At 72.6% G+C, this 114,255-nt stretch carries 86 protein-coding genes and 1 pseudogene (1 of these 87 cut by a window edge); 44 read left to right on the plus strand and 43 right to left on the minus strand.

The window, feature by feature from the left end:
* Positions 1-1,410, plus strand: partial view of an amino acid adenylation domain-containing protein gene (locus tag ACH5AC_RS14625; protein WP_398862102.1) — the 3' portion only. Its footprint begins 351 nt before the window's first position; only the last 1,410 of its 1,761 coding nucleotides appear in the window; the start codon falls outside the window, past its left edge; its stop codon occupies positions 1,408-1,410.
* 6 nt (positions 1,411-1,416) lie between these two features.
* On the opposite strand, the gene ACH5AC_RS14630 is transcribed toward ACH5AC_RS14625, so the two are convergent.
* A complete protein-coding gene (locus ACH5AC_RS14630) occupies positions 1,417-2,604 on the minus strand; it encodes a cytochrome P450 (RefSeq protein ID WP_398862103.1) in 1,188 nt (395 codons plus the stop codon).
* Between the two features lie 197 nt (positions 2,605-2,801).
* On the opposite strand from ACH5AC_RS14630, the gene ACH5AC_RS14635 reads away from it, so the two are divergent.
* Positions 2,802-3,488, plus strand: coding sequence for a tryptophan 2,3-dioxygenase family protein (locus tag ACH5AC_RS14635; protein ID WP_398862229.1), 687 nt, complete (start codon positions 2,802-2,804; stop codon positions 3,486-3,488).
* A 139-nt stretch (positions 3,489-3,627) separates the two neighbouring features.
* Here the strand turns inward: ACH5AC_RS14635 and ACH5AC_RS14640 are convergent, their stop codons facing one another.
* The 8 genes from ACH5AC_RS14640 to ACH5AC_RS14675 form a co-directional block, all read right to left on the minus strand.
* Positions 3,628-4,035 carry a helix-turn-helix domain-containing protein gene (locus ACH5AC_RS14640; RefSeq protein WP_398862104.1) on the minus strand — a complete coding sequence of 136 codons (408 nt, stop codon included), beginning with the start codon at positions 4,033-4,035 and terminating at the stop codon, positions 3,628-3,630.
* Between the two features lie 184 nt (positions 4,036-4,219).
* Positions 4,220-4,432 (minus strand): MbtH family protein, encoded by a 213-nt coding sequence (locus ACH5AC_RS14645; protein ID WP_398862105.1) that lies wholly within the window; start codon positions 4,430-4,432, stop codon positions 4,220-4,222.
* Positions 4,433-4,479: 47 nt separating this feature from the next.
* Positions 4,480-13,887 (minus strand): amino acid adenylation domain-containing protein, encoded by a 9,408-nt coding sequence (locus tag ACH5AC_RS14650; RefSeq protein WP_398862106.1) that lies wholly within the window; start codon positions 13,885-13,887, stop codon positions 4,480-4,482.
* Between the two features lie 9 nt (positions 13,888-13,896).
* Positions 13,897-21,687: an amino acid adenylation domain-containing protein gene (locus ACH5AC_RS14655; protein ID WP_398862107.1), complete on the minus strand. Its 7,791-nt coding sequence runs from the start codon at positions 21,685-21,687 to the stop codon at positions 13,897-13,899.
* 242 nt (positions 21,688-21,929) lie between these two features.
* Complete coding sequence (locus ACH5AC_RS14660; RefSeq protein ID WP_398862108.1) at positions 21,930-22,268, minus strand: antibiotic biosynthesis monooxygenase family protein; 339 nt, start codon at positions 22,266-22,268, stop codon at positions 21,930-21,932.
* Positions 22,259-23,635, minus strand: coding sequence for an FAD-dependent oxidoreductase (locus ACH5AC_RS14665; protein ID WP_398862109.1), 1,377 nt, complete (start codon positions 23,633-23,635; stop codon positions 22,259-22,261). Before ACH5AC_RS14665 ends, ACH5AC_RS14660 begins: the two co-directional genes overlap by 10 nt.
* A 66-nt stretch (positions 23,636-23,701) precedes the next feature.
* Complete coding sequence (locus ACH5AC_RS14670) at positions 23,702-24,736, minus strand: isocitrate/isopropylmalate dehydrogenase family protein (RefSeq protein WP_398862110.1); 1,035 nt, start codon at positions 24,734-24,736, stop codon at positions 23,702-23,704.
* A 7-nt stretch (positions 24,737-24,743) separates the two neighbouring features.
* Entirely contained in the window at positions 24,744-25,490 is a 747-nt protein-coding gene (locus ACH5AC_RS14675; RefSeq protein WP_398862111.1) for a thioesterase II family protein, read from the minus strand.
* Positions 25,491-25,856: 366 nt separating this feature from the next.
* On the opposite strand from ACH5AC_RS14675, the gene ACH5AC_RS14680 reads away from it, so the two are divergent.
* Together ACH5AC_RS14680 and ACH5AC_RS14685 are read left to right on the plus strand one after the other, a co-directional pair.
* On the plus strand, positions 25,857-27,443 hold the full coding sequence (locus tag ACH5AC_RS14680; protein ID WP_398862112.1) for a (2,3-dihydroxybenzoyl)adenylate synthase: 1,587 nt from the start codon (positions 25,857-25,859) through the stop codon (positions 27,441-27,443).
* Between the two features lie 152 nt (positions 27,444-27,595).
* Positions 27,596-27,949, plus strand: coding sequence for an alpha/beta fold hydrolase (locus tag ACH5AC_RS14685; RefSeq protein ID WP_398862113.1), 354 nt, complete (start codon positions 27,596-27,598; stop codon positions 27,947-27,949).
* Between the two features lie 256 nt (positions 27,950-28,205).
* On the opposite strand, the gene ACH5AC_RS14690 is transcribed toward ACH5AC_RS14685, so the two are convergent.
* Positions 28,206-29,906, minus strand: a complete 1,701-nt coding sequence (locus ACH5AC_RS14690) for a universal stress protein (RefSeq protein ID WP_398862114.1) — start codon at positions 29,904-29,906, stop codon at positions 28,206-28,208.
* 288 nt (positions 29,907-30,194) lie between these two features.
* On the opposite strand from ACH5AC_RS14690, the gene ACH5AC_RS14695 reads away from it, so the two are divergent.
* The 4 genes from ACH5AC_RS14695 to ACH5AC_RS14710 all read left to right on the plus strand — a co-directional run bounded on the left by ACH5AC_RS14695 (position 30,195) and on the right by ACH5AC_RS14710 (position 35,516).
* Positions 30,195-30,656: a CBS domain-containing protein gene (locus ACH5AC_RS14695; protein ID WP_398862115.1), complete on the plus strand. Its 462-nt coding sequence runs from the start codon at positions 30,195-30,197 to the stop codon at positions 30,654-30,656.
* Between the two features lie 180 nt (positions 30,657-30,836).
* Positions 30,837-32,126, plus strand: coding sequence for a cation:proton antiporter (locus tag ACH5AC_RS14700; RefSeq protein ID WP_398862116.1), 1,290 nt, complete (start codon positions 30,837-30,839; stop codon positions 32,124-32,126).
* A gap of 18 nt (positions 32,127-32,144) precedes the next feature.
* Entirely contained in the window at positions 32,145-33,443 is a 1,299-nt protein-coding gene (locus tag ACH5AC_RS14705) for an SLC13 family permease (protein ID WP_398862117.1), read from the plus strand.
* Positions 33,444-33,578: 135 nt separating this feature from the next.
* Positions 33,579-35,516, plus strand: a complete 1,938-nt coding sequence (locus ACH5AC_RS14710) for an NAD-binding protein (protein WP_398862118.1) — start codon at positions 33,579-33,581, stop codon at positions 35,514-35,516.
* 577 nt (positions 35,517-36,093) lie between these two features.
* Here the strand turns inward: ACH5AC_RS14710 and ACH5AC_RS14715 are convergent.
* Positions 36,094-41,034, minus strand: coding sequence for a DNA repair ATPase (locus tag ACH5AC_RS14715; RefSeq protein WP_398862119.1), 4,941 nt, complete (start codon positions 41,032-41,034; stop codon positions 36,094-36,096).
* A 78-nt stretch (positions 41,035-41,112) separates the two neighbouring features.
* Positions 41,113-43,329, minus strand: a complete 2,217-nt coding sequence (locus tag ACH5AC_RS14720) for a flotillin family protein (RefSeq protein ID WP_398862121.1) — start codon at positions 43,327-43,329, stop codon at positions 41,113-41,115.
* Between the two features lie 467 nt (positions 43,330-43,796).
* Between ACH5AC_RS14720 and ACH5AC_RS14725 the strand changes: the two genes are divergently transcribed.
* The gene (locus ACH5AC_RS14725; protein ID WP_398862122.1) at positions 43,797-44,855 is read left to right on the plus strand and encodes a PucR family transcriptional regulator; all 1,059 of its coding nucleotides are present in this window, start codon (positions 43,797-43,799) and stop codon (positions 44,853-44,855) included.
* A gap of 234 nt (positions 44,856-45,089) precedes the next feature.
* Positions 45,090-45,269, plus strand: a complete 180-nt coding sequence (locus ACH5AC_RS14730) for a DUF5999 family protein (RefSeq protein ID WP_398862123.1) — start codon at positions 45,090-45,092, stop codon at positions 45,267-45,269.
* A 4-nt stretch (positions 45,270-45,273) separates the two neighbouring features.
* Here the strand turns inward: ACH5AC_RS14730 and ACH5AC_RS14735 are convergent, their stop codons facing one another.
* Both ACH5AC_RS14735 and ACH5AC_RS14740 read right to left on the minus strand, forming a co-directional pair.
* Positions 45,274-45,675 (minus strand): RidA family protein, encoded by a 402-nt coding sequence (locus tag ACH5AC_RS14735; RefSeq protein WP_398862124.1) that lies wholly within the window; start codon positions 45,673-45,675, stop codon positions 45,274-45,276.
* Positions 45,672-46,802, minus strand: a complete 1,131-nt coding sequence (locus ACH5AC_RS14740) for an acyl-CoA dehydrogenase family protein (RefSeq protein ID WP_398862125.1) — start codon at positions 46,800-46,802, stop codon at positions 45,672-45,674. Before ACH5AC_RS14740 ends, ACH5AC_RS14735 begins: the two co-directional genes overlap by 4 nt.
* Positions 46,803-46,952: 150 nt before the next feature.
* Here ACH5AC_RS14740 and ACH5AC_RS14745 point away from each other — a divergent pair, with 150 nt between their 5' ends.
* The 3 genes from ACH5AC_RS14745 to ACH5AC_RS14755 are packed head-to-tail and all read left to right on the plus strand — an operon-like array spanning position 46,953 to position 49,546.
* Complete coding sequence (locus ACH5AC_RS14745) at positions 46,953-48,542, plus strand: AMP-binding protein (RefSeq protein ID WP_398862126.1); 1,590 nt, start codon at positions 46,953-46,955, stop codon at positions 48,540-48,542.
* Positions 48,543-48,557: 15 nt separating this feature from the next.
* Positions 48,558-49,382 carry a PaaX family transcriptional regulator C-terminal domain-containing protein gene (locus ACH5AC_RS14750; RefSeq protein WP_398862128.1) on the plus strand — a complete coding sequence of 275 codons (825 nt, stop codon included), beginning with the start codon at positions 48,558-48,560 and terminating at the stop codon, positions 49,380-49,382.
* Positions 49,379-49,546, plus strand: coding sequence for a hypothetical protein (locus ACH5AC_RS14755; protein WP_398862129.1), 168 nt, complete (start codon positions 49,379-49,381; stop codon positions 49,544-49,546). Before ACH5AC_RS14750 ends, ACH5AC_RS14755 begins: the two co-directional genes overlap by 4 nt.
* Before the next feature lie 71 nt (positions 49,547-49,617).
* Here ACH5AC_RS14755 and ACH5AC_RS14760 read toward each other — a convergent pair whose 3' ends face one another.
* Together ACH5AC_RS14760 and ACH5AC_RS14765 are read right to left on the minus strand one after the other, a co-directional pair.
* A complete protein-coding gene (locus ACH5AC_RS14760) occupies positions 49,618-51,918 on the minus strand; it encodes a bifunctional salicylyl-CoA 5-hydroxylase/oxidoreductase (protein WP_398862130.1) in 2,301 nt (766 codons plus the stop codon).
* Positions 51,903-52,730, minus strand: a complete 828-nt coding sequence (locus tag ACH5AC_RS14765) for an enoyl-CoA hydratase family protein (protein WP_398862131.1) — start codon at positions 52,728-52,730, stop codon at positions 51,903-51,905. Before ACH5AC_RS14765 ends, ACH5AC_RS14760 begins: the two co-directional genes overlap by 16 nt.
* 165 nt (positions 52,731-52,895) lie before the next feature.
* Here ACH5AC_RS14765 and ACH5AC_RS14770 point away from each other — a divergent pair, with 165 nt between their 5' ends.
* Positions 52,896-53,333, plus strand: a complete 438-nt coding sequence (locus ACH5AC_RS14770; RefSeq protein ID WP_398862132.1) for an ATP-binding protein — start codon at positions 52,896-52,898, stop codon at positions 53,331-53,333.
* A gap of 7 nt (positions 53,334-53,340) precedes the next feature.
* On the opposite strand, the gene argF is transcribed toward ACH5AC_RS14770, so the two are convergent.
* Both argF and ACH5AC_RS14780 read right to left on the minus strand, forming a co-directional pair.
* Positions 53,341-54,348: an ornithine carbamoyltransferase gene (argF, locus tag ACH5AC_RS14775; RefSeq protein ID WP_398862133.1), complete on the minus strand. Its 1,008-nt coding sequence runs from the start codon at positions 54,346-54,348 to the stop codon at positions 53,341-53,343.
* A gap of 83 nt (positions 54,349-54,431) precedes the next feature.
* Positions 54,432-55,661, minus strand: a complete 1,230-nt coding sequence (locus ACH5AC_RS14780) for an arginine deiminase (RefSeq protein WP_398862134.1) — start codon at positions 55,659-55,661, stop codon at positions 54,432-54,434.
* 143 nt (positions 55,662-55,804) lie between these two features.
* Here ACH5AC_RS14780 and ACH5AC_RS14785 point away from each other — a divergent pair, with 143 nt between their 5' ends.
* Positions 55,805-56,902 (plus strand): SPFH domain-containing protein, encoded by a 1,098-nt coding sequence (locus ACH5AC_RS14785; protein ID WP_398862136.1) that lies wholly within the window; start codon positions 55,805-55,807, stop codon positions 56,900-56,902.
* Positions 56,899-57,798: a hypothetical protein gene (locus ACH5AC_RS14790; RefSeq protein ID WP_398862137.1), complete on the plus strand. Its 900-nt coding sequence runs from the start codon at positions 56,899-56,901 to the stop codon at positions 57,796-57,798. The genes ACH5AC_RS14785 and ACH5AC_RS14790 overlap by 4 nt, the downstream gene beginning before the upstream one ends.
* 20 nt (positions 57,799-57,818) lie before the next feature.
* Here the strand turns inward: ACH5AC_RS14790 and ACH5AC_RS14795 are convergent, their stop codons facing one another.
* The 9 genes from ACH5AC_RS14795 to ACH5AC_RS14835 form a co-directional block, all read right to left on the minus strand.
* A complete protein-coding gene (locus tag ACH5AC_RS14795) occupies positions 57,819-60,365 on the minus strand; it encodes a polynucleotide kinase-phosphatase (RefSeq protein ID WP_398862138.1) in 2,547 nt (848 codons plus the stop codon).
* The gene (locus tag ACH5AC_RS14800; protein WP_398862139.1) at positions 60,362-61,825 is read right to left on the minus strand and encodes a 3' terminal RNA ribose 2'-O-methyltransferase Hen1; all 1,464 of its coding nucleotides are present in this window, start codon (positions 61,823-61,825) and stop codon (positions 60,362-60,364) included. Before ACH5AC_RS14800 ends, ACH5AC_RS14795 begins: the two co-directional genes overlap by 4 nt.
* Positions 61,826-61,923: 98 nt before the next feature.
* Positions 61,924-62,865: a DUF4232 domain-containing protein gene (locus ACH5AC_RS14805; RefSeq protein WP_398862140.1), complete on the minus strand. Its 942-nt coding sequence runs from the start codon at positions 62,863-62,865 to the stop codon at positions 61,924-61,926.
* A gap of 107 nt (positions 62,866-62,972) precedes the next feature.
* On the minus strand, positions 62,973-63,896 hold the full coding sequence (locus ACH5AC_RS14810; RefSeq protein WP_398862141.1) for an LLM class F420-dependent oxidoreductase: 924 nt from the start codon (positions 63,894-63,896) through the stop codon (positions 62,973-62,975).
* Positions 63,897-64,136: 240 nt separating this feature from the next.
* On the minus strand, positions 64,137-64,598 hold the full coding sequence (locus ACH5AC_RS14815) for a DUF6099 family protein (RefSeq protein WP_398862230.1): 462 nt from the start codon (positions 64,596-64,598) through the stop codon (positions 64,137-64,139).
* Between the two features lie 228 nt (positions 64,599-64,826).
* Positions 64,827-65,180, minus strand: a complete 354-nt coding sequence (locus ACH5AC_RS14820) for a nucleotide pyrophosphohydrolase (RefSeq protein ID WP_398862142.1) — start codon at positions 65,178-65,180, stop codon at positions 64,827-64,829.
* A gap of 37 nt (positions 65,181-65,217) precedes the next feature.
* Positions 65,218-66,534: an AAA family ATPase gene (locus tag ACH5AC_RS14825; RefSeq protein WP_398862143.1), complete on the minus strand. Its 1,317-nt coding sequence runs from the start codon at positions 66,532-66,534 to the stop codon at positions 65,218-65,220.
* A gap of 242 nt (positions 66,535-66,776) precedes the next feature.
* Entirely contained in the window at positions 66,777-67,199 is a 423-nt protein-coding gene (locus ACH5AC_RS14830) for a cell division protein SepF (protein WP_398862145.1), read from the minus strand.
* A gap of 96 nt (positions 67,200-67,295) precedes the next feature.
* Complete coding sequence (locus tag ACH5AC_RS14835) at positions 67,296-67,811, minus strand: YceI family protein (RefSeq protein WP_398862146.1); 516 nt, start codon at positions 67,809-67,811, stop codon at positions 67,296-67,298.
* Between the two features lie 128 nt (positions 67,812-67,939).
* Between ACH5AC_RS14835 and ACH5AC_RS14840 the strand changes: the two genes are divergently transcribed.
* Both ACH5AC_RS14840 and ACH5AC_RS14845 read left to right on the plus strand, forming a co-directional pair.
* Positions 67,940-68,467 carry a MarR family winged helix-turn-helix transcriptional regulator gene (locus ACH5AC_RS14840; RefSeq protein WP_398862147.1) on the plus strand — a complete coding sequence of 176 codons (528 nt, stop codon included), beginning with the start codon at positions 67,940-67,942 and terminating at the stop codon, positions 68,465-68,467.
* 69 nt (positions 68,468-68,536) lie between these two features.
* Entirely contained in the window at positions 68,537-68,773 is a 237-nt protein-coding gene (locus tag ACH5AC_RS14845; RefSeq protein WP_398862148.1) for a hypothetical protein, read from the plus strand.
* A 330-nt stretch (positions 68,774-69,103) separates the two neighbouring features.
* Here the strand turns inward: ACH5AC_RS14845 and ACH5AC_RS14850 are convergent, their stop codons facing one another.
* From ACH5AC_RS14850 to ACH5AC_RS14880, 7 genes are all read right to left on the minus strand, one after another.
* Positions 69,104-69,460, minus strand: a complete 357-nt coding sequence (locus ACH5AC_RS14850; protein ID WP_398862150.1) for a DUF6343 family protein — start codon at positions 69,458-69,460, stop codon at positions 69,104-69,106.
* Positions 69,461-69,482: 22 nt separating this feature from the next.
* On the minus strand, positions 69,483-69,908 hold the full coding sequence (locus ACH5AC_RS14855; protein ID WP_398862151.1) for a CBS domain-containing protein: 426 nt from the start codon (positions 69,906-69,908) through the stop codon (positions 69,483-69,485).
* Positions 69,905-70,579: a dienelactone hydrolase family protein gene (locus ACH5AC_RS14860; protein ID WP_398862152.1), complete on the minus strand. Its 675-nt coding sequence runs from the start codon at positions 70,577-70,579 to the stop codon at positions 69,905-69,907. The genes ACH5AC_RS14855 and ACH5AC_RS14860 overlap by 4 nt, the downstream gene beginning before the upstream one ends.
* A gap of 5 nt (positions 70,580-70,584) precedes the next feature.
* Positions 70,585-71,250, minus strand: coding sequence for a phosphoribosyltransferase (locus tag ACH5AC_RS14865; RefSeq protein WP_398862153.1), 666 nt, complete (start codon positions 71,248-71,250; stop codon positions 70,585-70,587).
* Complete coding sequence (locus ACH5AC_RS14870) at positions 71,237-71,926, minus strand: dienelactone hydrolase family protein (protein ID WP_398862154.1); 690 nt, start codon at positions 71,924-71,926, stop codon at positions 71,237-71,239. The genes ACH5AC_RS14865 and ACH5AC_RS14870 overlap by 14 nt, the downstream gene beginning before the upstream one ends.
* A 436-nt stretch (positions 71,927-72,362) precedes the next feature.
* On the minus strand, positions 72,363-74,114 hold the full coding sequence (locus ACH5AC_RS14875; RefSeq protein WP_398862155.1) for an ABC transporter permease subunit: 1,752 nt from the start codon (positions 74,112-74,114) through the stop codon (positions 72,363-72,365).
* A gap of 6 nt (positions 74,115-74,120) precedes the next feature.
* Positions 74,121-75,638: an ABC transporter substrate-binding protein gene (locus tag ACH5AC_RS14880; protein ID WP_398862156.1), complete on the minus strand. Its 1,518-nt coding sequence runs from the start codon at positions 75,636-75,638 to the stop codon at positions 74,121-74,123.
* A gap of 629 nt (positions 75,639-76,267) precedes the next feature.
* Here ACH5AC_RS14880 and ACH5AC_RS14885 point away from each other — a divergent pair.
* The 22 genes from ACH5AC_RS14885 (at position 76,268) to ACH5AC_RS14990 (ending at position 103,870) form a co-directional block, all read left to right on the plus strand.
* Positions 76,268-77,746, plus strand: coding sequence for a sugar transferase (locus tag ACH5AC_RS14885; protein WP_398862157.1), 1,479 nt, complete (start codon positions 76,268-76,270; stop codon positions 77,744-77,746).
* 73 nt (positions 77,747-77,819) lie between these two features.
* Entirely contained in the window at positions 77,820-79,145 is a 1,326-nt protein-coding gene (locus tag ACH5AC_RS14890) for a nucleotide sugar dehydrogenase (protein WP_398862158.1), read from the plus strand.
* Positions 79,135-80,415 carry a glycosyltransferase family 4 protein gene (locus ACH5AC_RS14895; RefSeq protein ID WP_398862159.1) on the plus strand — a complete coding sequence of 427 codons (1,281 nt, stop codon included), beginning with the start codon at positions 79,135-79,137 and terminating at the stop codon, positions 80,413-80,415. The genes ACH5AC_RS14890 and ACH5AC_RS14895 overlap by 11 nt, the downstream gene beginning before the upstream one ends.
* A complete protein-coding gene (locus tag ACH5AC_RS14900; protein ID WP_398862160.1) occupies positions 80,412-81,779 on the plus strand; it encodes a Wzz/FepE/Etk N-terminal domain-containing protein in 1,368 nt (455 codons plus the stop codon). The genes ACH5AC_RS14895 and ACH5AC_RS14900 overlap by 4 nt, the downstream gene beginning before the upstream one ends.
* Positions 81,776-83,329 carry a Wzz/FepE/Etk N-terminal domain-containing protein gene (locus ACH5AC_RS14905; RefSeq protein WP_398862161.1) on the plus strand — a complete coding sequence of 518 codons (1,554 nt, stop codon included), beginning with the start codon at positions 81,776-81,778 and terminating at the stop codon, positions 83,327-83,329. Before ACH5AC_RS14900 ends, ACH5AC_RS14905 begins: the two co-directional genes overlap by 4 nt.
* A 3-nt stretch (positions 83,330-83,332) precedes the next feature.
* Positions 83,333-85,249 (plus strand): asparagine synthase (glutamine-hydrolyzing), encoded by a 1,917-nt coding sequence (gene asnB, locus ACH5AC_RS14910; protein WP_398862162.1) that lies wholly within the window; start codon positions 83,333-83,335, stop codon positions 85,247-85,249.
* Entirely contained in the window at positions 85,246-87,417 is a 2,172-nt protein-coding gene (locus ACH5AC_RS14915; protein WP_398862163.1) for a bi-domain-containing oxidoreductase, read from the plus strand. The genes asnB and ACH5AC_RS14915 overlap by 4 nt, the downstream gene beginning before the upstream one ends.
* Positions 87,414-89,366, plus strand: coding sequence for an alginate lyase family protein (locus ACH5AC_RS14920; protein ID WP_398862164.1), 1,953 nt, complete (start codon positions 87,414-87,416; stop codon positions 89,364-89,366). Before ACH5AC_RS14915 ends, ACH5AC_RS14920 begins: the two co-directional genes overlap by 4 nt.
* A 13-nt stretch (positions 89,367-89,379) precedes the next feature.
* Complete coding sequence (locus ACH5AC_RS14925; RefSeq protein ID WP_398862165.1) at positions 89,380-90,900, plus strand: right-handed parallel beta-helix repeat-containing protein; 1,521 nt, start codon at positions 89,380-89,382, stop codon at positions 90,898-90,900.
* Position 90,901: 1 nt separating this feature from the next.
* Positions 90,902-92,134: an O-antigen ligase domain-containing protein gene (locus tag ACH5AC_RS14930; protein WP_398862166.1), complete on the plus strand. Its 1,233-nt coding sequence runs from the start codon at positions 90,902-90,904 to the stop codon at positions 92,132-92,134.
* 2 nt (positions 92,135-92,136) lie between these two features.
* Positions 92,137-93,345 carry a glycosyltransferase gene (locus tag ACH5AC_RS14935; RefSeq protein ID WP_398862167.1) on the plus strand — a complete coding sequence of 403 codons (1,209 nt, stop codon included), beginning with the start codon at positions 92,137-92,139 and terminating at the stop codon, positions 93,343-93,345.
* Positions 93,342-94,577, plus strand: a complete 1,236-nt coding sequence (locus ACH5AC_RS14940) for a class I SAM-dependent methyltransferase (RefSeq protein ID WP_398862168.1) — start codon at positions 93,342-93,344, stop codon at positions 94,575-94,577. Before ACH5AC_RS14935 ends, ACH5AC_RS14940 begins: the two co-directional genes overlap by 4 nt.
* Positions 94,574-95,368, plus strand: a complete 795-nt coding sequence (locus tag ACH5AC_RS14945; protein WP_398862169.1) for a glucose-1-phosphate cytidylyltransferase — start codon at positions 94,574-94,576, stop codon at positions 95,366-95,368. Before ACH5AC_RS14940 ends, ACH5AC_RS14945 begins: the two co-directional genes overlap by 4 nt.
* Complete coding sequence (locus ACH5AC_RS14950; RefSeq protein ID WP_398862170.1) at positions 95,365-96,012, plus strand: PIG-L deacetylase family protein; 648 nt, start codon at positions 95,365-95,367, stop codon at positions 96,010-96,012. The genes ACH5AC_RS14945 and ACH5AC_RS14950 overlap by 4 nt, the downstream gene beginning before the upstream one ends.
* A 3-nt stretch (positions 96,013-96,015) precedes the next feature.
* Positions 96,016-97,041, plus strand: a complete 1,026-nt coding sequence (locus tag ACH5AC_RS14955; protein WP_398862172.1) for an NAD-dependent epimerase/dehydratase family protein — start codon at positions 96,016-96,018, stop codon at positions 97,039-97,041.
* Positions 97,029-98,315 (plus strand): DUF4910 domain-containing protein, encoded by a 1,287-nt coding sequence (locus ACH5AC_RS14960; protein ID WP_398862173.1) that lies wholly within the window; start codon positions 97,029-97,031, stop codon positions 98,313-98,315. Before ACH5AC_RS14955 ends, ACH5AC_RS14960 begins: the two co-directional genes overlap by 13 nt.
* Positions 98,312-99,598 (plus strand): hypothetical protein, encoded by a 1,287-nt coding sequence (locus ACH5AC_RS14965; RefSeq protein ID WP_398862174.1) that lies wholly within the window; start codon positions 98,312-98,314, stop codon positions 99,596-99,598. Before ACH5AC_RS14960 ends, ACH5AC_RS14965 begins: the two co-directional genes overlap by 4 nt.
* Positions 99,595-100,542 carry a glycosyltransferase family 2 protein gene (locus ACH5AC_RS14970; RefSeq protein ID WP_398862175.1) on the plus strand — a complete coding sequence of 316 codons (948 nt, stop codon included), beginning with the start codon at positions 99,595-99,597 and terminating at the stop codon, positions 100,540-100,542. The genes ACH5AC_RS14965 and ACH5AC_RS14970 overlap by 4 nt, the downstream gene beginning before the upstream one ends.
* Positions 100,539-100,739 carry a hypothetical protein gene (locus tag ACH5AC_RS14975; RefSeq protein ID WP_398862176.1) on the plus strand — a complete coding sequence of 67 codons (201 nt, stop codon included), beginning with the start codon at positions 100,539-100,541 and terminating at the stop codon, positions 100,737-100,739. Before ACH5AC_RS14970 ends, ACH5AC_RS14975 begins: the two co-directional genes overlap by 4 nt.
* Positions 100,736-101,953 carry a polysaccharide pyruvyl transferase family protein gene (locus tag ACH5AC_RS14980; RefSeq protein ID WP_398862177.1) on the plus strand — a complete coding sequence of 406 codons (1,218 nt, stop codon included), beginning with the start codon at positions 100,736-100,738 and terminating at the stop codon, positions 101,951-101,953. The genes ACH5AC_RS14975 and ACH5AC_RS14980 overlap by 4 nt, the downstream gene beginning before the upstream one ends.
* Positions 101,950-102,501 carry a dTDP-4-dehydrorhamnose 3,5-epimerase family protein gene (locus tag ACH5AC_RS14985; RefSeq protein WP_398862178.1) on the plus strand — a complete coding sequence of 184 codons (552 nt, stop codon included), beginning with the start codon at positions 101,950-101,952 and terminating at the stop codon, positions 102,499-102,501. The genes ACH5AC_RS14980 and ACH5AC_RS14985 overlap by 4 nt, the downstream gene beginning before the upstream one ends.
* A 25-nt stretch (positions 102,502-102,526) precedes the next feature.
* Positions 102,527-103,870 (plus strand): glutamate-1-semialdehyde 2,1-aminomutase, encoded by a 1,344-nt coding sequence (locus ACH5AC_RS14990; protein ID WP_398862231.1) that lies wholly within the window; start codon positions 102,527-102,529, stop codon positions 103,868-103,870.
* 2 nt (positions 103,871-103,872) lie between these two features.
* Here ACH5AC_RS14990 and ACH5AC_RS14995 read toward each other — a convergent pair whose 3' ends face one another.
* From ACH5AC_RS14995 to ACH5AC_RS15005, 3 genes are all read right to left on the minus strand, one after another.
* A complete protein-coding gene (locus tag ACH5AC_RS14995; protein WP_398862179.1) occupies positions 103,873-104,523 on the minus strand; it encodes a phosphatase PAP2 family protein in 651 nt (216 codons plus the stop codon).
* Positions 104,524-104,530: 7 nt separating this feature from the next.
* Positions 104,531-105,850 carry a class I SAM-dependent RNA methyltransferase gene (locus ACH5AC_RS15000; RefSeq protein WP_398862181.1) on the minus strand — a complete coding sequence of 440 codons (1,320 nt, stop codon included), beginning with the start codon at positions 105,848-105,850 and terminating at the stop codon, positions 104,531-104,533.
* A 69-nt stretch (positions 105,851-105,919) separates the two neighbouring features.
* Positions 105,920-107,971 carry an APC family permease gene (locus ACH5AC_RS15005; RefSeq protein ID WP_398862183.1) on the minus strand — a complete coding sequence of 684 codons (2,052 nt, stop codon included), beginning with the start codon at positions 107,969-107,971 and terminating at the stop codon, positions 105,920-105,922.
* A gap of 123 nt (positions 107,972-108,094) precedes the next feature.
* Here ACH5AC_RS15005 and ACH5AC_RS15010 point away from each other — a divergent pair, with 123 nt between their 5' ends.
* Both ACH5AC_RS15010 and ACH5AC_RS15015 read left to right on the plus strand, forming a co-directional pair.
* Positions 108,095-108,763, plus strand: a complete 669-nt coding sequence (locus ACH5AC_RS15010) for an MBL fold metallo-hydrolase (protein ID WP_398862184.1) — start codon at positions 108,095-108,097, stop codon at positions 108,761-108,763.
* Positions 108,760-109,212 (plus strand): YbhB/YbcL family Raf kinase inhibitor-like protein, encoded by a 453-nt coding sequence (locus ACH5AC_RS15015; protein ID WP_398862185.1) that lies wholly within the window; start codon positions 108,760-108,762, stop codon positions 109,210-109,212. Before ACH5AC_RS15010 ends, ACH5AC_RS15015 begins: the two co-directional genes overlap by 4 nt.
* 7 nt (positions 109,213-109,219) lie before the next feature.
* Here ACH5AC_RS15015 and ACH5AC_RS15020 read toward each other — a convergent pair whose 3' ends face one another.
* Genes ACH5AC_RS15020 through ACH5AC_RS15030 form a run of 3 tightly spaced genes read right to left on the minus strand, consistent with a single transcriptional unit; the run spans position 109,220 to position 111,340 of the window.
* Positions 109,220-110,095, minus strand: a complete 876-nt coding sequence (locus tag ACH5AC_RS15020) for a universal stress protein (RefSeq protein WP_398862186.1) — start codon at positions 110,093-110,095, stop codon at positions 109,220-109,222.
* Positions 110,096-110,098: 3 nt separating this feature from the next.
* The gene (locus tag ACH5AC_RS15025) at positions 110,099-110,818 is read right to left on the minus strand and encodes a CBS domain-containing protein (RefSeq protein WP_398862187.1); all 720 of its coding nucleotides are present in this window, start codon (positions 110,816-110,818) and stop codon (positions 110,099-110,101) included.
* 51 nt (positions 110,819-110,869) lie between these two features.
* Positions 110,870-111,340, minus strand: coding sequence for an Hsp20/alpha crystallin family protein (locus ACH5AC_RS15030; protein ID WP_398862188.1), 471 nt, complete (start codon positions 111,338-111,340; stop codon positions 110,870-110,872).
* A 223-nt stretch (positions 111,341-111,563) separates the two neighbouring features.
* Here ACH5AC_RS15030 and ACH5AC_RS15035 point away from each other — a divergent pair, with 223 nt between their 5' ends.
* Both ACH5AC_RS15035 and ACH5AC_RS15040 read left to right on the plus strand, forming a co-directional pair.
* The gene (locus ACH5AC_RS15035; RefSeq protein WP_398862189.1) at positions 111,564-112,235 is read left to right on the plus strand and encodes a potassium channel family protein; all 672 of its coding nucleotides are present in this window, start codon (positions 111,564-111,566) and stop codon (positions 112,233-112,235) included.
* The gene (locus ACH5AC_RS15040; protein WP_398862190.1) at positions 112,232-112,909 is read left to right on the plus strand and encodes a potassium channel family protein; all 678 of its coding nucleotides are present in this window, start codon (positions 112,232-112,234) and stop codon (positions 112,907-112,909) included. The genes ACH5AC_RS15035 and ACH5AC_RS15040 overlap by 4 nt, the downstream gene beginning before the upstream one ends.
* A 66-nt stretch (positions 112,910-112,975) precedes the next feature.
* Here ACH5AC_RS15040 and ACH5AC_RS15045 read toward each other — a convergent pair whose 3' ends face one another.
* The 3 genes and pseudogenes from ACH5AC_RS15045 to ACH5AC_RS15055 form a co-directional block, all read right to left on the minus strand.
* Positions 112,976-113,692 (minus strand): DUF3159 domain-containing protein, encoded by a 717-nt coding sequence (locus ACH5AC_RS15045; protein ID WP_398862191.1) that lies wholly within the window; start codon positions 113,690-113,692, stop codon positions 112,976-112,978.
* Positions 113,693-113,695: 3 nt separating this feature from the next.
* Positions 113,696-114,094 (minus strand): OB-fold nucleic acid binding domain-containing protein, encoded by a 399-nt coding sequence (locus tag ACH5AC_RS15050; RefSeq protein WP_398862192.1) that lies wholly within the window; start codon positions 114,092-114,094, stop codon positions 113,696-113,698.
* A 61-nt stretch (positions 114,095-114,155) separates the two neighbouring features.
* A pseudogene (locus ACH5AC_RS15055) lies at positions 114,156-114,255 on the minus strand (IS481 family transposase); the annotation flags it as partial.

The following is a 114,255-nucleotide window of genomic DNA, read 5'->3' on the forward strand; positions in this document are numbered from 1 at the left end:
GAACTCGTCCTCGACGACCCGGCGTTCCGTGCCGCGTGCGCGGCTCTGCCGGGGCACGACGTCGCCCAGCACGAGCGCCGCGCCGCACTGCGCCCCGAGCACCTGATGTACGTCATCTACACCTCGGGGTCGACCGGAACGCCCAAGGGTGTCGCCGTGCCGCACAGCGGTGTACGCGACATGGCCGCCACCCAGGCGGCCGTCCTGCGGGCGGGCCCGGGCGACCGCGTGCTCCAGTGGGCGTCCATCAGTTTCGACGCCGCCTTCTGGGACGTGTCCCTGGCGCTGCTGTCCGGGGCGGCCCTCGTGATGGTGCCCGCCGACGACCTGCTGCCGGGCCATCCGCTGTGGAACACCTTGCTCAAGTACGGCATCACGCACGCCGTACTGCCCCCGGTGGCGCTCAGCGAGACCGACGCCGAGGACGTCCTGCTCGGCGGGACCGTCATGTCCACGGGGGACAGCTGTACGCCGACGCTGGTGCGCAAGTGGTCGCGGGCACGGCGGATGTTCAACGGCTACGGTCCGACCGAAGTGACCGTCGGGGCGACGATCGCCGGGCCGGTGCGCGACGCCGGTGACATCGGGATCGGCACTCCGTGGGTCGGCAAGGAGGTGCATGTGCTCGACGAGCGCCTGCGCCCGGTGCCGCCCGGCACGGAGGGCGAGCTGTACATCGCGGGCAGCGGGCTGGCGCGCGGCTATCTCAACCGGTCCCCGGCGACCGCGGGGAAGTTCGTGGCCGACCCGTTCGGGCCGCCGGGCACCCGGATGTACCGCACGGGCGACCGGGGCCGCAGGGGGCCGGACGGCGAGCTGTTCTTCGCGGGCCGCTCCGACGGCCAGGTGAAGCTGCGCGGTTTCCGCGTCGAACTCGGTGAGATCGAAGCCCGGCTCGCCGCCCATCCGGCGGTGGACGTCGCCGTCGCCGTGGTGCGGGGTGAGCTGGCCGACGCGCATGTCGTCGGCTATGTCACCACCACGGCGCCGATCGAGCCGGGTGATCTGCGCGCCCATGTCGCCGAGTCACTGCCCGCGCACATGGTGCCCGCACGGGTCACGGTGCTGGAGCGGTTCCCGACACTGGCCAACGGCAAGATCGACCGGGAGGCCCTGCCGCAGCCGGACGCGGGCGCCGAGGGACTCCCGGACGGCGGGCGGGCGCCGGAGGCCGTCGAGGCGGACGACTGCGCGGCCGTGGTCTGCGCGATCGTGCGGGACGTCCTCGGGATCCCGGAGGTGGCGGCCGCCGACAACTTCTTCGAGCTCGGCGGGCACTCCGTGCAGGCGACCAGGCTGGTCGCCCGGATCCGGGAGCGGTTCGAGGTCGCGCTGTCGATCCGGGCCGTGCTGGAGGCGGCGACGATCGGCGAGCTGGCCGCGGCCGTCGAGAGCCGGCTGCCCGGCTGACGGCCGTCAGCGGAAGGCGACCGGCAGACTGGCGTAGCCGTTCAGGAAGTTGGAGTAGATCGGGGCGGGCTCGCCGCACATCTCGATCTCGGCGACCGATTCGGTGAGCGCGCTCAGCAGTGCGCGCAGCTCCGCCCGGCCGAGGAACGCGCCGACGCAGAAGTGCGGGCCGTGGCCGAAGGAGAGGTGCTTGTTGGGCGAGCGGGTCGGGTCGAACCGGCGGGGCTGGTCGAACACCTCCTCGTCGTTGTTGGCGGAGGTGTTCCACAGTGTCACGATGTCGCCCGCGCGCACCCGCCGGCCGCCTATCCGCATGTCCCGGGTCGCGGTGCGGGCGAAGTGCATGGCCGGAGTGGCCCAGCGCAGCACCTCCTCGACCGCCGTGTCGATCGCGGCCGACCCTTCGCGCAACGCCCGCCACTGGGCGGGGTGCTCGGCGAACGTCTTCACCGCGCAGATCGCGGACACGCGGGAGGACTCGTCGCCGCCGAGCACGAGGCTGTAGCAGTTGAGCGCGGCCTCCTCCAGCGTCAGCGGGCGGCCTCCCGCCTCCGCTGTCGCGATCATGCTGATCACGTCGTCGCCGGGGTCGCCGCGGCGGTGCCGGGCGAGGTCCATGAAGTAGCCGATGATCTCGTTGCGGGCCTCCAGGGAGTCCAGCCGGTCGGACTCGGCGTCGTCCGAGGAGAGGGCCAGCTTGTTCCAGCGCAGCAGCTTCTCGCGGTCCGCCTCCGGGATGGAGAGCAGATCGCAGATCGTGTTCATCGGGATGTGCTCGGCGACCTCCGCCGCGAAGTCGATCTCTCCTTGCCCCGCAACGGTCTTGATGAGCCGTGACGTCCGCTCCCGTACCTTCTCCGCCACCGCGCCGAGGACGCGCGGGGAGAAGGCGCGCAGCATCAGGTTGCGCAGCTCGCGGTGGCGGGGCCGGTCGGTGACCGCGAGCATCTTGCCGCCCGCCGAGTCACCGCCGCTCAGCAGGACGTCCAGTACGGTCCCGCGAGCGGAACTCAGGGAGCGCACGTCGGCGTAGCAGGACAGCACGTCGGCGTGACGGGCGACGACCCAGAAACCGGGTTTTCCCTCGTGCCAGTACACGGGCCGGTGCTTGCGCACGTCGCGCCAGAACTCGTACGCGTCGTGCCGTACGAAGGCGGTCGCGTCGGTCAGGTCCAGCTCGGTCGGGGTGGTCATGCCCACATGGTCACATCGGCGGCGCCGACGCCGGGAAGCTCTTGCGCAGGTCTTTCTTCTTGAATGAGAGACGAAAGATTGCAGATCAGCCCGTTCCTTCCCGTGTCACGCTCAGGAACATGGGTCGTTGGACGCGCCGGATCGTCCGGCTGCGGCCGGCAGATCACCTATGACGAGGAGGCGGCGTCCTGAGTACTCTGACGTATGGGGACTATCTCCACATGGAGACCCTGCTTTCGCTCCAAGAGCCGCAGGCCCCCCAAACAGTCGGCCGGGCGGTCGTCCTGGCCGAACAGTTCTTCATCATCGCCCACCAGTCCTGCGAGCTGTGGCTGAAGCAGCTCGGGGCTGATCTGGACGCCGCTGCCGAGGCGCTCCTGCCGCCCTGCGACCCGCACGACCTGGAACTGGGACTGGAATTCCTGCTGCGGTCCGGCGACCTGATACGGGTGCTTCAGCAGCAGTTGCTGGTGCTGGAGAAACTGCCGCTGCGTTACTTCGCCGAGTTCCGGACCTATCTGGACACGGCGAGCGGCGCGCAGTCCGCGCAGTTCCGGCGGCTGACGGCACTGCTGGGCAACAGCCACCACCAGGGCACTCTCTACGAGGCGTTCGCGGCGGCGGTCGAGTACCACGGGCAGTCCGTGCACGACGTCTGCCGACGTGGCGTCGAGTCCGGCGTGCTGCACCGCCTCGCGGAAGCGCTGGTGGACTTGGGGAACGGATACTGGCACTGGAAGGTGGCACACCTGGCGCTGGTGTCGAAGATGATCGGCGAGCAGGGCGGAACCGGCGGTTCGAGCGGTGTCGACTTCCTTGCCCGCCGAGTCACCCGGCCCTTCCCCGAACTTCGCCGGCTGCGCGGGAAGGTGCACCACTCATAGCCATTCGGCCGCCGATGGGCACCCGTGCATGAGGGCCTCCTGTGGTCGGGCGTGGATGTCGCAGTCCACACCGACCCCAGAAGGCCCTCACTTGTTCGAACACCCCGCACCCGTGTCACCACCGTGCCGGGGCAGCCACCTAGCGGGCTTCGACCTCCAGGGCGTAGCCGCGGCCCCAGGCCGTGCGGATCACCAGGTCGGTCGGTGACAGACGGCGGCGGAGCCTCATGATGTGCAGGTCGAGCGAATTCCTCGTCGGCCTCTGCACGCATTCCGCGAGCCGTTGTGAGAGTTCATGCCGGTACACCACCTCCCCGAAGTGCTCGATGAGCAGCTCCATCAATTCGGTCTGGACGTTGGAGATGGTGATCGAATGCGAACCGAAGGTGAGTGTTCCCGCGGAGTCGAGGGTGGGTATCTGCCGGCTGTCGAGCCGGTTCTGGAGAGCCCTGACCCGGGCGTCGAGATCGTCCCGGGAGATGGGTGCCCGGACCCAGTCCTCGAAGGGGTCGTTGCAGACCGGCGGACGGGCGCCCGCCTCCACCACGAGGAGACGGGGTACGCCGTCCCTCCTGCATCGGTTCCGAAGGTCTGTTTGTGCCGGCCATCGGACGAACATGACATCGCTGGTCGTACATCGCACAGCCTGCGCCTCCCCGTCGACGCACAGAGATGGTCACTGTCATCGTCGGCCGACGGCGGTCTCACGTCGGCCGAGCAGCCGCAACGGGCTAGCCGTTCATCGCCTCCCGGAGGCTGCGCGGCCGCATGTCGGTCCAGTGCTCCTCCACGTATGCGATACTCTCCGCCCTTCCGGCGGGGCCGAAGACGCTGCGCCATCCGGCGGGCACCTCGGCGAAGGCGGGCCACAGGGAGTGCTGGTCCTCGTCGTTGACCAGCACGTGGAACTGGCCGTCCTCGTCGTCGAACGGATTGGTGCTCACCTTTTGTCCTCCAGATCTCGTTTCAGCACGTGCGGGTTCGATCAGGGTCACTGCGCTGCCCGCAGAATCCGGTTGATGGTGCGGCTGATCTCAGCCGCGTTCCGCGGCCAGTACATCTCGTTGTGAGCGCAGGCGATGTCGATGCGCTGCAGACGACCGTCGACGTGTTCCTGCCAGAGCACGTCCAGGTCCTCGTCCAGTTCCCGCTTGTCGTGGGTCTCCGGGTCGAGGAGTGCGTTGAAGAAGACGACGTCACCGCGGTACCGCGGTGAGGTGAACCGCCGCATCTGCTCCATCTGTCCGATGAAGATCGAGGAGGCGGTGGTGACGAGCGACGGGTATTCCTCCATCCCTGCCAGGTGTCCCATGTAGTTGGCGAGGTAGCGGCGGACCATGGACTCGTCCAGCGCTTCCAGGTCGGCGAAGTGGCTGGAGGGCGCGGCGTCCAGCAGCGCCAGGAGTGCCACCTCGTGTCCGCGGCGCTGGAGTTCGGCCGCCATGGCGTGCGCGAGGGTGCCGCCGAAGGACCAGCCCAGCAGGTGGTAGGGGCCGCTCGGCTGGACTTGGAGGACCTGCCCGAGGTAGTCCTCGACCATCTCCTCGATGGAGCCGGCCGGCGCAGTGGTCCCGTCGAAGCCGCGTGCCTGAATGCCGTACAGCGGCCAGGCCGGGTCCAGGTGGCGGGCGAAGCCGAGGTAGGGCCAGCTCAGCCCGCCGCCCGGGTGCAGCCACCACAGAGGTGGCTGTTGCCCCTCGGTGCGGATCGGCAGCAGGACGGCGAACGGGTCCTCGAAGTCGGCGTCGGCGTCGGTGGTCAGCTGTGCCGCCAGTTCGGCGACGGTCGGATACTGGAACACCGTGCGGATCGGGACGTCCACGCCCAGCTTCTCGTGGATCCGCCAGACCAGACGCGTCAGCCGCAGGGAGTGGCCGCCGCAGGCGAAGAAATCGTCGTCGATGCCGATCCGGTCCAGGCCCAGCACCTCGGCGAAGAGCGCGGCGAGTTCCTCCTCGCGCGGAGTGCGCGGGGCCCGGTGTTCCCCGCCGACCGGGTCCGGCTCGGGGAGCGCGGCCCGGTCCACCTTGCCGTTCTCGGTGAGCGGCAGCCGGTCGAGGACGACGATCTCGGCGGGCATCATGAACTCCGGCAGCCGGCCGGCGAGCCGCTCGCGCAGCACGGAGGGCAGCCGGGAGGCGCGGCGGGAGACCGCGGGGACGTTCGCCGACCGGGCCGAGGGGGCGCCGGAGGGCCGGTACAGACCGTCGCAGCAGACGGCGTCGACGTCGGGCAGGACGGCCGCCTCGAAGCAGTCACCCGCCTGGGCCGACCACGTGCAGTACACCGCGAGCCCGCGCCGGGCGCCCCATGCCTCCAGTTCGGCGGGGTCGAGCGTGCCGCCCAGTTCGGCGGGAGCGCCCCATTCGGCGGCCTCGCCGGCCAGGCGGGCGTTGGGGACGCGGGTCAGGCGGAGCCGGCCGCCGTGCCGGGCCAGCGCGCTCTCCAGGTCGGCCAGTTCGCGGACCTCCGACGCCCAGACCGCCTCGGGCAGGTCGCCGAGGTCCAGCGGCTTCGCCGGCGCCTTGTGCAGCACGACCTCGTAGCGGTGGCGGGTCAGCTCGTTGTGGTGGGTGCCCTGCTTGAGGCGGATGTCGGCGGCGACGGCGTCCGGGCGTGCCTCGGCCCAGCGGGTGAAGAAGCCCGGGTCGACGACGAGTTCCTTCTCAGCGAGCACCGCGCGTTCGACGGCGGCCTGCACGGCGGCCGGGCCGTCGGCGGGCTGCCGGCAGCGGTGCACCGCCGCGGCGAACGTGCGCAGGGTGCGGTAGTTGCGGACGTCGCCGAGCACCACGCGCCCGCCGGGTGCGAGCCGGTCCATCGCGAGGTCGAGCACCCGGGTCAGGTAGTCGGCGTCCGGGAAGTACTGCACGACCGAGTTGAGGATGACCGTGTCGAAGTACCCGGCGGGCAGGCCGTCGGCGTCGTCGGCGGGCTGGCAGCGCAGGGTCACCTTGTCCGACAGCCGCCGGTCGGCGCTGGTCTGGGCGCGCAGTCGTTCGATGACGGGCGCCGAGAAGTCGGTGCCCCAGTACTCCTCGGCCTCCGGTGCGAGCGGGCCGAGCAGCAGACCGGAGCCGACGCCGATCTCCAGCACCCGGCGCGGGCGCAGGGACCGCACTTGCCGCAGCACCGCCTCGCGCCAGGACCGCATCTGCGCCAGCGGGATGGGACGGCCGGTGTAGGAGCTGTTCCAGCCGGTGAAGTCCTCGCCGACCGTGTCGGTGGCGACCTCTGTCGCGCCGTACATGGTGTCGTAGATCTCGCGCCACTCGCCGACCTGTTCGACGGCGTCACGGCCGGTGGAGGCGGTGCTGTCGGGCACCACGTAGGCGACCATGCGGCGTTCGCCGAGCCGGTCCCGGCGCACGGCGACCACCGCGTTCGCCACGCCGTCCTGTTCGCGCAGCACCGCCTCCAGCTCGCCCGGCTCGACGCGGAAGCCGCGCAGCTTGAGCTGGTCGTCACTGCGGCTGACGTAGTGAAGGCGACCGGCGGTGTCCCAGCGCACCAGGTCACCGGTGCGGTAGACGCGCGCTCCGGGCTGTGCGGACGGGTCGGGCACGAACCGAGTGGCGGTCAGGCCCGGGCGGCCCGCGTAACCGCGCGCCACGCCGTCGCCGCCGATGTACAGCTCGCCCACCACGCCGCGTGGCACCGGCCGCAGCCGGTCGTCCAGGACGAGGAGCCGGCTGCCGTCCATCGGGGTGCCGATGGGCAGCGGGTCGGTGCACTGCGCCGCGGAGGCCATCCGGTGCCGGGAGGCGAACGTGGTGGTCTCGGTCGGGCCGTAGCCGTTGACCACGGTGACGCCGGGGCAGGCGTCGAGGACCGCGCGGACGGCGGTCGGCGACAGGACGTCCCCGCCGGCCCACACCTCATGGACGGCACCGAAGCACTCGGCGTGCTGTTCGGCCATCACGGCGAACAGTCCGGCGGTCAGCCACAGCGCCGTCACCTCCCGCTCGACGATCACCCGGGCGAGTTCCGCGGTGTCCGGCCGGCCGGCGCGGGCCACCACGGCCGTGCCGCCGCCGAGCAGCGGCACCCACATCTCGTACGTCGACGCGTCGAAGGTGTGCGGCGAGTGGACGAGGACGCGGCGATGGGCGCCGGTGCGGAAGCAGCCGTCGAGCGCGAGGTCGACGACGTTGCGGTGGGTCACCTCCACGCCCTTGGGGCGTCCGGTGGAACCCGAGGTGTACATCACGTAGGCGATGGCGTGCTCGCCGACGCCCTCCACTTCGGGCGGCGAGTCGGGCAGCCCGTCGAGATCCTCCTCGGCGAGTCCCTCGTCCACGGTGAGCGCCGGATCGAGGTCCGCGAGCAGGAAGTCGATGCGCTCGGGCGGGTAGGTCGGGTCGATGGGCGCGTAGGCGGCACCGGCCTTGAGGACACCGAGGATGGCGGCGACGAGCAGTGGCGAGCGTTCCATCACGAGCGCGACGCGGTCGGCCGGGCGGGCGCCGCGGGCCCGGAAGCGATGCGCGAGGCGGTTGGCCCAGCGGTCCAGTTCGGAGTAGGTCCAGGTGAGCGTGGAGTCCGCGGAGACCAGCGCGGTGGCGTCCGGCGTCGCGGCGACCGCGGCGGCGAACCGCTCGGGAAGCGTGCCGGCCTCGAACCCGGCGCCTCGGGCCGGGCCGCCCCAGGCGCTCAGCGCAGCCCGCTCCTGTTCGGTGAGGACATCGACGGATCCGATGGGCGTGTCCGGCGCCGCGACCGCTTGGCGCAGGAAGTGCAGCCAGCGGTCGAGCAGCGTCCTGACCGTCCCCGCGTCGAAGAGTTCGGTGGCGTACTCCGCGAAGCCCTCGATGCGGGCCGGTGCACCTTCCTCGTCCCGTTCGGTGACGCTGATGAACAGGTCGAAGCGCGCGGTGCCCAGGGAGAAAGGCTCCTCGGTCACGGTCAGGCCGGCCAGGTGGAACTCCGGCCGCGTGTTGTTCTGGAGCGCCAGGCACACCTGGAAGAGCGGGTGGTGGGCGGGCGAGCGGACGGGGTTGAGCATCTCGACCAGGTGCTCGAACGGGATGTCCTGGTGGTCGTAGGCGGCGAGGCTGCTCTCGCGCACCCTGCCGACGAGTTCGGCGAAGGAGGGGTCACCGGAGGTGTCCGCGCGCAGCACCCACGTGTTGACGAAGAAGCCGACCAGTCGGTTGAGCGCCTCGTCGGTGCGTCCGGCGATGGGCGAGCCGATGGGCACGTCCGTGCCCGCGCCGAGCCTGGTGAGCAGCGCGGCGAGGGCCGCCTGGAGCACCATCGACACCGTGGCGCCGGACTCCCGGGCCAGCCGGCGCACGCCGTCGGTCAGCTGGGGGTCGAGGGCGAGCGGCACCAGATCGCCGGCGTACGACGCGACGGCGGGCCGGGGCCGGTCGGTGGGGGGCGTGACGGTCTCGGGCAGGCCGGCCAGCTGGGTCGTCCAGTAGTCCAGCTGCCGCCGGTAGAGGCTGCCCGGGTTCTCGCTGTCGCCCAGCAGTTCCCGCTGCCAGAGCGTGTAGTCGGCGTACTGCACGGGAAGCGGTTCCCACTCGGGCGCCCGGCCCGCGCGGCGGGCCTCGTAGGCGGTGGTGAGGTCCTCGGCGAGCGGGAGGGCGGACCAGCCGTCGGCGGCGATGTGGTGCGCGCCGATGAGGAACACCGCCTCGCGTTCGCCGGTCCGCAGCAGCCAGGAGCGGAACGGGATCTCGGCCGCCAGGTCGAACGGGCGGCGCGCCGCCGCCCGCAGGACGTCGGGCAGTTCGGCCTCGGTGACCTCGCGTTCCTCCCAGGGGACCTCGACCGCGGCCGGTGGCAGGATCCGCTGGTACGGCTGCCCGTCCGCCTCGCCGAAGACGGTGCGCAGCGATTCGTGCCGCACGACGACGTCGTGCACGGCGCGGCGCAGGGCGGCCGGGTCGAGCTCACCGCGCATCCGCAGGGCCAGCGCGACGTTGTAGGTCGCCGAGGGTCCTTCGAAGCGGTGGATGAACCACAGCCGCTGCTGGGCGTAGGACAGCGGCAGCAGTTCGGGCCGGACCTGGGGCCGCAGCGGCGCGCGGAGGTGGTTCAGGGTGGTCAGGTGCGCCGCGAGTTCGGCGACGCTGGGCGACTGGAAGACGGCCCGGATGGGGATCTCCACTCCGTGCTCGGCCCGGATGCGGCTCACCAGCCGGGTGGCCAGGAGGGAGTGGCCGCCGATGGTGAAGAAGTTGTCGTCCACGCCGACCCGGTCCAGACCGAGGACCGCGGCGAACAGCGCGCACAGCGACTCCTCCTCCGGTGTGGCGGGGGCCCGGCCGCCACCGGCCGTGTAGTCCGGCGCGGGCAGGGCGCGCCGGTCGGGCTTGCCGTTGTCGGTCAGCGGCACGGCGGCGATGGGCACGATGGCGGCCGGGATCATGTACTCGGGCAGGGTCTCCCGCAGATGGCCGCGCAGGGCGGGCAGCAGTGCCGTGACGGCGGCGGCGGCCGCGGGGTCGTTCGCCGGGGTGCGTCCGTCGGTGGCCGGCAGGTACGTGCCGGTGAGGGGGGTGCCGGCCGCCGGGCCGTCGCGCAGCACGACGACGTCGAGCAGGTCGACCGCGTCGGCCGACCAGGTCGGCACCGCGTCCCAGCCGTGCCGGGCGGCCCAGGCGCGGATCTCGGCGGGGTCGAGCGGAGGCAGCTCGGGCGCGGCGGAGCCGTCGAGGTCGAGGGCGCGGGCCGCTGCGGCCTCCTCGGTGAGGCGGGCGTTCGGGATTCTGGTGATCCGCACCGCCGGCTCGGGCCGGTCGCCCATGCGGTCGGCGAGCCGGCCCAGGTCGCCTTCCCAGGCCAGGGTGGGGACGCCGTCGAGCCGTCGCGGGACGTCCGCCGGTTCCGTGCCCGGCTTGTGCAGCACGACCTCGTAGCGGTGCCGGGTCAGCTCGTTGTGGTGGATGCCGTCCTTGACGCGGATGTCGGTTCCGGCCGCCCCGGCCCGGTGTGCCCAGCGCAGGAACCACTCGGGGTCGACCACCAGTTCCTTCTCCAGCAGCACGGCCTGGTCGACCGTGGTACGCAGCACGGCCGGTGCCGCATCGGGGTGCTTCGCCCGCTGGACGCCCGTCTGCAACGTGCGCAGGGAGGCCGCCCGCCGGATGTCGCCGAGGACGATCCGGCCGCCCGGCGCGAGCAGTTCCCAGGCACCGTCCAGGACCCGGGCGAGGTAGCGCTCGTCCGGGAAGTACTGCACGACCGAGTTGAGCACCACGGTGTCGAATCCGCCCCGGGGCAGTCCGGTGAGATCGTCGGCGGCCTGGTGGCGCAACCGGACCCGGTCGGCCAGGCCGGCCCGGGTCACCTGGTCGCCGAGCCGGTCGATCACGGCCCGGGAGAAGTCGGTGGCCCAGTACTCCTCCACCCGGCCGGCGAGGTGCGCGAGCAGGAGTCCGGTGCCGACGCCGAGTTCGAGGACGCGCTCGGGTGACCAGCACAGGACGCCTTCCACGGCGGCGTCGCGCCAGGCCCGCATCTCGTCGAGCGGGATCGGTTCACCGGTGGAGGAGTTGTTCCAGCCGGTGAAGTCCTCACCGAATCCGTGTCCGCTGTCGTCGGAGTAGGTCTGGTCGTAGACCTCCTGCCACTCTCCCACCTGGTCGTCGGTGCCGCCGGCGGGCGGCAGGGCGCCGGTGTCGGGGACGACGTAGGCGACCAGCCGCAGGTCACCGGGCTGGTCCTCGCGGGCGGTGACGATGGCCTGGCGGACGGCCGGGTGCCGGACCAGGGCGTGCTCGATCTCGCCGGGCTCGACGCGGAACCCGCGCAGCTTGACCTGGTTGTCGGCGCGGCCGAGGAAGCAGATGTTGCCGTCCGGGAAGAAGCCGGCGCGGTCGCCGGTGCGGTACAGCCTGTCGCCCTCACGCGCGCTGAAGGGGTCACGGACGAATCGTTCCGCGGTCAGCTCGGGTCGGTTGACGTAGCCGACGCAGAGGCAGTCCCCGCCGATGTACAGGTCGCCCTCGACGCCGACGGGGCACGGCTCCATGTTCTCGTCGAGCACGTAGTAGCGGGCGTTGTCGATGGGACGGCCGTAGGGGATGCTGCGCCAGGACGGGTCGATCTCCCGGACCCGGAAGTAGTTGGACCACACCGTCGCCTCGGTGGCGCCGCCGAGGCTGACGATCTCCGCGCCGGTGAACACCCGGCGGACCTCGTCGGGCAGCGACAGCGGGGTGTAGTCGCCGGAGAGGAACACCAGGCGCAGGTTGTCGGTGCCCTCGTACCCGCGTTCCTCCGTGAGCAGGGACGCGACCTGGTTGAGGGTGGTGGGCACCGAGTCCCAGAAGGTGATCGGCTCCGTGAGCAGGACGTCCAGGAGCAGCTGCGGATCGCGTTGCTGGACGGCGTCCGCGATGTAGACGCCACCGCCGCAGCCGAGCAGGCCGAAGATGTCGAAGACGGAGAGGTCGAAGCCGAGCGAGGTGACGCACAGGACGACGTCGTGGGGGCCGAACGCGAACGTGCGGTAACACCAGTCGAGCAGGTTGTGCACCGGGCGGTGGGTGACCGCGACACCCTTCGGCTTCCCGGTGCTGCCGGAGGTGAAGATGATGTACGCCGTGTTGTCCGGTCCCGCGGCCGGTTCCGGATCGTGGTCGGCGCCGGGCGACCGGGCGTCGGCGAGTTCGACGAGCCGGACGCCGTCCGGAAGGGTCCAGCGTTCGGTGTCCGGCGTGGACAGCACGAGGGAGCAGCCGGCGTCGGCGAGCATGCCGGCCACGCGGTCGGCGGGCAGCGCCGGTTCGAGCGGCAGATAGGCGCCGCCCGCCTTGAGCACGCCCAGAACGGCGGCGATCATGGCCGGCCCACGGGGGACGCCGACGCCGACGACGGTCTCGGGGCCGACGCCGCGTTCCTTGAGGTCCCAGGCGACGCGGTTCGCCCACCGGTTCAGCTCGCCGTAGGTCATGGTGCCGCCGGCCCAGCGCAGGGCGGTGGCGTCCGGGCGCCGGGCGGCCTGCTCCTCGAAGAGCAGGTGGACCGGTCCCGGGCAGTGGACGGGGTGGGCGGTGTCGTTCCACTCGACGAGGATCTTGTGGCGCTCGGCGGCGTCGAGCGTGTCCCCGGACCGGCCGGGCCCTGCCTCGGCCGCTGCGCCGACGGTGGTCCTCGGATCGGCCACGACCTCCTCGACAACGGCCACGAACCGTGCCGCGATGTCCTCCACGGTGGAGCGGTCGAAGAGGTCGGTGGCGTACTCGATCTCACCGACGACGGAGCCGGTGGAGTCGTCCGGCGCCAGGTTGAAGAACAGGTCGAACTTCGCGCTGCCGGTGGGCAGCGGTTCCATCGTCACGGTGAGACCCGGCAGGTCAAGGTGCGGTGGTGTGTTGTTCTGCCACGCCAGCACCACCTGGAACAGGGGGTGGTGCGCGGTCGACCGCTCCGGCCGCAACAGCTCCACGAGCCGCTCGAACGGCACATCCTGGTGATCGTAGGCAGCAAGCGCCTTGTTCCGTACCTGTTCAAGCACCCTCTCGAAAGTCCGGTCCGCGGTCACCTGCACGCGCAGCGTCCAGGTATTGACGAAGAAGCCCACCAGTTCGCTCAGGGCCTCCTCCGTACGGCCCGCGATCGGCGAGCCGATGGTCACATCCTCGCCTCCCCCCAGCCGATGCAGCAATACCACCAGGGCGGCCTGGAGCACTATCGCCGTCGTGACACCATGGGTTTGCGCCAAATTCTCCGCGGCGGCGCGCAGTTCGGCGGACAACCCGACCGGAACCGATCCGCCTCGGAAAGTCGCCACCTCGGGACGGGGCCGGTCCAGGGGCAAGGGAAGAGGCTTGGACACACCCGCCAGTTCCTTGCGCCAATAGGCGCTCTGCACCGAGACGACGCTGTCCGGATCCTTTTCGTCACCCAGCATTTCCTGTTGCCACCGCGCGTAGTCCGAGTACTGCACGGGCAGTTCGGGCCAGTCCGGTGCCGTCCCGGTCACCCGGGCCCGGTAGGCCGTCGACACGTCACGTGCCAGCGGGGCCAGCGAGCCGCCGTCGCCGGCGATGTGGTGGATCACCAGGACGACCAGGAACTCCTCGTCGCCGCTCTGGAGGACGCAGCCGCGCAGCGGCACGTCCGTCGACAGGTCGAACCAGCTGCTGCTCACCGACTCCACCACGCCGGGCACCCGCTCGGGGGCCACCCGGCCCCAGTCCTGCCAGGGCAGGTCGATCTCGGCAGGGTCGAGAACACGCTGGTACGGCTGGCCGTCGGTCTCCGCGAAGACCGTGCGCAGGACTTCGTGACGCACCATCACGTCGCGAAACGCCGCCCGCAGCGCGACGGTGTCGAGCGGGCCGTGGCAGCGCAGGAGCAGGGGGATGTTGTAGGTGGAGGAAGGACCTTCGAAGCGGTTGATGAACCACATTCGCCGCTGCGCGTACGACAGGGGGGTCATGGTTTTTTCCTACCTTTCGGTCATTCTCCGCAGCGGCTTTCGAGTGGAGGCCGACATCTCGTTCCAGCGGGTGGTGAGTTCGGCGACGGTCGGGGCGGTGAAGAGGATGCGCATCGGGATTTCCACGCCCATTTCCGCGCGTACCCGGGCCACCAGCCGGGTGGCCATCAATGAATGGCCGCCCAGGAGGAAGAAATCGTCGTCGAGACCGATGCGCTCGGCGCCCAGAACCTCGGCGAACAGCGCGCACAGCGTCTGTTCCCGGGGTGTGCGGGGAGCCCGGTACCCGTCCCCGGCCACCTCCGGGCGGGGCAGGGCGGAACGGTCGAGCTTGCCGTTGGGCGTCAGTGGCAGTTCCGTGAGTGTCACGAACGCGGCCGGGATCATATAGGCCGGCAGCCGCTCTCCGACCGCCTCCCGCAGGAGCTCCGTGGTGGGCGGCGCGGCGCCGGTCTCCGGGACCACGTACGCCACCAGCCGGCGGTCCCCCGGCCGGTCCTCGCGGGCGATGACGACAGCCCGGCGGACCGCGGGGTGCCGGGTCAGGGTGTGCTCGACCTCGGCGGGCTCGATCCGGTAGCCGCGCAGTTTGATCTGGTGGTCGGAGCGGCCGAGGTACTCCACCTCACCCGTGACCGTCCAGCGGGCGAGATCCCCGCTGCGGTACATCCGCGCGCCCGGTGGCCCGAACGGGCAGGCCACGAACCGCTCCGCGGTCATGCCCGGCCTGTCGTGGTAGCCGCGGGCCAGGCCCTCGCCGGCGATCCAGAGGTCACCGGCGGCGCCGGGCGGCACCGGGCGCAGCGCCCGGTCCAGCACGAGGATCCGGGTGCCGGCGACCGGGCCGCCGACGGAGGGAGGCATACCGGAGTGCCCGGGGAGCAGACGGGCGGCGGTGGCGTAGACGGTGGTCTCGGTCGGGCCGTAGAGGTTGGTGACCTCGGCGGCGTGCCGGCACAGGGTTTCGGCGAGCGTCAGTGGCAGGGCCTCGCCGGTGGAGATCACCCGCAGCCCGGTCAGACACTCCGGCGCGTGGGTGACCAGGCTCTGCCAGAGCGCGGGGGTGGCCTGCATGACGGTGACGCCGGACCGTTCGACGAGGTCGTGCAGTGCCGGCGGCTGGGTGATGTCGTCCTTGCCGGCCAGTACCACCCGGCCGCCGGCGAGCAGGGGCAGGAAGAGTTCCAGCGCGGCGATGTCGAACGCGACGGTGGCGCAGGCCAGCAACCGGTCGTCCGGCGTCAAGGTGAATCGATCCTGCATGCCGGTCAGCAGGATCGCCAGCGCACCGTGCCGGACCACCACGCCCTTGGGTGTCCCAGTGGAGCCGGAGGTGTAGATGACGTAGGCGGCGTGGTCGGCGCCGACCGGAACGCGCGGGCCGTCGGCAGGGTGAGGGGACCGGTCGGACAGGTCCACCCCGGCCAGCCGCTTCTCATCGAGGACCAGCACCGGTGCGCTGTCCGCGACCACGGCCCGCACCCGGGCGGCCGGATACTCCGGGTCCACCGGCACATACGTACCGCCGGCCTTCCACACGGCCAGCAGGGCCACCACCAGGTCGGCCGAGCGGGGCAGCAGCACCACGACCCGGGACTCCGGGCCCACGCCCTGCCCGGCCAGCCAGTGCGCCAGCCGGCCTGCCCGCTCGTCCAGCTCCCGGTAGGTCAGCCGGTGCCCGCGGAACTCGACACAGACCGTGTCCGGCGTCCGGGCCGCCCGCGCCGCGAGCAGGTCGGGGACGGTCCGCTCGGGGGGCGGGACCGCGGTGTCGTTCCAGCCGTGCAGCGCCTGTTCGCGCTCGGCGTCGGACAGCACGTCGAGCGCGCCGACAGTGGCCCGCGAACCGGCGGCGAACTGCCGCAGCACCCGCACCATCCGGTCGGCGAGCGCCTCCACGGCGGTCCGCTCGAAGACGTTGCGGCGGTACTGGAAGGAGATCCGCAACAACGGGTCGGCCGCCGCGATCACGGTCAGCGGATAGTGCGGCGGGGCGTACGGGCGGATACCGGTCACCACCGGTCGCGCCGACGCGCCGTCCGCCGCGTGGCCGGACCGGTCGACGGGGAACGACTCGAACACCACCAGCGTGTCGAACAGTTCGTTCAGCCCGGTCGCCCGCTGGATGTCGGCGAGCCCCACATGGTGATGGTCCAGCAGTCTCGCCTGGGCGTCCTGGAGCCGGCCGAGCACCTCCGGGACCGGGTCGGCCGGCGTCCATCGCACCCGCACGGGCACCGTGTTGATGAACAGGCCGATCGTGCTGTCCGCGCCCGGCAGCCCGGAGGGTCGGCCCGCGACCGTGGCGCCGAACAGCACCTCCTCGCCGCCGGTGAGCTGCGCCAGCACCATGGCCCACGCGCCCTGCACCAGGGTGTTGGTGGTGACGCCCCACTGCGCGGCGCGGCGGGCCAACCTGGTGGAGTCCTCGCCGGTGAGCGGCACGTCGATCTGTCCACTGCCGCTGCCGGTCGGCTGGGCCCCGGACGTCGTGGGCGCCAGCAGGGTCGGCTCCGCCACACCGGCGAGTTCCTCGGCCCATGCGCGGACGGAGCGTGCCGTGTCCTGCCGTGACAGCCAGCTCAGGAAGTCCCGGTAGCCGTGCGGGCGCGCCGGTGCGGTGCCGGCGCCGCCGGCCGTGTAGAGGTCCATCAGCTCGCGCTCGATGAGCGGCACCGACCAGCCGTCGAGCAGCACGTGGTGAGCGGTGAGGGCCAGTTCGGCGTGCCGGGGGCCGAGGGTGACGAGGGTCAGGCGCAGCAGCGGTGGGCTGTCCGGGCGGAAGCGGGCGTCCCGCTCCTCGGCGAGGATCTCTTCCAGCCGCGTGGCGGCGTCGGCCTCGCCGGTGAGGTCGAGGTGCCTCCAGGGCAGCGGGACGTCGTCCACGACGACCTGCACGGGCTCACCGGTGGCGCTCGACTGGAACGCGACCCGAAGGTTCGGGTGCCGGTCGAGCAGGGCCTGGCCCGCCGCCCGAAGGCGCGCCGGGTCCACCGGGCCTTCGAGCCGGAACACGAACTGCGTCTGGTACGCCTCGGACGCGCTCTGCGCGAGCATCGTGTGGTACAGCAGCCCGTCCTGCAACGGCGTGAGCGGCCATACGTCGCTGACGCGTCCGAAGCGCCGTCGCCAGTCGTCCAGTTCTTCCTGGCTGACGGTGACCAGCGGGACGTCGGACGGGGTCAGTCCCCGCCCGCCGGACTCGACCAGGCCCCGTAGGCCGCGCAGGGCGGCGCACCAGGTGCGCGACAGGGCGCGGACCTCGTCGGCGGTCAGAGCTCCGGTGGCAAAGGTGAACAGGGCGGTGAGGCGCGCGTCGTCGCCGGTGCCGGTCACCAGGGCGTTCAGTTCGAGCGCGCTGGGCGTCGGCATGTCCGCGGCGGGCACGGCGACCAACTCGGCCCATTCGGGTGCCGGGGTCCATCCGGACTCACGGGTGGCGTCCTGGCCGGGCGCCGGCTCCGGGCGTTCGAAGGAGAAACGGCCCAGGAAGTTGAATCCGATGTCGTCCGCCGGATACGGGCGCAGCAGCGACGCGGTGTCGTCGTTGACGTAGCGCAGCAGGGTGTAGCCGATGCCCTGGTCGGGCAGGGCCCGCCGCTGCTCCTTCACCCGCTTCAGGGCGTCACCGGCGGCGGCTCCTCCGGTGATCGCGGCGTCGACGTCGATCCCCGAGACGTCGAGGCGTACGGGGGTGACCGTGGTGAACCAGCCGACCGTGCGGGACAGGTCCGCACCCGGCACCAGCTCCTCCTGCCGGCCGTGCCCTTCAACCCGTACGACCGCCGTGCCGTCGGTCAGACCGCGCCGTTCCCGGGCCAGCGCGAGGACGAGGGCGGTGAGCAGGACGTCGTCCGCGCCGCTGCGGTAGGCCGCGGGGACGGAGGTGAGGATCGCGTTCGTGAGGTCGGCCGGGAGTTCCACCCGGACGGTGCCGGTGGTGGAGGTGAGGTCCCGGCCGGGGTCGAGCGGCCGGGAGCCCACGGGTGCGACGGGGGCCGCGAGCAGGTCGCGCCACAACGCCACCTCCGCCACCCGTTCAGGGCGGGCCGCCTCGTCGGCCAGGGCGTGCAGCCATCGGCGCAGGGAGGTGCCCACCCGCGGCAGTGCGGGGGTTCGGCCTTCCTGGACCTGGCGCCAGGCCGCGGCCAGGTCGGGCAGCAGCACCCGCCAGGACATGCCGTCGACGACCAGGTGGTGGGCCACGACCAGCAGCCGTCCGGGCCCGCCCGTGGCCCCCCGGAACCAGACCAGCCGGAGCATCTGCCCGGCCCGGGCGTCGATGTGCCGCACGGCCTCGGCGGCCTCGGCGCGCAGGTGGGTCTGCCACGCCTCGCCGTCCCAGTCCCCCGGGCAGTCCACCCGGCCGACGAGCGTGCCGGCGTCCACGGTGCCGGGTGGCTGCACCAGCAGGCCGTCGTCCGTCAGCCGTGAGCGCAGGACGTCGTGCCGGTCCAGGACGCAGCGCAGGGCCGCGGTGAGGTCGGGGAGGTCGACGGCTGCGGGCAGCTCCAGCACCAGCCACTGGGCGAGGCGGTCCAGGCCGGGGCCGCGCTCGGCGTACAGCCGGGCCATGGGGGGCAACGGCAGCAGGCCGACGCCCCCGCCCTCGGGTTCGGCGAGTGCGGCCGGGGCGTTGTCGCGGGTCGCGGCCTGTGCGAGCGCGGCGACGGTGCGGCACTCGAACACGGTGCGCGGGCTGAACGCGAGACCGCCTGCACGGGCGCGGGCCACCACCTGGATGGCCCGGATGCTGTCGCCGCCCAGAGCGAAGAAGTCGTCGTCCACTCCGATGTCGCTCAGGCCGAGCACCTCCGCGAAAGCGGCGGCCAGGAGGCTCTCGTCACCGGTCCGGGGCGGCCGGTGGGCACGGCCGGTGATCTCCGGCTCGGGCAGCCCGGCCCGGTCCAGCTTGCCGTTCGCGGTCACCGGCATGCGGTCCAGCGCGACGAAGGCGGCGGGCACCAGGTGGGCGGGCAGCCGGGCCGCGACGAAGCCCCGCAGCTCGGCGAGGTCCAGACCGGCGTGCAGATCCCAGTCGGTGCCGGCCGGGCCGCTGCCGCCGGAGGTGGCCGGAACGACGTAGGCGACGAGCTGTGCGGCTCCGTCCGCGCCTCGGCCGGGCCGGGCGACGACGGCCGCCCTGAGCACGCCGGGGTGGTCGGTCAGCGTGTCCTCGATCTCCTGGGGCTCGACCCGGAAGCCGCGGATCTTCACCTGGTGGTCGGCGCGGCCGGCGAACTCCAGCTCGCCCTCGGCGTTCCAGCGCGCCAGGTCGCCGGTCCGGTACATGCGCCGCCCGGGTTCCCCGAAGGGGCAGGCCACGAAGCGCTCCACGGTCAGGCCCCTGCGGTCGTGGTAGCCCCGGGCGAGTCCGGCGCCCGCGATGTAGAGGTCGCCGAAGACGCCGGGCGGCAGCGGTCGCAGCCGGCTGTCGAGGACGTAGAGCGCGGTGTTCCAGATCGGGGTGCCGATCGGTACCGTGCTCGCCCCGGGCCTGTACTGCCACGCGGTGACGTCCACGGCCGCCTCGGTCGGCCCGTACAGGTTGTGCAGCGGCACGCCGAAGGTCCGGTGGAACCGCGCGGCCAGCTCGGCCGGCAGCGCCTCTCCGCTGCACACGACGCGGCGGAGACCGGTGCACGCGGCAGCCGTCTCCTCGGTGACGAACTCGGCCAGCATCGACGGGACGAAGTGCGCCGTCGTGACGCCGGCCCGCCGGATCACCTCGGCGAGGTAGTCCGGGTCGCGGTGCCCGTCCGGCCGGGCGACCACCAGGGTGGCGCCGGTGATCAGCGGCCAGAAGAACTCCCAGACGGACACGTCGAACGAGGCGGACGTCTTCTGCAGGACCCGGTCGGTGCCGTCGAGCCGGAAGCGATCCTGCATCCAGAGCAGCCGATTGACGATCGCGGCGTGCGTGACGACGACGCCCTTGGGCCGTCCGGTCGATCCCGACGTGTAGATCATGTACGCGGGGTGGTCGACCCGGTGCGGGGCGGAGGTGACGGGCCCTTCGGTGAGCGGCGCGTCGTCGACCATGATGACGGGGACATCCGTCCGGGGCAGCCGGTCCGCGGTGTCCTTGACCGTGAGCAGCAGCGCGGGTCCGGCGTCGGCGAGCATGAACTCCACCCGCGCGGCCGGGTAGTCCGGATCGACGGGGACGTAGGCGGCGCCCGCCCTGAGGACCGCGAGCAGCGCGACGACCAGTTCCGGGGAACGGGGTACCGCGACCGCGACGAACCGCTCGGGCCCTGCGCCGCGCTCGGTGAGCAGGCGGGCGAGCCGGCCGGACCTCTCGGCCAGTTCCCGGTAGGTCGTCCGGGAGTCCTCGAAGGTCAGCGCGACGGCGTCCGGGGTGGCGTCGGCCTGCCGGTCCAGCAGTTCGGTCAGGGTCGCCGAAGGCGGGGTCACCGTGAGTCCGGCGTACTCGGTGAGCAGCGCGCGGCGTTCGCAGGGGTGCAGCGCGGTGACGGTCCCGACCGGGGCGTGCGGGTCGGCCAGGGCCGTCCGCAGGAACGTCACGAACCGCTCGGCGAGCCCGGCGATGTCCTGGTCGTCGTACTCGGCCCGCGGCGCATCGAACCGGACGTACAGGTCGCTGTCGGCCCTTCCGTCGGTGTAGACGCAGACCATCACCTCGTCGATCACGCCGAAGGTGCCACCGGCGAAGTGGGCTGAGGCGCCCGCCAGGTCGAGCGCTTCGACGGAGGGGAGCACGTTGACGACGGCGCCGAACGGGCTGCGCGCGTCTCCGGCGTGGCCGGTGGCCCGCTTGATCAGGGATATGTCGTGCCGGGCGTGCCGCAGGACACGGCGCCGCTCCCGGCCGAGCGCCTCGGCCAGTTCCACGAAGTCGGCCGCGGGGTCCACCCGCGAGCGCAGCGGCACCCGGTTGGAGAGCAGGCCGAGGGAGCGGCGCAGTGCGCCGACGCGGTGATTGACGGTGATGGTCAGCAGCGGCTCGGACAGACCGCACAGGTGCCCCAGAAACGCGGTGGCGGCCGAGGCGATCAGGTCGGGCACCGAGGTCCCGGCCGCGGTGGAGGCGTGTTCCCATGCGGCGAGTTCGGCGGCCGGGACCGTCGCGGTGCGGGTGGACATCCGCTGCGGTGCGGTGAGGCCGTCCCAGTACCCGGGCTCGCCGGCGGCGGCGCCGGGACGGACACCGGCGGGCAGACGGGCGGCGGGCAGGTCTCCGGCGAGGTAGTCGGGCCAGAACCGCTCGGCGTCGGCGAACCGCGTCGACGCCCGGTAGGCAGCGTCCTTCGCCGCCGCGTCCTCCGGCGGGTTCGGGGCGCCCTCCGGCAACGCGGAGCCGGCGCGCAGCGCGCGGTAGATCTCGGCGATCCGCCGGGACAGCAGGGTGAGAACGCCGAACGCGTCAGTGAGGATGTGGTGGAAGACGAGCACGAGCAGGTGACGGCCGGGGCCCAGCCGGATGGAGCCGATCCGCAGCAGCGCGTCCTCGGTCAGGTCGAAGGGCCGGCGCACGAGATCGGCGACGACGGCGCGGGCCGCGTCGGCGGGGTCGGCGGCGTCGCCGACGTCGAGGCGGAACGGCTCCCACGCCCCGAGGTCCCGGGCGACCGGCCGCAGTCCGTCGTCGTCGCGGCGGAAGTTCACTTTCAGCGCGTCGGCTTCCGCCACCGCCGCCCGCAGGGCCTCGGCCAGCAGGGCAGTGTCCAGGTCACCGTCGATGTCCCAGAGAGTCGCCACGTTGTTCGGTACGTCAGGGGTGAACTCCTGCGCGAGCCACATGGCTTCCTGCGCGGATGTGACGCCGGTGCAACGCATCCAAATGCCCCCAGCAAAGTGGTGTCCCGGTCAACGGCCCTTCGACGTGCCGATGCTTGTCGCGGCCCCTGTGGTTGAACAACTGCGATGAAAGATGTTGGCCAGAGATCGAAAAGGAATTGGCCATCAGCCGAAACAGCTCCGAAACACAGCGCGGGCGGCGTCCGTCCGCAGCCCGCCACAACCGCCCGGAAGGCCGTCCCTCGCTCGATCCGGTCGTTCCGACGGCCGTCCTCCGCCTGCTAGCGCGGCTCCTCGGCCGTCGCGGCCGGGCTCCGGTTGTCGTGCGCGCTGGTCCGGATCACCTGGGCGACGGTCAGCTCGTAGGCGGAGTACCAGTGCTTCCTGCCCATGTGCTGCGCCACCTGGTGCTCGGGGTCGCAACGCCACTTGTCCAAGGTCTCCTCGTCGCGCCACAGCATGACGGCGAGACGTTCACCGTCCTCCCCGGTGTAGTGCTTGACCTCCACCGGGTCGGATCCGGCGATGGCGCGCACCCGCTCCTGCATCCGCTCCTCGGTGGCGTAGTACTCCTCGCCGGCCTGCTCGGACAGGTGCGACTTGAACAGGATCACGAACATCCGGAGTCCTCCAGGGTGGCTGTGGTGGGGGCGGGGGGAGGGGTGCAGGCGCGCAGTCGGTCGTCGGGCGCCGAGACCAGTTCGGTGCCGTACCGGGCCAGCAGATCCGCCACGAGCCGGTCCAGACGCCGGTCGTCGCGCAGTACGGAGGCGTAGCTCTCCTCGCTGAAGGCGCACCGTTCGTACAGCGGCACGAACCGGTCGGGGAAGAGGGCCGTCAGCCGCCCGCGCAGCACGTCCGGGGCGGTCTCCTCGCGAGGTGGGTTGGCCATGGTGAAGTAGTGCCGGTAGGAGAGCCGGGAGATCGCGTCGGCGTCCTCGGTCCGCGACTTCTCGTAGGCTGCCAGGCCCGCCGCCATGTCGGCGGAGGCGTCGAGGCAGTCGACGAGGACCCGGGCGTCCTCGAAGCCGCAGTTCATGCCCTGTCCCATGAAGGGCGCCATCGCGTGACAGGAGTCACCGAGCAGCGCGAAGGTGTCTTGCCAGACCCATCGGTCGCAGCGGACGGCCGTGAGGGTCGAGACGGCCTTGGTGGCCAGCTGGTCCGCGATGTCGGGGATGATCGCGGTCGGTTCGGGAAAGTGGGCGGCGAACATCTCGGAAAGGTCCTGGCCGCCGCGGGCCGCCGCGTAGGACGGGGCGGGGCCGTCGAGACGCATGAACAAGGAGCCGGAGAGCTTCCCCGACGGCAGGGGGTGCGCGGCGAACATCGCCTTCCCGGTGGGCCAGTAGTGCGTGATGGTCGGGTCCAGCCGGCCGGCCGGTACGTCGATCTCCTGGTAGGCCAGGTCCAGCTTGCGCACCTCGACCCGGGCGCCCCGCGCCTCCAGGGCGGCCCGGGCGGCGGAGTGCGCGCCGTCGCAGCCGAGGACCCGGCGACACGTCAGCCGGCGCGAGCCGTGCCGGTCCTCCACCAGCACCGCGGGTTCGTCCAGGTCCACCGAGCGCACCCGCTGCCCGAAGCGGATGCGCACACCGGGGGTCGCCTCGGCGGCGTCCAGCAGGATCTGGTGCAGCCGCCGGCGCTCCACCGCCCAGATGGGCTGTCCGTCCCGGCTGTAGGGAGTCAACCGCGTCCGGCCGTCGGGCAGGTGCCCGCAGCGTCCGTGCAGGGGGACGCATATCCGGCGCACGGCGTCCGCGACGCCCAGGTCCGACAGGGCGCGCCAGCCGCGCGCCGACAGCATCACGACGAGTGACCGGCGCTCTGGACCGGGCTCAAGTCTGGGGTCCGCCCGCTTCTCCAGCAGGGTGACCGGTCCGAAGCGGGGGGCGAGGTAGCAAGCCGTGACCGCGCCCACCAGACCAGCCCCTACGATGACGGTCTCCGGGTTCGCGTCCGTGCGGTTCGTGCCGTCGCCGTTCATGCTGTGCCCGCCCCTCGTCCGTTGTTCCGCCCGCAGTTCCGTGGTCGTGTCCGCGTCCGCACCTCGCTACGGCCGCCGCAGTTCCGTCAGGACCACGGTGCCCACCTCCTTCGTGCTGAGGGATCCGCCGAGATCGGGGGTGACGCGGGCGGTCGCCACGGCCGCGGCGACCGCCCGGCGGACCGCGTCCGCCTCCTCGGTCCGGCCCAGGTGCTCGGCCAGCAGGGCCACGGAGAGGATCGCCCCGAACGGGTTGGCGGTGCTGGTACCCGCGATGTCCGGGGCGCTGCCGTGCACGGGCTCGAAGAGGGCTTGTCCGGTCACGGGGTTGAGATTCGCCGACGCCGCGACGCCCAGGCCGCCGGCGAGCGCGGCCGTGAGGTCGCTGAGGATGTCGCCGTAGGAGTTGTTGGTGACGATGACGTCGAAGGCGGTGGGATCGGTGGCCAGCCGCAGGGCGGCGGTGTCCACGTAGAGGTGGGACGTCTCGACGTGCGGGTGCCGTGCGACCGCCTCGCTCCAGCACCGCTGCCACAGCTGCCCGCCGTTGCGGACGGCGTTGGCCTTGTCGACGAGGCACACCGACCTGCGCGCCACGGAGAAGGCGAAATCCAGGACGCGGGACACGCCTTGACGGGTGCTGAGGTCCACGTCGATGGCGATCTCCTGGGGGGTCCCGGTGCGCGTACCACCGCCGATGCCGCTGTAGAGCCCCTCGGTGTTCTCCCTGACGATCACGCAGTCGATCGCCCGGCGGGCCGGGTCACGCAGCGGACTGAGCCTGTCGTGCCAGAGTCTGGCGGGCCGGTAGTTGACGTAGAGGTCGAGTTCGAGACGCAGGGTGGTGAGGACAGCGCGCACGTAGGCGGTGTCGCTGAGCCGGGGATCGCCGACCGCGCCGAGGAGCGCCGCGTCGCTGGACCTGATCCTGTCGAGGTCGGCTCCGGTCAGGGCCGTTCCGGTGCGCAGGTACGTTTCCGCGTTGACGTGGTCCAGGACGTCCGTCCGCGCCCCGAGGCCGAGGGCGTCGAGGACGTCCAGCGCCGGCTCGATCACCTCGGGGCCGATGCCGTCACCGGGGATCACGGCGATGGTGGTCAAGGCCGCCTCACTTCCGGCCCTGGCTCAGCACGTCCGCGACGAGTTCCGCGACGTCGGCCGTCACATGGAAGTGCCCGCCCGGCCGCGCGGTTTCCGTGAAGCCGCCGGAGGTGACGCCCGCCCACCCCGCCAGCTGGGCCTGCTCCACCAACGGGTCGCCCTCGCCGTGGTAGCAGCGCACGGGGCAGGACAGCGAACGGGTGCCCGGGCGGGGCCGGTAGGTCGCGTGGGCCCGCAGGTCCGAGCGGATGACGGGCAGGAGGAGGTCGCGCAGCTCGGCGTTCTCGGCGATCGCGGGTTCGATGCCGCCCAGCGCGCACAGCGTCGTCCAGAACTCGTCGTCGGGTGCCAGGTGGATGCTTCTGTTGTTCATCCGTCCGGGCGGCAGAGCGGCGGACACGCAGAGCGCCAGGGGTTCCTCGCCGGCGTCCCGCAGCAGCAGGGCGGTCTCGTAGGCGACCAGCGCGCCCAGACTGTGCCCGAACAGTATGTCGTCGCCCGGCGGCAACCGCAGCAGCTCCGCCGCCACGCAGCCCGCCATCGCGGCCACGTCGTCCACGGGCGGCTCTCCGAAGCGGTCGCCGCGGCCCGGGTACTGGACGGCCATCAGCGACACACCGGGCGGCACCGCGGCGGACCACTCGCCGAAGACGATCCCCGAGCCCCCCGAGTGCGGGAAGCACACCACGCGTACGCCGAGCGGATCACCGATGGTCATCGACCGCACCCATCCGCGTTCCCGTATCCGGCTCATCCTCTTCGCCCTCCTGGCCGGCCGTCGTTCCGTCCGCACCATGTTTTCCACTCGCCGCGGATTCGCGTGGCCGGCGACAGATGTCGGCAAGAGATCGGGGGGCGGCGGACCGCGACGCTGAGGATGCCAAGGGAAAGGACAGCAAGGACCGCAGGCACGCCGGCGCACGGCACCGGGCTCACGTCGCGCGCGGACGTCGCGCACCACCGCACCGGACACCGCCCGCCACCGCCTGGAGGCACCCGCCCTCCGGCCGCTTGGCCGCCGGCCCGCGGCCGGGACGGACCGAGCGCACCCGCGGCTCCACCCGGACCTCCGCGCCCCCTCGATCCACGCCTCGACCGACCGCTGAAAGGGAACGCGATCATGCTTGACGGTTTTGTGCACTGGCCCGAACGGCTCGCGGCGGAGCTGCGCCGGACAGGGGTCTGGCTCGGCCGGCCGATCGGTGACTTGTTGCACGAGTCGTGCGAACGGAACGCCGAGCGGGTGGCCGTGGTGTGCGGCGAACGCCGGATGACCTACGCGGAGCTGTCCCGGCGGGCGGAGGGGTTGGCGGGCGGCCTGATCGGACTGGGCATCAAGCCCCTGGACCGGGTGGTGGTGCACCTCCCCAACGTCCCGGAGTTCGTCGTCCTGGTCTTCGCGCTGCTGCGGGCCGGAGCCATCCCCGTGCTGGCGCTGCCCGGTCACCGCAGGGCCGAGATCACGCATCTGTGCGCTCACTCCGGCGCTGTCGCCTATGTGGTGAAGGACGAGTTCGGCGGGTTCGACTACCGCACGATCGCCCGGGAGATCCCGTCGGTCCCGCACGTGATCGTCAGCGGCGACGCCCAGGAGTTCACACAGCTGGAGTCGCTGGGCGCCCAGGACGTCGCGCTACCCCGGGTGGACGCGTCCGACCCGGCTCTGTTCCTGCTCTCCGGTGGCACCACCGGACTGCCGAAGCTGATTCCCCGGACCCACGACGACTACGAGTACGTCATGCGGGCCAGCGCGAAGGCGATGGAGGTGGGCCCGGAGGTGGTGTACCTGGCCGTCAACCCGGTCGCGCACCAGGCGGCCCTCGCCTGTCCGGGCGTGTTCGGCAGTCTGCTGTTGGGCGGGAAGGCGGTCCTCACGTCGAGCGTGCGGCCCGATGACGTCTTCTCGCTGATCCGCCGCGAGGGGGTCACGGTGACCACGGTCGTGCCCTCGGTGCTGCGGCTGTGGGCCGATTCCGGACGACCGCCCGGCGAACTGTCCCGCCTGCTGATCCAGGTGGGCAGCGCGCCGCTCGACCCGGCCCTGGCGCGCCGTGCGGCCCAGGTGCTGGGCTGCCGGATCCAGCGGTGGTACGGCATCAGCGAGGGGCTGCTGACCCACACCCGGCTCGACGACCCGGAGGAGGTGGCCGTCGACACGGACGGCCGCCCGATGTCACCGGGTGACGAGGTCCGGATCGTCGACGAGTCGGGGAACCCCGTGCCCGATGGGGAGGCGGGCGAGATGCAGGTACGGGGGCCGTACACCATCCGCGGGTATTACCGGGCCCCCGAGGAGAACGCCCGCTCGTTCACGCCGGACGGCTTCTTCCGCACCGGCGACCTCGTCCGGCGCCGGCCGGACGGCAACATCATGATCGTCGGCAGGATCAAGGACGTCATCAACCGGGCCGGCGAGAAGGTCTCCGCGGAGGAGGTGGAGCGGCAGCTGCGCACCCACCCCGCCGTGCAGGACGCGGCCGTGATCGGCGTGGCGGACACCGTGCTCGGCGAACGGACCTACGCGTTCGTCGTCCTCAACGAGGCGGACGTCCGCCCGTCGGCCATGAAGGAGTTCCTCAGGGGCCGCGGCCTGGCCGCCTACAAGATCCCCGACCGGCTGATACCGATGCCGCAGCTTCCGCGTACACCGATGGGGAAGGTCGACAAGAAGGCACTGCGCGCAGGAATCGCCGCCTCGGAACGCTGACGATGCCCGCGCGGGACGGATTCTGCGTCCGTTCCGCGCCTGCCTCGGCCGGTTGACCACCGCATCCGGCTGGGATCCCACCGGGCACTGGGACCTGCCCGGCCCGATCCACGAGGCGTGAATCCCGTACGCGCCAGGTGACCGGACGGTCCATGACACGGGAGCACCGGCCCGTGGGGGTCATCGTCCCGCCCTCGTGCTGCGGCGTCGGCTACTTCCGGCCGCTCAGGCGTGCCCTCGGTGACCGGATCGAGTTCCGTCCCGTCGATCTGCCCGGCCACGGGCGCCGGTTCGAGAAGCCGTGCCTGGTCACGGCGGACGCCGCCGTGCGCGACGCGGCCGGGCAGCTCGGTCGTCCGGTCGACGCCGTGTACGGCGGGAGCCTGGGTGCGTACGTCGCCCTGGCGGTGGCGGCGACGCCCCGGCAACCGCGGCCGCCGCTGCTGTTCGCCGCGTCCGACTCACCTCCGCCGGCCCGGTGCCGACGGCCGGCGCCTTCCGTCTGATCCGGGACGACCCGTGCCCGGCCGGATCCTTCGTCACCGGGCACCGGGACACCCGTTCAGCCCAGCGACATCCGGGGCATCGCCGGGCTGAACGACACCGCTTCCTCGGACCCACCGCCTGGTCGCGGCACACGAGGCCGACCGCTCGGTGCTCGACGCGCCTTCCGCGCGGACGACCGGGCCGACCCACGGTGGTACGACCTGCCCCGCTCCTTCCCCCAGCTCGCCGCCCGCACCCGGGCAGCTTCCGCCTGCCTCACCCCTGGTGCGGGACGAGGGCAACCGGGCAGTCGGCGTGGTGCAGCAGCGTGTGTCCCACATGGCCGAGTTGCGGCCCGATATGCCCGTGCCGCCGCCGCGCCCCGACGACGAGCAGGTCGGCCGCCGCCGACCGGGCCAGCAGCTCCTGGCGCGCGGAGCCCTCGATCACCGCCCGCCGCACCACGGGGTGGGCGAGAGCTTCGGGAAGGTCGTCCACGGCGGCCAAGGTGTCGTCGAGGAGTACGGACGCCTCCTCCTCCCGCTGGTGGGCCGGGTCGCCCCGCAGGAGCGGATACGGTGCCGCCCTGTGGGCGGGGCCGCGCCAGACACGTACGGCCTCCAGCACACTGCCGCGCACCGCGGCCTCGCGGAACGCGAACCGGGCGGCCGCGGGACCCGTGGCAGGGCCGCCGACGCCCAGGACGACGCGGGCGTTCGCCACGTCCCTGTTGCGCAGGCTGCCCCGTACGACGACGACCGGGCAGGGGGCGCGGGCCGCGAGGGAGAGGCTGACCGAACCGAGCAGCAGTTCCTTGACCGGGCCCCTGCCCCGGGCCCCGGTCACGACGGCGGTGGCCGTGCCCGCCTCCCGCAGCAGGGCCGACACGGCGTCCTGCGCTGCCACACCGGTGCTGATCTCCAGCGTCGCGCTGCGCCGCCGGGCCCGGTCGGCGGCCTGCGCCACGACGCCCTCGGCCAGGTCGTGCTCGCTCACCACCTCCGGGACAGTCCCCGGAGTCTCCGCGAGAGCAGCCGCCTCGTACCGCTCGGACAGCGAGGCGTGCACGATCCGGAGCGGCAGGCCGTGCCGCACCGCCTCGTCGACGGCCCAGTCCACCGCCAGCAGAGCGGTCTCCGACCCGTCGACGCCCACGACCAGAGGCAGTTCCATCGCCCCACCGCCTTCCCCACGACGGCACGTTCTCATTCTCCCACCGCTCGGCCCTGAGTGGCCGGCCTCGTCCGACCCGCCGGGCTTGATGTCGTGCACGCGGGCGTGGATGTCGGGGGCGTGGGCCCGGGAGGCGGTGAAGCAGGGGTTCTGCCGTTCGGCGAGCCGGCGCAGTACGACCGCGCCCTCGGTGAAGGGCAGCGGCCTGCGGCCGTGGAAGACGTCGTGGACGAACACGGGTGTGCCGGGCCGCGGGCGCAGGAAGTCGGTGTTGTCGGGGACCTTCTCCAGGTGGTGGACCAGCCGTGGAAGGTGCCGATCTCCGCACCGACCGGCACCGGGACCAGGGCGAGGGCGCGCAGCCCGTCGACGGCACGGTCGCGGTGCGCGGGGGTGCGCGCGTCGACGCGGTCCGCGGCGGCCACCGCCGTGCGATGCGGCCGAGGAACCGTTCGAGCCGGGGCGCCCCCTGCTCGGCGAGGCGGCCGGTGGCGGCGTCGTAGCCCACCCCGACCGGCGGTCGGCGGCGCGGGCGAGCTCTCGGCCGCGTTCGGCGGTGAGCGCGCGTGCGTTGGCGGCGTACCGCAGCTCGGGCGGGGCGCCGTCGAGGTTGCCCGCGACCAGCGGATGACGGGTGGCCAGCAGTTCGCGCTGACCGTCCGTCAGCGCGGCGAAGAACCGTGCGACATCCGCCGGCGGGCCGGTGACCGCGGTCTGCACCTCGCCCCACGCCCAGCCCACCGTGCCCGCGGCCACCGTCATGACGAGCGCGCAGACGGCCAGGGCGCGCTTGAAGCGCCGCATGCTGTGTCTTCCCTGTGTCCGTCCGCCGCCGCTGCGGCCGCCGGTCGGCGGGAAGGTCGGGAAGGTAGGGAGGCGGCGCGGCGCCCGGCGTCGCACCGGGGAGCCAACTCTCGTATGACACCTGGGTAGGGGGCGGGCGTGCCGCGCCCCCCGGTGTCGAGGCGGTGCAAGAGGCCCTGGCCGGTGCGTCAGAATGGCGTGTGAACTGGCGCGTGATGGCTGGTCGGTGCCGCGCATCCGCGTGACGCTGCCGTGCGTCGGGAACGGAACGAGAGACAGGAGCCGATCGTGCGGGCACGTGATCTGGCGGTGGAGTACGAGACGGTCGGGGTCGACACCGACGCCATGGAGGCGGCGCGGCTGATGGCGGAGCAGCGTCTGCCCGCGCTGCTGGTGCTGGACGAGGACGGGGCGCCGAAGGCGATCCTGCCCGCCTCGCAAATGATCAAGATCCTGGTGCCGCCGTACGTCATCGACGACCCGACCCTGGCCGCGGTCGTCGACGAGCGTCACGCCGACCGGCTCTGCCAGACGCTGGCGGGCCGCAAGGTGCGCGACTGCCTCTCCAGGAGCCTGCCCGCGCCGCCGGTCGCCGAGCCGGACGCCACCGCGCTGGAGGTCGCCGCGCTCATGGCGCAGGTGCGCAGCCCGCTGGTGGCGGTCGCGGACCGGGACAAGGCGGGTCAGCGGCTGCTGGGTGTGATCACCGCGGCTCATCTGCTGGAGCGGCTGCTGGGCATCCCCAGGTGATCTGAGGGCCCTCTGGCGCGTGCAACCTTGCCGGGCCCCGGCAATGTACGGGGCCCCTGGGGTGCACAGGACTGATCTGTCAAAGACGTATCAGCGGCATGTATGGTTCCCCCCGGTGTGCCGGGAAGTCTGGTCGGCGAGTCAGAGGACAGATCTCTCTCTTCCGATCGGGGACCCGTCATGGTCTTGGTGGTGGTGTTCGGCGTCGCGCTGATGATCGCGGTGCTGTTGTCCGGCCTGGCGGCGCGGACCGTGCTCTCCACCTCCTTCCTGTTCCTGGTCGGTGGTGCGCTGGTCAGCGACGGTTTCCTGGGGCTGATCCACATCACGCCGGACAGCGAGATCGTCGCCGTGACGGCCGACCTGGCGCTGTTCGCGGTGCTCTTCAACGACGGCCAGCACGTGTCGTTCGCCAAGCTGCGCGCGAACTGGCGCAACCCCGCCCGCGCCCTCGGCCTGGGCATGCCGCTGGCGTTCGTGTTCATGGCGTTGATCACGCACTTCGTGGTCGGCCTGGACTGGACGACGTCGTTCCTGGTGGGTGCGGTGCTCGCACCGACCGACCCGGTGTTCGCGTCCGCGATCGTGGGCCGCAAGGAGGTCCCCGCCAAGCTGCGTGAGCTGCTGAACGTGGAGAGCGGCATCAACGACGGTCTGGCCCTGCCGGTGGTGCTGGTGCTGATCGCGGCCGCCGGGCCCGCCGCCGGTCACGGGGACGAGGCGTCGTTCGGGACCATCGCCCTGGAGCTGGCGCTCGGCCTGGCCTTCGGTGTCGTCCTGCCGCTGCTGGTGAACTGGCTGGTCCGGTTCCGGCTGCTGGGCGCGGAGCCCAAGCTGCAGCCGCTGCTGCCGCTGGCCACCGGGATCATCCTGTACGCGGCCTGCCACCTCACGCACGCCAACCCCTACCTCGCGGCGTTCTCCGCCGGTGCGGTGCTGGCGGCGGTCTCCCCGGAGGCCAAGGACGCGTTCGAGCCGCTGGGCGAGGCGCTGGCCGAGCTGGCGAAGTTCGCCGCCCTGCTGGTGTTCGGCGCGCTGCTCACGCCTGCGCTCTTCGGCGACCTGTCCTTCGGCGGCTATGTGGCGGTGGTCCTGGCGATCGTGCTGATCCGGCCGGCGTCGATGCTGATCTCCCTGGTCGGCACCGAGTTCAACCGGCGGGAGAAGCTGACCGCGGCCTGGTTCGGACCGAAGGGGTTCGCCTCGGTGGTCTACGGCCTGCTGGTGCTGCAGTCCGGCATCCCGCAGGCTGAGGAGGCGTACACCCTGATCGCGATCACCATCGCGTTCTCGATCATCGCCCACAGCTCCACCGACGTCCCGATCGCCCGCGTGTTCGACGTCGAGGACCTCGTCGGGATCCCCGACGAGGACGACAAGGGCAACGACAAGAACGGCACGGACGGCAAGAACGGCAAGGACACCGACAACAGCGGCACCGACGCCCGCACCGCCTCCCCGACCCCCTGAGCAGGAACCCGGAGAATCGTGAACGACTGGCACAGCTGGGCGGCGGTTGTCGTCTTCGTAGGCGCCTACGCCCTGATCATCAGCGAGAAGATCCATCGGGTCGCCGTCGCCCTCGGCGGCGCCGGCCTGATGCTCGCGATCCGCGCGACCGACGACGAGTCGGCCTTCTACTCGGAGCACTCCGGCGTCGACTGGAACGTCATCTTCCTGCTCATGGGCATGATGATGATCGTCGGGGTGCTGAAGACGACCGGCATGTTCGAGTATCTGGCGATCTGGTCGGTGAAGCGGGCCCAGGCCAAACCCTTCCGGGTGATGGTCATGCTGATCGTCATCACGGCCGTGGCCTCGGCGCTGCTGGACAACGTGACCACGGTGCTGCTGATCGCCCCGGTGACGTTCCTGGTGTGCGAGCGGCTGGGGCTGCCCGTCGCGCCGTTCCTGATCGCCGAGGTGCTGGCCTCGAACATCGGCGGCGCCGCGACCCTGGTCGGTGACCCGCCCAACATCATCATCGCCAGCCGCGCCGGACTGACCTTCAACGACTTCCTGGTCCACATGGCGCCCATCTCGGCCCTCCTGATCGTCGTGCTCATCGCCATGTGCCGGTTCATGTTCCGCAAGTCGTTCCTCTACGACCCGCAGCGCGCCGCGGAGATCATGGAGCTGGAGGAGCGGGAGGCCATCAAGGACCCGCGTCTGCTCCTCCAGGGCCTGGCGGTGCTGGCGCTGGTGGTGGCCGGCTTCGTGCTGCACCCGGTGCTGCACTACGAGCCCAGCGTGGTCGCCCTGCTCGGCGCCGGACTGCTCGTCGCGATCTCCAAGGCGGAGACCGGCGAGGTGCTGAAGGAGGTCGAGTGGGCCACCCTGGCCTTCTTCGCCGGCCTCTTCATCATGATCGGCGGCCTGATCGAGACCGGTGTGATCGGTGAGATCTCCACCACGCTGGCCGACGCGATCGGCGACAACGAGCTCGGCGGCTCGGTGATCCTGCTGGGCGCCTCCGCCGTTCTGTCCGGCATCGTGGACAACATCCCGTACGTCGCGACCATGGCGCCCATCACCAGCGACCTGGTGACGAGCATGGGCGGTGGCGGCGACCACGTCATGTGGTGGGCCCTCGCCCTCGGTGCCGACCTGGGCGGCAACGCCACCGCGATCGGCGCCAGCGCCAACGTCGTGGTCCTGGGCATCGCCGAGCGCAACCGCCAGCCGATCTCCTTCTGGCAGTTCACCAAGTACGGTCTCCTCGTCACCGCGGCGACCGTGGTGATCGCCCTCGGGTACGTGTGGCTGCGCTACTTCGCCCTCGCCTGACCTGAGCCCCATGCCAGGGACGTGATCTTGGGCGTGATCTGAGAGACACTCAGCTGGCCGGGGAGAGACGACCGTCTCTCCCCGGCCAGCTGAGTCATTCCAGGAACACGCCCTGATCCGGAGGTCCGGGACCCCATGGCCGTCATCCCCCAGCCCGCGCGCGGACTCCCGCCGCTGGGACACATGATCGTGTGCGGTGACGACGCTCTCGCCGAGCGGCTGGCCGCCGAGCTCACCACGGTGTACCGGGAGCGCGTCACGCTCGTCGTGCCCCCGGCGCGCGCTGCCGCTCCCGCCCAGCGGGCGCGCACCTCGGCACTGCTCAGCCGCATGCAGGCGGTGATGGGCCGCGCCGAGGCCAACGCGGCCGCGCCCCGGGTCGTCGAGGCGTCCGACATCGACGAGGCCACACTGGCGGAGGCCGGAGTGCGCGACGCGGCCGCGCTGGCGCTGGTGCACGACGACGACGAGACCAACATCCACGCCGCGCTCGCCGCCCGGCGGCTCAACCCCCGGCTGCGCCTGGTCATCCGGCTCTACAACCGCAAGCTGGGCCAGCACCTGGAGGAACTCCTCGACCAGGCCGCCGCGCTCGCCGTGCCCGGCCTGGACCCGGAGGCCCTGGACACCTCCACCACGGTGCTGTCCGACGCCGACACCGCCGCGCCCGCGCTGGCGGCCACCGCCATCGCCGGTACCAGCAAGGTCGTCCAGGCGGACGGGCTGCTGCTGCGCGCGGTCGAGCGGACGCCGCCGGGCCCGGGGGAGGTCGCCGACCCGGGGCTGTGCACGCTGGCCCTGCTCTCGTCGACCGTCAACGACCCGGCCGGCGCGGAGGGATCGGACGCCAGCGGCCGGTCCGGGCCGACCCTGCTGCCGGACGACGAGACGGTGGCCGCGGCCACCGGACGCGGCACGGTGGTGCTGGAGACCGTGGCGCACACCGCCGCCCTCCCCCCGCGCAGACGGCTCACCGGCCGCGGAGTGCCGCTCGGCTCGCTGTTCTCCCGCCGGCTGCGCTGGTCCCTGGCCGGGCTGGTGACCTGCGTCCTCGCCCTGGCCGTCGCCACCTGGTGGACCTCCGGGGGCCATCCGCTGCACGCCGGCTACATCACCCTGCTCGACCTGTTCGCCATCAACGACCCCGCGCTCGACGAGCCCTCGGCCCGCCAGGTGCTCCAGCTGCTGGCCGGGTTCGCCGGGCTGCTGCTCCTGCCCGTGCTGTTCGCGGCGGCCCTGGAGGCGCTCGGCACCTTCCGCTCGGCGTCCGCGCTGCGCCGCCCGCCCCGGGGGCTGTCCGACCATGTCGTCCTGCTGGGCCTCGGCAAGGTCGGCACCCGGGTGCTGGGCCGGCTGCGGGAGCTGGACATCCCCGTGGTGTGCGTCGAGGAGGACCCGGAGGCTCGGGGCATAGCCCTCGCCCGCCGGCTGCGCGTCCCCACCGTGATCGGCGACGTCACCCAGGAGGGCGTCCTGGAGGCCGCCCAGACCCACCGCGCGCACGCCCTGCTCGCCCTCACCAGCAGCGACACCACCAACCTGGAGGCGGCGCTGTACGCCCGCTCCGTCAAGCAGGACCTGCGGGTGGCGCTGCGCCTCTACGACGACGACTTCGCCGCGGCCGTCTACCGCACCCTGCGCGCCGCCCACCCCCAGGCCCTGACCCGCAGCCGCAGCGTGTCGACCCTCGCGGCGCCCGCCTTCGCCGGGGCGATGATGGGCCGGCAGATCCTCGGGGCGGTCCCCGTCGAGCGCCGGGTGCTGCTCTTCGCCGCGCTGAACGTCGCCGGGCATCCCCAGCTGGCCGGCCGCACCATCGCCGAGTCCTTCCGCCCCGGCGCCTGGCGCGTCGTCGCGCTGGACACGGCCGCCCCGGACGACCGCCTGCCCGACCTGGCCGCCGCCCCACCGCGCTACCGCGGCGCCCGCCCCGCCGGCCTCGTCTGGGACCTCCACCCCGGATACGTCCTGCGCCCCGAGGACCGGGTCGTCCTGGCCGCGACCCGTCAGGGCCTGGCCGAACTCCTGGGCCGCCGACCGCGCCGCCCCGGCATACGGCCGGCGGGCGCGTGAGGTGGCCGACGGGCCCGGCAACGGGCGCCTGCGCCCGTTGGCCGGCTTTCGCACCGTCGCGGTGCGACGCTGACGGCACGTGCCGGTCCGGCTGACGAGGAGGCCGCCGTGCGCGCTCGTGATCCGGCGGTCGGATACGCATCGGTGAGCGTCGACAGTCGTGCCCCGGCCGCGGCCCGGCCGATGGCCGAGCACAGGCTGCCCGGCCTGCTGGTGCTCGACGACCGCTCTGCGCGGCACTGGTCGGCCGCACCGTCGGGGACTGCCGCCCAGCAGGGCGAGCCCGCCACCGGTCGCCGACGCGGACGACACCGCACCGGAGGTCGCCACGCTGATGGCACGGACCCACAGCCCGGTGGTCGCGGTCGCCGACCGCACCGAGCCGGGCCCCGGCACCCGCAAACCCCCACGCCACCCACCTCCTCGGCGTGATCACCGCCTCCGTGAGGGCCGCCGTCGCCTCACCGTTCGGGCCCGCAGGCGCGCCGGAGCCGGCGGCGGTCGCGGCGGATCAGGACCGCCGTGCTGACGGCGACGATCAGGACGGCCGCGCCGAGGGGTGCCAGATAGGGGATCATCAGCGCTCCTGCCGGCCGGCCGCGTGCCGTGCGTGCGGGTTGGCGACCAGGTGGCGCGGGTCGGTCGCGCGGGTGATCGCCGACTCGACGGCGGCGATCCGGTCGCCGAGCAGCGCCAGGGCCGCCACGGCACGGCCGAGCGCGTCGTCCTCGGGGCCGCCCAGCGCCCGGGTACGGACGTAGGCGGCCTTCAGCTCCGCCCAGCGCCCGGCCTGCGCCGCGGTCAGCGTGCCGCGCAGCTCGGCCAGTTTCAGCAGGTTGGCCTCGGCGCCCGTGGTGAGGGTCTGGGCCTCGGCCGTGTAGTGGTCGTCGATCAGCGCGGCCAGCTCGGCGTCGTTCATGACGGGCTGGATGCGCTGGGCGATCTTGTTCATGTTGCGGTACGACCCCTGGAGCTGGAAGGGCGGTTCGGCGCGGCTGTCGTCGGACTGGGCGGCGGAGGCGATGTAGGCGGCGTTGACCGCCAGGACCGTCTCGCGGGCCGTCAGCAGATGACGCAGCACGGCCAGGATCCGCTCCAGCTCGGCGGGCGCGTACGGGTGGCTCAGCCGGTCGGCGCGGACCGTCGAGTCACCCCGGGCGAGCCGGACCAGCAGGTCCAGGTCGGCGCGGTCACGGCCGGCCAGCGGGGCGAGGACCGGGTTGGCGGTCAGCGCGTTCTCCAGGAAGCTCAGCGCGAACGCGTCCTCCTTGCCGGTGAGCACATCGCCGAGGTTCCACACGTCGGCGCGGTTGGCGAGCATGTCGGGCACCCGGAACAGGCCACCGGACTCGGTGTACGGGTTGCCGGCCATGCACACCGCGAACCGCTTGCCGCGCAGGTCGTAGGTCCGCGGCTCGCCGCCCCGCACGCCCTCGATCCGGCGGGTGGCGTCGCACAGCGGGATGAACCGCTGCAGCAGCTCGGGCGAGGTGTGCTGGATGTCGTCGAGGTAGAGCAGGGTGTTGTTGCCGGTCTCCAACGCGAAGTTGATCTTCTCGACCTCCTGGCGGGCGGTCGCGTTCGGCGCTTCCGCCGGGTCCAGGGAGGTGACGCCGTGCCCCAGCGCCGGCCCGTTGACCTTCACCAGCACCAGTCCGAGCCGGTCGGCGACGTACTCCATCAGCGTCGTCTTGCCGTAACCCGGCGGCGAGATGAGCAGCAGCAGGCCCCCCGTGTCGGTGCGCTTGGCGTCTCCCGTGCTGCCGAGCTGCTTGGCCAGGTTGTCACCGATCAGCGGCAGATACACCTCGTCGATCAGCCGGCTCCGCACGAACGCCGACATCACCCGGGGCCGGTACTCGTCCAGCCGGAGCCGCGTGCGCTCCGCGGCCACCAGAGCCGTACGACGCCGCTGGTAGGCACGGTGGGCGGGGACCTCGCCCTCCCGGAACCGCCGGGTGCGGGCGAGGAGTTCGTCGACCCGGACGGTGAGCGTACGACCGTCGAGGCGCGGGTGGGCACCGAGCAGCCCTTCGACGGTCTCACTCAGCGGCACCTCCGACTCGTACCGCGTCAACTCCGGGCAGAGCTCGGCGGCGACCGCCTCGGCGAGGTCGCCGGGGGCGACTTCCGTGCCGGTGGCAGTGGTGTACGCGGTCAGCCACGCCTCGACCAGCTGCTTACGGGCGGCAAGGTCATCGAGCGCGGCAAGGTCGTCCTCGTAAGCCGAAGTACCCACGGCACGCCGAAACTTGTCCAGCAGCGTACGAGCGCCCCCGCTGACGACGAACCCATCGGGCGCGCCGGTCAGCTCCTCAAAGAGGTATTCAGCAGCGTCCTTCAGGGGCGCGGGGCTGTCTCCATCAGCGGCTCCGCCGCGGGGCGCGACCAGCCCCCACCGGCCGGTAGACGACCAACGACCCATCGCCTCCCCCAGCTCCCCCTGCAAATCGGCGATGGCGGGCGCCAGCCCAAACGTGTCCCGAGCCCGAGCCATCGACACCGCACGCCGCGTCCAACTCCCACGCTCCTCCCCCGTCGTGCCATGCGCCCAAAAGATCTGCGCCACAGCCCGAGCGGCAGGCTCGTACCGCAACAACCCGGCACCCTCACGCAGGCGCAGCAACACCGTCAGGATCAGCGTCGCGTCATGGTCATGAACCCCCCGCTCATACCCCTCGTCGTACGCCGCCTCCGCCGCCCGGCGGACCAGGCCGGGCAGGTCGACGCACTCCGCCAAGGAGACCGCGCCGTGCTCCTCCAGCAACCGCGCCGCGAGGTACTCCGCGCGGTAGACCTCGGGGGACTCCGACGGCAGCGGCCGGTCCCAGTACGGCCGCGTCTCCGCGAAGCCGGGGTCGGTCACCGGCGCCCGGTAGTCCGTGCCGGTCAGCGCGAAGGCCAGCCCGTCGCCGTGCGGGACCAGCGTCAGGTCCAGCGGCTGCGTGTTGACCGCGAACCGGTGGCTGCCGAGACGGATCGTGCGCCCGCCGTCGGCGTACAGGTCGGCCCGGTCACGCAGTGCGCGCAGCGCCTCCTGGCGGGCCGACTTCAGGCGGCCGTCGAGTTCCTCCGCCCGCACGGCGTCGCCGAGTTCGCGCAGTTCGTCGGCGATGCGGCGGACCTTGGCCGGCATCGGGTCGGAGGTGAAGTACGTGGCGACCGCGTCCGCGTCGGCGAGCGTGGCGGCACGGCGGGACACCGTCTGCAGGACACGGTTCGCCGAGTCGGCGAGCCGCTCGGCACGACGGGCACGCGCGTCGGCCAGCGTCTGCTTGCGCGCGGAGAACGCCTCGTGGACCTCGTCGCGCTTGTCGGCCAGCTCGCCGAGGAAGTCGTCGAACTCGGCGAACCGGGATTCCAGGTTCTCGACCCGCACCAGCATCCGGGCGAGCTGCTCGTCGCAGGCGTCGGGCGTGTCGGCGGCCGCGAGCGCGCCGGTGACGGCCTGGCCGAGCAGGGCGAACTCGGCGGCGAACGCGGCGCGTCCCTCGGAGTCGAGGAGGGCGCGGCGCCGGCCGTCGAGGGTGGCGCGGGCGCGGTTGACGCCGCCGAGGGCCTCGGCGATCCGCTCCAGAATGGACGTGCGGACGGTGGCGTCGCCGATGTCGAGGCCGGCGACGACCTCGGTCACGGTGCTCAGCCCGTCGGCGAGTTCGTCGAGGCGGGCGGTCACCGGCGCGGCCTCGGCGACGGTGGTGATCGCCTCGGCGTCGGTGACGAGCTGCTCGATGTCGGCCTGGTGGTCGGCGAACGCGTCCTCGCGGGCGAGGTGCTCGACGGCCCGTCGGCCGAAGGTGGCGAGGTCGGCCTCGACGTCGGCGGCGAGTTCGTCGATGCGCGCGGTGTCCGCGTACCGCAGGTCCTTGAGGGTGAGCAGGTGCCCCTGGGCGTGCCGGAGTTCGGTCAGTCCGGTGACCCAGGCGGCGGCACCGCGGGGCGCCTCGCCGCGCAGTCGTCGTACGACGGCGGCGACCTGGGCGGCGGCGTCGCCGAGCGCCTCGGCGGCCTGCCGGGTGAGCGCCTGGACGGTCTCGAACTCGGCGAGCACCTGCTGGGCGGTGACCCGGACCTGCGCCAACGGGTCGAGCAGCGCGCCGAGTTCGGGGTCGCCCAGCCAGTGGTAGGAGTCGGCGGCGCGGACGCAGGCGGCGGCCAGTGCCTCGTAGACCTCGCTGGTGGGTGTCGTCTCCGCGACCGCCCGGGTGAGGGACAGGCAGTCGGAGATGCCGCGTACGAGGTCGGCGTTGCCGACGCGGGCGAGCGGGCCGGTGCCGACGGGGCGGGCGGCGGCGTGGGTGTCGGAGACGTACGGGGAGTTCCACAGCTGGACGGGGTGCACCCGCTGCGGCTCGTCGCTGTCGGCCCGCAGCACGACGAGGGCGCCGTCGTCGAAGAGCGCCCAGCCGTGACAGGACAGGGGGGTGGCGACCTCCTTGCGGATCATGTTGTACGGCAGCAGCAGGCTGCGGCCCTCCACGCGCGCGTGGAAGGCGAACAGGACGTCCTCGCCGTTCGGGGAGCGGACCATCCGCTCGAACTCCAGGTCCGCCGTGTCGATGCCGTCGAAGGTCTTGTGGCTGCCCGTGGCCAGGCAGTAGCCGCCGGGGAAGACGATGCCCTGGTCCTCGGGCAGCCTGCGGCACGCCTGACCGATGCCGTCCAGGCGGACGACGGTCCTGGTGAGGGTGTTGAAGACCAGGTGGCGGTGGACGTCCTCCTTGTAGGGCAGGATGCGCAGCAGGATGAGCGCGCCCACGCGCGCGTACGCGATGTCGGCGTCGGCGAGCGACTGCAGCGGCTCGTCGACCGACTCCGCGTAGACGCCCTCGCCCGTCTCGGTGTTGTTCTCGACCTTGACGGTGAGGGTGCCGCCGACGGTCTCGACGAAGACCTCACCCGCGATCGAGACGTGCGGGTGGCGGCCGAGGACGTGGTCCTCGCGGGTCGTGGCGGTCCACTCGAAGTCGTGGGGGGCGGGCAGGACGTGGTCGCGGTCGCCGCGCGCGTCGAGGAACGTGGCCTGTCCGTCGTCGGTGAGCGCCCAGCGCAGCACCCGGATGTCGCCGGCCTTCTCGCCGGTCTGGAAGACGGCCAGCAGCTTGCCGTCGACGTGGCGCAGCTGGAGCAGGTGGGCCTGGCGGTAGTAGCGGTAGAGGGCGGCGAACTCGCGGACGAAGGCGGGGTCGTCGAGCAGGCCGGGCACGGCGTCGTCGGGCAGCCGGTTCAGGTCGCGGTCGTGCAGGGCGAAGACGTCGGCGACGGTGGTCTCCGGCTTGAGGCCGAGGAAGACGTTGTAGCCGAAGAGCAGGGTGTCGCCGACGGAGACGATGTCTCGTGGCACGCAGTGGTGCTCGGTGCGCAGCCGCTCGGTGCCGGCGAGTTCCAGTCGTGTCGAGCCGAACTCCTCGACGCGCCGGGCGTTCAGTGCCTCGGCGCGGCGGGCGAGTTCGGCGGCCTGCGCGGTGAGACGGTCGCGCAGCACCTCGTAGGTGCCGGTGTCCAGGCCGGTGGTCATGGGTCCCTCTCAGGAAGTCGCGGGAATGCGCGGTCCGGAGCCGCCGTCCCCCGTACGACGGCTCCGGACCGCGAACTGTCATGCCTTGGCGCTGCTGCCGTTCAGGGCGGCCAGCGGCAGGTCGGCGAGGCCCAGCTCGCCCGCCTTGTCGAGCAGTTGCTGGAACTGCCCGGCGCTGGTGCCGCCGCTCCTCATCAGCTTCATCAGCAGCGCGGACACGGTCAGGTTCTGCACGTCGGCCGTGGAGACCGAGCCGAGGACGCGGCTCAGGTCGTCGGTGAAGCTCGACGTGCCGTCCAGCCAGGGCTTCGCCAGGGCCTGGGCGGTCTCGGAGTTCTGGACGAACCCGTCGACGCCCTTGCCGAGCGCGATGGAGGACATCAGCCGGTCGAAGAAGACGGACTCCCCGCCGACGATGTCGATGTCGGCGTGCTCCAGGCCGGTGGCGAGCACGCTCGCCTGCGCCTCAGCGACCTGCCGCTGCGCCTCCAGACCGGCCAGCCGGATCTCCTTCTCCGCCTCCAGGCGCAGCCGGTACTCCTCGTGCGCGCGGGACGCCTCGTCGAGCGCGGCCATCGCGGCGGCCTTCTCGGTGAGTCCGGCGGCCTCGGCCTTCAGCTTCTCGCCGATCGCCGCGGCGTCCGCCTCGGCCTGCGCCTGGGCACCGGCGGCCTCGGCGAGCGCCATGGCCCGGGCACCGGCGGCCTCCGCCTGGAGCTTCTCGGCGAGCGCGGCGGCCTGCGCCTTGGCGCCCTCGGCCTCGGCCTGGAGCTTCTCCGCGAGGGCGGCGGCCTGCGCCTTGGCGCCCTCCGCCTCGGCCAGGGCCTTCGCCCGGGTGCCCTCGGCCTCCGCGCGCAGCCGTGCCTCGGCGGCCTCGGCCTCGGCGCGGCCGGCCTTCTCGATGACCTCGGCCTCCTTGTCGCGGACCTGGACGGCGGCCAGGCCCTCGGCGGCGGCCTCGGCCTGGATGCCCTCGGCGAGCCGCAGCTTGGCCTGGGCATCGAGGTCGGCGCTCTTCAACCGGGCCTCGGCGAGGGTGAGTTCCTCGGCGGCGCGGTGCACGGCGGCCTGCTCGGCGGCCTCCGCGGCCTTGATGTCCTTGACCAGCTTCTCCTGCGCCTCGGCCTCGGCGGCGATGATGACGGCCTGCCGCTCCCGCTCCGCCTCCTCCACGGCGCGCAGCTTCTTGATGGACTCCTCCTGCTCGGCGACCGTACGGTCCACGGCGACCCGCTCGCGGACGACCTCGGCGATCTCCCGCTTCTCCGCCTCGACCTCCTTCGACGCGGCGATCTTCGTCAGTTCGGTCTCCCGCTCCCGGGCGATGACCTCGAGGAGCCGGTCCTTCTCGATGCGCTCGTTCTCGATGGCGATGACCCGCTCGCGGTTCTTCGCGGCGACGGCGACCTCACGCGCCTGGTTCTCGCGCTGCACACCGAGCTGTTCCTCGGTCTTGAGGAAGGCGCTCTGCGCCCGCAGCCGCTCCTCCTCGACGACCCGCGCGGTCTCGGCCTCCTCGCGGGCGCGTACGGTCTCGATCTCCCGCTTCTGCTTGATCTCGGCGTCGACCTGGCGGCGCTCCAGCTCCAGGATGGCCTCGCGGGCGTCGACGTTCTGCCGGGTGATCTCCTTCTCCTCGGTGCGCTGGGCCTCGTTGGTGCGCACGTGCTCCACGGCCGTCAGCTCGGTGATCTTGCGGATGCCCTGGGCGTCGAGGACGTTGGCGGGGTCGAGCTGGCCGACCGGCGTCTGCTCCAGGTAGTCGATCGCCGCGTCCTCCAGGTGGTAGCCGTTGAGGTCGACGCCGATGACCTCGATGATCCGGTACCGCAGCTCCTCGCGCTTGGTGTAGAGGTCGGTGAAGTCCATCTGCTTGCCGACGGTCTTCAGCGCCTCGGAGAACTTGGCGTGGAACAGCTCCTGAAGGGTGTTGCGGTCGCTGGCCCGCGCGGTGCCCACGGCCTGGGCGACCCGGATGACGTCCTCGACGGTCTTGTTGACCTTGACGAAGAACGAGATGCGGATGTCGGCGCGGATGTTGTCCCTGCAGATCAGACCCTCCCGGCCGGCCCGGGTGATCTCGATGGTCTTCACCGAGATGTCCATCACCTCGGCCTTGTGCAGCACGGGCAGCACGACCTGCCCGGTGAAGGTCACGTCGACCTTGCGCATCTTGGAGACGATCAGTGCCTTGCCCTGTTCGACCTTGCGGAACAGCCGGGCGACGATCAGCACGACGGCGACGACGAGCACGACGGCGACGAGCGCGGCGATGCCCAGGGTGATGGGATTCATGGCGAATGTCCTTGGCAGGTGAAGAGGTCGACGGCCCGCGGCGCCCAGAGGGCTCGGGCAGGCTTGCAGGACCTCGGAAGACTGAGGTGTGAGGCTGGGGTGTGCGGCCGAGGAGGCGCGGCTCAGCCGGCCGGCGCAGTTCGCCCGGCGGGCCCGGGTTCGTCCGGGTCGAGGCGGTGCGGCGAACGCGTGAAGTGGCCGGTCACGATCGTCGGTGAGTTCCGCACGTCCTGGCCCCCTTTCCCGCTGACGGCGCGCGTGGACGGGTGCACGGCTCCCCTCCGGGTCCCGATGCGGGCATCTGCCGGTGTCCGGCATCGGAACCCTGTGCCGTGCTCCCCGCAGCCCATGGTGCCCTGCGGACAGCCACCCCCGCATTGCCGGATTCCGGCAGCGTTCACTAAGGTCTGCATGCCGGTGACCGCTAAGGAACCGTCACCGGCGCGTCAAGGAAGCCAGGGGGCGTTGTGACGGACCGGGACATTCCCGAGGAGTATCTGGACGGCTACGCCAAGATCCTGGCCGAGGTCTCGGCCACGGGGCGGCGCCTCACCCGGGAGGAGCTGGTCTCCCGGCGTGCGCTGGGGGAACTCGCCGCGGACGCCGGTTACGGTCTGCGGGCCCTGATCAGCGCACATCTGACGGCGGCTCGTGCGGCCTGGCCGAGCACGCCCGGTTCGGCGGACGGCGCGCTCGCCGCCGTACAGCAGGCCGTGGACGCCTTCGCCGAGGGCTATGAGCACGCACAGCGGCTGGCGGTGCGTCAGGAGGAGGCGGCGCGGCGGGAGTTCATCGACGACCTGCTCTACGGGCGCAGCGACCTGGGTCGGCTCGCCGAGCGCGCCGAGCGGTTCGGGCTGCGTCTGGCGCACGCGCACGCGGTGGCCGTGGCGCAGGGGGCGGCGGCGTACGACGAGGGTGATCCGGTGGCCCGGCGGGTGGAGCACGCGCTGATCTCGCGGTTCGGCGACCGCAGCATCCTGCTCACCACCAAGGACGGCCGGCTGCTGTGCATCGCGCCCGGCCATCAGGACGAGGTGCTCACCCACTTCGCGAAGCAGGCGCACGCCGCGACCGACGGCGGCCAGGTCGCCATCGGCCGCCCGCAGCCCGGCGCCGGCGGGGTCGTCCAGTCGTACGAGGAGGCGTTGAACACCCTGGAGATGGCCGGGCGGCTCGGCCTGGACGATCCGGTCCTGCGCGCGTCCGACCTGCTGGTCTACCCGGTACTGACCCGTGACCGCCAGGCGATGGCCGACCTGGTCCTCAACACCCTCGGCCCGCTCGTCACGGCCCGCGGCGGAGCCGAGCCGCTCCTGGACACGCTCACCGCGTACTTCGACTCGGGCTGCGTCGCCGCCGAGGCCGCCCGTCGTCTCTCCCTCAGCGTCCGGGCCCTGACCTACCGCCTGGAACGCATCCACAAGCTCACCGGCGCCAACCCGGCCGACCCGGCGCACCGCTACATGCTGCAGACCGCGGTCATCGGCGCCCGCCTGCTGGACTGGCCGGCCAACGGGGTCTGACCGCGTGGTCAGCCCTGCCGCAGGGTGACCGGCGGCCGCGGCGCGTACGGAGCGCGTCCTCGATCGTCGCTTCTTCGGTGGCGAGTCCGCGACGGGCGTCGACGAACCGTCGTGGAGTCGTCCCGGTGTTGTCACGCCGTGCGGCTCCCCTCTGGTGGCGGCGCACCGGCGGGCGCATCGTCGAGTCCAGGACGGACGGCCCGTACGGCCGGCCCCTCGACGCGGAGGTGCGCCATGTGTTCCCACCAGTCCTCGGCCCCGTCGGCCGGTGTCCCCACCGCGCATGTCGTCGCCGCCCACCCCGAGCAGGGCTGGAGCCTGCTGTGCGACGGCACGATCGTCTTCGACGACTCCGGCGAGCTGCTGCCGGACGGCAGGGTGGTCGAGCCGTACCGGCTGGTGGTGGCCGCCTGAGGTCTCACTCGGGCAGTACCGCGAAACCGTCCAGCTCCACCAGCGCCTGCTCGTCCCAGAGTCGTACGATGCCGACGACCGCCATGGCCGGATAGTCCCGCCCGGCCAAGGAACGCCAGACGCGGCCCAGTTCGGCGGCCTGGGCGCGGTAGGCGGCGACGTCCGTGACGTACACCGTGACCCGCGCCAGGTCCCCGGGCGTCCCGCCCGCCGCGGCGAGCGCGGTGAGCAGATTGGCGAGCGCCCGCTCGAACTGCTCGCGCAGCGACGCCCCTACGACCTTGCCGCCGCCGTCGAGCGCGGTCTGGCCCGCGAGGAAGACCACCCGGGAGCCGGTGGCGACCACGGCGTGCGAGAAGCCGGCCGGCGGGGACAGCTCCGGTGGGTTGACCCGCCGCACGCTCACTCGGCCACCTGCCGGTTCCGGTACAACTCGCGGGCGATGATGGACCGTTGGACCTCGCTCGCCCCTTCGTAGATCCGCGGCGCCCGCACCTCCCGGTAGAGGTGTTCGAGCAGATGCCCGCGGCGCAGCGCGCGGGCGCCGTGCAACTGGACGGCGGTGTCGACGACGTACTGCGCGGTCTCGGTGGCGAGCAGTTTCGCCATCGCGGCGCGCCGGGGGACGTCGGGGGCGCCGGAGTCGTACGCCGCGGCCGCCGCGTAGACCATCAGACGGGCCGCCTCGGTGCGCAGGGCCATCTCGGCGACCTGGTGGGAGACGGCCTGAAGGTCCCTCAACTTGCCGCCGAACGCGTCGCGTCGCGCGGTGTGGTCCAGGGTCGCGTCCAGGGCGGCCTGCGCCATGCCGACCGCGAAGGCTCCGACGCTGGGCCGGAACAGGTCGAGGGTGGCCATCGCCACCCGGAAGCCGCCGTCGACCTCGCCCAGCACGTCCTCGGCGGTGACGGGTACGGCGTCGAAGTCGAGCGCGCCGACGGGGTGCGGGGAGAGCATGTCGAGGCCGGTGCCGGTGAGGCCGGGACGGTCGGCGGGGACGAGGAACGCGGTCACGCCACGGGCGCCCGCGCCGGCCGTCGTACGGGCGAAGACGGTGTAGAGGTCGGCCTCGGGCGCGTTGGAGATCCAGCACTTCTCACCGCTGAGCCGCCAGCGGGAGGGTCCGTCGGGCTCGGCGGTCAGGGACAGCGCCGCCGCGTCCGAGCCCGCGCCCGGCTCGCTCAGGGCGAAGGCGGCCACCGCGCTGCCCTCCGCCACGGCGGGCAGCCAGCGGGCCCGCTGCTCCTCGCTGCCGTGGGCGTGGACGGGGTGGGCGCCGAGTCCCTGGAGGGCGAGGGCCGTCTCCGCCTCCGTACAGGCGTAGGCCAGGGACTCACGCATCAGGCAGAGGTCGACGGCGCCGGAGGTGAACAGTCGGGCGAGCAGTCCGAGGCGGCCGAGTTCGGCCACGAGGGGGCGGTTGACGCGGCCGGGTTCGCCCTTCTCGGCCGGCGGGCGCAGTTGGCCGGCGGCGAGGGCGCGCAGCTCGGCACACCAGGCGGTCTGTGCGGGTTCGAGCGAGAATGCGGACATTGCCGTCCCCTTCACCGGACTTCCCGGGCTCTCCCAGACTCCCCCGGGCTCTCCTGGACACTCCTGCGACCATATCGCGTGCTGTTGACTGTCGTCACCGACACGATACGCTCCGAGTGCGAGCCCACCACACCAAGGGGGCGAACCGCCATGAACGTCTCGGCCCATGTCGACACCTTCGCGCGCGACCATCTCCCGCCGCCCGAGCAGTGGCCCGAACTGACCTTCGACCTGCCGGAGCTGCGCTACCCCGGACGGCTCAACTGCGCCGCCGAACTCCTCGACCACGCCGCCGTGGACCGCCCGGTCTTCCACACCCCGGACACCACCTGGACGTACGGCGGACTGCGCGCCCGCGTCGACCGGCTCGCGCATGTGCTCACCGGGGAGCTGGGCGTCGTCCCCGGGCAGCGGGTGCTGCTGCGCGGGCCGACCTCGCCGTGGCTGGCCGCCTGCTGGCTCGCGGTGCTGAAGGCGGGCGCGGTCGCGGTCACCGTCCTGGCCCAGCAGCGGCCGCACGAGCTGCGCACGATGTGCGAGATCGCCCGGGTGGAGTACGCGCTGTGCGACGCGCGCTGTGTCGACGACCTCGCCAAGGCGGACGTACCGGGGCTGCGCATCGCCACGTACGGCGGTGACACCCCGGACGACCTGCTGCGCCGCCCGGCGCCGGACACGCCGTACACGGCCGTGGACACCGCGGCCGACGACGTGGCGCTGATCGCCTTCACCTCCGGCACCACGGGCCGCCCGAAGGGGTGCATGCACTTCCACCGGGACGTGCTGGCGATCGCGGACACCTTCGCCCGGCATGTGCTCAGGCCGCACGCCGACGACGTCTTCGCCGGCAGTCCCCCGCTCGGCTTCACCTTCGGCCTGGGCGGTCTGGTCGTCTTCCCGATGCGGGTCGGCGCCAGCGCGCTGCTGCTCGAACAGGCGGGCCCGAGGCAGCTGTTGCCGGCGATCGTCGAGCACCGGGTGTCGGTGCTGTTCACCGCGCCGACCGCGTACCGGGCGATGCTCGCCGACCTGGACGGGCAGGACGTCTCCTGTCTGCGCCGCTGCGTCTCGGCCGGCGAGAACCTGCCCGCGGCCACCTGGCGGGCCTGGCACGAGCGCACCGGGCTGCGCATCATCAACGGCATCGGCGCCACCGAGCTTCTGCACATCTTCATCTCGGCGGCCGACGACGACATCCGGCCGGGCACGACCGGCCTCCCGGTCCCCGGCTGGCAGGCGCGGGTGCAGGACGCGCGCGGCGAACCCGTGCCCGACGGGGACCCCGGACTGCTCGCGGTGCGCGGCCCGGTCGGCTGCCGGTACCTCGCCGACCCGCGCCAGCGTGACTACGTACGCGACGGCTGGAACGTCACCGGGGACACCTATGTCCGCGAGCCCGACGGCTATTTCCGGTACGTGGCCCGCGCCGACGACATGATCATCTCGGCCGGGTACAACATCGCCGGACCGGAGGTCGAGGAGGCTCTGCTGCGCCATCCGGACGTCGTCGAGGCGGCCGTCGTGGGGCGGCCGGACGAGGCGCGCGGGCAGGTCGTGGTCGCGTACGCGGTGCTGCGGGAGGGCGCCCGGCGGGACGCGCAGGCGCTGCGCGGCTTCGTCAAGGGGGAGCTGACGCCGTACAAGTGTCCGCGCGAGATCGTGTTCCTCGACGCGCTGCCGCGCACCGCCACCGGCAAACTGCAGCGGTTCCGCCTGCGCACCGGGGGTGACCAGCCGTGATGCCGACGACCTAAAATGATCAATGTGTCAGACCAGCATGCCCCCCGGTCTCTGATCGTCACGCTCTACGGCGCCTACGGTCGCTTCGCGCCGGGCCCCGTGCCCGTCGCCGAGCTGATCCGTCTGCTCGCCGCGGTCGGCGTCGACGCGCCCTCCGTGCGCTCGTCGGTGTCGCGGCTGAAACGGCGCGGGCTGCTGCTGCCGGCCCGCACCGCCGAGGGCGCCGCCGGCTACGAACTGTCCGCCGAGGCCCGGCAGTTGCTCGACGACGGCGACCGGCGCATCTACGCCACCGCGCCGCCGGAGGAGGAGAGCTGGGTACTGGCGGTGTTCTCGGTGCCGGAGTCGGAGCGGCAGAAGCGGCACGTGCTGCGCTCCCGGCTGGCCGGCCTCGGCTTCGGCACGGCGGCCCCCGGGGTGTGGATCGCCCCTGCCCGGCTGTACGAGGAGACCCGGCACACCCTCCAGCGCCTCGGCCTCGCCCCGTACGTCGACTTCTTCCGCGGCGCGCACCTCGGCTTCGTCCCGACCGTGCAGGCCGTGGCCCGCTGGTGGGACCTGGCGGCGATCGCCAAGGAGCACGAGGCGTTCCTCGACCGGCACGCGCGCGTGCTGCGCGCCTGGGAGCAGCGCACGGACACCCCGCCGGAGGAGGCGTACCGGGACTATCTGCTGGCCCTGGACTCCTGGCGCCACCTGCCCTACACCGACCCCGGGCTGCCCGCCCGACTGCTGCCCGCCGACTGGCCCGGGGCGCGCTCGGCCGCCGTCTTCCGGGGCCTGCACGAGCGGCTGCGGGACGCGGGGGCGGTGTTCGCGGGGATCACCCAGACGGAGTGACTCGCGTCACATCAGCCGCCCACCGCATGATGCCGAACGCCCACTCCCGGCTGCACTCCCCCCAGGAGCTGCACATCGGCCGCCTGGAGGTCGGCTTCGGCAGCCCCGTGTCCCCGTACGCCGGCAGTGCGCCTTCCTCGACGTCGAGTACGAGCCCGGGATGATCGACCACGGCAGGAACGGCGGCGGTACGGACGTGCCGCGGGGACTCGGCGACTGGATGCGTGATGCCGCGTCAACTATGCAGTTCCAGCCTCGGCTTGGGGCCGTCCGTGCGGCCCGTGCGAGGGGGTCGGCTGCCCGCACGGTACGGCGCCGGCCATACGGCGCCCTCGCCGTCGTAGCCCTGCTCGGCCGCCGCGTGCAACGTCCAGTGCGGGTCGTACAGATGGGGCCGGGCCAGCGCGCACAGGTCCGTACGCCCGGCCAGGATCAGCGAGTTGACGTCGTCCCAGGAGGAGATCGCGCCGACCGCGATCACCGGGAGGCCGGTCGCGTGGCGGATGCGGTCCGCGAAGGGGGTCTGGTACGACCGCCCGAACTCAGGGTGTTCGTCGGCCACCACCTGCCCGGTGGACACGTCGATCGCGTCGGCGCCGTGCGCGGCGAAGGCGCGGGCGATCTCGACGGCGTCCTCGGCCGTCGTACCGCCCTCGGCCCAGTCGGTGGCGGAGATCCGTACCGTCATCGGCCGGTCCTGCGGCCACACCGACCGTACGGCGTCGAAGACTTCGAGGGGGAAGCGCAGCCGTCGCTCCGGCGAGCCGCCGTACGCGTCGGTGCGGTGGTTGGTCAGGGGGGACAGGAAGCCGGACAGCAGGTAGCCGTGCGCGCAGTGCAGTTCGAGCAGGTCGAACCCGGCGCGGGCGGCGCGGGCGGCGGCGGTCGCGAACTGCTCGCGAATGTCGGTGAGTTGGGCCCGAGACAGTTCGCGCGGGATCTGGCTGCCCGGCTTGTACGGCAGCGGAGAGGCCGCCACCAGGGGCCAGTTGCCGTCGGGCAGCGGGGCGTCCATGCCCTCCCACATCAGCCTGGTGGAGCCCTTGCGCCCGCTGTGTCCGAGCTGCACGCCGATCGCGGTGCCGGGTGCCCTGCCGTGCACGAAGTCGGTGATCCGGCACCACGCCTCGGCCTGGCGGCCGGTGTAGAGGCCGGTGCAGCCGGGGGTGATCCGGCCCTCCTCGCTGACGCACACCATCTCGGTCATCACCAGCCCGGCCCCGCCGAGCGCGCGGGCGCCCAGGTGGACGAGGTGGAAGTCGCCGGGGACGCCGTCGGCCGCCGAGTACATGTCCATGGGGGAGACGACCACCCGGTTGCGCAGGGTCAGGCCGCGCAGCCGGAACGGGGTGAACATCGGGGGCGTGCCGGGCGGACAGCCGAACTCCCGCTCCACGGCGGACGTGAAGCGCGCGTCGCGCAGGCGCAGGTTGTCGTGGGTGACGCGGCGGCTGCGGGTGAGCAGGTTGAAGGCGAACCGGCGGGGCGGCTGGTCGAGGTACAGCGCCAGGTCCTCGAACCACTCCAGGCTGGCCCGCGCGGCACGCTGGGTGGAGGCGACGACCGGCTTGCGCTCCGCCTCGTAGGCCGCCAGGGCGCTGTCCAGGGACGGCTGTTCCCCCAGGCACGCGGCCAGTGCGAGGGCGTCCTCCACGGCCAGCTTGGTGCCGGAGCCGATGGAGAAGTGGGCGGTGTGGGCGGCGTCGCCGAGGAGGACGACATTGCCGTGCGACCAGCGGTCGTTGACCACCGTGCGGAAGGTGGTCCAGGCCGACTTGTTGGACCTCAGCGGGCGCCCGCCGAGCGCGTCCGCGAAGATCTTGGCGCAGCGTTCCGTCGACTCGCGTTCGTCCATCGCGTCGAAGCCGGCCGCGCGCCATACCTCTTCGCGCATCTCGATGATCACGGTGGAGGCATCGCGGGAAAAGGGGTAGCCGTGCAACTGCATCGCGCCGTGCTCGGTCTCCGCGATCTCGAAGCGGAAGGCGTCGAAGGCGAAGTCCGCGGCGAGCCAGATGTAGCGGCAGCGGTGTGCCGTGACGCTGGGGCGGAACGCGCTGGTGTATGCCTCGCGGGTGGCGCTGTGCACACCGTCGGCGGCGATGACCAGGTCGTACGTCTCCGCCAGCCAGGCCGGGTAGGGGGCCTCCGTGCGGAAGCGGAGGTCCACGCCGAGGGTGCGGCAGCGGTCGTGGAGGATCTGCAGGAGGCGTTTGCGACCGAGGGCGGCGAAGCCGTGGCCGCCGGAGCGCTGGGTTCTGCCCCGGTGGACGATGTCGATGTCGTCCCAGCGGACGAAGTGCTGTTGGAGAGCCGTGTGGACGTCCGGGTCGGCGTGTTCGATGCCGCCGAGGGTTTCGTCGGAGAGGACCACTCCGAAGCCGAAGGTGTCGTCGGGGGCGTTGCGTTCCCAGACGGTGATGTCGCGGGACGGGTCGAGGCGTTTGAGGAGGGCGGCGGCGTAGAGGCCGCCGGGGCCGCCGCCGACGATCGCCACCCGCAGCCCTGAGCTCGGCACGGTCACCGTCCTTGCCATTTCGGGGGGCGTTTCTCGGTGAACGCGGCGTGGAACTCCGCGTAGTCCTCGCCGTTCATCAGCAGGGCCTGGGTCGCGGCGTCCAGTTCGACCGACGCGGCGAGCGGCATGTCCAGTTCCGCCGTGAGCAGGGCCTTCGTCTGGGCGTACGCCAGTGCCGGGCCCTCGGCCAGGCGGCGGGCCAGTGACCGGGCCGCCTCGTCGGCGCCGCCGTCGGCGACCAGCTCGCTGATCAGGCCGATGCGCTCGGCCTCCGGTGCCCGGACCGGCTCTCCCAGCATCAGCAGCCGCGTCGCATGGCCGAGGCCCACGACCCTGGGCAGCAGGTATGCCGCCCCCATGTCCCCGCCCGACAGGCCCACCTTCGTGAACAGAAAGGCGAAGCGGGCCGTGGGGTCGGCGACACGGAAGTCGGCGGCCAGGGCGAGGACGGCTCCGGCGCCGGCGGCCACGCCGTGGACGGCGGCGATCACCGGGAAGGGGCATTCGCGGACCGCGCGCACGACGTGGCCGGTCATCCGGTTGAAGTCGAGGATGTGGGCGGTGTCCATGGACAGCGTGGCGCCGATGATCTCGTCGACGTCGCCGCCGGAGCAGAAGCCGCGGCCCTCGCCGGCCAGGACGAGGGCGCGCACGGAGCGCTCCCGGGACAGCTCGGCGAGCAGGTCGCGCAGGTCGGCGTAGGCGCCGAAGGTGAGGGCGTTGAGTCGGTCGGGTCGGGCGAGGGTGACGGTGGCGACGCCGTCGGCGCGCTCGACGCGCAGGTGTTCCCAGTCGGCGGTGCGGACGGCTGATCCGGTGAAGGGACTCACCCTTCGAAGTTATCACTGAAATGTGACCGTCGTCATGAGTGCGACATAGACGTCACCATGGAGGTGTCGCGGACCGGGGCGTGACGGTGTCACCGCTCGTCCACAAGGCGGTAACAGCGGGATCAGCGGAAGGGAACCCGCCGTTGGCCCGGGAAAGGGACCTGCATGAACGGACTCGCTGTGTACGAACGCCCCTCCTCCTCAGCCTCCTGGCGCATCGCGCTGCCGCACTCCCCGGCGGCGGTGCCCGTGGCGCGCGCACTGGTCCGTACGGCGCTGGCGGAGCGGGAGCACGGGGCGGACAGCGACACGGCGGAGCTGCTCACCGCCGAGCTGGTGGCGAACGCCGTGGAGCACGCTTCGGGTCGCGGGCCGATAGAGCTGGTGGTGGAGTTGCTGCCGACCGGCTGCCGGGTCGAGGTGCACGACCCGGATCCGGCGCCGCCGGGCGATCTGACCCGTGCGGCGGACGGCGAGCCCGACCCGTGGCAGGAGCACGGGCGCGGCCTGCTGCTGATCCGCGCCCTCAGCTCGTCCTGCGGACACCGCCCCACCGAGACCGGCAAGGCGGTGTGGTTCAGGCTTGCGAGGCGGTCGGCATAGGGCCTGATCAGGCCAGGGTGGCCACCAGGACGGCCTTGATGGTGTGCATGCGGTTCTCGGCCTCGTCGAAGACGACCGAGTGGGCGGACTCGAACACCTCGTCGGTCACCTCCAGGGAGTCCAGGCCATGGCTCTCGTGGATCTCACGGCCGACCTTGGTGCCGAGGTCGTGGAACGCGGGCAGGCAGTGCAGGAACTTCACGTCCGGGTTGCCGGTGGCGCGCAGCACGTCCATGGTCACGGCGTACGGGGAGAGCGCGGCGATCCGCTCGTCCCAGACCTCCTTGGGCTCCCCCATGGAGACCCACACATCGGTGGCGACGAAGTCGGCGCCGGCGACACCCTCCTCGACGGTCTCGGTGAGCGTGATGCGCGCCCCGCTGCCCTCGGCCAGCTCGCGGGCGCGGTCGACGACCTCCTGGGCCGGCCAGTAGGACTTCGGGGCGACGATCCGTACGTCCATGCCCAGCAGGGCGCCGGTGATCAGATAGGAGTTGCCCATGTTGAAGCGGGCGTCGCCGAGGTAGGCGAAGGCGGTCCCGGTCAGCGGCTTGGCGCAGTGCTCGGTCATGGTGAGCACGTCGGCGAGCATCTGGGTGGGGTGCCAGTCGTCGGTGAGGCCGTTGTAGACGGGGACGCCGGCGTACGCGGCCAGTTCCTCCACCTTGTACTGGCTGTCCCCGCGGTACTCGATCCCGTCGTACATCCGCCCGAGGACGCGCGCGGTGTCCTTCACGGACTCCTTGTGGCCGATCTGCGACCCGGCGGGGTCGAGGTACGTCGTCGAGGCGCCCTGGTCGGCGGCCGCGACCTCGAACGCGCAGCGGGTGCGCGTCGAGGTCTTCTCGAAGATCAGCGCGATGTTCTTTCCCCGCAGGTACCGCGTCTCGGTCCCGGCCTTCTTGGCCGCCTTCAGCTCCGCGGCCAGCTCGACCAGCCCGCGGAACTCCTCCGCGGTGAAGTCCAGCTCCTTCAGGAAGTGGCGGCCGACGAGGGCGGTGGGGACTGTCGCCATGGGGCGCTCCAGGAATGCGGGGACACTAGCCCTGGAAGTCTATACGAGCATTCGCATTTCTATACGACTCCTACGTGGCTCGTTCACGCCTGTACGACATCCCGCTCGACGGGGCAGCTCATGCACCGCGGGCCACCCCTCCCCCGCCCCAGCTCACTGCCCGGGATCTCGATGACCTCGATGCCCTGCTTGCGCAGATGGGTGTTGGTGGTGGAGTTGCGCTCGTAGGCGACGACGACGCCGGGCTCCACACAGAGCACGTTGCAGCCGTCGTCCCACTGCTCACGCTCGGCGGCGTGCACGTCCTGGGTGGCGGTGAGCACGCGGATCTCGCTGAGGCCGAGGGCGGCGGCGATCGCGCGGTGCATGTGCTCCGGCGGGTGGTCGGTGACCTTGAGCTCCTTGTCGCCGACGCCCGGTTCGATGGTGTACGACCGCAACATGCCGAGGCCCGCGTACTGGGTGAAGGTGTCTCCGTCGACCATGGTCATCACGGTGTCGAGGTGCATCAGGGCGCGCCGCTTGGGCATGTCCAGGGCCACGATGGTCTGCGCGGAACCGGCCGCGAACAGCTTGTGGGCGAGCATCTCGACGGCCTGGGGTGTGGTGCGCTCGCTCATGCCGATGAGGACGGCGCCGTTGCCGATCACCAGGACGTCCCCGCCCTCGATGGTGGAGGGGTAGTCGGCCTGGCCTTCGGACCAGATGTGGAACGGCTCGTCGCGGAAGAGCGGGTGGTGCCGGTAGATCGCCTCGAAGTGGACGGTCTCGCGCTGCCGGGCCGGCCAGCGCATCGCGTTGATGGAGACGCCGTCGTAGATCCAGGCGGAGGTGTCGCGGGTGAAGAGGTGGTTGGGCAGCGGGTCGAGGAGGAAGTCGTCCAGTTCCATGACGTGGAAGCGCACGGAGGTCGGCTCGGGGTGCACCTCCAGGAACTCCCGCTTCGTCATGCCGCCGACGAGGGCCTCGGCCAGCTCGGGGGCGGGCAGGGTCTCGAAGGCGGATCTGAGGTGGTCGGTGGCGAGCACCCCGTACTCCTTCTCGTCGAAGACCCGGTCCAGGACGAGCGCTCTGGCCGCCGGGATCTCCAGGGCCTCGGTGAGCAGATCGCCGAAGAGATGGACGGCGACGCCTCGATCGCGCAGGACGTCCGCGAACCCGTCGTGCTCGGCGCGCGCCCGGCGCACCCAGAGCACGTCGTCGAAGAGCAGGGCGTCCTTGTTGCTGGGGGTGAGCCTCTTGAGCTCTAGATCCGGCCGGTGCAGGATGACGCGGCGCAGCCGCCCGGCCTCGGAGTCGACATGGAGTCCCATGTCTCCATCCTGACCACGCGGGCATGAGTTCACCCCGCTTCCGCGTGTTCTTGTCGCACACACTTCCCCTTTTCGTCCCCTTGACGACAAGCGAGGCGCATGATTATCGTCCTACTGACGAAAATCATGCGAGGGGGAACTCCATGGCCGACATCACCCGCCGTCTGGGCCTGCGCCATCTGCGCGGCGCGCCCACGGCGCACATCCGCCACCACCGCTCGGGCCGGCTGGTCCACGACGGGCCGGGGCTGAGCTTCTGGTTCCGCTCGCTGACCGCCGCCCTCTCCGAGATCCCGGTCGACGACCGCGAACTGGCCATGACCTTCCACGCCCGGACGTCCGACTTCCAGGACGTGGCGGTACAGGCGACGGTCACCTACCGGATCGGCGACCCGGCGCTCGCCGCGGCGCGCCTGGACTTCTCCATCGACCCGGACACCGGGATCTGGCGGGGCGCTCCCCTGGAGCAGCTCGGCACGCTGCTCACGGAGACGGCCCAGCAGCACGCGCTGGACGTCCTCGCCCGTACGCCGCTGTCGTCGGCGCTGGTCGACGGCGTGACGGCGGTACGCGAACGGATCGCGGCGGGCCTGACGGCGGAACCGCGCCTGCCGGCCACCGGCATCGAGGTGGTCGCGGTGCGCGTCGTCGCCCTGCGCCCGGAACCGGAGGTGGAGCGGGCCCTGCGCACCCCCGCCCGGGAGCAGATCCAGCAGGAGGCGGACCGGGCGACGTACGAGCGGCGGGCGGTCGCGGTCGAGCGGGAGCGCACGATCGCCGAGAACGAGCTGGCCAGCAGGATCGAACTCGCCCGCCGCGAGGAACAGCTGGTCGAGCAGCGCGGCACGAACGCCCGCCGCGAGGCCGAGGAGAACGCGGCCGCGGACCGGGTACGGGCGGAGGCGGAGGCGGCCCGCACGGTGAAGCTGGCCGAGGCCGAGGCCGCCAAGCAGGTCCAGCTGGCCGACGCCGAGGCGCGGCGCACCGAGCGGCTCGCGGCCGCCGAGTCCGCCCGCACCGTGCGGCTGGCCCGGGCGGAGGCCGAGGCCGCCCGGGAGGTCGGTGAGGCGCGGGCGCAGGCGCAGGCGGCCTGGCTGCGGGTGCACTCGGACGTGGACGTGGCCACGCTGCACGCGCTCACCGGGACCCGGCTGGCGGAGAACCTGCCGCGCATCGACAGCGTGACCGTCTCGCCGGACGTGCTGACGGGGCTGCTCGCCAGGCTGGGTGCGGCCCGGTGAGCCTGGCGCCCCGGGCCGTGCTGGTCCACCGCACCACGGAGTACGAGGAGTTGGTGGCCCGGCACGGCACCCACGGTCAGGCCGCCTTCTTCCTCGCCTCACGCGGCCGGGACATCGAGGAGGTCGCCGAGCGCCACCGCCGTACCCGGCGGGCCCTGGTCGAGGTGACGGCGGCGATCCCGCTGACATGGCGTCAGTCGCGGGTGGAGCGGCGGGACCTGGACCGCTTCCTGTTCGCGCCGGAGGACGTGGTGCTGGTGGTCGGGCAGGACGGCCTGGTGGCGAATGCCGCCAAGTACCTGTCGGGCCAGCCGGTGATCGGCATCGACACCGACCCCGGCCGCAACCCGGGCGTGCTGGTGCGGCACGCCCCGGCCGACGCGGCCTCGCTGATCCCGGCGGCGCTCACGGCCGGCGTGCCGGTCGAGGAGCTGACCATGGTGGAGGCCGTCGCCGACGACACCCAGCGCCTCGTGGCGCTCAACGAGATCTACCTCGGCGCCGCCGGTCACCAGACCGCCCGCTACCGCCTGGGCCTCGACGACGACGGGGGTGTCGTGGAGGCCCAGGCGTCCTCCGGGGTGCTGGTCGGCACGGGGACCGGTGCCACCGGCTGGCTCCGCTCGGTGTGGCAGGAGCGGCACGCCACCCTGCGGCTGCCCTCCCCCACGGACGACCGCCTGCTGTGGTTCGTCCGCGAGGCATGGCCCTCCCCGGCGACCGGCACCCGCCTGGTCGCCGGGGAGCTCGACGCCCGCGCCCGGCTGCGCCTCACCGTCGAGTCGGAACGGCTGATCGCGTTCGGCGACGGCATGGAGACCGACGCGGTCGAGCTGACCTGGGGCCAGACGGTCCGGGTCGGCGTGTGCGAGCGGCGGCTACGGCTGGTCGGCTGACCGGTTGACCGGCTGAGACCTCACAGCCGCGGGTCCACCGGCTCCGACTCCAGGGCCAGCACCCCGAACACCGCCTCGTGCACCCGCCACAGCGGCTCCCCCTCGGCGAGCCGGTCCAGGGCCTCCAGGCCGAGGGCGTACTCGCGCAGTGCCAGGGAGCGCTTGTGGTTGAGGAAGCGGCCCCGCAGCCGGGCCAGGTTGTCGGGGCGGGTGTACTCCGGGCCGTAGATGATGCGGAGGTACTCGCGGCCCCGGCACTTGATGCCCGGCTGGACCAGCCGGCCCTCCCCGTCGCGGACCAGCGCGCCGACCGGCTTGACGACCATGCCCTCGCCGCCCCGGCCGGTCATCTCCAGCCACCAGTCGACTCCGGCCCGGACGGACTCGGGGTCGCCGGTGTCGACGTAGAGCCGTCGGGTGGTCTGCAGCAGGCCGGTGGGGTCGTGCTCCACCAGGCGGTCCAGCAGGGCGAGTTGCTCGTCGTGCGGGAGGGACGCCAGGCTGCGGCCCTGGACGGCGAGGATCTGGAAGGGGGCCAGCCGGACCCCGTCGAGGCCCTCCGTCGTCCAGCAGTAGCGCCGGTACGCCGCCGTGAACGCGGCCGCGTCCGAGGCCCGTTCGCGCTGGCGGTCCAGCAGCCCCGTCACGTCCACGCCCCGCGCCGCCGCGCTCTCCAGCGCGGCCAGCGCGCCCGGGAACACCGCGCCCGACGCGGCGCCGACGGCCGCGTACTGGGAGCGCAGCAGCCCGGACGCCTTGAGCGACCACGGCATCAGCTCGGCGTCGAGCAGCAGCCAGTCCGTGTCGAACTCGGTCCACAGGCCCGCCTCGGTGATCGCCGTGCGCAGGCGGTCGAGGATCTCCTCCGTCACCTTCTCGTCGTCGAAGAAGGGGCGGCCGGTGCGGGTGTACAGCGACCCGGTCGGGCCGTCGACCCCGAAGCGCCGCCGCGCCGCGTCCGCGTCCCGGCAGACCAGGGCCACCGCCCGCGAGCCCATGTGCTTCTCCTCGCACACCACCCGCTCCACGCCGTCCTGCGCGTACTGCGCGAACGCCTCCGCCGGGTGCTCCAGGTAGCCGTCGATGTGCGAGGTCGCCGTCGGTGCCATGGTCGGCGGGAGGTACGGCAGCAGGCGCGGGTCGATCGCGAAGCGGCTGATGACCTCCAGGGCCGCCGCCGCGTTCTCCTCGCGGATGGTGATCCGGGGCTGGTACCGGGTGTCGACGATCCGCCGCCCGTGCACGTCCGCCAGGTCCAGCGGCCGCCCCTGGTGCCCGCCGGGCGCGTCGGCGGCGAGCGGCTTGGCCGGCTCGTACCACATCCGCTCCGCCGGTACGTCGACCAGCTCGCGCTCCGGCCAGCGCAGCGCGGTCAGCTTGCCGCCGAAGACGGCGCCGGTGTCCAGGCAGATCGTGTTGTTCAGCCAGGTGGCGTCCGGGACCGGGGTGTGGCCGTAGACCACGGCCGCCCGGCCGCGGTAGTCCTCCGCCCACGGGTAGCGCACCGGCAGGCCGAACTCGTCCGTCTCGCCGGTGGTGTCGCCGTACAGCGCGTGCGAGCGGACCCGGCCGGAGGTGCGGCCGTGGTACTTCTCCGGCAGACCGGCGTGGCAGACCACCAGCCGGCCGCCGTCGAGGACGTAGTGGCTGACGAGCCCGTCGAGGAACTCCTTGACCTCCCGCCTGAACTCCTCGCTCTCGCCCTCCATCTGGGCGATGGTCTCGGCGAGGCCGTGGGTGTGCTGCACCTTGCGGCCGCGCAGGTGACGGCCGTACTTGTTCTCGTGGTTGCCGGGCACGCACAGCGCGTTGCCCGACTTCACCATCGCCATCACCCGGCGCAGCACGCCCGGACTGTCCGGGCCGCGGTCGACGAGGTCACCGACGAAGACCGCCGTACGGCCCTCCGGGTGCACCCCGTCCACGTAGCCCAACTTGCCGAGCAGGGCCTCCAGTTCGGCGGAGCAGCCGTGGATGTCGCCGATGATGTCGAAGGGGCCGGTGAGGTGGGTCAGGTCGTTGAAGCGCTTCTCGGTGCGGATGGTGGCGTTCTCCACCTCCGCGACGCCCCGCAGGACGTGCACCTTGCGGAAGCCCTCGCGCTCCAGGTGCCGTATCGAGGAGCGCAGGTCGCGGATGTGGCGGCGGATGACCCGGCGCGGCATGTCGGCGCGGTCGGTGCGGGCCGCGTTGCGCTCGGCGCACACCTCCTCGGGGACGTCCAGCACGATCGCGATGGGCAGGACGTCGTGCTGCCGGGCCAGGTCGATCAGCTGGCGGCGGGCCTCCTTCTGCACGCTGGTCGCGTCGACGACGGTGCGGCGGCCGGCCGCGAGCCGCTTGCCCGCGATGTAGTGCAGGACGTCGAAGGCGTCCCGGGTGGCGCTCTGGTCGTTCTCGTCGTCGGAGACCAGGCCGCGGCAGAAGTCCGAGGAGATCACCTCGGTCGGCTTGAAGTGCCGTCGGGCGAAGGTCGACTTGCCGGAGCCGGAGGCGCCGACGAGGACGACGAGGGAGAGGTCGGTGACGGGCAGCACGCGCCCCTGGGTGTCGGTCGTCCCGGTCATGCCGCCTTCGCCTCCCTCTCGGCCTTGATCACGAACACCGCCATCTGGGTGGGCGGCCCCACCTCCGGGTCGTCCTGGCCGACCGGCCTGAACTCCACGTCGTAGCCGTGCCGTTCGGCCACCGCGGCCGCCCAGGTCCGGAACTCCTCGCGGGTCCACTCGAAGCGGTGGTCGCCGTGCCGGACGTGTCCGGCCGGGAGGGTCTCCCAGCGGACGTTGTACTCCGCGTTCGGGGTGGTCACGAGGACCGTGCGGGGCCGGGCGGAGCCGAACACCGCGTACTCCAGGGCGGGCAGCCGGGGCAGGTCGAGGTGCTCGATGACCTCGCTGAGCACGGCGGCGTCGTAGCCCTTCAGCCGGCGGTCGGTGTACGCCAGCGAACCCTGGAGGAGTTTCACGCGCGACGCCTGGCGCTCGCCCAGGCGGTCCAGCTTCAGCCGGCGGGACGCGATGGTCAGCGCCCGCATCGACACGTCCAGGCCCACGATCTCCGTGAACCTGGTGTCCTTCAGCAGCGCCTGCACCAACTGGCCCTGCCCGCAGCCGAGATCGAGGACCCGGGCGGCGCCCGCGTCGCGCAGCGCGGTGAGGATCGCGTCCCGGCGCTGGACCGCGAGCGGGGTCGGTTTCTCCTCGGCCTCGGCCTCCTCCTCGACGGCGTTGTCGAGGTCCTCGACCTCGCTGTCGTCGCTCTCGGCCAGCCGGACCAGCTCCAGGCGCTCCATCGCCTGTCGGGTCAGCGACCAGCGGCGGGAGAGATAGCGGCTGGTGATCAGCTTCTGCTCGGGGTGGCCGGGCAGCCAGCCCTCGCCGGCCCGCAGCAGCTTGTCGACCTCGTCGGTGGCCACCCAGTAGTGCTTGGCGTCGTCGAGGACCGGGAGGAGGACGTACAGGTGGCGCAGGGCCTCGGCCAGGGTCAGCGCCTCCGACTCCAGCCGCAGCCGGACGTACCGCGAGTCGCCCCACTGCGGGAACTCGCCGTCCAGGGCGACCGGTTCGGCGGTGACCGTCCAGCCGAGCGGCTCGAAGAGACGCCGTACGAGGTCGGGGCCGCCGCGGGCGGGCAGCGCGGGTACCTCGACGCGCAGCGGCAGCGGCTCGGCGGCGCGCTCGGGGCGGGCGGTGCACACGCCCCGCATGGCGCTGGAGAAGACGCTGCTCAGCGCGACGGCGAGGAGGGAGGAGGCCGCGTACGGGCGGTCGTTGACGTACTGGGCGAGGGCCGCGTCCGGTGCGCCGCCGCGACCCTTGCCCTTGCCGCGCCGGACGAGTGCCACCGCGTCCACCTCCAGCAGCAGCGCCGCGGTGCAGCGCTGGTCGTCCGCCTCCGGGTACAGCACATGGGCCGTGCCGTAGGAGGTGGAGAACGCCTGGGCTTTCCCGGGATGCTTGTGCAGCAGGAATCCGAGGTCGGTCGCGGGGCGTTCCGGGGTGCCGGTGGTAGTGATCGTCAGGAACACGGTGGTTGCCTCGATATGGCGTGTGATGGCTGGTGAGCCGGTAAAGGTGCAGGTCGTGACCAGCGTACGGACATCGTCGGCCGGGCACCCGGGATTTTTCAGCGCACTTGTCCGGGCGCGGGTGTCCAGGCGCGGACGGCCAGCTTGCCGGTGGTGCCGAGGTCGATGCGGGGTGTCACGGTCACCGGGTCGGCGCCTGCCTTGGCCCGGACCCTGACGTGGGGGATGTCGACGGGGTCGCCGAACTCGGTGGTGTTGCGCCACATGAGGCCGGAGGTGGCGCTCTCGCCGGGCCGCAGGGTCAGCGGCCGGGGCGGCTCGTCGAAGCCGGTGCCGGTGCTGATGCCGCCGCTGCCGTGCACGATCGCGACACCCTCGATCGGCTGGAGTTCGTCGTCGAGGAGGGTGAGCTCGGGGTAGCCGTTGAGGGAGTAGGCGCTGGTGCCGCAGTTCTCCAGGTGCAGGCCGACCACGCGCAGTCCCATCGCCGCGTCGCCCTCGTCGGCGGTGACGCGGATGCCGGAGGGCGGGCACTCGCCGGCCGCGGCGGGCGCCTCGTCCGCGGGGACCCTGGTCACCCGGGAGACCTTCACCTTGGTCACCGGGGACGCTCCGCGCGGCAGCACGCCGAGCTCCACGGTGCCCCGCTCGGTGGCGCCGGGCTTCACTCCGCGCACGGTGACGCTCTCGTTCGACATGACCTCACCGGCGTCCGTGGTGAAGCTGAAGAGGATCAGATACGTCAGCTCCTCGGTGCCGCTGTTGGTGACCTCGTAGGCGGCAAAGACGCCGGAGTCGGAGTCGGTGGGCAGGCTCTCGGCCTGCACGGAGGCGGTGCGGCGCGGGGTGGGGGTGGGGGACGGGAGGGTGACGGAGGTGATCCGGACGCCGTCCACGGCCGGGTCGGCCACCGGGGCGCCGGTGGCCGAACCGGCCGTGCCCGCGTCGCCGCTGCGGGTGCCGGACTGTTCGGAGCCGCAGGCGGTGACGAGGAGAAGGGCAGCCGCGACGGCCGGGAGGAGGGGGGTGGCTCTGCGCATCCGGTCAGCCCATCAGGGGGCCAGGGCAAGGGCCGTGACGGAAGCCACACTTCCGGTCACAGGCGTGTCACAGACGCCGCGCCTCCGTGACACGCCCGCACCTCGCCCTACGACAGCTGCGCCTGCACCTGGGACGCGATCAGCTCCAGGTGGTCCAGGTCGGACAGGTCGAGGATCTGCAGGTAGATCCGGCGGGACCCGATCGCCGCGTACCGTCCGATCTTGTCGACGACCTCGCCCGGCGAGCCGGCCAGCCCGTTGGTCTTCAGCTCGTCGACCTCGCGGCCGATGGCGGCGGCACGACGGGCGACCTCCTGGTCGTCCTTGCCGACGCAGACGACCAGCGCGTTGGAGTAGGCGAGGTCGTCCCCCCTGCGGCCCGCCTCCTCGGCGGCGGCCCGCACCCGGCCGAACTGCCGCTCGCTGTCCTCGATCGAGGAGAACGGCATGTTGAACTCGTCGGCGTAGCGGGCGGCCAGCCGCGGGGTGCGCCTGGCGCCGTGCCCGCCGATGAGGACGGGGACCCTCTCCTGCGCGGGCTTGGGCAGCGCGGGCGAGTCGGTGAGGTCGTAGTAGGTGCCGTGGAAGTCGTAGGTCTTGTCGGCGGCCGTGCCCCACAGGCCGGTGACGATCTCCAGCTGCTCCTCCAGGCGGCCGAACTTCTCCTTCGGGAAGGGGATGCCGTACGCCGTGTGCTCCTGCTCGAACCAGCCCGCGCCGAGGCCGAGTTCGACGCGGCCGCCGGACATCTGGTCGACCTGGGCGACCTGGATGGCGAGCACGCCCGGGAGGCGGAAGGTGGCCGCCGTCATCAGCGTGCCGAGGCGGATGCGCTTGGTCTCACGGGCGAGGCCGGCGAGGGTGATCCAGGCGTCGGTGGGGCCGGGCAGGCCGTCCACGTCGCCCATCCTGACGTAATGATCGGAGCGGAAGAAGGCGTCGAAGCCCAGGTCCTCGGTCGCCTTCGCCACGGTGAGCAGGGTGTCGTAGCTCGCGCCCTGCTGGGGCTCGGTGAAGATGCGCAGATCCATGTCTCCCATCCTGCCTTCCGCACCCTTCGCAAACCGCACCGGTCCCCCGCCTCGCGGGGCGATGATCGTCGGCTCGTCGGAGCCGGACCGCCCGGCCCCGCGCCCGGTGGCCGAGCCGTCGGGGCGTCACCCGCGTCGGCCTCCTGCGGGGGCCGGGGGCCGAGGAGGCCGTCATGTCCGAGGAAGCCGCCCTGTCCGAGGAGGGCGAGGTCGGCTGAGCCGCTGACCGCGGTGTCGGTCTCAGCGCTCGGGTATCGCCTCTTCCCGGGCGGCCAGTTTGCGCAGCATCTCCAGCACTCTGTCTCTGGACTCGTCCGCCGCGTCGATGGCCTCCATGCACTGCCAGTACGTGCCCTCGTCGTGCGCGGAGCTGGCCAGACCGACGAGCGCGATACCGACCTCGCCGAGCAGGCTGCCGAGGCAGCGCAGGGTCTGGCCGGCGTCGTCCAGTTCGGTGAGCTGGGCGGCGCGCAGGTCCCCGGGGTCGAGGTCCGGTGGGTCCAGCACACCGCAGCCCCGGCCCGCCAGCTCCGTCAGCCCCAGGGCCTCTCCGCGCAGTTCGGGTGGGCCCGAGACGGCCAGGCGGCTGCCGATCGCCTGGGCCAGGGCCTGTGCCTGCCACACCTCGGTCAGGATCTCCGGGGCGCTGTCGCCGCCCACCAGCGCCTGCCTGCTCGTCAGGATGAGCCGCACCGCGTCCACCATCCGCCGCCCCCGTCTGTCCCTGACATGCTCCTCGCACGTCCGCCCGAACTCCTGTGTCCACTACCCAGAGTGAGGGTCTGTGGGACGAAAAGCCAGAGGAAGACGGAAATCTGTGGACAACAAATCGGTTTCGGGCAGGTGGACAACTACGGAGGGTGATAGCGGAGGGGGTGACTCCTGTGCTGCCCCATCGCCATGTCGCCCTGTTGCCTTGTCGCCTTGTCGCTACGGCGCCGACTCGCCGTTCCCGGGAGCCGGGAACCGGTGTTCGTTGCGCTCGATCTTCGCGGCGAGGGCGGCGAGCGGGTCGACGCCGAGCACCTCGCACAGCTGCAGCAGATAGGCGAGGACGTCGGCGACCTCGTCCGTGACCCGGTGCGCGGTGTCCGGCTCGTCCATGACACGCGCGGACTCCTCCGGTGTCAGCCACTGGAAGATCTCGACGAGCTCGGACGCCTCCACGCTCAGCGCGGCGACGAGATTCTTCGGCGTGTGGTACGGCTGCCAGTCGCGGGCGGCGGCGAACTCGGCAAGCCTGCGCTGGAGGGCGGCGAGGTCGGGCGGATCGGTGTCGGTCACGGCTCCAGGTCTATCACCGTCGCCCCGGCGTCCTCTCTCATGACCTCAAGCGCACCACCGTCACCCCGGACACCCCCGCGACCCACTCCGCATCACTCACCGCGGCGACACAGCGGATGTGGCCGCGGTCGCCCATGCGGGCGGCGAGGTGCAGGAGGGCGTGGCGCTGGTGGGGGTCGAGGGAGCGGGTGAAGCCGTCGGCGAGGACGGTGAGGGTGCGCATCGCGTCGGGGACCTCGCCGGGGGCGTCGAGGTCGAGGACGCCGGGGCCGGTCAGGAGCACCAGGGACAGTGCCAGGTAGCGCAGTTCGCCGTCGCCGAGGCGGGCGAGTTCCGTGCCGGAGCCGTCGCCCCGGTCGAGGACGGCGCGCACGGTGCCGTCGGTCCGCGGTTCGGCGCGTACGTCGGTGACCGGGCCGGCGCAGCCCGTGGCCACGGCCTCGACGAGCTGGGCGTGCCGGCGGCCGCACTCGGCGCGGGTGCGCCACAGGACGTCGGCGAGGTTGTCGCAGCCGCTGAGCAGCCGGCCTGAGCCGGTGGGGACGGGTACGCGCATCAGTTCCGGGCGGGGATCGCAGGCGTAGACCGAGCGCAGTGCGACGACCATCTGTTCGGCGGCGGCGAGCACTTGGCGCTGGCCGTCGGTCTTTCCGGCGACGCGCAGCGGGAGCAGGGCGGTGCCGAGGCGGTCGTCGGGGAGCGGGGCGCGGGTGACCGGGGCGGAGCCGGCTGTGTGCCAGGCGGCCTGGACGGTGCGCCGGCCGGGGTCGCGCAGGGCCGTCTCCAGCAGGGTGAGCCGACCCGCGGTCAGCCGCTCCCCCACGACGCGGAGTTCGGGCTCGGCCTGGATCGCGAGGTCGAGCCGGACCGGCCCCTCGGGACCGTCGGCCGTGCATCCGATGCGGAAGCCGCGGCGGCGCTGCGCGTCGGGCCGCGCCCCCTCGGGCACGCAGGCGAAGGGGTCCGGGAACACCTCGGCGAGGTCCGCCCCGCCCGCGAGCCGGGCCAGTGCCTCGTAGGCACGCAGCGCACTCGACTTCCCGCTGCCGCTGGGCCCGGCGAGGACGGTGACCGCGCCCAGCGGGAACGCGACCCGCCGATGCCGCGCGAAGGCGGACAGCCGCAGCTCGGTGACGCGCGGCCGCGCGGGATGGACGCGCCCCTCCACGACCTCCGGCCGGCGCGCCGTCTGGGCGGGTACGGTCGGCGAGCCGCCGTCGGCACGCCGGGGATCGGACGACGTCCCCGCGTCGGGACGACGCGCACGGCCGGACGGGGTCTGCTCGTGGGAGGGTCCACGAGATAAGGGGCCAAAGGAACCAGAGGGACCAGAGGGGCTGCGCGGCACGGTCATGTCCGGAACCTACGGCTCCGCCGATAAGCCGAACCGTTCCGCCCGCAGCGCGTTCCCACGAACGAGCGACCCGAACGCAGGACAGACACCGCCGCGGACAGATTCACGCGCGCGGCGACCCCAGACGCCGGGCTGACCACCCCGGACGCGTTCACGCGCGCGGCGGCTCTTTCCGCTCGGTGTGGATCGTCGACTGCCGTACGGGCGCGCTCATGCGCGCAGCCACCGCTCCGCGGCAGCGATCACACGCCCGGTACCCCCGTCGCCCCCTCCATGATCCCGCTGACCTCGGTGCCGGGCGGGGTCAGCAGGAACACGTTGCGGTCGACGCGGTGCATGCCGCTGGCGAGGCCGAAGACGACGCCGGTGGAGAAGTCGAGGACGCGCTTGGCGACCTCGGACTCCGCGCCGGTGAGGTCGAGGAGGACGGGGATGCCGGACATCAGGGTCTCGGCGACCTCACGCGCGTCGGCGAAGACATTGACCCGGAGGACGACGAAGCGCCGGCGGGTCTCCGTCTCCGCGTCGGGCAGTGAGCGGTGGTCCACCGCGGACGGCCAGGCGTCCCGGCCCCGCAGCGGAACGACCTGGGCGAGCCCTTCCCACTGTTCATCGGTGACGTCGTATCGGTTCACCGGCTCCCCCCGAACTGACTCGCACTCCATGCCTGCACCAGCCAATTCTTACGCCAAGTCACCCGTACGGCCCAACAGCGACACGGACCGCGACCGGGAAAGGGGGGCCGGTGAGGGCCGGCGCGGTCAGCTCTGGGCGCGGGTGAAGCGGAGGGCGGTGGTGACGGTGGTCAGGCCGCGCATCATGCCGAGCTGGTTCCAACCCATGCCGAACTGCTCGCGGTCCACCGTGAATTCGGCGTCCAGTACGCAGGTGTCGGCGGTCGCCTCACGCAGCCGCGCGGTCATGGAGTGCGGGCGGCTGACGCCTCGCACGGTCAACTGGCCGGAGAGCCGCACCGTGCCGTCGTCGCCGAGTTCGGCGGCGCGCAGGGCGTAGGTGATCTCGGGGTGGTTCTCGGCGTCGAAGAAGTCGGCGGACCGCAGGTGGGTGTCGCGCTTGGCGTTGCCCGTGTCGAGGGAGGCGACGTCCAGGGTGAGGGTGCCGGTGGCGGAGCCGTCGGCGCTCACCTCACCCTTGCCGCCGACCGCGGCGAAGCCGCCCTTGACGGTGACCAGACCCCAGAAGGTCTTGTGGCGCAGCGCGACGGTGGAGGCGCTCGGGTCGAGCTGCCACAGCCCGGTTTCCACGGCGACGGTCATGGTCGTACTCCTCAAAGACGGGGATCGACGAACGGAGATGTCCAAATTTGGATGAGCACACCGTAGCTGGTTATCCAAAACTGAACAACCTGGTCGTACAAATCTGGACCACGGATAGACTGGAGCCCATGGCAGACCTCGACGACCACCTCGCCGACCAGCCCGCCGACCAGCCCGAATGCCCGTCCACGCAGGGCGGCGGACTGCTGCCCGACGAGCTGCACGCCTGGATGCTGCTGCTGGCGGCGACGGGGGCGGTGGAGCAGCGGCTGCGCTCGGTCGTCAAGGAACGGCTGGACGTCTCGCACGACGAGTTCCTGGTCCTGTGCCTGCTGGCGCTCCGCCCGGACCAGGGCCTGCGCATGACCCGTGTCGCCGAGCTGCTGGGCCGCCCCAAGACCCGGCTGACCTATCAGATCGCCTGCCTCCAGCACGCCGGCCTGGTCACCCGTCAGTCGGTCTGCGGCGACAAGCGCGGCATCGAGGTCGCCCTCACCGACAAGGCCCGCCGCCTGCTGGCGGAGACCTCCGACACCCTGGCGAGCACGGTCACGGCGGCCCTGGCCCGCGTGGTCGGCCCGAACGAGCGCGACGCGGTACGGGGCCTGCTGCTGGATCCCCCCACGGCCAAGGACGCGGACCCCGACGGGGAGTGACGCGCGCACCCGCGGGGTACCTGCGGCTGCCCCGTCGGTGTCCGCAGGAGAGTCGCGCAGGAGGGTTCCATGGCCGTGCCGGAGTTGCCCGACCCTGTCGGGCCGGTCGTCAACGCGGTGACGCACACGCCGTTGCCGGCGCGGGCCGCCGTGGCGCCGGCGGGGCGGTGGTACGCCCGTCGCGAGCCGTACGGCGACGGCGGGCGCGGCACGGTGCTGCTGTGGCCGGACACCTTCACCACCATTTCCACCCGCACGCGGGCCAGGCCGCGGTACGGCTGCTGGAGCACGCGGGCTGACGGGTGACCCTGCCGGCCGACCCGCTGTGCTGCGGGCCGACCTGGATCTCCACCGCGCAACTGAGCACCGCCAAGCGGGTGTTGACCGGGACGGTACGGCGGCTCACCGGGCATCTGCGCGCGGGTGGGCTGGTCGTCGGCCGGGGGATCTGGCGGCGAGATCGGCGGCGGAGACCACGGCAGCCCCCGCCCCTGCCACGGGCGCGACGGCCGTTTCACCGGCGACCACCGCCCTGCGAGGGAGGACACCTCCGCCTCATCCTCAACCTCGGCTGCCGGTGCCTGTGTCCCGCAGCCGAAGCCCACGCCACCGCGCCACCGCGCAACCCCGACGGCTTCACCGCCGCCCAGCCGCCTGGCCTCGGCGCAACGCGCGTTCGCGGCGTAGGCGGCGGCTGATGACCCACAGGTCGAGGGCGGTCAGGACGGCGAGGATCGCGCAGAGTGTGGCGAGGCCGGTGAGGACTCCGCTGCTCGGGCTGTCGCCGGGGCCGGAGGCCGCGCTCCAGAGGGCGAAGCCGATGGCCCCCGCGGTGAAGACGGGGAGGAAGAGGAGGGCGAGCAGGAGTCGTAGGCCGAGTGCGCTGCGGGCGGTGAGTGGTTCGGTGCCGGTGCGGGGGAAGTAGCGGCCGATCAGACCCGCGCGCTCACGAGCCGCTTCCGCCCCCGCTCGGTCCGGGTGCCGGTCCGTCATGTCCCGTGCCTCCTTCGGCCGCTCAGTGGTTCGGGCCCGCCCTGCTGATGTCCGCCAGCGCGGAGCGCGGGTGCTCGGTGACGGCCAGGTCGCCGAGGCTGACCATGCCGACGGGACAGCCGCCGTGCTCGACGACGGGGATTCGGCGGATCGCGTGACGCCGCATCAGTTCCTCGGCGTGGTCGGTGGTGTCGTCGGCCGTGACGGTCACCACCGGCGGCCGACTGCACACCAGGCCGACCGGTGTGTCGTGCGGATCACGGCCGGCGGCGAGGGACCGCACCACGATGTCGCGGTCGGTCAGCACACCGAACAGGTCGCAGTCGTAGGCGACGAGGACGTCACCGACGTTGTGCTCACTCATCAGACGGGCCGCCTTCTCGACGCTGGTCATCGGCTCCACGGCCACCGCGCCGGGCGTCATCACGTCACGTATCCGCCGCGTCATCGCCCACCATCTCCGCTCGGCCCGTGTCCGCCAAGCCGGTCGTCGCACCACTCCTTGGCCATGTCCAGGGCCTGCTCCAGCACGCCCGGTTCCGCGAAGAGATGGGTGGCCCCGGCCACCACGCGGACGCTGTGCGGGGCCGCGAGCGACTGGGCGGCCCGCTGGTTGGCGCGCAGCAGCCCCTCGTCCCGGCCGCCCGCGATGATCAGCACGGGGACGCGGACCCGTCGCAGTTCCTCGCCCGCGAGGTCGGGGCGCCCGCCCCACACCACCGCCGTGAGCACCTGGTCCGGCAGCTCGGCGGCCGCGCGCAGCACCGCCGCCGACTCGATGCCCGCCGCGAGCAGGACGACCGGGAGGCCGCGGGTCTCGGGCTGCGCCTTCAGCCAGTCGACGGCGGCCACGACCCGGCGGCCCAGCAGGCCGACGTCGTAGCGCTGGGCGTCCGTCCGCACGGCCGAGGGGTCCTCGCGCTCGCTGAGCAGATCCAGGGACAGCGTGCCGATGCCGGCCGTGCGCAGCTCGGCGGCGACCGTACGGCTGCGTGGGCTCTGCCGGGAGCTGTCGACTCCGTAGGCGCACAGGGCCGCCGCCCGGGGCGACTCGGGCACGTCGAGGTCGCCCGCGAGCGTCACCACGTCCGCGGGCACCGACACGGTCTGGGAGATCATGGGGTTCACCTGGTTCCTTGGCGGTCGGTTCCGTTGCCGTGCAGCGCCTTCAGCACGTCGTCGTCCGTCAGCTGCTCGAAGTCCCGGTACCACTGGCCGACGGCCATGAAGCCGCTCGGCCGGTAGGAGCAGATCACGTCGTCGGCCTCCGCCCGCAGCATGTCGGCCGCGTCCGGCGCGCACACCGGCACCGCGAGCACCACCCGCTCGGGCCCCTGGTTGCGCACCCAGCGCAGCGCGGCGCGCGCGGTCGACCCGGTGGCCAGGCCGTCGTCCACCACGATCGCCGTACGTCCGCGCAGGTCGGGCGGGGGCCGGCCCTGCCGGTAGCGCTGCTCGCGGCGGCGCAGCTCGGCCCGCTCCCGCTCCACGGTGTCCGCGAGGGCGGCCTCGCTCAGGCCGAGCCGGTCCAGGGACTGTTCGTCGAAGAGCGGAGGGTCGTCCCCGGCGAGCGCGCCGACGCCGAACTCCTCCTGGAAGGGTGCCCCGATCTTGCGTACGACGACCACGTCGAGCGGGGCCTCCAGGATCCGGGCGACCTCGCGGGCGACGGCGACACCGCCGCGCGGCAGTGCGAGGACCACGGGGTGGGGCAGCACCCCTTTCTCCTGCAGGATGCGCAGCTGCTCGGCCAGCTCCCGCCCGGCCTCGCCACGGTCACTGAACTGCATACGCCCCACTTCCTCCGCCATTCGGCTTCCTCAGTCGCTCGGCGCACCACCGCCGTACCGTCTCGGCGACCTCTTCCAGTGCTCCGGGTTCCTCGAAGAGGTGGGTCGCCCCGGGCACCACGTGCAGGTCGTGCGGTGCGCTCATCCGCCGTGCCGCCTCCTCGTTGAGCGCCAGTACGTCGGTGTCCCGGCCGCCGACGACCAGCAGCACGGGTGCGCGTACGGCGGGCAGGGCGTCGCCGGCCAGGTCGGGCCGCCCGCCGCGGGAGACCACGGCGGCGACGCGGTCCGGGCGGCGCGCGGCGGCCACCAGGGCGGCGGCCGCCCCGGTGCTGGCGCCGAACAGCACCACGGGCAGTTCGCGGGTGGTGGGCTGTGCGGCGAGCCAGTCGAGCGCGTGGGCGAGCCGGCCGCCCAGCAGCGGGATGTCGAAGCGGTGCTCGGCGGTCAGTTCGTCGCGCCGTTCCTCTTCCTCGGTGAGCAGGTCGATCAGCAGGGTGCCCAGACCGGCGGTGCGCAGCTCGGCGGCGACCGCGCGGTTGCGCGGGCTGTGCCGGGAGCTGCCGCTGCCGTGCGCGAACAGCACCACCGCCCGTGCTTCGGGCGGTACGACGAGGTCGCCCGGGATGGTGGCGCCGTCGGCCGGGACGAGGACCGACTCGGAGATCGTCGCCATCGTCATCTCCCTCCGCGGGTCGGCGCCCGGGTACCCGTGCCGGTCCCCGCCGACACCCGGGCCACCGGGTCAGTCGATGTCGAAGAGCGGTCCGGTGAGGGTCAGGCCGAGGTCTTCGCCGGTGTGGGCGAAGAAGGCGAGCAGCAGCGCGCAGATCGGCCCACACACTGAGCTGCGCGCGCAGATCGGCCCACACACCGAGCAGCACGCCGAGTCCGCCGGCCAGGATCATCAGCCCGGTGCCGATGGTCGCGGGCACGGCGACGGGCACGCCCACCCGAGCGCGCACCGATCCTCGTCGCCCTGCCCGCCTCCTTCGCCCTGCCGGGGCCCACGCCGGGGTCCGCCGTCGGCCAGGTGCGCGTCCCTTCGGTGATCACCGGTTCCGGCTGCGCGGCCGGGTGCGCCCGCCGCCCTCCGGCGGCGCTTTCGGGCCTCAGCGGCCGCGGCGGGTCGGTGTGGCGGAGACGGCCAGGACGGAGAGCAGGACGAGTGCGCCGGCCGGGCCGAGGACGGTCCAGGGGGCCAGTTCGACGTAGGGCTGGTTCTCCGAGAGCAGGCGTCCCCATTCGGGGGTGGGTGGCTGCTCGCCGAGGCCGAGGAAGCCGAGGGAGGCCAGGACGAGGACGGTGGTGGGCAGTCGGAGCAGGGCGTTGCGCAGGAGGGCGGGGAGGATGGCGGGCAGCAGGTGGCGGCGCAGCAGGTGCAGGGGGCCGGCGCCGAGGGAGACCGACGCGCGCAGGTGACCGCTCGCCCGTTCCTCCTCCAGCAGCGCGGCGGCCTGGGCGGCGTACGGGGTCCAGCCCACCAGGCACACCGCGCAGGCGGCCCCCCATACGGACGGCCCGGTCACCGCGGTCGTGAGCAGTCCCGCGAGGACGGCCGGCAGCGTGGACGCCACCTCCGTCAGCCCCGCGCTCACCCGGGCGGTCATCCCGAGCAGCAGCCCGGTGGCGGCGCTGACCGCGGTCACCGCGAGGGCCACGCCGGCCGTGCGCAGCGCGCCGTGGCCCAGCCGGGCCAGCAGGTCACGGCCGAGCGAGTCGGTGCCGAGCGGGTGCGCGGCGGACGGCGGCAGCAGCCGGGCGGCCGTGTCGACGTGCAGGGGGTCGCGCAGCAGGCCGGCCGCGACGAGGCCGAGCAGCGCGGCGGCGCAGAGGTGGGCCAGCCGGCGGGTGGAGCGGTGTCGCGGGACGGCAGGCCGGTGCAGGGTGGCCAGGGCACTGTCGCGCAGGGCGGGGCCGAGCAGGGCGCGGCGCAGGGCCTGGAGGAGAAGCCCGGCGACGACGCCGAGCAGGACGAGGAACAGCGTCGCCGTCTGCAGCGGAGGCAGGTCCTGGGCCACGGCGGCGTCCAGGGCGAGCCGGCCGAGCCCCGGTATGTTGAAGATCTTCTCCACCGCCACCGCGCCGCCGACCAGGGCGACGACGGTCGGCAGGAGCTGGGGGAGGACACCGGCCAGCGCGCGGCGCAGCGCGTTCCGGGCGGCGAGGCCGGCGGGGAATCCGTAGGCGTGCCAGGTCCGTACCCAGGGCTCGTGGAAGGCGGCGGGCAGGGACCGGTCGAGCAGACCGCCGATCATCGCTCCGGAGGGGACGCCGAGGGCGAGCGAGGGCAGCACCATCGACCGCGGTCCCTCCCAGCCGCTGGAGGGGAACCAGCCCAGCCAGACCCCGCAGACGGTGGCGAGCAGTGAGGCGAGCAGGAACTTGGGCAGTGCGGCGAGGACGGCGGCCCCGGTGCCGGGCCGGTCCCGGTGCAGCCGTCGCCGGGAGCCCAGGTACAGGGTGCGGGCGCTGACCAGCGCGGCCACCGCGACGGTGACCGCGAACGCGCCGAACATCAGGGTGAGGGAGACCGCGAAGGCGGACGTCACCTGGGGCAGGACCGCCTCGCCCGACACCCAGGAGGTGCCCGCGTCGCCGCGCGGCAGCCCGCCGAGCCAGTGCACGAGGTGGCGGAACGGCCCTTCGTCCAGGCCGAGTTGCTCCCGTACGGCGGCCAGCTGGGCGGGCGTCGGATCCTGGTCGGCGGAGCGGGCCCGCAGGACGGTCCGCGCGGGGTCGGTGCCGGACAGCCAGGGCAGCAGGGCGACGGCGGTCAGCAGCGCCGCCCCCGCGGCGACGCGGCCGACGCCGGTGGGCCACCGGGGCGGGCGGGCGTCGGCACCCGCCGAACTCACGCTCATCGGCGGCTACTTCAGGCGCGTGTCGACGTCGATCAGCGACCGCTCGCGGGGGTCGAGCAGCACGCCCGTGACATCGGGGCTGATGCCCTGCACGACCTTCTCGTGGACGAGCGGCACGACGGCGTCCGTGCGCAGGATCTCCGCCTCGGCCCGCATGGTCCGCTGGTGCCGGACGGCCGTGTCGCCCTCCGCGGCGGCGGTCTTGATGGCCTGGTCGACGCGGGTGTCCTTCAGGCCGGCGATGTTGTAGACGCCGTCACTGGTGAAGTCGCTCGCGAGGTACGCGACCGCGTCGCCGGTGTCGAGGAGCGTCACCCGCGAGAAGACGAGCGCGTCGTACTGGCCGGCGAGCAGGTCGGCCTCCATCTGTGTGTACTCGCGCACGTCCTGCCGGACGGTGAACCCGGCCTTCTCCAGCTGCTGTTGCAGGACGGTGGCGGCCTCGGGCAGTTCGGCCCGGTTGGTGTAGGTGGCCAGGCGCAGCGTACGTCCCTCGGTCTTCGCCTTGACCTGCTCCACGGTCGCGGCCTCGGCCCGGCCGGTCACCGCGACGCGGTCGCCGGCCGCCCAGGGGACCGCGGGTCCGAACAGGCCCTGCGCGGGGTCGGCGTAGCCGCCGAACACCGAGTCGACGAGGGCGGAACCGTGCACGGCCGCACGGGCGGCCGCCCGAAGGCCGGCGTCGGTGAAGACCCCGCTGCGGGTGTTGAGGATCAGGCTGTCGGTCCGTACGGAAGGCACCTCGTGGCGGGTGTTCTCGGCCAGCAGCCCGGCCTGTGCGGTGGGGATCCACTCCGCTATGTCGACATCGCCGCCGCGCAGGGCGTTGGCGCGGGCGGTGCCGTCGGCGATCCAGGTGACGTCGATGCCGGACGCCTTGGCCTTGCCGCCCCAGTAGCCGTCGTACCGGTCGAGGGTGGCCTTGCTCTTCCCGGTGAGCTTCGTGATCCGGAAGGGGCCGGTTCCGGTGCCGACGGGGCTGACGGTGCCGTTCTCCGCGTACGCCTTGGGGGCGAGGATGCCCAGCGCGGGGCTGGCGAGGCGCAGCGGGAGGACCGGGTCGGCGGTCTTCGTCGTGATCGTGACGGTGTCGGCGTCCTCGGCCTTCGCGGTGAGGGTCACATCGCTGAGCACGCGGGGCTTGGGTTCGGCGGCCGCCGCGTGGTCGAGCGCGTTGACGACGGTCTCGGCGGTGACCGCGGTGCCGTCCTGGAAGTCGGCCTCGCGCAGCTCGAAGGTCCAGGTCGTGTCGTCGGTCCGCTTCCAGGACTTCGCCAGCGCCGGTGCGGCGGCGCCGTCCTGGCCGAGCGCGGTGAGCCCTTCGGCCACGGAGAGCTTGCTCAGCACCGTCGCGTCATTGCTGTACGGCGACAGCGCCTGCGCCGGCGGCACCGCGAGCGCGACCCTCAGCCGGCCTCCCGATCCGTCCTTCGCGTCGCCGCCCTCCCCCGAGACGAAGCAGCCCGTCAGCAACGGGGCGAGAGCGAGCACCGTGAGAAGGCCACGGGAGGTGGTCGTGCGCATGGGGATCCTGTCGTGCGGAGGGGCGTGCGGACGCGGGAGCCAGGCCAGTCTATGAGGTAAGCCTTACCAAAGTTCAGCCGGGTGGGTGAAATCTAAACAACACAAGCGCAGCTCGACCCCCGCCTGATCGAAACCGATCGGTTTACGGCTCATGGGCGGCGGTGGGTACCGCGGTGTCACCGACCAGCTGGAGACCCTGCTCGGACGCCCGCCGAAGACTGTGCGCTGGGCGCTGGGCGCTGGAGAACCATCCGCGCATCCAGCAGCCGGCGACCGGCTGATGGTCGGCTTCCCGGCCGTCCGCCGCGAGACGCCGCCGGGGTCGGCGAGCCTGGTGGGCGTGTGCCCCCCGATCACCGCACACTCGCCTCGATCGGCACCACCTCCAAGCCTGGCCAATTCTGATCACCTTGGCTCCAAAGGTTGAGCACAAATTCCCCACATCCCCTCTTCAATACTGGCCCCAATGGTCTACATTGACCGTGCTTCTGCGGTTCGAACACGAGGCGACCAGTAACGATCCATAGGTCCGGCGCTGAGGAAAGCCAGCCCGCAGGGGGGCGGGGGTCTCCCGAGCAGAGGGACAGCGTCAGGCGACCACGTCGAGCCACTGGGACCTGGGGGGTTCTGTGCGGCAAGGGGGATTAGTCAGACCGTTTCCTTCGGCGCGCGGGCGTCTGGCGAACGGAGTGATCAGCCGGCCCGCGATGGACTGGGAACAGCGGTACCGCCGTACCGTGATCATCAGCGATACCGTGGCCACCGCCTTCGTGGTGGCCTCGATCGGCAACTTCTTCGGGGCCCGGGACGCGGCCAACTGGCACGAGAAATGGGGAATTCTCGCCTTCGGCACCGAGCTGCTGGTGCTGGGGGCGCTCGCGGTGAGCCGGTCGTGGGCGCCGGGCGTGCTCGGGCAGGGCGCCGAGGAATTCCGTCGGCTCGGACGCTCACTGTTCATGGCGACCGTCGTACTGGCACTCGGCGGAATCGCCCTCACCTCACGCAACATCAAGCTCTGGATCTTCGTCGCGATCCCAGCGATCGCGATCGTCACCATGACCGCGCGGTATCTGCTGCGCCTCGGGCTGCACAAACAGCGCAAGGAAGGGCGGTGCCTGCGACCGGTGCTCGCCGCCGGCAGCCCGGCCACCGTGAGCGACCTGATCAACCGAACCCGCAAGTTCCCGCACCTGGGCTGGCGGGTGGAGGCGGTGTGCACGACGGACGGTCGCGGGCTCGACGGTGACCACCTGGACGGAGTGCGGGTCGTCGGCCGACTGGCTGACGTCGCCAAGCACGTCCGCCACGACGGCTACCGCGTCGTCGCGGTCACACCGGACCCGCACTGGACACCGGACCGGCTGCAGCGGCTGGCCTGGAACCTCGAAGGCAGCGACGCCGAGATGGTCGTGGCGCCCGTGCTGATGGAGGTGGCCGGCCCGCGGCTGCACGTCGACGCGGTGCTCGGGATCCCGCTGCTGCGGGTCAGTCTGCCGACCTTCACCGGGGGCCGCCGGGCGGTCAAAGGAGTCGTCGACCGGGTAGGCGCAACGATTCTGCTGCTGCTGTTCGCACCGGTGATGGTGCTCGTCGGGCTGCTCGTGCTGGTGGACAGCCGGGGTGGGGTGTTCTACCGCCAGCGCCGGATCGGCAAGGACGGCAACGAGTTCACCATCCTCAAGTTCCGCACCATGGTCGCCGGGGCCGACAGGGCGCGCGCCGAGCTGGCCGACCGCAACGAGGGCGCCGGCCCGATGTTCAAGCTCCGCCGGGATCCGCGGGTGACCCGGGTGGGAACAGTGCTGCGCCGGTACTCGATCGACGAACTCCCGCAGCTTTTCAACGTACTCACCGGATCGATGTCGCTCGTCGGCCCGCGGCCTCCCTTACCGGAGGAGTGCGCCGCCTACGGCCCGGACATCCGGCGGCGGCTGCTGGTCAAGCCCGGGCTCACCGGCCTGTGGCAGATCAGCGGACGCAGCGACCTGTCATGGGAGGAGGCGGTCCGGCTGGACCTTCGGTACGTGGAGGACTGGTCGCTCGCCCTGGACACAGTGATCTTGTGGAAGACGCTGCGTGCGGTGCTCTCCGGGCAGGGGGCCTATTGATGCGCGGTTGCCGTCGCCCGGCCGGCGCGCGGACCGCAGGCCGCAAGGGCCTGCCTGGGGGGAGGAACGGGTCATGAGGGTCAGCGTTTTCGGGCTCGGCTACGTGGGCTGCGTGTCAGCCGCGTGCCTGGCCAGCATGGGGCACCAGGTCATCGGAGTGGACGTCAACCAGGTGAAGGTCGACCTGGTCAACGACGGCAGGGCCCCGGTGGTCGAGGAGCGGATCGGCGAGCTCGTCGCCGAGGTCGTGCGGAGCGGGGCGTTACGCGCCACCGGCGACGTCCGCGAGGCGATCGCGGACAGCGAGGTGTCGCTGGTCTGCGTGGGCACGCCGTCGGAGCCCAACGGCAGCCTGTGCACCACCTACTTGGAGCGGGTCACCGAGGAGATCGGCGCCGCACTGGCCGAGAGGGCCGAACAGGGGGGCCGGCACACCGTGGTGTTCCGCAGCACCATGCTCCCGGGCACCTGCCTGAACCTGCTGGTGCCGATCCTGGAGAAGTCCGTCGGCGGCACGGCCGGGGTGGACATCGGGGTCGCGGTCAACCCGGAGTTCCTGCGTGAGGGCACCAGCGTGCGGGACTTCTTCGACCCGCCCAAGACCGTCATCGGCGAGCTCGACCCGGCGAGCGGCGACGCGGTGGCGGCCCTCTACGACGGCCTGCCCGGCGAGGTGTTCCGGGTGCCGGTCCCGACGGCCGAGGCGATCAAGTACGCGGACAACGCGTTCCACGGCCTGAAGATCGGCTTCGCCAACGAGCTGGGCGCGGTGTGCCAGGCGCTCGGGGTGGACTCGCACCAGGTGATGGACGTGTTCCTGGCCGACCGCAAGCTGAACATCAGCCCCGCCTACCTGCGGCCCGGCTTCGCCTTCGGAGGCTCCTGCCTGCCCAAGGACCTGCGCAGCCTGGTCCACGCGGCGCGGCGGGCCGACGTCTCGGTGCCCATCCTCGCCCATGTGCTGCCCTCCAACTCCGACCATCTGCAGCGCGCGGTGGAGCTGGTCGAACGCACCGGCAAGCGCCGGGCCGGCCTGTTCGGGCTGTCCTTCAAACCCGGCACCGACGACCTCCGCGAGAGCCCGCTCGTCGAGCTGGCGGAGAGGCTCTTCGGCAAGGGGTACGACCTGAAGATCTACGACGCCAACGTGAGCCTGTCCCGGCTGCTCGGCGCGAACCGCGAGTACATCGAGACCCGGCTGCCGCACCTGGCGCAACTGCTCGCGGACTCCGTCGAGGAGGTGCTGGAGCACGCCGAGGTGTGCCTGGTGGGGACCAGGGACCCGGCCGTGCTGTCGGCGCTGCCCCATGGCGGCGCCCCGCTGATCGTCGACCTCATCCGCCTTCCCGACGCCGAGGCGCGCCGGGCCGAACCGGGGTACGTGGGCCTTGCTTGGTGACAGATCGTTCAGTGACACAGCCGGCGGTGAGGGGGCGGGCCGACGCGCGCTGATCCTCGTGGAGAACCTGTCGGTGCCCTTCGACCGGCGGGTGTGGCAGGAGTGCACGACGCTGCGCGACGCCGGCTGGGAGGTGCACGTCATCTGTCCCCGGGGGAGCAAGCGGGACACCGAGCCGGAGGCGGAGATCGACGGGGTGCGGATCCACCGCTACCCGCTGCGCGCGGCCACCGGAGGTCCGGCCGGCTATCTGCGGGAGTACGGGGCCGCGTTGTGGCACACGGCCCGGCTGGCCCGGAAGGTCGGCCCCGTCGACGTGGTGCACGCCTGCAACCCGCCCGACCTGCTGTTCCTGCCGGCGCTGTGGCTGAAGCGGCGCGGCGCGCGGTTCGTCTTCGACCAGCACGACCTGGTGCCCGAGCTGTACCTCTCCCGCTTCCGCCGCGGAAAGGACCTGCTCTACCGCGCCGTGTGCGCGCTGGAACGGGCGACCTACCGGGCCGCGGACGTCGTACTCGCCACGAACGAGAGCTACCGGGACGTCGCGGTGCGCCGTGGCGGCCGGCGGCCGGAGGACGTGTTCGTGGTGCGCAGCGCGCCTGACATCGACCGTTTCCACCCGGTCCCGCCGGAGCCGGAGTTGAAGCGCGGCAAGCCTCATCTGCTGTGCTACCTCGGCGTCATGGGTCCGCAGGACGGCGTCGACTACGCCTTGCGGGCCCTGGCGAAGCTGCGCGACGAGTTCGGGCGGACCGACTGGCACGCGGTGTTCGTCGGCGCCGGCGACACCTTCGACGCGATGGTGGAGCTGTCCCGGCGGCTCGGGCTCTCGGATCAGGTGCAGTTCACCGGGCGCGTTCCGGACGCCGATCTGGTGCGCTACCTGTCCACCGCGGACGTGTGCCTCTCCCCCGACCCGCGCAGTCCGCTCAACGACGTGTCGACCATGAACAAGGTCCTGGAGTACATGGTGATGGGCCGGCCGGTCGTCTCGTTCGACCTGAAGGAGGCGCGGGTCTCCGCCGGTGACGCCGCCCTCTACGCGCCCGCCGACGACGAGTCCGCGTTCGCCGGGCTCATCGCGCTGCTGCTGGACGATCCGGAGCAGCGGGCCCGGATGGGCAAGATCGGCCAGGAGCGGATCGGCGGGCCGCTCTCCTGGCGGAACTCGCAGGTGTCGCTGCTCGCCGCCTACGCCGCTGCCTGCCGTGACCACACGCCGGTGTCGACGGGCGGTCCGGTCCGCAGAGGGAAGAGGCCGCGCCGTTGAGCGATGACACGATACGCCTGGTCACGATCGGGCGGATTATCCGCCGGCGCCGGCGGCTGCTCGCCGTCGTCGCCGTGGTGGGCGCGCTCGTCGGCTACGGCACCTCCTTGGTGTTCCCGCCGCGCTACACGACGTCGGCATCGGTGCTGTTGCCGGGGGCGTGGGCGGAGCGCGAGCTGCTGACCCAGGCGGAGATCGCGACCAGTTCGGTGGTGGTCGACCGCGCGGCCGCCACGCTCGGCTGGAGCGGGGTCGACGGCACCGAACTGCAGGACCGGGTGAGCGCCAAGGCCGCCGACGGGAACATCATCAGGATCTCGGGCACGGCCGAGACCCCGGAGCGCGCGCAGCGGCTCTCCGACCAGGTGGCCCAACAGTACGTCGCGTTCGCCGCGCGCATCGTGGGCGACCGGACCGATCCCGAGGCGGCGGCGCGGGCCGAGGCGCTGCGGGATCTGGTGGAGCAGACCGGCCGCCGCATCACCGACCTGGCCGACGCGGCCGATCCAGGGCAGACCGTGGAGAGCGTGCAGGCCCGTACCGAGCTGGAGAAACTGCGCACCTCGCTGGAACAGGCCATGGACAAGCTGGACCAGACGGACCCGGCGACCAACCGGGCCAACATGGTCGTCATGGGGCCGGCGGCCCGGCCGGCCGGCGAGGCCCCGCCGACGAGGACACACCTCATCGTCGCCGGGGCGTTGTTGTTCTTCCTGCTCGCGGTCATCGGCCATCTCACCGCCGCCCGGATGAGCCGCCGGCTGCGCACCGAAGCGGAGATCGCCGCGGCGCTGGGCTCCGCCCTGCTGGGGACCGTCGACGTGCCCGGCGAACGGCCCGCGCGGCGGCCGCACGGCGGTGGCTCGCGGGCCCGGCTCCGCCGGCTGCTGGGCGTCGACACCCGGTGGGACATGCCGACCCCGCAGGCGTCCGGCGACGAGGCCGGCCGGCGGATCCGTTACCGGCGGGTGTGCGCCCGCCTCCGGGACCAACTTCCGTCCCCCCGGCGGCTGCTGATCGTCGTTCCGGACGGCGACGAGACCGCCCACCGGGCCGCCGGGCGGCTCGTCGCCGAGGCCGGGAGCGATCCGCTGCTGCGGACGGTGGCGGTATCGGTGTCCCAGCCGCTGGTGCCGGACCCCGACACCGAGTCCGGCGCCCTGGTCGTGCTCAGCGCGGGCAACTGGACCGCGGCGGAGCTCGCCGGCATCGGCGAGGCGTGTGCGGACGCGGGGCACGAGGTCGTCGGCGTCGTCGTCGCCGGCACGGTCCTGGCCCGTCCGACGCGCTCCACCGGTCATCCGCCGAAGCACGACACACCGGCGCTCGCGGTGGGCAACAGCGCGACAGGAGGCTCCGTGTGACGACGAGTACGACATCGGAGCCGTCGGCCGCCGCTCCGCTGCTGGACCTCCAGGCGCTGGTGGTGGCGGTGCGCAGACGCCGCCGCCTCTGGGGCTCCATGGCGCTGCTCGGGCTGCTCGTCGGCGCGGCGGTGGCGGTCCTGCTGCCGCCACCGCCGACCGCGGTGACCAAGGTGCTGGTCGCGCATCAGGGGGACCAGCCGAACGACCCCGGCACGCTGATCCGCACCGACGTCGCGCTGCTGCGCACCACGCGGATCGCCGACCAGGCCCTGCGAGCCCTTCGGTCCCCGGAGAAACCGGAGGACTTCATGCGGGACTACGCGGGGACCGGCCTGACCAACAACCTGCTGGAAATCAAGGTGACAGGTGACAGCGACGCGGAGGCGGTGGCCCGGGCCGAGGCGCTCGCCGACGCGTTCGTCGCGGACCATGTGCGGCGGATGCGGGAAGCCGCGGACGCCGAGGCCAAGGCCCTGCTCGACCAGCGTGACCGTATGCGGGACGAACTCGCCCAGGTCAACAAGGCGATCGGGGACGGGTCGCCGGAGAACGACCCGAAGGCGTCGGCGGACCTGGAGTCGCTCTTCGCCCGCCGGGCCGAACTCGACTCGCGGATCGCCGACTTCGACCAGCGCGCCGCGGAGGCGGGCCTCGGCACGCCCCAGCTCATCGCCGGCACACAGATCGTGGACGCCCCGCGCGCGGTACGGCACTCCCTGCCCAGGGCCGCCGCCACCAACGGCGCGATCGGGCTCGTCCTCGGGCTCGTCCTCGGGCTCGCCCTGGCCGCGGTCGGCACGGTGGTGGCGGACCGCCCCGTGCTGCGCCGGGACATCGCGGCGAACCTCGGCGCCTCGGTCGTCGCGGAGCTGCCCCGCCGGTCGGGGAGGCTGTGGCGGCGCCGCCGGACCCGGGCGGCACGGACACGGCTCACCGCGTCCCTGGCCCGTACCGTGCGCGGCTCCGCGGAACCGGTGTCGCTGCTGGAGCTGGGCTGTGCGCGCGGCACGAGCGTGATCGCCCTGGACCTCGCCGGGGCACTGGAGGCCGAGGGGCCGGTGGTGGTCGTCGATGGTCTGCCGGGCCCGCACCTCGCCAAGCGCCGGCCGAAGCGGGGAGGCCCGGCCGTGGTCGGCGGCGAGCATGCCGCGAACGTGTCGCCCCAGGGGCGCCGGATCGGCGTCGGCTCGGTCGCGCCGGGCGCGGCGTGGACCGACCTCCAGTACCTCGGCACCCGGACCGTGCTCGTCGTACGGGCCGGGCACGGCAGCGCCGCATGGCTGCACACCGTGGCGCGGCAGCTCGCGGACCTGCGCATCGCGGTGATCGGCGTGGTGCTGATCGACCCCGATCCGCGTGACCGGACCGACGGCACGCTGTGGGACGGCCGGTACACCGCGCTGCGCGGCCACGACGAGCGGCCGTCCCGGCGGAACGGCGGGGGTAGCTCCCACGCCGTTGAGGCAGTGGGGGACGGCCTGCCGCGGACGGAGCGGCTGCCGATGCCGGCCGCGCGGGTCCCGGACAGCGACCAGGAGGCGCGGTAGGACATGTGTGGCATCGCAGGCGCATACCGATGGCCGGACGGGAAGGCCGTGACCGACCGGCTCACCGACACCCTCGCCCACCGCGGTCCGGACGGGGCGGGCCGGTACAGCCACCCCGCCGGTGACGGCGAAGTGCACCTGGGGCACCGCCGGCTGGCCATCATCGACCTGTCCGGGACCGGCGCCCAGCCGATGGCCTCGGGCGGCCTCGTCCTGACGTACAACGGCGAGCTGTACAACGCGCCGGAGCTGCGTGCCGAACTGGCGGCCGCCGGGGTGCGCTTCCGCGGTACGTCCGACACGGAGGTGCTGCTGGAGGCGTGGCGGCGGTGGGGCACGGACTGTCTGCCCCGGCTGCGCGGCATGTTCGCGTTCGGGATCTTCGACGAGCGGACCGGTGAGCTGGTGCTCGCCCGCGACCAGCTCGGCATCAAGCCGCTGTTCCTGCTCCGGCGCGGTGAGGGCCTGGTGTTCGCCTCCGAGCTGAAGGCGCTCGCCGCCGTGACCGGTGGGTCGCTGGAGGTGGACCGTGCGGCGCTGGTGGCCTCGCTGCTGTACTACTGGGTGCCGGACTCGCGGTGCGCGTTCCGCGAGGCGGAGAAGCTGCCGCCGGGGTCCTGGCTCCGCTGCCGGCCCGACGGCCGGGTGGAGCGCGGCCGGTACTGGAGCCTGAAGGACGTCGCCGCCGAGGGCCGGGAGCGGGCCCGCAGCGGTGAGCAGCCGGACCTGGCCGCCGTCGTCGAGGAGTCGGCCCGGCGCCACCTGCTCTCCGACGTGCCCGTGGCGACCTTCCTCTCCGGCGGGCTGGACTCCAGCTATCTCACCGCGCTGGCGGCCCGCCACCAGCCCGGGATCTCCGCCTACACGATCGGTTTCCGCGCCGAGGACGCCAGGTTCGAGGCGATGCCGGACGACCTGCGCTACGCCCGGCAGGTGGCGGAGCGGTTCGGCGTCGACCTGCGGGAGATCGAGATCGCTCCGGACGTGCTCGACCTGCTGCCGCGGATGACGTACCACCTGGACGAGCCGATCGGCGACCCCGCCGCGATCAACACGTTCCTGATCTGCTCGGCCGCCCGGGAGGCCGGGGTGAAGGTGATGCTCTCGGGGATGGGCGCCGACGAGCTGTTCGCCGGGTACCGCAAGCACCTGGCCAACCTGCTCGCGTTGCGCTACCAGCGCGTCCCGCGGCCCCTGCGGCGCGGGGTGTCCGCGGCCGTGGACCGGCTGCCGGTCGCGACGAGCCGGCGGGGGTACCGGTCGGTGCGCTTCGCGAAACGGTTCCTCTCCTTCGCCGAACTGCCGGAGGAGACCGCGTTCCGGCGCAGCTACACCATGTACGACCGGGGCGAGCTGCTCGCCCTGCTCGACCCGGACCTGGCCGGGACGGTCGAGGACGTGCTGACCGAGCACGCGGACGTCTACCGGGACAACGACCTCGACGACTTCGTCAACCGCATGTGCCTGGCCGACGCCCGGATGTTCCTGCCGGGCCTGAACCTCACGTACACGGACCGGTCGAGCATGGCCGCGTCAACCGAGGTGCGGGTGCCGTACGTGGACGTCGAGGTGGTCAGGGCGGCGTTCGCCGTGCCCGGGGAACGCAAGATCGTCGGGCGGCAGGGCAAGGCCGTCCTCAAGGAGGCGGCCGCCTCGGTCCTGCCCCGGGAGATCGTGTATCGGCCCAAGGGCCTGTTCAGCGCCCCGCTGCGGGCCTGGATGAGCCGGGATCTGGCACCGCTGGTGCGGGAGGTGGTCAACGACGGCGAGCTCGTCCGTTCCGGGTTCCTGCGCCGCGACGCGCTGGCGCGGATGGTCGCCGAGGACGCCGCCGGGCAGCGGGACTTCTCCAAGCATCTGTGGCATGTGCTGACGCTCGAGTACTGGTATCGCGGCGCGACTTCTGGGGAGTTTGGGTGAAACAGGTCGTACAGAACTACAAGAGCGGCGAGCTGGCGCTGCTCGACGTGCCGGTGCCGGGGTGCAAGCCGGGCGGTGTGCTGGTCCGCAGCGCCTACTCGCTGATCTCCACGGGCACCGAGCTGATGAAGGTGTCCGAGGCCGGCATGTCGATGCTGGGCAAGGCCCGCTCCCGGCCGGACCAGGTGGCCAAGGTGGTGCAGAGCGTGGCCACCAACGGGGTGCCCGCAACCTACCGCAAGGTGATGGGCAAGCTGGACTCCTACACGCCGCTGGGCTACTCGCTGTGCGGGGTGGTCGAGCAGGTCGGCGCCGGGATCGACGACGTGAAGGTCGGCGATCTCGTGGCCTGCGCCGGCAATGAGCACGCGCTGCACGCCGAGCTGAACTGGGTGCCGAAGAACCTCTACGCCCGGGTGCCGGACGGCCTGGCCCCGCGGCACGCCGCCTTCGGCACCGTCGGGTCGATCGCGCTGCAGGGCGTCCGCCGCGGCGAGCCGCAGCTCGGCGACGTGGCGCTGGTCATCGGCCTCGGGCTGATCGGGCAGCTGGTGGTGCAGCTCCTCGCCGCCTCGGGCGTCCGGGTCATCGGGGTGGACCCCGACCCGGTGCGCTGTGAGCTCGCCGAGCGCCTGGGCGCGGCGGCCTGCGGCGATCCCGCCTCCGCGGCCGTGGAGACCGCCGTCGCCGAACTCACCGGCGGCCTGGGCGTGGACCAGGTGTACCTGGCCGCCGGCGGCGGCAGCAACCAGCCCGTCGAGCTGGCCGCCCGGCTGAGCCGGGACCGCGGCCGGGTCGTCGACATCGGCAAGTGCCGCCTGGACCTGCCGTGGAACGCGTACTACGAGAAGGAGCTGGACGTCCGGTTCTCCCGCAGTTACGGCCCCGGGCGCTACGACCCGGAGTACGAGCTGGAGGGCCGGGACTACCCGATCGGCTATGTGCGCTGGACCGAGCGCCGCAACCTGGCGTGCTTCCTCGATCTCCTCGCCCGTGGCAGCGTCGACGTGGAGCCCCTGGTCTCCCGCATCGCCGACTTCGATGACGCCGTCGAGACGTACCAGCGCCTGAAGGACGGCGACCTGAAGGCCGTGGCCGTGCTGTTCCGGTACCCCGAGCACGCCCCCGAAGCACCGGCCCCGGCAGTGGCCGTGCCCGCGGTGAACGTGAAGCGGAGTCCGGCCCGGGGCGCCAGGACGCCGGTGCGCCTCGCGTTCGTCGGCGCGGGGAACTACGCGTCGTCGATGCTGCTGCCACACCTGGCACAGCGCGACGGCGTCAAGCTGTCGACCGTCGTCACCACGACGGCGCTGTCCGCGGCCAACGCGCAGCGGAAGTTCGGTTTCGACGAGGCGACCACCGATCTCGACGCCGTGCTCGGCGACACGTCCATCGACGCGGTGTTCGTGGTCACCCGGCACAGCTCGCACGCCGAACTGACCCGGCGGGCGCTGCTCGCCGGCAAGACCGTGTTCGTGGAGAAGCCCCTGGCCCTCACCGAGGACGAGCTGGCCGGTGTGCTCGCGGCGGTGGAGGAGTCCGGCAACGACCGGCTGCAGGTGGGCTTCAACCGCCGGTTCGCGCCGCTGCTGCGGGAGGCCAGGGAGCGGTTCGGCGCCCGGACCGGTCCGGCGAGCCTGCGCTACCTGGTCAACGCGGGCCGCCTCGACCACGGCAGCTGGTACCTCCGGCAGGGCAGCGAGGGCTCGCGGTTCACCGGCGAGGGCGGGCACTTCATCGACACGGCGAGCTGGCTGCTCGACGCCGACCCGGTCTCGGTGTACGCGGTCACCACGCCCGGCGACGAGGATCTGCAGGTCGTGCTGCGCTACCCGGACGGCTCCACCGCCACCATCAGCTACGTCACCAGCGGCCCGGCCGGCTTCCCCAAGGAGACGCTGGACCTGCTCGCGGACGGCAAGGCGCTGCGGCTCGACGACTTCGTCCGCGCCTCGGTCCACGGCCGCAAGCGGTGGGTCAGTTCGCGGCTGCCGAAGGCCCGGGACAAGGGCCAGAACGCCGAACTGGCCGCGTTCGTCAAGGCCGTGCGGACCGGCGGACCGATGCCGGTGCCGCTCCCGTCGCTGGTCGCCACCACCGCGGCCACCCTCGCCGTGCGGGCCGGCCTGGCGGGCGGCGCGCCGGTGACGTTGGCGGGAGCGCGATGAGCATGAGCGCGGGCTGGTACCTGCGGCGGCTGTCCCGGATGGGGCCGCGGGAGGTCGGCGGCCGGGTGGGCGACGCGGTGCGCAGACGACGATGGCGCTCGGCACGGCCCGGCTGCCCGAGCGTGACCGGCGCCCGGTTCACCGCCGTACTGCCCGCGGGGACGATCGCCGCGGTGCCACCGGACGCCGCGAAGCGCCTCCTTGCCGAGGCGGACCGGCTGATGGCCGGGCACGCCGAGTACTTCGGGGTGGTCCGCGACGACCTGGCCGACCCGGACTGGTGGTACGACCCGAAGACCGGGCGCCGGGCTCCGTGGGGCTACGCCTTCGACGTGCCGTACCGCAGTGAGGACGCGGTCGGGGACATCAAGCAGATCTGGGAGCTGTCCCGGCACCAGTACCTCACCGTGCTCGCCGCCGCGTACGCGATCACCGGGAACGAGCGGTACGCCGAGCGGGTCGCCGAGCATCTGCGGTCGTGGTGGGCGGCCAACGCGCCGCTGCGCGGGGTGCACTGGACCAGCGGCATCGAGCTGGGGATCCGGCTGCTGTCCTGGGTGTGGATCCGTCGGCTGCTCGACGGCTGGCCGGGCGCGGCCGGGCTGTTCGAGGGCAACCCGGTGGCGCTGAACCAGATCTGGCACCACCAGCGCTGGCTGGCCGCCTTCCCCAGCCGGGGTTCCTCGGCGAACAACCACGTCATCGCCGAGGCCGCCGGGCAGTTCGCCGCGGCCTGCGCGTTCGGGTGGTTCCCCTCCTCGGCGCGCTGGCGGGCCGAGGCGCTGCGGTCGCTGGAGCGGCAGCTGCGCGGCAACACCTTCGGCTCCGGTCTCAACCGCGAGCTGGCCACCGAGTATCACGGACTGGTGCTGGAGCTGGGCCTGGCCGCGGTGGCCGAGGCGGATGCCGCCGGTGTGCCGGTTCCCGCGTCGGTCCGGCTGGTGCTGCTGCGGATGACCGACGCGCTCGCGGCCGTGGTGGACAGCCGGTTACGGCCGCCGCGCCAGGGGGACGCGGACGACGGACACGGCCTGGTCGTGGACGGCGCGGGCACCGACCGCTGGGGCTCGCTGCTGGCCACCGGGGACGCCGTGTTCGGCCGGCTCGACTGGTGGCCGGCGGTGACCGGCACCGATGTGCGCACCCCGCTGCTGGCCGCCTTCGTCAAACCCACTGAACCGGCCGTGACCCGCCCGGCAAGCCGCCCCGCGCACTTCCCCGACGCGGGCATGACCATCCTGCGCGGTCCGGGGGGAACAGGTGAGATCTGGTGCCGCTGCGACGGTGGTCCGCACGGCTTCCTGTCCATCGCCGCGCACGCCCACGCCGACGCGCTGTCCGTGGAGGTCCGGCACGACGGGGTCGATGTGCTCGCCGACCCGGGGACGTTCTGCTACCACGGGCAGCCAGAGTGGCGGCAGTACTTCCGGTCGACCCTCGGTCACAACACGCTGCGGCTGGACGGCGCCGACCAGTCCGTCTCCGGCGGCCCGTTCCTGTGGACCCGGCACGCCCGCAGCCGCGTCCTGGCCGCGGACGTCTCCGAGGCGGGCGTGTCCCGCTGGTGCGCCGAGCACGACGGTTACCGGCCCTCGGTGCACCGCCGCCGGGTGGAGCTGACGGCCGCGCGCCAGGAGCTGAGGGTGGTCGACGAGGTGCGCGGCCCGCACCGGGCCGTACAGCTGGCGTTCCATCTCGGCCCGGCGATCGCCGCGGACCTGGTGGGGAACCGGGCGGTGCTCACCTGGACCCGGGAAGGCGAGGACCGCTCGGCGGCGCTCGACCTGCCCGGGCAGCTGTCCTGGCGGGCGCATCGCGGGGAGACCGACCCGCCGCTGGGCTGGTACTCCCCCGGCTTCGGCCGCAGGGAACCCACCACCACGCTGCTCGGCACCGGCTTCACCGACGGCACGGAGACGTTCACGACCGTGCTCGGGTTCCGCGGCTAGGGAGGACGGACGCGTGGGGATCAAGTGGCGGCGCCGGGCGTGGCCGGCGGCACCGCTGGCGCTGGCCCTGCTGGCGGCGACCGGCTGTGACGGCTCGCCGGGCGCACGGCCGAAGCCGACCGGCGCGCCGTCCACGTCCGTGGCCCGGGTGTGCGCCGAGCCCGCGGCCGGGCCGGCGAAGGCGCCGGCGGGCGCGGTGACCGTCGACCCCGCGGTGGTCGGTGACCTGGCCGCGAAGACCCGGAGCAGCCCCCCGCACACCACGTTCTGGCTGCGACCGGGCAGCCACCGGCTCGCCCAGGACCGCTACGCCCAGGTCGTCCCCAAGGAGGGGAACACCTACCTCGGCGCGCCGGGCGCGGTGCTCGACGGGCAGAAGACCAACCAGTACGCGTTCGGCGGCACCGCCCGTGACGTCACCGTCCGCCACCTGACCGTGCAGGGTTTCGCCGCGCCGCACGACGAGGGCGTGGTCAACCATGACTCGGCCGACGGGTGGGTGATCGAGCACACGACGATCCAGCACAACTCCGGCGCCGGTCTGATGGCCGGTGCCCGCCAGCGGGTCCGCGCCAACTGCCTGCGCGGCAACGGCCAGTACGGCATGAACGCGTACAAGGCCGGCGGCCGGATCAGCGGCCTGGTGGTCGAGGGCAACGAGATCGTGGGCAACAACACCGACGACTGGGAGCGGCGGCGGCCGGGCTGCGGCTGCACCGGAGGCGTCAAGTTCTGGGCCGTCGACGGCGCCGACGTACGCGGCAACTGGGTGCACGACAACCGCGGGGCCGGGTTGTGGGCGGACACCAACAACAACGACTTCCGCATCGAGGACAACCTGCTGGAGGCCAACGACGGTGCCGCGCTGATCTACGAGACCAGCTACAACGCGGTCATCCGCGGGAACACGATCCGGCGGAACAACTGGGTCGAGGGCCGCAGGGAAGCCGACCGCGGCGACACGTTCCCGTTCGCGACCGTCTATGTGTCCGAGTCCGGCGGCGAGCCACGGATCCCGGCCCGCACCGACAAGATCGAGATCCACCGGAACGTGCTGGAGAACAACTGGTCCGGGATCACCCTGTGGGAGAACGCCGACCGGTTCTGCAACAGCCCGGCCAACACGTCGTCCGGTGAATGCACATTGCTGGTGAAGGACACCGGTCGCTGCGCACAGCCGGCGATCGCCACCGCACCGCTCTACGCCGACTGCCGGTGGAAGACCCAGCGGGTGGACATCCACGGCAACCGCTTCGTGCTGGACAAGACCGTCGTCGACTGCACGGTGAAGTGCGACCGCATGGCGGTGCTGGCCAACTACGGCACCTACCCGGACTGGTCGCCGTACCAGGGCGAGCGGGTGGCCGAGGCGATCACCCGCGAGCAGCACAACCGCTGGCACGACAACGTCTACGTCGGACCGTGGACCTTCGTCGCCCACGACCCGAGCCGGATCCTCGACGTCGGTCAGTGGCAGGGCGCGCCGTACCAGCAGGACGCGGGCAGCACCTTCCGCGCGCGGGACGGTGGTTGAGATGGGTGCGGACCGCACGCCGAAGATCGTCGGGACCGTCTGGGGGCTGCTGGTCCTCAACACGCTCGGCTCCGCCGGGGCGAGGACCATCGTCCCGCTGCCCCGCTCCCTCATCCAGATGGTCACCATGGGCGCGCTGGTCGTCGCGTTCGCGCTGGCGCTCGCGGTCAATCTCCACCTGCGCGTCCGGGCCAGCGCCTTCCTGTTCCTGCTGACCCTGCTGCTGGTGCCGAGCGTGATCTCCAGCGCGGACCTGGAGTCAGGGTTCGGCGCGCTGTTCCGGTGCGCCCGGCTGGCTCTCTTCGTCGGCACGCTGTGGCTGCTCAGCCGCTGGTGGGACGGCGGCCCGACGTTCGTACGGCACCACATCCGGATGTACTTCGCGGTCCTCGGGTCGGTGGCCGTGGGCCTGGTCGTCTCACCGGGCGCGGCCCTGCCCGAGCTCTACGGCGGGCGGCTGGTCGGCGCGTTGTGGCCGCTCACCCCGCCGCAGATCGGACAGTACGCGGCGGTGATCACCGGGCTCACCGTGCTGCTCGTACTGGGCCGCCGGACCGACAGGGCCGGCGCGGCGGTGGTCATCGTGCCGTCACTCGCCCTGCTCGCGCTGACCCATACCCGGACGGCCACGATCGGCCTGCTCGTCGGGCTGACGCTGGCGATCGCCTCGCTCGTCCTGACCAGCGCCGCCGCCCGCCGGTTCTTCGCCTGGGCGGTGCTGTGCGCCACGGTGGCCGCGGTGGGGTTCGGCTCCGCGCTGCAGGCGTGGTTCCTGCGCGGACAGAGCCGGGAGCACTTCTCCAGCCTGACCGGCCGGGCCAAGGTCTGGGACGCCCTGCTGGCGGCACCCCGGACGACCTCGGAACAGCTGTTCGGCGCGGGCCTGGGCGACAAGTCGTTCGGCGGCCTGCCGATCGACAACAGCTGGCTGGCCGTCTACCACGAGCAGGGGCTGACCGGTGTCGCCCTGGTGGCGGCGATCGTCGTCGTGCTGGGCGGCGTCGCGTTGCTGCGGCCGCCGTCGCTGCCGAGGGCCTGCGCGGTCTTCCTGATCAGCTACTGCGGGATCGCGTCGTACACCGAGGCAGGGCTGGGCGACGCCTCGCCGTATCTGCTGCATCTGGCGGTGGCCGCCTCGCTGCTGGTGTCCCCTGCCGCGGCCGCTCCCCTCGCGGCGTCCGAAGTCCCCCGACGACGCATCCCGCGATGGGCCCGGAAAACGGAGGTGACCTGAGCTTGCACGTCCTCGTGGTGCACAACCGCTACGCCTCGGCGCAGCCGAGCGGGGAGAACAACGTCGTCGACCAGGAGGTGGCGCTGCTGCGCGGGGCCGGCCACCGGGTCGAGGTGTTCGAGCGGCGCAGCGACGACATCGCCGCCCGGTCCCTGCTGGGCAAGGCCGCGCTGCCGCTCCTCGTGCCGTGGAACCCGGCGGTCCGCGCGGAGCTCGCCGCCCGGCTGCGCGCTGAACGGCCGGACGTGGTGCACGTCCACAACGTCTTCCCGCTGCTGTCACCGGCGGTGCTGGCCGCCTGCGCCGACGCCGGCGTGCCCGCCGTCGCCACGCTGCACAACTACACCCAGGTCTGCCCGCCCGGCACGCTGCAGCGGGACGGCCGGCCGTGCGCCGAGTGCGTCGGGTCCGCGCCGCTGCCCGCCGTCCGGCACGGCTGCTACCGAAACTCCCGGCTTGCGACGGTGCCGCTCGCGGTCAGCCTGTCGGTGAACCGGCGGCGGTGGTGGTCCGGCGTGGAGCGGTTCTTCTGCATCTCCGCGGCGCAGCGCGACGTCCTGGTGCGGTCCGGCATGCCGGCCGAGCGGCTGGCGGTGAAGCACAACTTCGTGCCCGACCCGGGCGTCGGCCGAGAGGGCGCAGGCGAGCATCTGCTCTACCTAGGCCGGCTCGCGGAGGCCAAGGGCGTGCGGGTGCTCATGGCCGCGTGGGACGAGATCGCGGCGAGCGGCGGTGTGGGCGTACCGCTCGTGATCGCCGGCGCGGGGCCACTGGAACGGGAGGTGACCGCCTGGGCGGCGGGCCGCGACGACGTGCGCCACGTCGGCCTGTACGACCCGGCGCAGTGCCGGAAGGCCATCGCGCGGTCGGTCGCCGTGGTGGCTCCCTCGACCTGGCTGGAGGCGTTCGGCCTGGTGGTCGTGGAGGCGATGGCGGCGGGGGTGCCGGCCGTCGCCGCCGGTCACGGGGCCTTCGTCGAACTCGTCGAGGACGGGGTGACCGGGCTGCTGCACCGGCCGGGGGATCCCGCCTCGCTCGCGTCCCGCATGCGCCGGATCACGGACGAGCCGGCCCTGGGCAGGGAGATGGGCCGGGCGGCCCGGCGCCGTTACGAGCAGGGCTTCAGCCCGGCCGTCGGGCTGGAGCGCCTGCTGGATGGATACCGCACCGCGATCGCGGGTCGGACGGAATCAATGGGGGGCAGTAGATGACACGATGCCGACTCTGCGGCTCGGCGGCGCTGGCGAGCGTCGTCGATCTGGGGGCGACACCGCCGTGCGAGAGCTTTCTCGCCGCGGACCAACTGGACCTGCCGGAGCCGGCGTACCCGCTGCACCTGCGGGTCTGCACCGACTGCTGGCTGGCGCAGATCCCGCCGCTGATCACGCCGGAGGAGACGTTCAAGGAGTACGCGTACTTCTCCTCGTACTCGACGTCCTGGGTGGAGCACGCGCGCACGTTCGTCGACGACGCCGTACAGCGCCTGGGTCTCGGTCCCGACGCGTTCGTCGTCGAGGTGGCGAGCAACGACGGGTACCTGCTGCGGCATGTGGTGGACCGGGGCATCCGCTGCCTGGGCATCGAGCCGTCGGTGAACGTCGGCGCCGCGGCGCGGGACGCGGGTGTGCCCACGCTCACCGAGTTCCTGGACCCGGCCACCGGCGCCGCCGTCCGCGCCGAGCACGGCCCGGCGGACCTGGTCGTGGCCAACAACGTGTACGCGCACATCCCCGACGTGGTCGGGTTCACCCGGGGGCTGCGCGCCCTGGTCGCCGACGACGGCTGGGTCTCCATCGAGGTGCAGCACCTGCTGACCCTGATCGAGGAGAACCAGTACGACACGATCTACCACGAGCACTTCCAGTACTACACGGTCGCCTCCGCGACCCGGGCCCTCGCGAGCGGCGGACTCACGCTCGTGGACGTCGAGCTGCTGCCCACGCACGGCGGCTCCGTCCGGCTGTGGGCCCGGCCGGCCGAGGCGGCCGGGGAGCCGACCCGGCGAGTGGCCGACGTACTGGAACGGGAGAAGGCCGCCGGGCTCCAGGAGCTGTCCGGGTACACCGAGTTCTCCGCGCGGGTGGCCAAGGTGCGCCGGGACCTCCTGAAGTTCCTCGTCGAGGCGGCCGAGCGCGGCGAGACGGTCGTCGGCTACGGCGCCCCGGGCAAGGGCAACACCCTGCTCAACCACTGCGGCATCCGGCCCGACCTGCTCCCCTACACGGTCGACCGCAACCCCTACAAGCACGGCAGGTTCACCCCCGGCACCCGCATCCCGATCCTGCCGCCCGAGCGGATAGCCGCCGACCGACCGGACTACGTCCTCGTCCTGCCCTGGAACCTGCGGGCCGAGCTGGTCGAGCAGCTGGCCTTCGTGCACGACTGGGGCGGCCGGCTGGTCTTTCCCATACCGGAACTGAGCATTGTCGAGGTCAAGCGATGAAGGTCGTTCTGTTCTGCGGCGGTTACGGGATGCGGATGCGCAGCGGCGCCTCCGACGACGTGCCCAAGCCGATGGCGATGGTCGGCCCCAGGCCGTTGATCTGGCACGTCATGCGCTACTACGCGCACTTCGGGCACACGGAGTTCATCCTGTGCCTCGGGTACGGGGCCCACCACATCAAGGACTTCTTCCTCAACTACGAGGAGACGACGTCCAACGACTTCGTCCTGCGGGGCGGGAAGACCGAGCTGCTGTCCACCGACATCGCGGACTGGACGATCACGTTCGCGCAGACCGGCATCGAGTCACCGATCGGGGAGCGGCTGCGCCGGGTGCGGCACCACCTGGACGGCGACGAGATGTTCCTCGCCAACTACGCGGATGTGCTCACCGACGCCCCGCTGCCGGAGATGATCGACCGGTTCGCCCGGCGCGACGCCGGTGCGTCGATGATGGTGGTGCCGCCGCAGTCGTCGTTCCACTGCGTGGACCTGGGCGACGACGGCCTGGTGGGGGGCATCACCGCGGTGAGCGAACTGCCGCTGTGGGAGAACGGCGGCTACTTCGTGCTCCGCCAGGAGGTGTTCGACCACATCCCGGAGAACGGGGACCTGGTCGCCGACGGATGCGCGCAACTCGCCAAGCGGGGCAGGCTGGTGGCCTACCAGCACCGCGGGTTCTGGAAGCCGACCGACACCGTGAAGGAGCGGGCCGCGCTCGACACCGCCTACGTCCGGGGCGACCGCCCGTGGGCCGTGTGGGAGCGGGACGGCGCGGGGGTGGGTGCGTGATCGGGCTCGGCGCGGGGCGCCTGGACCGGGTCGTCGCGGTGGGCGCGCACTGCGACGACATCGCCATCGGCGCCGGCGGCACGCTGCTGACGCTGTGTCACGCCCGCCCCGGCGTCCGCGTCGACGCACTGGTGCTCTCCGGCGGTGGCAGCGAGCGGGAGCAGGAGGAGCAGGCCGCGCTCGCCGCCTTCTGCCCGGGCGCCGACCTGCGGCTGACCGTGCACAAGCTGCCGGACGGCCGGCTACCGGCGCACTGGGAGGAGGCCAAGGCCGCGGTCGAGGAGCTGCGCATGCGCACCGAGCCGGATCTCGTGCTGGCGCCGCGCACCGATGACGCGCACCAGGACCACCGCGGCCTGGCGAAGCTGATCCCCACCGCGTTCCGCGACCACCTCGTGCTCGGCTACGAGATCGTCAAGTGGGACGGCGATCTCGGCCGTCCGGCGGCGTACCAGTCGCTGTCACCGGAGATCGCCGAGGCGAAGGTGCGGCTGCTGCAGGAGCACTACCCCTCGCAGCGGCACCGGCCCTGGTACGACCGGGAAGCTTTCCTCGGGCTGGCCCGGATCCGCGGCATCGAATGCCACGAGCGATACGCCGAGGCGTTCGCCGTCACCAAACTCATGCTCAACCTGGGGGGTTGAACCGTGCGCGTACTGCTGACCGGACACCAGGGCTACCTGGGCACCGTCATGGCCCCGGTGCTTACCGCCGCCGGACACGAGGTCGTCGGCCTCGACTCCGGCCTGTTCGCCGACTGTGTGCTGGGCCCGACGCCCGCGGACCCGCCGGGGCAGCGGGTCGACCTGCGCGACGTCACCGCCGACCACGTGGCCGGGGTGGACGCCGTGATCCACCTGGCCGCTCTCTCCAACGACCCGCTGGGCTCGCTGGCGCCGGAACTCACCTACGACATCAACCACCACGCGTCCGTAAGGCTGGCCCGGCTGGCCCGCGACGCCGGAGTGCGACGCTTCCTCTACGCCTCGACCTGCTCGGTCTACGGCGCCGCGGGCGGCGACGACCTGGTGGGCGAGGACGCCCCGCTGCGCCCGGTGACACCGTACGCGGAGTCCAAGGTGCGGGTGGAGGACGACCTGCACGCGCTGGCCGACGGCGACTTCAGCCCCGTCTTCATGCGCAACGCCACCGCCTTCGGCCACTCGCCCCGGCTGCGCGCCGACATCGTGCTGAACAACCTGGTGGGCCACGCGCTGCTGTCCGGCGAGGTGCTGGTGCTCTCCGACGGCACCCCCTGGCGGCCGCTGGTGCACGCCGCCGACATCGCACGGGCGTTCACGGCCGCGCTGACCGCGCCGCGCGCGGCGGTGCACGACCGGGCGTTCAACATCGGCAGCGAGATCAACAACGTCACGGTCGCCGAGATCGCCGGGCAGGTCGCCGAGGCGGTGTCCGGCGCGAAGGTGGTGATCACCGGGGAGACCGGTGCCGATCCGCGGTCGTACCGGGTGGACTTCTCCCGGTTCCGCGCCGCGATACCCGGCTTCGACTGCGAGTGGACGGTGAAGCAGGGCGCGCTCGAACTCGCCGACGCCTACCGGAAACACGGGCTGACCCGCGAGGACTTCGAGCGCCGCTTCACCCGGCTGGCCGTGCTGCGCGCGGCGTCCGAGGCCGGTGCCGTCGACGACACCCTGCGGTGGCGCGGATGACGGCGTCGGCCGGCGAGGAGATGTACGCGCTGGTGGAGCGGCTGTACCCGCTGTGCCGGAGCATCACGGGCGACGGGGTGCGCGCCACCCTGGACATCGTCGGCGAGTACCTCCCGCTGACGGTGCACGAGGTGCCGACGGGGACCCAGGTGCTCGACTGGACGGTGCCGCAGGAGTGGAACATCCGGGACGCGTACATCGCCGACTCCGCCGGCCACCGGGTCGTCGACTTCGCCGCGTCCAGCCTGCACGTGCTCGGCTACAGCGTGCCGGTGTCGGCGACCATGCCGCTGGCCGAGCTGCGCGGCCACCTGCACACCCTGCCGGACCACCCGTCCTGGGTGCCGTACCGCACCAGCTACTACCGGCCGGACTGGGGCTTCTGCCTGGCGCAGGAGACCCTGGACGCGATGCCGGACGGCGACTACGAGGTGCGCATCGACTCCACACTCGCCGACGGCCACCTCACCTACGCCGAGCATGTCGTCCCCGGGCAGGTCCCCGACGAGGTGATCGTCTCCTGTCACGTCTGCCACCCCTCGCTGGCCAACGACAACCTGGCCGGCATCGCCGTGGCGACGCAGCTGGCCCGGGCGCTGGCACAGCGAACGCCGTACCACACCTACCGGTTCCTGTTCGCGCCCGGCACCATCGGGGCGATCACCTGGCTGGCCCGCAACGCGGAGCGGGTGGAGCGGGTCAAGCACGGGCTCGTGCTGGCCTGCGCCGGGGACCCGGGCCAGTTGACGTACAAGCAGAGCAGGCGCGGCGACGCCGAGATCGACCGGGTGATGCGGCATGTGCTGGCCGCCACCGAACGCCCGCACCGTGTCGCCGAGTTCACTCCGTACGGCTACGACGAGCGCCAGTTCTGCTCGCCCGGGTTCGATCTGGGCGTGGGCTCGCTCACCCGGACCCCGTACGCGGGCTATCCCGAGTACCACACCTCGGCGGACAACCTGGACTTCGTCTCCCCGGAGGCGATGGCGGACACGCTCGCCGTCTGCCGCGAGGCGTTCGCCGTGCTGGACCGCAACCGGCGGTATCTGAACCTCAGCCCTTACGGCGAACCGCAGTTGGGCCGTCGTGGGTTGTACGACGCGCTCGGCGGCCGCAGCGACACCAAGCAGGCCCAGATGGCCATGCTGTGGGTGCTCAACCTGTCCGACGGCGAGCACGGTCTGCTGGACGTCGCCGAGCGATCCGGGCTGCCGTTCGACACCGTCGCCGCCGCGGCCGACGCCCTGCACGGCGCCGGGCTGATCAAGGCATGACGCCGATGACCGCCGAGGGGAAGCCTGCCCGCTCCGCCCGGCGGGCCGTCGCCGGCCGGCTGTCCTGGGGCCTGGCCGACCAGGCGGCCTCCAGCCTGACCAACTTCGCCGTGGGCATCCATGTGGCGCGCTCGCTCGGGCCGGCCGCGTTCGGCGTGTTCAGCCTGGCCTGGGTGACCTACGGCGTGGTGCTCAGCGTCTCCCGGGGGCTGGCCACCGACCCGCTCGTGGTGCGCTTCAGCGGCGTGCCGGACGCCTCCTGGCGTGGTGCGGTGGCCCGCTCGTCGGGTACCGCGCTCGGCGTCGGCGCGGCCATCGGCGCGGTGTGTGTGGTGGTCGGCCCGGCTCTCGGCGGCAGCGTGGGGCCCGCGTTCACCTGTCTCGGTGTCATGCTGCCGGGGCTGATGCTGCAGGACGCCTGGCGGTACGCGTTCTTCGCGGCCGGTACCGGGCGGAAGGCGTTCGTCAACGACGTCGTGTGGGGCGTCGCGCTCGTCCCGGCCATGGTGGTGGCGGCCCGCGTGGGCAGCGTGGCCGCTTATCTGCTCGCCTGGGGCGTGTCCGCCGCGGTGGCCGCGGTGTACGGCTGCCTCCAGTCAGGGATCCGGCCGCGGTTGACCGGAGCGCGCGCGTGGGTGCGCGAGCACCGCGACCTCGGCTACCGGTACCTGGTCGAGAACACCTGCGTCAGCGGTGCGAGCCAGCTGCGGGCGTACGGACTCGGCGCGATCGTCGGAGTCAGCGCGGTGGGCGTGGTCCGGGGCGCCGAGCTGCTGCTGGGCCCGTTCCTGGCCGTGCTGATGGGGCTGTCGCTGGTCACCGTCGCGGAGTCGGCACGGGTGCTGCGGCGGGCCCCGCACCGGCTGGGCGCGTTCTGTCTCCTGCTGGGCGGCGCGCAGGCCGTCGCCGCGCTGCTGTGGGGCGTGGCGCTGCTGCTGGTGCCGGACCGGTTCGGCGAGCTGGTGCTCGGCGGCGTCTGGCACTCCGCCTCGGAGCTGATCGTGCCGGCCACGCTCGGCGTCGCGGGCGCCGGTCTCGGCAGCGGCGCGGCGGCCGGGCTGCGCGCGCTCGGCGCGGCCCGGCGCAGCCTGCGCTGCCAGCTGTTCGCGTCCGCCTGCTATGTCGGCGGTGGGCTCGGCGGGGCGGCCGCGGGCGGCACGGTCGGCTCGGCCTGGGGCGTCGCCGCCGCGACCGTCTGCGGCTCGGCCGTGTGGTGGCTGCACCTGCGGTTGGCCCTGCGCGCACACCACCACAACCCCCTCCCCGAAGTGAGGACTTCATGACCGCCCATCCCCGGCTGAGCATCGGCCTGCCCGTCTACAACGGCGAGGAGTACCTCACCGAGTCGCTCGACGCCCTCCTCGGCCAGACCTACGAGGACTTCGAGCTGGTCATCTCCGACAACGCCTCGACCGACGGCACGGAGGACATCTGCCGCGAGTACGCCGCGCGGGACTCACGGATCCGGTACATCCGGCTGCCCCGGAACATCGGCGCCGCGCCCAACCACAACTACGTGTTCACCGAGTGCCGCGGCGAGCTGTTCAAGTGGGCCTCGCACGACGACCTGTACGCCCGGGACCTGCTGCGGCGCTGCGTGGAGGCGCTGGACGAGCGCCCGGACGTGATCCTGGCGCACTCCGACCAGGCGGTCATCGACGGCGACGGCCGGGTGAAGGTCCCGTACGACTACGGGCTCGCCACCGACTCCCCGCACGCGCCCGAGCGCTTCCGCAGCCTGCTGTTCGAGCCCGGTGGCGACGACTTCTACGGGGTGATGCGGGCCGATGTGCTGCGCCGGGTGAAGCCGCACGACAGCTACCACCACGCGGACCGCACGTTCGTCGCCGAGATCACCCTGCACGGGCCCTTCCACCAGGTGCCGGAGCTGCTGTACTTCCGCCGCGACCACCCCACCCGCGCCGAGCGGGCGAACCCTTCCAAGCGCTCCCGGTGCGTCAACCTGGACCCGCGCCGGGCGGGCCCGCTGCATCCGACGCCCCGGCTGCTCGCCGAGTACGTCTGGGGTTTCGTCTCGGCGATCCGGCGGGCGCCGTTGTCCCCGGCCGACCGGCGCGCCTGCTACCGCCACCTGGCCGCGTGGATGACCAGCCGAATCCGGCCGGGCGCGGGCGAGCGGGTCGAGGACCGCGCCCCGGTCGACCCGAGACGCCTCACGGTCTCCGTCGACGCCCTCGTCGCCGGCCGCGAGGGGCGGCGGGCATGAGCACACCGACACGCATCGGGGCATTCGGCCTGCTCGACTCCGCCAAGCACGGCAACGACGGCTCACCGAAGGCCGCACCCGACTACCCCCGCGCCCCACACCCGAAGCAGGTCGAGGACCACACACCAGCCGACCCGAAACACCTCACCACCTCCCTCGACACCCTCGTCGCCGACCACGAGAGGCGACCGGCATGAAGACACCGAGACGCGTCGGGGTATTCGGCCTGCTCGGCTCCGGCAACCTCGGCAACGACGGCTCACTGGAGGCCGTACTCGGTTATCTCCGCGCCCAGCAACCCGAGGCGGTCGTGGACGCGCTGTGCGGCGGACCGGAAGTCGTCGAGAGCCGGTACGGGATCCCCGCGACGCGGCTGCACTGGTACCGCGGGGAGTACCGGACCGCGTCGCGCGCGGGCGCGATCGCCGCGAAGGGGCTGGGCAAGCTCGTCGACGCCGTCCGCACCGCCGCCTGGGTGCGCAGGCACGACGTGGTGATCGTGCCGGGCATGGGCGTCCTGGAGGCCACGTTGCCGCTGCGGCCGTGGGGCTTCCCGTACTCGCTGTTCCTGCTCTGCGCGACCGGCCGGCTGTTCGGCACCCGGGTCGCACTGGTCGGCGTGGGCGCCGCCCCGATCGGCAACCGGCCGACCCGGACCCTGGTGCGCTGGTCGGCGCGGCTGGCCGCGTACCGCTCGTACCGGGACACCCTGTCCCGCGACGCGATGCGGGCGATGGGCGTGGACACCGCGCGCGACGAGGTCTACCCGGACCTCGCGTTCGCCCTGCCGACGCCGGAGGCCGGCACACCCCCGGGCCCGCCGGGCGGCCCGGTCTGCGTCGGCGTCATGGACTTCCACGGCGGCGACGACGACCGGGCCCGGGCCGAGGAGATCCACCGGCGCTACCTCGACGGGACGACCCGGTTCGTCCGCACGCTGGTCGAGGACGGCAGGCCGGTCCGGCTGCTCACCGGCGACGAGTGCGACGCGCCGGTGGTCGCCGCGATCCTCGACGCGGTGGACTCGCCGCTGGTCACCGCCGCCGAAGCGGCCTCGCTGGCCGACCTGATGAAGGAGACGGCGGCTGCCGGGACCGTGGTGGCGACCCGCTACCACAACCTGGTCTGCGCGCTGAAGGTCGGCACTCCGACGCTCGCCCTCAGCTATGCGGCGAAGAGCGACGCGCTGATGGCCCGGATGGGGCTGGACGCGTACTGCCACCCGGCTCGCGAGGTCGACGCCGACCGGCTGCTGGAGCAGTTCCGGGCGCTGGAGAAGCGGTCGGCGGAGCTGCGGCGGACCCTCGCCGAGCGGAACCTGGCCGCCGCACGGCGTCTGGAGGACCAGTTCACCGCGTTGAGCACGGCCCTGTTCCCGTCATCCGACCACACCTCGCGGGAGACCCCATGAAGGCGACCGAAGTCCCGGCGATCGCCGGCGCATACCTGTTCGAGCCCACGCCGTACGCCGACGAGCGCGGCTTCTTCTGCCGCACCTTCGACGCCGACGTGGTCCGCTCGGTGGGCCTGGACCCGGACGCCTTCGTCCAGGACAGCCTGTCCCGCTCGGTCCGGGGCGTGCTGCGCGGCCTGCACCTGCGCTCCGGCGCCGGCGAGGCCAAGCTGGTGCGGTGCTCGTACGGGAGGATCTTCGACGTGGTCGTGGACCTGCGGCCGGACTCGCCGACGTACCTGGGCCGGGCCTGCTTCGCGCTGTCCGGCGACACGCAGGTGACCCTGTACATCCCGGCGGGATGCGCGCACGGCTTCCAGGCACTGACCGACACCGCCGACACCTCGTACCGGATCGACCGCCCGCACGACCCGGCCGAGGACGTGACGATCGCCCACGACGACCCGGAGCTGGCCGTCCCCTGGCCGCTGCCGGTCACATCAATGTCCCGGCGGGACCGGGAGGCGCCGGGCCTCGCCGAGGTCCTGAAGCAGATGGAGAGGTGAAGTCGGCGTGGACACCGAAGAGGGCATGGACACCGAAGAGACGGAAGGAACCGGAGAGTTCCTGCTCCCCCGGTCGCGGATGGCGAACGAGCGGCTGCACGCCCTGATCCCCGGGGGCGCGCACACCTACGCCAAGGGCGACGACCAGTACCCCGAGAACCTGGCCCCCGTCATCAGCCACGGCCGCGGCGCCCACGTGTGGGACGTCGACGGCAACCGCTACATCGAGTACGGCTCCGGCCTACGGTCGGTCAGCCTCGGCCACGCCCACCCACGCGTGATCGAGGCGGTGCGGCGGGAACTCGACCGCGGCAGCAACTTCGTGCGGCCGTCCATGGTGGAGGTCGAGGCCGCGGAACGCTTCCTGGCCACCGTGCCGACCGCCGAGATGGTGAAGTTCGCGAAGAACGGCTCCGACGCCACCACCGCCGCGGTGCGCCTCGCCCGCGCCGCCACCGGGCGCCCGCGGGTGGCCCTCTGCGCCGACCACCCGTTCTTCTCCACCGACGACTGGTTCATCGGCACCACGCCGATGTCCGCCGGCATCCCCGCGGCGACCACCGACCTCACCCTGTCGTTCCCCTACGGCGACCTGACCGCGACGGAGGAGTTGCTCACCCGCCACCAGGACGAGATCGCCTGCCTGATCCTCGAACCCGCCACCCACACCGAGCCGCCGCCCGGATACCTCGCCGGACTGCGCGAACTGGCCGACCGGCACGGCTGTGTCCTGGTCTTCGACGAGATGATCACCGGCTTCCGCTGGTCCGAGGCGGGCGCCCAGGGCCTGTACGGCGTCGTCCCCGACCTCTCCACCTTCGGCAAGGCGCTGGGCAACGGGTTCGCCGTCTCCGCGCTGGCCGGGCGCCGCGAGCTGATGGAGCAGGGCGGGCTGCGGCACTCCGGCGACCGGGTCTTCCTGCTGTCCACCACGCACGGCGCGGAAACGCACTCGCTGGCAGCCGCGATGGCCGTGCAGACCACCTACGCCGAGGAGGGCATCACCGCGCGCCTGCACGCCCTCGGCGACCGGCTCGCCGCCGGTGTCCGCGACGCCGCGGCGAGCATGGGCGTCGGCGACCACGTCGTCGTCCGGGGCCGGGCCAGCAACCTGGTCTTCGCCACCCTCGACGAGAACCGGCAGCCGTCGCAGCAGTACCGCACCCTGTTCCTGCGCCGGCTCCTCGCGGGCGGGGTCCTGGCCCCGTCGTTCGTGGTGAGCAGCGCGCTCAGCGACGCCGACATCGACCACACCGTCGACGTGGTGGCCCAGGCTTGCGCGGTGTACCGGAAGGCACTGGACGCCGCCGACCCCACCCCCTGGCTGGCGGGACGACCGGTGAAGCCGGTGTTCCGCCGCCTGGCATGACATCAGCGACGTTTGGGCGTACCGCTCTCAGCCATCCGGTCGACCACCCAAGCGGTCGCCGGCACCACCGCCAGCGCGGTGCACCAGCCGCCGATGACATCGGTCGGGTAGTGCGCGCCCAGGGCGACCTGCGCCCAGCCCATGGCGGCGCCGGCGACCAGCCCCGCGCCGGTCACGAGCACCGTGCCGGCCGTCCTGCCGAGGCCGAGCCGGCCGGTCGCGAGCAGCGCCACCACGAGGGCGAAAGCGGTGAGGAAGGCGGTGTGCCCGCTCGGGTAGGACAGGTTGCCGTCGCCGTGGATGGTGCGCCCCATCAGGGGCTTGAGCAGCGTCGTCGTCCCCACGGCCACGGCGGCCCCGACCACGACGAACACCGCCGCCCGAGGACGCCGAAGCAGCAGGCACCCCGTCACGGCGGCCCCGACCAGCGTCGCCGCTCCCAGGGGCTCCCCCAGGAAGTCCGTGGCCAGAGCGGTGTTCCGCCAAGGCGCCCCCACACCGCCCACCGCCGCCGAGATCCGCGCGTCCACCGCGGCGGGCTCACTGCCGCCGGCGAACCGGACCCCGAGCCCGACGACCACCAGCGCGGCGAGGGCGGCGATCAGCCCGAGCCACCCGCGCAGCGGCCGGGGCAGCACCACGGTCACAGGCACCGCGCGCCTATCGGACCGGCTCGAGAATCGCCACGCACTCCACGTGCGAGGTCATCGGAAACAGATCGAACGCCCGCAGCATCCGCACCCGGTACCCCCCGTCCCGGAAGTACCCCAGATCCCGCGCCAACGCCGCCGGATCGCACGCCACGTACGCGATACGGCGCGCGCCCAGGGACGACAGGTGGCCGACCGTCGACCGGCCGGCGCCCGCGCGGGGCGGGTCGAGGACGATGAGGTCGACCTCGGTGATGCCGGTGCGCGGGAGGACGGACTCGACCTTGCCCTGTTCGATGCGGACGCGGGGGAAGTCGGCGAGGTTGTGCCGGGCGTCCTCCACCGCGCGCTTGCCGGACTCGATGCCGAGCACCGCGCCCTTCTCGCCGACGCGGTCGGCCAGCGCGCCGGCGAAGAGGCCGACGCCGCAGTAGAGGTCGAGGGCCGTCTCGCCCTTTCGGGGCAGCAGGCCCTGCATCACGGCGGTCACCAGCGTGTCCGCCGCCTTCGGGTGCACCTGCCAGAAGCCGCCGCTGCCGACCCGGTACGTACGGCCGTCCGCGCGCTCGCGGACGAAGGGGCGCCCGTGGACCCGGTGGACGCCGCCGTCCTTCTCCCCGACGCGCATGACCGACACGGGCCGGTCCAGCTCGACGATCGGCAGCCGCGCGCCCGGCTCCGGCGTCAGGATGACCTGGCGGTCCTGCGAACCCGTCGCCGCGATCGCCTCCACCGACGCCATGCCGGTCCAGTCCCGCTTCTCGATGCCCAGCTCGCTGACGCCCTCGGCGGCGATCATGCAGTGGTCGATCGGCTCGACCTGGTGCGAGCGGTGCCGGCGCAGACCCGCGCGGCCGTCGGCGGTCACCGCGTACTGCACGCGCGTACGCCACTGCGGCACCTGCCCGGCGGGCAGCTTGTCGCCCTCCGCCGGCATCACCGTGCCGTCCCAGCCCGCCTCCTCGGGCGTGAGGCCCGCGAGGCGGTGCAGTTGCTCGGCGATCACCTCGCCCTTCATGCGTCGCTGGGCGCCCGGCTTGGCGTGCTGCCAGTCGCAGCCGCCGCAGCGGCCGGGCCCGGCGAAGGGGCAGGGGGCCTCGACCCGGTCCTTGGACGCCTCCAGCACCCGCACCGCGTCCGCGCGCAGGAACCGGGCGCCCTCCTCACCCTCGGTGACCCGGGCCACGACCCGCTCGCCGGGCAGCGTGTGCCGGACGAACAGCACCTGGCCGGCCTCGGTACGGGCGATGCAGTGACCGCCGTGGGCGACGGGGCCGACCTCGACCTCGTACTCCACGCCCACCAGCGACTTCTTCGGTTCTGCCTGCATGGCGGGGTGACTCCAGATCAAGAGAGGGCTACAGCGGCCGGTACCTCGGCCCGACAACAGCCCACCAGTCTACGTCCGCGGCGACTGCTCCTTCGCCGACTCCTCCGTCGCGGGCCCGCGCCGCACCGACCCCGGCGCGTTCCAGTCCTGCTGCTTGCGGGCGCGCCGCCTGGCCACCTCGGAGGACTGCAGCTGGTACGGCACCGACGTCACCATCACACCCGGCGTGAACAGCAGCCGGCCCTTGAGCCGGAGGGCGCTCTGGTTGTGCAGCAGATGCTCGTACCAGTGTCCGACGACGTACTCGGGGATGATCACGGACACCGCGTCGCGCGGCGACTTCCGGCGCAGCTTCTTGACGTAGTCGATGACGGGCCGGGTGACCTCGCGGTACGGCGAGTCGAGCACCTTGAGCGGTACGTCGATGCCGCGCCGCTCCCACTCGTCGCGCAGTGCCTTGGTCTCCGCCGGGTCCACGTTGACGCTGAGCGCCTCCAGGGTGTCCGAGCGCAGCAGCTGTGCGTAGGACAGGGCGCGCAGCGTCGGGCGGTGGATCTTGGAGACCAGCACGATGGAGTGCAGGCGGGAGGGGCGGACCGTGTCGTCGCTGGGGCCCTCGGGGGCCGCGATCTCGTCGGAGACCCGGTCGTAGTGCTTCCGGATCGCGGTCATGGTCACGTAGAAGATCACCATGCCGAGCAGGGACACCCAGGCGCCGTGCTCGAACTTGGTGACCAGGACGACGACCAGCACCAGGCCGGTGAAGAAGGCGCCGAACGCGTTGATCGCGCGGGAGCGGACCATACGGCGGCGCTGGGCCGGGTCGGTCTCGGTGGCCAGGTGGCGGTTCCAGTGGCGGACCATGCCGGTCTGGCTGAGCGTGAAGGAGACGAAGACACCGACGATGTAGAGCTGGATGAGCCGGGTGGAGTCGGCGTCGTAGATGATCGTCAGCAGTGCGGCCGCGCCCGCGAGCAGCACGATGCCGTTGGAGAAGGCGAGCCGGTCGCCGCGGGTGTGCAGCTGGCGCGGCAGGTAGCGGTCCTGCGCGAGGATCGAGCCGAGCAGCGGGAAGCCGTTGTAGGCGGTGTTGGCGGCGAGGAACAGCACCAGCGCGGTGGCGGCGGCGAGCAGCACGAAGAAGAAGGTGCCCTTGCCGAAGACGGCGGCCGCGACCTGGGAGATCACCGGGTCCTGGACGTAGGAGGCGCCGACCGGGACGCCGTCGCGGAGCAGGTCCTGGGCCGGGTTCTCCGCCATGTGCACATCGGTGGCGAGGGCCAGGCCGATGATCCCGCAGAACATGGACACCGCGAACAGGCCCATCAGGGCGAGCGTGGCCGCCGCGTTCCTCGACTTCGGCTTGCGGAAGGCGGGCACGCCGTTGCTGATCGCCTCGACGCCGGTGAGCGCGGCGCAGCCGGAGGAGAAGGAGCGCAGCAGGAGGAAGACCAGGGCGAAGCCGGCCAGGCCCTGGTGCTCGGGTTCGATGTGCAGTTCGGAGGTGGGGGCCTTCATGGTGTCGCCCATCACCAGGCCGCGGAAGGAACCCCACGCGATCAGCAGGAAGACGCTGGTGACGAAGACGTACGTCGGGATCGCGAAGAGCCTGCCGGACTCCTTCACGCCGCGCAGGTTCATCAGCGTGAGCAGCACGATGATGCCGACCGCGCACAGCACCTTGTGCTCGACGAAGAAGGGCACGGCCGAGCCGAGGTTCTCGACGCCGGAGGAGATCGACACGGCGACCGTGAGGACGTAGTCGACGAGCAGGGCGCTGGCGACGGTCAGGCCGGCCCGCGGGCCGAGGTTGGTGTTCGCCACCTCGTAGTCGCCGCCGCCGCTGGGGTAGGCGTGCACGTTCTGCCGGTACGACGCCACCACGGTGAACATCAGGATGACGACCGCGACCGCGATCCAGGGAGCGAAGTGGTAGGCCGACACGCCCGCGATGGACAGGACCAGCAGCACCTCCCCGGGCGCGTAGGCCACGGAGGACAGCGGGTCGGAGGCGAAGACGGGGAGGGCGATGCGCTTCGGCAGGAGCGTTTCTCCGAGCCGGTCACTGCGCAGTGCGCGCCCGATCAGGATCCGTTTGGGCACGTCGGTCAGTTTGGACACAGCAGAGGATCGTAAGCCTTCGACCTGGGAGCGGCACACTCCCCTGCCCGGATCATCCGGCGGTCGTGGCGTCGGCGGGGCCGCGCACGGGTACTCGCGGGGCCGGAGGAACTGGCAGGTCCCATGAACCACTGGCTACGGCTGACGCTCCTCGGCGTGGGAGCGATGAACTCGCCCAGGTTCGCCCCGGCGGGTCTGCTGCTGCGGTGCCCGGGGTGCCGGGTGGCCTTCGACGGCGGTCCCGGGGCGGAGCCCCCGCCCGGGCGGCTGGACGCCTGGCTGGTCACCGACGAGCACGCCGAGCTGCGGTCGGAGCTGCGGCGCCGGGCAGCCGAGCGGGGTGTCCGGATCCACGCCGGCGATCTGGAGTTCGGTGCCGCCCGGGTGCGCTGCCGCCCGGTGGCGCACACTTCGCACCCCGCGTTCGGGTATCGCATCGAGGCCGGTGAGTCGGTGGCGGTCTGGGCACCCGAGTTCTGGGAGTTCCCGGCCTGGGCCGCGGGCGCGGACCTGATGTTCGCCGAGGCGGCGGCCTGGAACCGGCCGATACGGTTCCGAGGCGGTGTGGGCGGCCACGCGTCCGTCCACGCGGTCGGCGAACAGGCCGCGCGGCAGGGTGTGCGGCGCCTGGTCTACGCCCATATCGGACGCCCCACCCTGCGGGCCATCGACGCCGGCCTGACACCGCCCACCGGCGAGTGGGGCGTCGAGGGCCGGACGTATGCGCTGCGGTTCGGCCGGGAGCCGGAGGGGAGCTCCGGCCGGGAGCCGGAAGGGAGGAGGTCCTCATGACCGCGCTCCGTCTGGAAAGCCCCGTCTTCCGGGACCACCACCGTCTCCCGCCCCGGTACACCGAGGACGCCGGGAACGTCTCACCCCCGCTGACCTGGTCCGATGTGCCGGAACAGGCGACGGAGCTGGTGCTGCTGTGCGAGGACGTCGACGCGCCGTCGGGCAGCCTCGTGCACTGGGTGGTGGTCGGCATCGACCCCCGCAGCCTGGGCGTGGCGGCGGGCGGCATCCCGCCGGGCGGCACCGAGCTCGTCAACGGTTTCGCGCGCCGCGGGTGGAGCGGCCCCGGCCCGCCGCCCGGGGACCAGCCGCACCGCTATGTCTTCCGCCTCTACGCGCTGGGCCGGCCCTGCGTCCTGCCCGACGCGCCCAGCGCCGAGCAGGTCCACGAGGCCGTGGCGACGCGGGAACTGGCCGAGGGCACGCTGCTGGGCCTGTTCGACCGCTGAGAACCCGCTAGCCCACGGGCACGACGGCGACCGGGCAGCTCGCGTGGTGCAGCACGGCGTGCACGACGGTCCCCAGGCGCAGCCCGAGCCGGCTCTCGACCGGGTGCCGTGGAAGCACCAGCAGGTCGGCGCGGGCGGACGCCTCCACCAGGGCCGCGGCCGCCGAGCCGACGGTCACCTCGGTCTCCACATGCACCTCGGGGTGCTCGGCGACCGGACGCGCGGCGTGGTTCAGCAGCTGGACATGCGCTTCGCGCTCCGCCTCGGCGTCGTCGAATCCGGACACCACGGGTCCCCTGTCGGCGAGCGGCGTCCAGGCGTGGAGCAGCCGGACACGGGTCCCGCGCAGCTCCGCCTCGGCCAGGGCGAAGCGTACGGCCTCCTCGTCGCGGTCGTCGCGTACGCCGACCACGATGCCCTCGCGCGCGCCGCTCCCCGTCTCCCCGCGCACCACCACGACCGGCAGACCGGCATGGGCGGCCACCCTGCGGCTCACCGAACCCAGCAGCAGTTCGGCGAAACCGCCGCGCCCACGGGTCCCGACCACGACGAGATCGGCGTCCTGTGCCGCGCCCAGCAGCGCGTCGCCCGGATCCTCACGTGCGAGCACGGTGTCGATCGGCAGACCGGGGCGGGCGGCCGCGACCCGCGCCCGGACGTCGTCCAGCACACCGAAGGCCGCGCGCAGGACCTGGTCGGTGAGCCCGACCCCCGTCTCCCCGTACGCGGTGTCCGCGCTCGGGCCGACGGCGTGGACGACCCGCACCGCGCATCCGCGTGTCTCCGCCTCGGCGGCCGCCCAGTCCGCGGCCGGCCAGGAGTGCGCCAGGTCGTCGATCCCGACGAGCACCGGGCCCGGTCCGCCGTCGTCGTCGGTCGCCACGGGTCACGCTCCTCCGCCGCCCCCGGCGTCCCTCCGGACGGCCAGGGCGCGTTCGATGTGTTCGCGTTCGAGGAGGCCGAGCAGGCGTCCCTCGGGGTCGGTGACCGGGACGGCCTCGGTGCCGGCCCGCGTCATGCGTTCCAGCAGCGGGCCGAGCGGCTCATCGGCGCGGACCGTCGCCGGCCCGAGCCGCATGGCGTCCTCCACGGTGCCCCCGGTGCGGTGGGCCGTGTCCTCATGGCGGAGCAGACCGACGACGACCTGCTCGTCGTCGACCACCACACACGTCCCCCGCCCCGTCTCGTCCAACATCGCCACCACGTCGTCGAGCGGCTGGTCCACCGTGCAGATGAACACGCCGGGGTCCGCCACGTCCCCGGCCAAGGCCGTGGCCGCCGCCTGGCCCTCCCTGGGCAGGCCGGCCGCCAGCCAGTCCGCCTTGCCCGGCACGTAGTCGTAGACCTGCCGGAACCCCAGCTGCTCCAGCCGGGCGGCGGCCCGCGGGCTCAGGTCGCACAGCTCGTCGGCGCAGTAGACGATCACGGGCCGCCGCGCGTCCAGCTGCTCGGGCGCCCGCTCGTCCAGGTCGCGCAGCCCGATGTGCAGCGCACCCGGCAGATGGGCCTCCTCGTACGGCTTGCGCGGCAGCACCTCGACGAGCTGGGCCAGCTCCTGCTCGACCAGCCGGAACACCTCCTGCCGGTCCACCAATCGCGTCGCCATCGCTCCAGCTCCTTCCGGCTCGGCCCCGTGGCCGTCGCCGCCGCCCTTGCCTCAGCCTTTGCCTCCTATGGAGATGCGGCGCCGCTTGTTCGTGCCGGTCTTCGGCAGGCGGACCGACAGGATGCCGTCGGTCAGGTCCGCCTCGACCCGCTCGCTGTCCACTCCGCTGGGCAGGCCGGTGCGGTAGAGGAAACGGCCGGAGCGGCGCGACAGCACCCGGCCCTTCTGTTCCTCGGTCAGCTCACCGGCGATCTGCAGTTCGTGCTCGTCGACGTCCACGGAGATGTTCTCGCGAGGGATGCCGGGCAGCTCGGCCCGGACGACGTAGGCGTCCTCGGTCTCCTCCTCCTCGACCGCCGGCACCCATGAGCCGCCCCACGCGGGCCCCGCGCCCCGCTCGAACGCCTGGCCCATGTCACGCCACAGACTCTCCAACTCGGTGAAGGGGTTCCAGTCCCACGGCACCAGTCCCGACCTGCGCCACGGCTCCGGACGGCCACCCCTGTGTGCTGGCAGATTCACGGCACACCTCCGTCGTCGTCCCGTCCTGTCGGGTAACCGGCGCGCGGGGTGCCACACCTCTCTGCGGCACCCCACCCGAGTGGGGCCACGGCGCCGTATCACCGGCATGATGGTGCCTGCGGCCCCCACCGAGGCCGCAGGTGTTGCCCGGCTAGCCGAAAGAGGAATATGAGCGGGACGTCTGTCCAGGCCAGAGGCCCTGTGGGAAGTGTGGTGTAAGGCCGTGCACATTGTCATCATGGGCTGCGGCCGAGTGGGGTCCGCGCTCGCCCAGACCCTGGAGCGGCAGGGGCACACGGTCGCCGTGATCGACCAGGACCCCACCGCCTTCCGCCGCCTCGGCTCCTCGTTCGGCGGCCGCCGGGTCACCGGTGTCGGCTTCGACCAGGACACCCTGCGTGAGGCGGGCATCGAGGAGGCCGGCGCCTTCGCCGCGGTCTCCAGCGGTGACAACTCCAACATCATCGCTGCCCGGGTGGCCCGCGAGATGTTCGGCATCGAGAACGTCGCCGCCCGGATCTACGACCCCCGGCGCGCCGAGGTCTACCAGCGCCTGGGCATCCCGACGGTCGCCACGGTCCGCTGGACCGCCGACCAGATGCTGCGCCGGCTGCTGCCGTCCGGTGCCGAGCCGCTGTGGACGGACCCCACCGGTGGTGTCCAGCTGGCCGAGGTGCACACCTCGACGGCGTGGGTCGGGCACCGGATCAGCAGACTCCAGGAGGAGACGGGGGTCCGCGTGGCGTTCCTCACCCGGCTCGGCGAGGCGATCGTGCCCAGCTCGCGGACGGTGCTGCAGGAGGGCGATCTGGTGCATGTGATGATGCGGTCGGACGAGGTCGAACGGGTCGAGGCCGCGTTCGCCAAGGGTCCTGAGGAGGGCGGTCACCGATGAGGGTCGCCATTGCCGGAGCCGGTGCGGTGGGCCGCTCGATCGCGGGCGAGCTGCTGGAGAACGGCCACGAGGTCCTGCTGATCGACAAGGCGCCGACCGCGATCTCGGTCGAGCGCGTCCCGCAGGCGGAGTGGCTGCTCGCCGACGCCTGCGAGATCACCTCCCTCGACGAGGCGGCGCTGCAGCGCTGCAATGTCGTGATCGCCTCGACGGGCGACGACAAGGTCAACCTGGTCGTCTCCCTGCTGGCGAAGACGGAGTACGGCGTGCCGCGCGTCGTCGCCCGGGTGAACAACCCGAAGAACGAGTGGCTGTTCAACGAGTCCTGGGGCGTGGACGTCGCCGTCTCCACCCCGCGTCTGATGTCGGCGCTGGTCGAGGAGGCGGTGAGCGTCGGCGACCTGGTCCGTCTGCTCCGCTTCAGCCACGGCGACGCCAACCTCGTCGAGCTGACCCTCCCGGAGGAGTCCGCCCTGGCGGGCACCCAGGTCGGCGATGTGGAGTGGCCGCAGGACACCTCCCTGGTCACCATCATCCGCGGCACCCGCGTCCTGACCCCGACCTCCGAGGACTCCCTGGAGGCGGGCGACGAACTCCTCTTCGTGGCCGCCCCGGCCCGCGAGGAGCAGTTGGAGGACCTGCTGTCGGTCCGCCGCGCGGACGCGACGGACTGATCCCCGAGCAGATGACCGCCGGGCGGGCGGGCATCCCGGCCCCGCCCGCCCGGCGACGGGGCACACCTACTCGGTCGGCCTCGCGGCAGCCTCCCGCTCCGCCTTCTCCGCCGCCTCCATCTCCGCGAACACATCGATCGGCGCGGGCGCCTTCGCCAGGAACACCCAGGTCAGCCACACCGCCAGCAGGAACGGCGGGATCTTCAGCGCGACCAGCACCCAGCCCAGCTGGGTGGTGTCGGCCCACCAGTACAGCGGGAAGAGGATCGCGCACTTGGCGAGCAGGATCAGCCCCCAGGCGTAGCTGGCCTTCGCGTACGCCTTCTTGCGGCCCGGGTTGCGGGTCCGCCAGGAGAGGTTCTCCTTGAAGACCGGGCCGAGGATCAGGCCGATCAGCGGTACCCCGCACAGGGTCGTGATGATGTAGGCCAGCCCCAGCCCCAGCGTGTAGAGCATGCCGGGCAGATAGAAGTCCTTGGCGTTGCCCGTCATCATCGCGAAGACGACACCGAAGGCGACACCGAAGACCCCGCTGAAGGCGTGCTTGACGGTGTCCTTCATCGCCAGGCGGACCACGACCAGGACCAGCGACACCGCGAGCGCGGCGATCGCCGACATGTGCAGGTCCTTGTTGATCGTGTAGATCGTGACGAAGAGAAGGCCGGGGACCACCGTCTCGACCATGCCCCGCACCCCGCCGAACGCCTCGAACAGCGCGGCCTCCGTCACCGCCCGGGCGTCATCCGCTTGAGTGTCCTGGGTCGGCTTGTCGAGTGACGTCACCGGCTACTCCCTACCGAGGGGTCTCAGTTCGTACTTCGGGTTGAACAGCACCCGGCGGCCTCTGCTCATGGAGATCCGGCCCGATGCGATCAGCCTGCGCCCCGGTTCTATCCCCACGATGGAGCGCCTGCCGAGCCACACCACGTCCAGCGCGGCGGAGCCGTCGAACAGCTCGGCCTCCAGGGCCGGGACTCCGGCGCGCGGTCGCAGGGTGACGGTGCGCAAGGTACCAGTAACCGTCACTATCTGCCGGTCCTGGCAGTCACCGATCCGCGTACAGCCGGCCGTCTCGGCGTCCTCCCGCAACTCCTCCGACTCCAGGTCCTCCTGCGAGGAGGAGAGCCGGTCGAGCATGCGCCGGAACCGGCCCACCGGCTTTTCGGAACGAGGAGCACCACTCATATCTGAAGCGTACCGGGGGCCACCGCCGCTGCCGTACCCCCCGTCACCACCCTCGAACGGGCTAGCTGTATTGCCCTGTGAGGTTCGGAACGCGGCTGGCGGGTGGCTGGCCCTTGAGCGCGGTGTGTCCGCGGTGGTGATTGTAGGTGTGCAGCCAGTCG

Source organism: Streptomyces sp. NPDC018693 (assembly GCF_044391385.1).
GTDB lineage: Bacteria > Actinomycetota > Actinomycetes > Streptomycetales > Streptomycetaceae > Streptomyces.

What these genes read in the sequence shown, in the direction of transcription:
- ACH5AC_RS14630 (WP_398862103.1), bottom strand. Translation starts at nt 2,604, where the DNA reads ATGACCACCCCGACCGAGCTGGACCTGACCGACGCGACCGCCTTCGTA.
- ACH5AC_RS14650 (WP_398862106.1), bottom strand. Translation starts at nt 13,887, where the DNA reads ATGACCCCCCTGTCGTACGCGCAGCGGCGAATGTGGTTCATCAACCGC.
- ACH5AC_RS14655 (WP_398862107.1), bottom strand. Translation starts at nt 21,687, where the DNA reads ATGCGTTGCACCGGCGTCACATCCGCGCAGGAAGCCATGTGGCTCGCG.
- ACH5AC_RS14660 (WP_398862108.1), bottom strand. Translation starts at nt 22,268, where the DNA reads ATGTTCGTGATCCTGTTCAAGTCGCACCTGTCCGAGCAGGCCGGCGAG.
- ACH5AC_RS14665 (WP_398862109.1), bottom strand. Translation starts at nt 23,635, where the DNA reads ATGAACGGCGACGGCACGAACCGCACGGACGCGAACCCGGAGACCGTC.
- ACH5AC_RS14675 (WP_398862111.1), bottom strand. Translation starts at nt 25,490, where the DNA reads ATGAGCCGGATACGGGAACGCGGATGGGTGCGGTCGATGACCATCGGT.
- ACH5AC_RS14680 (WP_398862112.1), top strand. Translation starts at nt 25,857, where the DNA reads ATGCTTGACGGTTTTGTGCACTGGCCCGAACGGCTCGCGGCGGAGCTG.
- ACH5AC_RS14685 (WP_398862113.1), top strand. Translation starts at nt 27,596, where the DNA reads ATGACACGGGAGCACCGGCCCGTGGGGGTCATCGTCCCGCCCTCGTGC.
- ACH5AC_RS14690 (WP_398862114.1), bottom strand. Translation starts at nt 29,906, where the DNA reads ATGCGGCGCTTCAAGCGCGCCCTGGCCGTCTGCGCGCTCGTCATGACG.
- ACH5AC_RS14700 (WP_398862116.1), top strand. Translation starts at nt 30,837, where the DNA reads ATGGTCTTGGTGGTGGTGTTCGGCGTCGCGCTGATGATCGCGGTGCTG.
- ACH5AC_RS14710 (WP_398862118.1), top strand. Translation starts at nt 33,579, where the DNA reads ATGGCCGTCATCCCCCAGCCCGCGCGCGGACTCCCGCCGCTGGGACAC.
- ACH5AC_RS14715 (WP_398862119.1), bottom strand. Translation starts at nt 41,034, where the DNA reads ATGACCACCGGCCTGGACACCGGCACCTACGAGGTGCTGCGCGACCGT.
- ACH5AC_RS14720 (WP_398862121.1), bottom strand. Translation starts at nt 43,329, where the DNA reads ATGAATCCCATCACCCTGGGCATCGCCGCGCTCGTCGCCGTCGTGCTC.
- ACH5AC_RS14730 (WP_398862123.1), top strand. Translation starts at nt 45,090, where the DNA reads ATGTGTTCCCACCAGTCCTCGGCCCCGTCGGCCGGTGTCCCCACCGCG.
- ACH5AC_RS14740 (WP_398862125.1), bottom strand. Translation starts at nt 46,802, where the DNA reads ATGTCCGCATTCTCGCTCGAACCCGCACAGACCGCCTGGTGTGCCGAG.
- ACH5AC_RS14745 (WP_398862126.1), top strand. Translation starts at nt 46,953, where the DNA reads ATGAACGTCTCGGCCCATGTCGACACCTTCGCGCGCGACCATCTCCCG.
- ACH5AC_RS14750 (WP_398862128.1), top strand. Translation starts at nt 48,558, where the DNA reads ATGATCAATGTGTCAGACCAGCATGCCCCCCGGTCTCTGATCGTCACG.
- ACH5AC_RS14760 (WP_398862130.1), bottom strand. Translation starts at nt 51,918, where the DNA reads ATGGCAAGGACGGTGACCGTGCCGAGCTCAGGGCTGCGGGTGGCGATC.
- ACH5AC_RS14770 (WP_398862132.1), top strand. Translation starts at nt 52,896, where the DNA reads ATGAACGGACTCGCTGTGTACGAACGCCCCTCCTCCTCAGCCTCCTGG.
- argF (WP_398862133.1), bottom strand. Translation starts at nt 54,348, where the DNA reads ATGGCGACAGTCCCCACCGCCCTCGTCGGCCGCCACTTCCTGAAGGAG.
- ACH5AC_RS14780 (WP_398862134.1), bottom strand. Translation starts at nt 55,661, where the DNA reads ATGGGACTCCATGTCGACTCCGAGGCCGGGCGGCTGCGCCGCGTCATC.
- ACH5AC_RS14785 (WP_398862136.1), top strand. Translation starts at nt 55,805, where the DNA reads ATGGCCGACATCACCCGCCGTCTGGGCCTGCGCCATCTGCGCGGCGCG.
- ACH5AC_RS14795 (WP_398862138.1), bottom strand. Translation starts at nt 60,365, where the DNA reads ATGACCGGGACGACCGACACCCAGGGGCGCGTGCTGCCCGTCACCGAC.
- ACH5AC_RS14805 (WP_398862140.1), bottom strand. Translation starts at nt 62,865, where the DNA reads ATGCGCAGAGCCACCCCCCTCCTCCCGGCCGTCGCGGCTGCCCTTCTC.
- ACH5AC_RS14810 (WP_398862141.1), bottom strand. Translation starts at nt 63,896, where the DNA reads ATGGATCTGCGCATCTTCACCGAGCCCCAGCAGGGCGCGAGCTACGAC.
- ACH5AC_RS14825 (WP_398862143.1), bottom strand. Translation starts at nt 66,534, where the DNA reads ATGACCGTGCCGCGCAGCCCCTCTGGTCCCTCTGGTTCCTTTGGCCCC.
- ACH5AC_RS14830 (WP_398862145.1), bottom strand. Translation starts at nt 67,199, where the DNA reads ATGGAGTGCGAGTCAGTTCGGGGGGAGCCGGTGAACCGATACGACGTC.
- ACH5AC_RS14835 (WP_398862146.1), bottom strand. Translation starts at nt 67,811, where the DNA reads ATGACCGTCGCCGTGGAAACCGGGCTGTGGCAGCTCGACCCGAGCGCC.
- ACH5AC_RS14840 (WP_398862147.1), top strand. Translation starts at nt 67,940, where the DNA reads ATGGCAGACCTCGACGACCACCTCGCCGACCAGCCCGCCGACCAGCCC.
- ACH5AC_RS14845 (WP_398862148.1), top strand. Translation starts at nt 68,537, where the DNA reads ATGGCCGTGCCGGAGTTGCCCGACCCTGTCGGGCCGGTCGTCAACGCG.
- ACH5AC_RS14850 (WP_398862150.1), bottom strand. Translation starts at nt 69,460, where the DNA reads ATGACGGACCGGCACCCGGACCGAGCGGGGGCGGAAGCGGCTCGTGAG.
- ACH5AC_RS14855 (WP_398862151.1), bottom strand. Translation starts at nt 69,908, where the DNA reads ATGACGCGGCGGATACGTGACGTGATGACGCCCGGCGCGGTGGCCGTG.
- ACH5AC_RS14860 (WP_398862152.1), bottom strand. Translation starts at nt 70,579, where the DNA reads ATGATCTCCCAGACCGTGTCGGTGCCCGCGGACGTGGTGACGCTCGCG.
- ACH5AC_RS14865 (WP_398862153.1), bottom strand. Translation starts at nt 71,250, where the DNA reads ATGCAGTTCAGTGACCGTGGCGAGGCCGGGCGGGAGCTGGCCGAGCAG.
- ACH5AC_RS14870 (WP_398862154.1), bottom strand. Translation starts at nt 71,926, where the DNA reads ATGGCGACGATCTCCGAGTCGGTCCTCGTCCCGGCCGACGGCGCCACC.
- ACH5AC_RS14875 (WP_398862155.1), bottom strand. Translation starts at nt 74,114, where the DNA reads ATGAGCGTGAGTTCGGCGGGTGCCGACGCCCGCCCGCCCCGGTGGCCC.
- ACH5AC_RS14880 (WP_398862156.1), bottom strand. Translation starts at nt 75,638, where the DNA reads ATGCGCACGACCACCTCCCGTGGCCTTCTCACGGTGCTCGCTCTCGCC.
- ACH5AC_RS14890 (WP_398862158.1), top strand. Translation starts at nt 77,820, where the DNA reads ATGAGGGTCAGCGTTTTCGGGCTCGGCTACGTGGGCTGCGTGTCAGCC.
- asnB (WP_398862162.1), top strand. Translation starts at nt 83,333, where the DNA reads ATGTGTGGCATCGCAGGCGCATACCGATGGCCGGACGGGAAGGCCGTG.
- ACH5AC_RS14920 (WP_398862164.1), top strand. Translation starts at nt 87,414, where the DNA reads ATGAGCATGAGCGCGGGCTGGTACCTGCGGCGGCTGTCCCGGATGGGG.
- ACH5AC_RS14930 (WP_398862166.1), top strand. Translation starts at nt 90,902, where the DNA reads ATGGGTGCGGACCGCACGCCGAAGATCGTCGGGACCGTCTGGGGGCTG.
- ACH5AC_RS14940 (WP_398862168.1), top strand. Translation starts at nt 93,342, where the DNA reads ATGACACGATGCCGACTCTGCGGCTCGGCGGCGCTGGCGAGCGTCGTC.
- ACH5AC_RS14945 (WP_398862169.1), top strand. Translation starts at nt 94,574, where the DNA reads ATGAAGGTCGTTCTGTTCTGCGGCGGTTACGGGATGCGGATGCGCAGC.
- ACH5AC_RS14965 (WP_398862174.1), top strand. Translation starts at nt 98,312, where the DNA reads ATGACGCCGATGACCGCCGAGGGGAAGCCTGCCCGCTCCGCCCGGCGG.
- ACH5AC_RS14970 (WP_398862175.1), top strand. Translation starts at nt 99,595, where the DNA reads ATGACCGCCCATCCCCGGCTGAGCATCGGCCTGCCCGTCTACAACGGC.
- ACH5AC_RS14975 (WP_398862176.1), top strand. Translation starts at nt 100,539, where the DNA reads ATGAGCACACCGACACGCATCGGGGCATTCGGCCTGCTCGACTCCGCC.
- ACH5AC_RS14980 (WP_398862177.1), top strand. Translation starts at nt 100,736, where the DNA reads ATGAAGACACCGAGACGCGTCGGGGTATTCGGCCTGCTCGGCTCCGGC.
- ACH5AC_RS14985 (WP_398862178.1), top strand. Translation starts at nt 101,950, where the DNA reads ATGAAGGCGACCGAAGTCCCGGCGATCGCCGGCGCATACCTGTTCGAG.
- ACH5AC_RS14990 (WP_398862231.1), top strand. Translation starts at nt 102,527, where the DNA reads ATGGACACCGAAGAGACGGAAGGAACCGGAGAGTTCCTGCTCCCCCGG.
- ACH5AC_RS15000 (WP_398862181.1), bottom strand. Translation starts at nt 105,850, where the DNA reads ATGCAGGCAGAACCGAAGAAGTCGCTGGTGGGCGTGGAGTACGAGGTC.
- ACH5AC_RS15010 (WP_398862184.1), top strand. Translation starts at nt 108,095, where the DNA reads ATGAACCACTGGCTACGGCTGACGCTCCTCGGCGTGGGAGCGATGAAC.
- ACH5AC_RS15015 (WP_398862185.1), top strand. Translation starts at nt 108,760, where the DNA reads ATGACCGCGCTCCGTCTGGAAAGCCCCGTCTTCCGGGACCACCACCGT.
- ACH5AC_RS15025 (WP_398862187.1), bottom strand. Translation starts at nt 110,818, where the DNA reads ATGGCGACGCGATTGGTGGACCGGCAGGAGGTGTTCCGGCTGGTCGAG.
- ACH5AC_RS15040 (WP_398862190.1), top strand. Translation starts at nt 112,232, where the DNA reads ATGAGGGTCGCCATTGCCGGAGCCGGTGCGGTGGGCCGCTCGATCGCG.
- ACH5AC_RS15050 (WP_398862192.1), bottom strand. Translation starts at nt 114,094, where the DNA reads ATGAGTGGTGCTCCTCGTTCCGAAAAGCCGGTGGGCCGGTTCCGGCGC.